The 115,343-nt window shown below is 61.0% G+C and carries 99 protein-coding genes, 1 pseudogene and 1 riboswitch (2 of these 101 running past the window's edge); of the genes and pseudogenes, 65 read left to right on the top strand and 35 right to left on the bottom strand.

Translation table 11 applies throughout. The features are described from left to right. The 7 genes from HII33_RS02435 to HII33_RS02465 all read right to left on the bottom strand — a co-directional run. A protein-coding gene (locus HII33_RS02435) for an aldose 1-epimerase family protein (protein ID WP_179394204.1) crosses the window boundary here: on the bottom strand, window positions 1-696 show its 5' portion. It extends 180 nt beyond the left edge of the window; the window shows 696 of its 876 coding nt (coding positions 1-696); its start codon is at window positions 694-696; its stop codon lies beyond the left edge, outside the window. 3 nt (window positions 697-699) lie between these two features. Beyond that, complete coding sequence (locus tag HII33_RS02440) at window positions 700-1,377, bottom strand: DUF4867 family protein (protein ID WP_179394205.1); 678 nt, start codon at window positions 1,375-1,377, stop codon at window positions 700-702. A gap of 13 nt (window positions 1,378-1,390) precedes the next feature. Continuing rightward, the gene (gene lacC, locus HII33_RS02445) at window positions 1,391-2,329 is read right to left on the bottom strand and encodes a tagatose-6-phosphate kinase (protein WP_179394206.1); all 939 of its coding nucleotides are present in this window, start codon (window positions 2,327-2,329) and stop codon (window positions 1,391-1,393) included. 97 nt (window positions 2,330-2,426) lie between these two features. Next, window positions 2,427-3,428 (bottom strand): tagatose-bisphosphate aldolase, encoded by a 1,002-nt coding sequence (locus HII33_RS02450; protein WP_179394207.1) that lies wholly within the window; start codon window positions 3,426-3,428, stop codon window positions 2,427-2,429. A gap of 136 nt (window positions 3,429-3,564) precedes the next feature. After that, on the bottom strand, window positions 3,565-4,083 hold the full coding sequence (gene lacB, locus HII33_RS02455; protein ID WP_179394208.1) for a galactose-6-phosphate isomerase subunit LacB: 519 nt from the start codon (window positions 4,081-4,083) through the stop codon (window positions 3,565-3,567). A 20-nt stretch (window positions 4,084-4,103) separates the two neighbouring features. Next, window positions 4,104-4,532, bottom strand: coding sequence for a galactose-6-phosphate isomerase subunit LacA (lacA, locus tag HII33_RS02460; RefSeq protein WP_179394209.1), 429 nt, complete (start codon window positions 4,530-4,532; stop codon window positions 4,104-4,106). Window positions 4,533-4,558: 26 nt separating this feature from the next. Further along, window positions 4,559-5,320: a DeoR/GlpR family DNA-binding transcription regulator gene (locus tag HII33_RS02465; RefSeq protein ID WP_179394210.1), complete on the bottom strand. Its 762-nt coding sequence runs from the start codon at window positions 5,318-5,320 to the stop codon at window positions 4,559-4,561. Window positions 5,321-5,815: 495 nt separating this feature from the next. Between HII33_RS02465 and HII33_RS02470 the strand changes: the two genes are divergently transcribed. The 4 genes from HII33_RS02470 to lacG all read left to right on the top strand — a co-directional run bounded on the left by HII33_RS02470 (window position 5,816) and on the right by lacG (window position 10,262). Next, on the top strand, window positions 5,816-7,525 hold the full coding sequence (locus tag HII33_RS02470; protein WP_179394211.1) for a PTS lactose transporter subunit IIBC: 1,710 nt from the start codon (window positions 5,816-5,818) through the stop codon (window positions 7,523-7,525). A gap of 82 nt (window positions 7,526-7,607) precedes the next feature. Beyond that, on the top strand, window positions 7,608-8,459 hold the full coding sequence (locus tag HII33_RS02475) for a PRD domain-containing protein (RefSeq protein WP_179394212.1): 852 nt from the start codon (window positions 7,608-7,610) through the stop codon (window positions 8,457-8,459). Window positions 8,460-8,480: 21 nt separating this feature from the next. Continuing rightward, on the top strand, window positions 8,481-8,834 hold the full coding sequence (locus tag HII33_RS02480) for a PTS lactose/cellobiose transporter subunit IIA (protein ID WP_179394213.1): 354 nt from the start codon (window positions 8,481-8,483) through the stop codon (window positions 8,832-8,834). Between the two features lie 9 nt (window positions 8,835-8,843). Continuing rightward, window positions 8,844-10,262: a 6-phospho-beta-galactosidase gene (lacG, locus tag HII33_RS02485; protein WP_179394214.1), complete on the top strand. Its 1,419-nt coding sequence runs from the start codon at window positions 8,844-8,846 to the stop codon at window positions 10,260-10,262. Window positions 10,263-10,506: 244 nt separating this feature from the next. Here the strand turns inward: lacG and HII33_RS02490 are convergent, their stop codons facing one another. Continuing rightward, window positions 10,507-10,740 carry a phosphoribosylaminoimidazole carboxylase gene (locus tag HII33_RS02490; RefSeq protein WP_179394215.1) on the bottom strand — a complete coding sequence of 78 codons (234 nt, stop codon included), beginning with the start codon at window positions 10,738-10,740 and terminating at the stop codon, window positions 10,507-10,509. 124 nt (window positions 10,741-10,864) lie between these two features. On the opposite strand from HII33_RS02490, the gene HII33_RS02495 reads away from it, so the two are divergent. From HII33_RS02495 to HII33_RS02510, 4 genes are all read left to right on the top strand, one after another. Next, window positions 10,865-11,638: a TatD family hydrolase gene (locus tag HII33_RS02495; RefSeq protein WP_179394216.1), complete on the top strand. Its 774-nt coding sequence runs from the start codon at window positions 10,865-10,867 to the stop codon at window positions 11,636-11,638. 10 nt (window positions 11,639-11,648) lie between these two features. Next, window positions 11,649-12,215, top strand: coding sequence for a ribonuclease M5 (gene rnmV, locus HII33_RS02500; protein WP_179394217.1), 567 nt, complete (start codon window positions 11,649-11,651; stop codon window positions 12,213-12,215). Continuing rightward, window positions 12,208-13,086, top strand: a complete 879-nt coding sequence (gene rsmA, locus HII33_RS02505; protein ID WP_179394218.1) for a 16S rRNA (adenine(1518)-N(6)/adenine(1519)-N(6))-dimethyltransferase RsmA — start codon at window positions 12,208-12,210, stop codon at window positions 13,084-13,086. The genes rnmV and rsmA overlap by 8 nt, the downstream gene beginning before the upstream one ends. A 134-nt stretch (window positions 13,087-13,220) precedes the next feature. After that, on the top strand, window positions 13,221-13,472 hold the full coding sequence (locus HII33_RS02510; RefSeq protein ID WP_179394219.1) for a Veg family protein: 252 nt from the start codon (window positions 13,221-13,223) through the stop codon (window positions 13,470-13,472). A 146-nt stretch (window positions 13,473-13,618) separates the two neighbouring features. Here HII33_RS02510 and HII33_RS02515 read toward each other — a convergent pair whose 3' ends face one another. Continuing rightward, window positions 13,619-14,011, bottom strand: a complete 393-nt coding sequence (locus tag HII33_RS02515) for a CopG family transcriptional regulator (protein WP_179394220.1) — start codon at window positions 14,009-14,011, stop codon at window positions 13,619-13,621. A gap of 178 nt (window positions 14,012-14,189) precedes the next feature. On the opposite strand from HII33_RS02515, the gene ispE reads away from it, so the two are divergent. Beyond that, window positions 14,190-15,038, top strand: coding sequence for a 4-(cytidine 5'-diphospho)-2-C-methyl-D-erythritol kinase (gene ispE / locus HII33_RS02520; protein WP_179394221.1), 849 nt, complete (start codon window positions 14,190-14,192; stop codon window positions 15,036-15,038). A 396-nt stretch (window positions 15,039-15,434) separates the two neighbouring features. On the opposite strand, the gene HII33_RS02525 is transcribed toward ispE, so the two are convergent. After that, window positions 15,435-15,806 (bottom strand): hypothetical protein, encoded by a 372-nt coding sequence (locus tag HII33_RS02525; RefSeq protein ID WP_179394222.1) that lies wholly within the window; start codon window positions 15,804-15,806, stop codon window positions 15,435-15,437. Between the two features lie 161 nt (window positions 15,807-15,967). Here HII33_RS02525 and HII33_RS02530 point away from each other — a divergent pair, with 161 nt between their 5' ends. The 9 genes from HII33_RS02530 (at window position 15,968) to HII33_RS02570 (ending at window position 27,531) form a co-directional block, all read left to right on the top strand. Beyond that, a complete protein-coding gene (locus HII33_RS02530; protein WP_179394223.1) occupies window positions 15,968-16,846 on the top strand; it encodes a cation diffusion facilitator family transporter in 879 nt (292 codons plus the stop codon). Between the two features lie 202 nt (window positions 16,847-17,048). Continuing rightward, entirely contained in the window at window positions 17,049-17,381 is a 333-nt protein-coding gene (locus HII33_RS02535; protein ID WP_179394224.1) for a PadR family transcriptional regulator, read from the top strand. A 4-nt stretch (window positions 17,382-17,385) separates the two neighbouring features. Beyond that, entirely contained in the window at window positions 17,386-18,192 is an 807-nt protein-coding gene (locus HII33_RS02540) for a hypothetical protein (RefSeq protein ID WP_179394225.1), read from the top strand. Window positions 18,193-18,914: 722 nt separating this feature from the next. Then, window positions 18,915-19,763, top strand: a complete 849-nt coding sequence (purR, locus tag HII33_RS02545) for a pur operon repressor (protein ID WP_179394226.1) — start codon at window positions 18,915-18,917, stop codon at window positions 19,761-19,763. Continuing rightward, window positions 19,760-20,902: a VanZ family protein gene (locus tag HII33_RS02550; RefSeq protein ID WP_179394227.1), complete on the top strand. Its 1,143-nt coding sequence runs from the start codon at window positions 19,760-19,762 to the stop codon at window positions 20,900-20,902. Before purR ends, HII33_RS02550 begins: the two co-directional genes overlap by 4 nt. A 147-nt stretch (window positions 20,903-21,049) precedes the next feature. After that, on the top strand, window positions 21,050-22,441 hold the full coding sequence (gene glmU / locus HII33_RS02555) for a bifunctional UDP-N-acetylglucosamine diphosphorylase/glucosamine-1-phosphate N-acetyltransferase GlmU (protein WP_179394228.1): 1,392 nt from the start codon (window positions 21,050-21,052) through the stop codon (window positions 22,439-22,441). Between the two features lie 379 nt (window positions 22,442-22,820). Continuing rightward, window positions 22,821-23,789 carry a ribose-phosphate diphosphokinase gene (locus tag HII33_RS02560; RefSeq protein WP_179394229.1) on the top strand — a complete coding sequence of 323 codons (969 nt, stop codon included), beginning with the start codon at window positions 22,821-22,823 and terminating at the stop codon, window positions 23,787-23,789. Window positions 23,790-23,919: 130 nt separating this feature from the next. After that, a complete protein-coding gene (gene mscL / locus HII33_RS02565) occupies window positions 23,920-24,297 on the top strand; it encodes a large-conductance mechanosensitive channel protein MscL (RefSeq protein WP_179394230.1) in 378 nt (125 codons plus the stop codon). A 504-nt stretch (window positions 24,298-24,801) separates the two neighbouring features. Continuing rightward, window positions 24,802-27,531 carry a YhgE/Pip domain-containing protein gene (locus HII33_RS02570; RefSeq protein WP_179394231.1) on the top strand — a complete coding sequence of 910 codons (2,730 nt, stop codon included), beginning with the start codon at window positions 24,802-24,804 and terminating at the stop codon, window positions 27,529-27,531. 107 nt (window positions 27,532-27,638) lie between these two features. Here HII33_RS02570 and HII33_RS02575 read toward each other — a convergent pair whose 3' ends face one another. Beyond that, on the bottom strand, window positions 27,639-28,688 hold the full coding sequence (locus HII33_RS02575) for a YdcF family protein (protein ID WP_179394232.1): 1,050 nt from the start codon (window positions 28,686-28,688) through the stop codon (window positions 27,639-27,641). Window positions 28,689-28,769: 81 nt separating this feature from the next. Between HII33_RS02575 and HII33_RS02580 the strand changes: the two genes are divergently transcribed. Continuing rightward, window positions 28,770-29,216: an NUDIX hydrolase gene (locus tag HII33_RS02580; protein ID WP_179394233.1), complete on the top strand. Its 447-nt coding sequence runs from the start codon at window positions 28,770-28,772 to the stop codon at window positions 29,214-29,216. 60 nt (window positions 29,217-29,276) lie between these two features. Here the strand turns inward: HII33_RS02580 and HII33_RS02585 are convergent, their stop codons facing one another. Further along, complete coding sequence (locus HII33_RS02585) at window positions 29,277-30,617, bottom strand: HD domain-containing protein (protein ID WP_179394234.1); 1,341 nt, start codon at window positions 30,615-30,617, stop codon at window positions 29,277-29,279. Continuing rightward, window positions 30,614-31,447: a lipoate--protein ligase family protein gene (locus HII33_RS02590; protein WP_179394235.1), complete on the bottom strand. Its 834-nt coding sequence runs from the start codon at window positions 31,445-31,447 to the stop codon at window positions 30,614-30,616. Before HII33_RS02590 ends, HII33_RS02585 begins: the two co-directional genes overlap by 4 nt. A gap of 215 nt (window positions 31,448-31,662) precedes the next feature. On the opposite strand from HII33_RS02590, the gene HII33_RS02595 reads away from it, so the two are divergent. From HII33_RS02595 to pyrG, 4 genes are all read left to right on the top strand, one after another. Beyond that, window positions 31,663-32,604, top strand: coding sequence for a formylglycine-generating enzyme family protein (locus HII33_RS02595; protein ID WP_179394236.1), 942 nt, complete (start codon window positions 31,663-31,665; stop codon window positions 32,602-32,604). An 88-nt stretch (window positions 32,605-32,692) separates the two neighbouring features. Beyond that, window positions 32,693-33,139, top strand: coding sequence for a YwiB family protein (locus tag HII33_RS02600; protein ID WP_179394237.1), 447 nt, complete (start codon window positions 32,693-32,695; stop codon window positions 33,137-33,139). Between the two features lie 43 nt (window positions 33,140-33,182). Continuing rightward, a complete protein-coding gene (rpoE, locus tag HII33_RS02605) occupies window positions 33,183-33,806 on the top strand; it encodes a DNA-directed RNA polymerase subunit delta (RefSeq protein ID WP_246287254.1) in 624 nt (207 codons plus the stop codon). Window positions 33,807-34,138: 332 nt separating this feature from the next. Further along, complete coding sequence (pyrG, locus tag HII33_RS02610; protein WP_179394239.1) at window positions 34,139-35,737, top strand: CTP synthase; 1,599 nt, start codon at window positions 34,139-34,141, stop codon at window positions 35,735-35,737. A 62-nt stretch (window positions 35,738-35,799) separates the two neighbouring features. Here pyrG and HII33_RS02615 read toward each other — a convergent pair whose 3' ends face one another. Then, the gene (locus HII33_RS02615) at window positions 35,800-36,255 is read right to left on the bottom strand and encodes a MerR family transcriptional regulator (RefSeq protein ID WP_179394240.1); all 456 of its coding nucleotides are present in this window, start codon (window positions 36,253-36,255) and stop codon (window positions 35,800-35,802) included. 79 nt (window positions 36,256-36,334) lie between these two features. Between HII33_RS02615 and HII33_RS02620 the strand changes: the two genes are divergently transcribed. The 8 genes and pseudogenes from HII33_RS02620 to HII33_RS02650 all read left to right on the top strand — a co-directional run bounded on the left by HII33_RS02620 (window position 36,335) and on the right by HII33_RS02650 (window position 49,295). Beyond that, a complete protein-coding gene (locus HII33_RS02620) occupies window positions 36,335-37,324 on the top strand; it encodes an aldo/keto reductase (RefSeq protein ID WP_179394241.1) in 990 nt (329 codons plus the stop codon). A 365-nt stretch (window positions 37,325-37,689) separates the two neighbouring features. Further along, on the top strand, window positions 37,690-38,952 hold the full coding sequence (locus tag HII33_RS02625; RefSeq protein WP_179394242.1) for a UDP-N-acetylglucosamine 1-carboxyvinyltransferase: 1,263 nt from the start codon (window positions 37,690-37,692) through the stop codon (window positions 38,950-38,952). Window positions 38,953-39,046: 94 nt separating this feature from the next. Continuing rightward, entirely contained in the window at window positions 39,047-39,295 is a 249-nt protein-coding gene (locus HII33_RS02630; RefSeq protein WP_179394243.1) for a type B 50S ribosomal protein L31, read from the top strand. 1,165 nt (window positions 39,296-40,460) lie between these two features. Beyond that, window positions 40,461-42,377 carry a helix-turn-helix transcriptional regulator gene (locus HII33_RS02635; protein ID WP_179394244.1) on the top strand — a complete coding sequence of 639 codons (1,917 nt, stop codon included), beginning with the start codon at window positions 40,461-40,463 and terminating at the stop codon, window positions 42,375-42,377. A 258-nt stretch (window positions 42,378-42,635) separates the two neighbouring features. Further along, a pseudogene (locus HII33_RS13980) lies at window positions 42,636-42,743 on the top strand (KxYKxGKxW signal peptide domain-containing protein); the annotation flags it as partial. 501 nt (window positions 42,744-43,244) lie between these two features. Then, complete coding sequence (locus HII33_RS02640) at window positions 43,245-47,444, top strand: mucin-binding protein (RefSeq protein WP_246287255.1); 4,200 nt, start codon at window positions 43,245-43,247, stop codon at window positions 47,442-47,444. 130 nt (window positions 47,445-47,574) lie between these two features. Further along, window positions 47,575-48,564, top strand: coding sequence for a glycosyltransferase family 2 protein (locus tag HII33_RS02645; RefSeq protein ID WP_179394246.1), 990 nt, complete (start codon window positions 47,575-47,577; stop codon window positions 48,562-48,564). Between the two features lie 200 nt (window positions 48,565-48,764). Then, window positions 48,765-49,295, top strand: coding sequence for a hypothetical protein (locus tag HII33_RS02650; protein WP_343036823.1), 531 nt, complete (start codon window positions 48,765-48,767; stop codon window positions 49,293-49,295). A gap of 203 nt (window positions 49,296-49,498) precedes the next feature. On the opposite strand, the gene HII33_RS02655 is transcribed toward HII33_RS02650, so the two are convergent. The 4 genes from HII33_RS02655 to HII33_RS02670 all read right to left on the bottom strand — a co-directional run bounded on the left by HII33_RS02655 (window position 49,499) and on the right by HII33_RS02670 (window position 53,751). Then, the gene (locus HII33_RS02655; RefSeq protein WP_179394247.1) at window positions 49,499-50,356 is read right to left on the bottom strand and encodes an NFACT RNA binding domain-containing protein; all 858 of its coding nucleotides are present in this window, start codon (window positions 50,354-50,356) and stop codon (window positions 49,499-49,501) included. A 169-nt stretch (window positions 50,357-50,525) separates the two neighbouring features. Then, window positions 50,526-51,881, bottom strand: a complete 1,356-nt coding sequence (locus HII33_RS02660; RefSeq protein ID WP_179394248.1) for an NAD(P)H-dependent oxidoreductase — start codon at window positions 51,879-51,881, stop codon at window positions 50,526-50,528. 2 nt (window positions 51,882-51,883) lie between these two features. Further along, window positions 51,884-52,486 carry an NADPH-dependent FMN reductase gene (locus HII33_RS02665; protein ID WP_179394249.1) on the bottom strand — a complete coding sequence of 201 codons (603 nt, stop codon included), beginning with the start codon at window positions 52,484-52,486 and terminating at the stop codon, window positions 51,884-51,886. A 140-nt stretch (window positions 52,487-52,626) separates the two neighbouring features. Beyond that, a complete protein-coding gene (locus HII33_RS02670; protein ID WP_343036824.1) occupies window positions 52,627-53,751 on the bottom strand; it encodes a branched-chain amino acid aminotransferase in 1,125 nt (374 codons plus the stop codon). A 51-nt stretch (window positions 53,752-53,802) separates the two neighbouring features. On the opposite strand from HII33_RS02670, the gene HII33_RS02675 reads away from it, so the two are divergent. Continuing rightward, entirely contained in the window at window positions 53,803-55,290 is a 1,488-nt protein-coding gene (locus HII33_RS02675; RefSeq protein ID WP_425483978.1) for a gluconokinase, read from the top strand. A 206-nt stretch (window positions 55,291-55,496) separates the two neighbouring features. Here HII33_RS02675 and glf read toward each other — a convergent pair whose 3' ends face one another. Further along, complete coding sequence (gene glf / locus HII33_RS02680) at window positions 55,497-56,609, bottom strand: UDP-galactopyranose mutase (RefSeq protein WP_179394252.1); 1,113 nt, start codon at window positions 56,607-56,609, stop codon at window positions 55,497-55,499. Window positions 56,610-56,722: 113 nt separating this feature from the next. Between glf and HII33_RS02685 the strand changes: the two genes are divergently transcribed. Then, window positions 56,723-57,283, top strand: coding sequence for a glycosyltransferase family 2 protein (locus HII33_RS02685; protein WP_179394253.1), 561 nt, complete (start codon window positions 56,723-56,725; stop codon window positions 57,281-57,283). Window positions 57,284-57,335: 52 nt separating this feature from the next. On the opposite strand, the gene HII33_RS02690 is transcribed toward HII33_RS02685, so the two are convergent. Both HII33_RS02690 and HII33_RS02695 read right to left on the bottom strand, forming a co-directional pair. Beyond that, window positions 57,336-58,235, bottom strand: a complete 900-nt coding sequence (locus HII33_RS02690; RefSeq protein ID WP_179394254.1) for an IS3 family transposase — start codon at window positions 58,233-58,235, stop codon at window positions 57,336-57,338. Continuing rightward, window positions 58,232-58,492, bottom strand: a complete 261-nt coding sequence (locus HII33_RS02695) for a transposase (RefSeq protein ID WP_179394255.1) — start codon at window positions 58,490-58,492, stop codon at window positions 58,232-58,234. Before HII33_RS02695 ends, HII33_RS02690 begins: the two co-directional genes overlap by 4 nt. A gap of 58 nt (window positions 58,493-58,550) precedes the next feature. Between HII33_RS02695 and HII33_RS02700 the strand changes: the two genes are divergently transcribed. Continuing rightward, window positions 58,551-59,027 carry a hypothetical protein gene (locus HII33_RS02700; protein ID WP_179394256.1) on the top strand — a complete coding sequence of 159 codons (477 nt, stop codon included), beginning with the start codon at window positions 58,551-58,553 and terminating at the stop codon, window positions 59,025-59,027. A 103-nt stretch (window positions 59,028-59,130) separates the two neighbouring features. On the opposite strand, the gene HII33_RS02705 is transcribed toward HII33_RS02700, so the two are convergent. The 4 genes from HII33_RS02705 to HII33_RS02720 all read right to left on the bottom strand — a co-directional run bounded on the left by HII33_RS02705 (window position 59,131) and on the right by HII33_RS02720 (window position 63,934). Next, complete coding sequence (locus tag HII33_RS02705) at window positions 59,131-59,916, bottom strand: alpha/beta hydrolase (RefSeq protein ID WP_179394257.1); 786 nt, start codon at window positions 59,914-59,916, stop codon at window positions 59,131-59,133. Window positions 59,917-60,067: 151 nt separating this feature from the next. Beyond that, window positions 60,068-61,453, bottom strand: coding sequence for a branched-chain amino acid transport system II carrier protein (gene brnQ, locus HII33_RS02710; RefSeq protein WP_179394258.1), 1,386 nt, complete (start codon window positions 61,451-61,453; stop codon window positions 60,068-60,070). A gap of 480 nt (window positions 61,454-61,933) precedes the next feature. Then, complete coding sequence (locus tag HII33_RS02715; RefSeq protein ID WP_179394259.1) at window positions 61,934-63,022, bottom strand: DUF871 domain-containing protein; 1,089 nt, start codon at window positions 63,020-63,022, stop codon at window positions 61,934-61,936. 12 nt (window positions 63,023-63,034) lie between these two features. Next, window positions 63,035-63,934, bottom strand: a complete 900-nt coding sequence (locus tag HII33_RS02720) for a BadF/BadG/BcrA/BcrD ATPase family protein (RefSeq protein WP_179394260.1) — start codon at window positions 63,932-63,934, stop codon at window positions 63,035-63,037. A 165-nt stretch (window positions 63,935-64,099) separates the two neighbouring features. Here HII33_RS02720 and murQ point away from each other — a divergent pair, with 165 nt between their 5' ends. The 14 genes from murQ to rpiA all read left to right on the top strand — a co-directional run bounded on the left by murQ (window position 64,100) and on the right by rpiA (window position 77,931). Continuing rightward, a complete protein-coding gene (murQ, locus tag HII33_RS02725; protein WP_179394261.1) occupies window positions 64,100-65,002 on the top strand; it encodes an N-acetylmuramic acid 6-phosphate etherase in 903 nt (300 codons plus the stop codon). Window positions 65,003-65,021: 19 nt separating this feature from the next. Next, on the top strand, window positions 65,022-65,891 hold the full coding sequence (locus HII33_RS02730) for a MurR/RpiR family transcriptional regulator (RefSeq protein ID WP_179394262.1): 870 nt from the start codon (window positions 65,022-65,024) through the stop codon (window positions 65,889-65,891). Window positions 65,892-66,025: 134 nt separating this feature from the next. After that, window positions 66,026-67,471, top strand: a complete 1,446-nt coding sequence (locus tag HII33_RS02735; protein ID WP_179394263.1) for a glycoside hydrolase family 1 protein — start codon at window positions 66,026-66,028, stop codon at window positions 67,469-67,471. Then, window positions 67,468-67,770: a PTS sugar transporter subunit IIB gene (locus HII33_RS02740; RefSeq protein WP_179394264.1), complete on the top strand. Its 303-nt coding sequence runs from the start codon at window positions 67,468-67,470 to the stop codon at window positions 67,768-67,770. Before HII33_RS02735 ends, HII33_RS02740 begins: the two co-directional genes overlap by 4 nt. A 14-nt stretch (window positions 67,771-67,784) precedes the next feature. Next, window positions 67,785-69,056, top strand: coding sequence for a PTS sugar transporter subunit IIC (locus tag HII33_RS02745; RefSeq protein ID WP_343036825.1), 1,272 nt, complete (start codon window positions 67,785-67,787; stop codon window positions 69,054-69,056). Window positions 69,057-69,059: 3 nt separating this feature from the next. Further along, the gene (locus HII33_RS02750; protein ID WP_179394265.1) at window positions 69,060-69,347 is read left to right on the top strand and encodes a hypothetical protein; all 288 of its coding nucleotides are present in this window, start codon (window positions 69,060-69,062) and stop codon (window positions 69,345-69,347) included. Window positions 69,348-69,368: 21 nt separating this feature from the next. Continuing rightward, window positions 69,369-69,683: a PTS lactose/cellobiose transporter subunit IIA gene (locus HII33_RS02755; protein ID WP_179394266.1), complete on the top strand. Its 315-nt coding sequence runs from the start codon at window positions 69,369-69,371 to the stop codon at window positions 69,681-69,683. Window positions 69,684-69,787: 104 nt separating this feature from the next. Then, window positions 69,788-71,488, top strand: a complete 1,701-nt coding sequence (locus tag HII33_RS02760) for an LPXTG cell wall anchor domain-containing protein (protein WP_179394267.1) — start codon at window positions 69,788-69,790, stop codon at window positions 71,486-71,488. 1,160 nt (window positions 71,489-72,648) lie between these two features. Next, window positions 72,649-72,834 (top strand): hypothetical protein, encoded by a 186-nt coding sequence (locus HII33_RS02765; RefSeq protein WP_179394268.1) that lies wholly within the window; start codon window positions 72,649-72,651, stop codon window positions 72,832-72,834. Beyond that, the gene (gene tnpB / locus HII33_RS02770; protein WP_179394269.1) at window positions 72,824-73,216 is read left to right on the top strand and encodes an IS66 family insertion sequence element accessory protein TnpB; all 393 of its coding nucleotides are present in this window, start codon (window positions 72,824-72,826) and stop codon (window positions 73,214-73,216) included. Before HII33_RS02765 ends, tnpB begins: the two co-directional genes overlap by 11 nt. A 16-nt stretch (window positions 73,217-73,232) precedes the next feature. Continuing rightward, window positions 73,233-74,762: an IS66 family transposase gene (tnpC, locus tag HII33_RS02775; RefSeq protein WP_179394270.1), complete on the top strand. Its 1,530-nt coding sequence runs from the start codon at window positions 73,233-73,235 to the stop codon at window positions 74,760-74,762. Between the two features lie 143 nt (window positions 74,763-74,905). Next, window positions 74,906-76,189, top strand: coding sequence for a PTS sugar transporter subunit IIC (locus HII33_RS02780; protein ID WP_179394271.1), 1,284 nt, complete (start codon window positions 74,906-74,908; stop codon window positions 76,187-76,189). 183 nt (window positions 76,190-76,372) lie between these two features. Then, window positions 76,373-77,155: a MurR/RpiR family transcriptional regulator gene (locus HII33_RS02785; RefSeq protein ID WP_179394272.1), complete on the top strand. Its 783-nt coding sequence runs from the start codon at window positions 76,373-76,375 to the stop codon at window positions 77,153-77,155. A gap of 86 nt (window positions 77,156-77,241) precedes the next feature. Next, on the top strand, window positions 77,242-77,931 hold the full coding sequence (rpiA, locus tag HII33_RS02790; protein WP_179394273.1) for a ribose-5-phosphate isomerase RpiA: 690 nt from the start codon (window positions 77,242-77,244) through the stop codon (window positions 77,929-77,931). 83 nt (window positions 77,932-78,014) lie between these two features. Here rpiA and pcp read toward each other — a convergent pair whose 3' ends face one another. From pcp to HII33_RS02810, 4 genes are all read right to left on the bottom strand, one after another. After that, window positions 78,015-78,662 (bottom strand): pyroglutamyl-peptidase I, encoded by a 648-nt coding sequence (gene pcp / locus HII33_RS02795; protein WP_179394274.1) that lies wholly within the window; start codon window positions 78,660-78,662, stop codon window positions 78,015-78,017. A gap of 15 nt (window positions 78,663-78,677) precedes the next feature. Continuing rightward, on the bottom strand, window positions 78,678-79,592 hold the full coding sequence (locus tag HII33_RS02800; RefSeq protein ID WP_179394275.1) for a DUF979 domain-containing protein: 915 nt from the start codon (window positions 79,590-79,592) through the stop codon (window positions 78,678-78,680). Further along, window positions 79,592-80,260 (bottom strand): DUF969 domain-containing protein, encoded by a 669-nt coding sequence (locus tag HII33_RS02805; protein ID WP_179394276.1) that lies wholly within the window; start codon window positions 80,258-80,260, stop codon window positions 79,592-79,594. The genes HII33_RS02800 and HII33_RS02805 overlap by 1 nt, the downstream gene beginning before the upstream one ends. A gap of 207 nt (window positions 80,261-80,467) precedes the next feature. Continuing rightward, on the bottom strand, window positions 80,468-81,835 hold the full coding sequence (locus tag HII33_RS02810) for an aspartate kinase (RefSeq protein ID WP_179394277.1): 1,368 nt from the start codon (window positions 81,833-81,835) through the stop codon (window positions 80,468-80,470). 106 nt (window positions 81,836-81,941) lie between these two features. Next, window positions 81,942-82,115, top strand: a riboswitch (Lysine riboswitch). 102 nt (window positions 82,116-82,217) lie between these two features. Between HII33_RS02810 and dapD the strand changes: the two genes are divergently transcribed. The 15 genes from dapD (at window position 82,218) to HII33_RS02885 (ending at window position 107,537) form a co-directional block, all read left to right on the top strand. Continuing rightward, window positions 82,218-82,934, top strand: coding sequence for a 2,3,4,5-tetrahydropyridine-2,6-dicarboxylate N-acetyltransferase (gene dapD, locus HII33_RS02815; RefSeq protein ID WP_179394278.1), 717 nt, complete (start codon window positions 82,218-82,220; stop codon window positions 82,932-82,934). Window positions 82,935-82,943: 9 nt separating this feature from the next. After that, the gene (locus HII33_RS02820) at window positions 82,944-84,125 is read left to right on the top strand and encodes an N-acetyldiaminopimelate deacetylase (RefSeq protein ID WP_179394279.1); all 1,182 of its coding nucleotides are present in this window, start codon (window positions 82,944-82,946) and stop codon (window positions 84,123-84,125) included. Then, window positions 84,118-84,987, top strand: a complete 870-nt coding sequence (gene dapA / locus HII33_RS02825) for a 4-hydroxy-tetrahydrodipicolinate synthase (protein ID WP_179394280.1) — start codon at window positions 84,118-84,120, stop codon at window positions 84,985-84,987. The genes HII33_RS02820 and dapA overlap by 8 nt, the downstream gene beginning before the upstream one ends. A gap of 2 nt (window positions 84,988-84,989) precedes the next feature. Continuing rightward, window positions 84,990-85,736 carry a 4-hydroxy-tetrahydrodipicolinate reductase gene (gene dapB, locus HII33_RS02830; protein ID WP_179394281.1) on the top strand — a complete coding sequence of 249 codons (747 nt, stop codon included), beginning with the start codon at window positions 84,990-84,992 and terminating at the stop codon, window positions 85,734-85,736. A gap of 15 nt (window positions 85,737-85,751) precedes the next feature. After that, entirely contained in the window at window positions 85,752-86,933 is a 1,182-nt protein-coding gene (locus tag HII33_RS02835; protein WP_179394282.1) for an aminotransferase class I/II-fold pyridoxal phosphate-dependent enzyme, read from the top strand. A 12-nt stretch (window positions 86,934-86,945) separates the two neighbouring features. Next, complete coding sequence (locus tag HII33_RS02840; protein WP_179394283.1) at window positions 86,946-88,034, top strand: aspartate-semialdehyde dehydrogenase; 1,089 nt, start codon at window positions 86,946-86,948, stop codon at window positions 88,032-88,034. Window positions 88,035-88,369: 335 nt separating this feature from the next. Then, on the top strand, window positions 88,370-90,091 hold the full coding sequence (locus HII33_RS02845) for an ABC transporter ATP-binding protein (protein WP_179394284.1): 1,722 nt from the start codon (window positions 88,370-88,372) through the stop codon (window positions 90,089-90,091). Continuing rightward, complete coding sequence (locus HII33_RS02850; RefSeq protein WP_179394285.1) at window positions 90,091-91,872, top strand: ABC transporter ATP-binding protein; 1,782 nt, start codon at window positions 90,091-90,093, stop codon at window positions 91,870-91,872. Before HII33_RS02845 ends, HII33_RS02850 begins: the two co-directional genes overlap by 1 nt. Window positions 91,873-92,387: 515 nt before the next feature. Continuing rightward, window positions 92,388-93,671 carry a serine/threonine transporter SstT gene (gene sstT / locus HII33_RS02855; RefSeq protein ID WP_179394286.1) on the top strand — a complete coding sequence of 428 codons (1,284 nt, stop codon included), beginning with the start codon at window positions 92,388-92,390 and terminating at the stop codon, window positions 93,669-93,671. Window positions 93,672-94,212: 541 nt separating this feature from the next. After that, window positions 94,213-100,461 (top strand): S8 family serine peptidase, encoded by a 6,249-nt coding sequence (locus tag HII33_RS02860; RefSeq protein WP_179394287.1) that lies wholly within the window; start codon window positions 94,213-94,215, stop codon window positions 100,459-100,461. A gap of 190 nt (window positions 100,462-100,651) precedes the next feature. After that, window positions 100,652-102,070: an APC family permease gene (locus HII33_RS02865; protein WP_246287305.1), complete on the top strand. Its 1,419-nt coding sequence runs from the start codon at window positions 100,652-100,654 to the stop codon at window positions 102,068-102,070. Window positions 102,071-102,454: 384 nt separating this feature from the next. After that, window positions 102,455-104,743 (top strand): 5-methyltetrahydropteroyltriglutamate--homocysteine S-methyltransferase, encoded by a 2,289-nt coding sequence (gene metE / locus HII33_RS02870; protein ID WP_179394289.1) that lies wholly within the window; start codon window positions 102,455-102,457, stop codon window positions 104,741-104,743. Beyond that, window positions 104,721-105,593 (top strand): methylenetetrahydrofolate reductase, encoded by an 873-nt coding sequence (locus tag HII33_RS02875; protein ID WP_179394290.1) that lies wholly within the window; start codon window positions 104,721-104,723, stop codon window positions 105,591-105,593. Before metE ends, HII33_RS02875 begins: the two co-directional genes overlap by 23 nt. Before the next feature lie 171 nt (window positions 105,594-105,764). Then, window positions 105,765-107,108 carry an NADP-specific glutamate dehydrogenase gene (gdhA, locus tag HII33_RS02880; RefSeq protein WP_179394291.1) on the top strand — a complete coding sequence of 448 codons (1,344 nt, stop codon included), beginning with the start codon at window positions 105,765-105,767 and terminating at the stop codon, window positions 107,106-107,108. Window positions 107,109-107,336: 228 nt separating this feature from the next. Further along, window positions 107,337-107,537, top strand: coding sequence for a cold-shock protein (locus HII33_RS02885; protein ID WP_179394292.1), 201 nt, complete (start codon window positions 107,337-107,339; stop codon window positions 107,535-107,537). 57 nt (window positions 107,538-107,594) lie between these two features. On the opposite strand, the gene HII33_RS02890 is transcribed toward HII33_RS02885, so the two are convergent. Together HII33_RS02890 and HII33_RS02895 are read right to left on the bottom strand one after the other, a co-directional pair. Beyond that, window positions 107,595-108,143 carry an NADPH-dependent FMN reductase gene (locus tag HII33_RS02890; protein WP_179394293.1) on the bottom strand — a complete coding sequence of 183 codons (549 nt, stop codon included), beginning with the start codon at window positions 108,141-108,143 and terminating at the stop codon, window positions 107,595-107,597. Window positions 108,144-108,206: 63 nt separating this feature from the next. After that, window positions 108,207-108,749 carry a TetR/AcrR family transcriptional regulator gene (locus HII33_RS02895; protein WP_179394294.1) on the bottom strand — a complete coding sequence of 181 codons (543 nt, stop codon included), beginning with the start codon at window positions 108,747-108,749 and terminating at the stop codon, window positions 108,207-108,209. A 141-nt stretch (window positions 108,750-108,890) separates the two neighbouring features. On the opposite strand from HII33_RS02895, the gene HII33_RS02900 reads away from it, so the two are divergent. Together HII33_RS02900 and HII33_RS02905 are read left to right on the top strand one after the other, a co-directional pair. Beyond that, complete coding sequence (locus HII33_RS02900) at window positions 108,891-109,592, top strand: ATP-binding cassette domain-containing protein (protein ID WP_179394295.1); 702 nt, start codon at window positions 108,891-108,893, stop codon at window positions 109,590-109,592. Window positions 109,593-109,596: 4 nt separating this feature from the next. Further along, window positions 109,597-112,197, top strand: coding sequence for an ABC transporter permease (locus HII33_RS02905; protein WP_179394296.1), 2,601 nt, complete (start codon window positions 109,597-109,599; stop codon window positions 112,195-112,197). Window positions 112,198-112,253: 56 nt separating this feature from the next. Here HII33_RS02905 and HII33_RS02910 read toward each other — a convergent pair whose 3' ends face one another. From HII33_RS02910 to HII33_RS02925, 4 genes are all read right to left on the bottom strand, one after another. Further along, window positions 112,254-112,688, bottom strand: a complete 435-nt coding sequence (locus HII33_RS02910) for an OsmC family protein (RefSeq protein WP_179394297.1) — start codon at window positions 112,686-112,688, stop codon at window positions 112,254-112,256. A 71-nt stretch (window positions 112,689-112,759) separates the two neighbouring features. After that, the gene (gene abc-f / locus HII33_RS02915) at window positions 112,760-114,253 is read right to left on the bottom strand and encodes a ribosomal protection-like ABC-F family protein (protein ID WP_179394298.1); all 1,494 of its coding nucleotides are present in this window, start codon (window positions 114,251-114,253) and stop codon (window positions 112,760-112,762) included. A 315-nt stretch (window positions 114,254-114,568) separates the two neighbouring features. Then, window positions 114,569-115,309 (bottom strand): L,D-transpeptidase, encoded by a 741-nt coding sequence (locus HII33_RS13945; RefSeq protein WP_218841890.1) that lies wholly within the window; start codon window positions 115,307-115,309, stop codon window positions 114,569-114,571. A 33-nt stretch (window positions 115,310-115,342) separates the two neighbouring features. Further along, window position 115,343: a 1-nt sliver of an SDR family oxidoreductase gene (locus HII33_RS02925; protein ID WP_179394299.1), read on the bottom strand. Its footprint extends 617 nt past the window's final position; only 1 of the gene's 618 nt is visible here; its start codon lies beyond the right edge, outside the window — the gene reads right to left on this strand; the stop codon is cut by the window's right edge — 1 of its three bases falls inside, at window position 115,343.

Genomic DNA, 115,343 nt, shown 5'->3' on the forward strand with positions numbered 1-115,343 from the left:
GTCGGTGAGGTCTAAGGTCACTTCGGGTCCGCCGGCCTTAGTCGCCAGCGTCGCGCTGGTCGCCTCGGGTGCATCGACGATGATCAAGCCATCATCGAGCAAGGCGTGGCTCAACGGGATCACATTGCCGTCTGCGGCGGGCAGCGGCGTGATCTCACCGTTGCGGAACGGGACCGGACCGATCCCGAACTGATGCAACGGGACTTTGGCGCCGTTCAGCGTGACGGTGTAATCTTCAAGCGGCTGGCTGAGCGCAAAACCAGGGTGAAACCCGAGGGCAAACGGCATCGGCTCGCGCGAGCCGTTCGCGACCGTGTAGCGGATCGCTAGGCCGGCATCGGTCAGCTGATACGCCACAGTGAGCGCGAAGTCGAAGGGGTACATCGCCTTGGTCTCGGCGTTCGCCCGCAAGGTCAGTTGCACGCGATCGACGCCGGCTTTCGTGATGCTCGCGAACTCATAGTCGCGGGCGAAGCCGTGCTGGCGCATCGGATACGGCTGACCGTCCAGGGTGTACTGGTCGTCGTTGGACTTGCCGATGGCGGGAAACAGCAGTGGGGCGTGGCGGCCCCAGTATTGGCCGGTGGTGTCTGTCCAGATGAACTCGTGCCCGTCGGCTTTGCGGACCAAGCTGGTCAGCTCGGCACCGTGGGGGTCGATGGCGGCGGTGAAGTGGTCGGATTCGATGGTGATCATGGATTATGCCTCCTGTAGCGGGTCGACGCTGACGAGCGCGCCGGTCACCCCAACGGCGATGCCTTGGGCGATCTTATCCGTGCGCGACGGGTGAACGACCTGGAATTTGTTCTGCTTGACGATCAACGGGTTATCGCTGTGGTAGCCGGCCGGGAACGGCTGGTTGGTGCCTTGGATCAGCATCACAACGAACTTGAACCCGGCAGTGGTCACCTCGCACGGGCTGTAGTGCAGGGTGTCGCTGTAGAACTCGACGACGGTCCCGGCCGGCACGTAGAACAGCTTGGCGTCGCGCTCGGCGTTGAACTGGCCGGCGTGTAGCTGACTGCGCTTGCCGATCACCATGACGACGGGGGTCATGAAGATGTTCAGCTCACTACCTTGATGAAACTCAACGGCGGTCAGGGACTGGCTGTGGCCGGCACACTCGCCGGCTTCGATCGGCAGGCCCGCGAACACATCTGCGCCGATCTGCTGGATGACCGGCAAAGCCTCCAGGGTCGGGTTGGACGGGACGTAGACATTGGCCCCGGTGGGGATCGGGATCTCGCGCATGGCCGCGGTCAGGTCGGTGAGCGTGTATTGCGGGTAGACGATGCCGTAATCCGCGAACGCGGGATCGTCAAGTGTCAGGATGTCGCGGTCTGGGTTTTGGGTGCGTAATTGGTCTAATTGTGTCATGGTTGCCTTCTTCTTATTGGGGGATGATGGTGACTTGGGCGAAGTAGTCGTCGAAGCGAGTCGGATCGACGAAGCCGGTCTCAGCTTCCATCGTGTTGAGCATACCGGTGGTCATGGCGGTCTTCATCACGGTCTCATCGGACGCGCCGTCATCGATCGCCATGGCGAGCCCGGCCAGGGTCGAATCGCCGGAGCCGACCGGGTTGACGACGTTGATCTTCGGGATCGCGGCTTGGTAATAGTGATCGTTGTGCTTGACGAACGCCCCGGCAGCGCCCAGCGAGACGACGATCCACTCGATACCGTCAAAAAGCGGGTCTTGCAGGTGCTGCTTGAGTGCCGGTAGGTCGTGCTTGTCGACGGGCACGTCGAGCAAGGCGGCGAGCTCGTCTTCGTTGGGCTTGATCAGCAGTGGCTTGACGGCCGCCGTGAGCCCAGCCTTCAAAGCGGCCCCGGAGGCATCGAGGATCACCTTGACCTGCTTGGTGGCAGCGTGAGCGATCATCGTGACGTAGAAGTCGGGGGCGAGTCCGCGCGGTAGCGACCCAGAGATGGTGACGACGCTGGCCGTGTCGAGTAGCTGGTCGAAGTGGGCGAGAAACGCTTCGCCGTCGGCTTCGCTCAGGGTCGGACCGGCTTCGAGGATCTCTGTTTGGTTGCCGCCGTCGTGGAGGATCGCGATGCACTGCCGCGATTCCTGGTCGATGTGGGTGAAGTCGTGCGCGATGCCGTCTTCATCGAGGCGCGCCTCGATGAAGCGGCCGAAGTTGCCGCCGAGCACGCCGGTGGCGATCAGTGGGTGGCCGAGCAGGTGGGCGACGCGTGAGACGTTCAACCCCTTGCCACCGGCGGTCTTGCGGACGTCGGTGATGCGGTTGACGGTGTCGATCGCGAGGTGCTCGAGGGGATAAGCGATGTCGATGGATGGGTTCATGGTGACGGTCAGGATCATGAGTCAGGCTCCTTTTGTGTGCGGGTGAGGGGGGATTTTTGCCGAAAAAAAAGCCGAGCCCTTCTCGGGAGCGGCTTTTCCGAAATGACTGATCGAATTAGTCGGTGGTGACCTTGTTCGTCCATGGGGTCGCGGTCGTGGCCAGGACCTTGTTCAGGCGGTCGATGTTCGCCTTGCCTTCGGTCTGCAACCACTGCTTGCCGGCTTCTTCGCCGTCAGCAGCGAATGGCTTGACGCCGTTCTTCCAGGTCGCCCGGCCGCAGAGCACGCCGTTGAAGGTGGAACCAGCGTCCTTGGCGAATTGCAGTTCCTTCAAGAACAGCTCGTTGGTGACACCGGCGGACAGGAAGATGAACGGCAGGTCCGTTGCATCGGACTGTTCCTTGTAGTAAGCCGCCGCTTCAGCCTTGGTGTAGACGGGCGTCACACCGTCTTCGGTGAAGCCTTCGACGAACTTCTGGTTGACTGGCACTTCAAGCTTCAGGACCGCCACGTTGTAGCGTGGGTTCGAGAATTCCTTGGTCATCTCGATGACCTTGTGTGGCTTGACCTTGGAGTAGGCTTCATCGGTCACAGAGTCCATGTTGGCGTCGTAGGAGACTAGCTCCAGGAACATTGGCAGGTCGTTGGCCTTGGCTTCGGCCCCGACGCGTTCAACGAAGGCCTTCTTGCGGTCGTTGATCGCATCGGATTCGTCTGTGTCGTAGTACAGCAGGAACTTCACGGCGTCCCCGCCTTCTTCGGCGATGCGCAGCGCGCTTTGGTCGTCGATCAGATCAGGGAAGCGGCCAGGCTCGGTGGCATCGTAGCCCGTCTTTTCGTAGGAGAGCAGCAGGCCCGCGTTGTCATCGCGAACGTTCGCTGCTGGCAGCCCGTATTCTGGGTCCAGCAGGATGGAACTTGCGTACTTCGTCAGTTCCGCAGACACAGCCTTTTTGAAGTCAACGATCTCGGTCTCGTTCGAAGGTTGGTTCGCGGCGGCCGCGATCATCTTCTTCAGGGAACCGCGTTGGTCGATCGCCAGCGCAGAGATGACGTTGTTCTCATCAGACAGTTTCTTCAGGTGTGCCAGTTGACCAGCAGTAAGCTTTACAGACATTAATAGTCCCTCCAAGTATTTTGTGACGGCCAGAGCCGCTCAGCTATAGTGTAGCGCATTTTGGTCCAAATGTTTAATGCAAGCGTTACATCCCGTCGTGGCGGCGCTTGCGGCTAGCGAAGCCAGCCGTGTGCCTTCAGTCGTGGTAGACGCCTTCGTTCCACTTCTCGATCTCTTCGTCGAAGAAGTGGGGGTTGTCTTTTTGGTCCGGGTTCGCCGGAGCGAGGTGGTCGATCTTGTCGATGATCGCTTTGTTCGCGTCGTCGGCCTTGTACGTCGCGTCAAGGAAGGCCTTGACGATGTCTTCAGCCAGGTGTTCCCCGACGGTCGCGCCGCCGAAGCCGATGATGTTGGCGTTCAGCTGTTCGCGTGCGTAGACCGCGCTGGTGACGTCGGAGACCAAAGCGGCCCGGATGCCTTCGTTCTTGTCTGCCGCGGTGGAGATGCCGATGCCGGTGCCGCACAGCACGACGCCGAGGTCGGCGCGGCCGTCTGCCACGTCTTCGGCGACTTTCTTGCCGTAGATCGGGTAGTGCGTGCGGTGTGTGTCATAGGTGCCTTCGTCGATGACGTCGTAGCCCAGGTCCTTGAGCATGTTCGAGATCTGGATCTTGACGTCTGTCACGATGTGGTCGTTCCCGATAGCAATGATCATGATTGTGCTTCCTTTCTGACCTAAATCATTTTCTCGAGCATGTCGAGGCGGACCTGATGGCGGCCGCCGGCGTACTCCGTATCCAAGTAGCGCTGAATGATGGTCAGCGCCTTGTCGAGGCCGAGGATGCCGGTCCCGATCGAGATTGCCTTGGCGCCGTTGTGCTCAGCGGTCATGTGGGCGGTGTTCTCTTCGCTCACGTTGGCGGTGACCATGCCCTTGAGCTTGTTGGACGCCATCGCGGAGCCGACACCGTAGCGGTCGAACATGATCGCCTTGTGCGCGGCACCGGTCAGGATCTTCTCGGCAACGGCAACGGATGAATCGACGAAGTCTGCCGCGGGTTCCGGCGACACATCGATCACGCGGTAAGCGTGGTCGGTCAAGTAGGCTTTGACAGCCTCTTTCATCTCGAACCCATCGCGGTCTGCACCAATAACTACATCCATGGTTGAACTCTCCTTTGCAAAAATGGCTAGGCTGTGGTGATCACAGTCGTGTATTGACTGTACGCCGCGCGGTCCGCTGCGTCGATCGCCGCGTTGGTGATCAAGCCGTCGGTCTGATCAAGCTCGTAGAACGTGTAGAAGTCTTGCTGATTGAGCTTGCTCAGGTCTGCGACGACGAAGCGGTGTGCGGTGTTATCCATGGCGATGCGCTGCGTCTGGCCTTCTTCGGGGTTCGCGTTGGTGATCGCGTTGCCGTCGAGGCCGTTGACGCTGATGAACGCCTTGGTGGTGCGCAGGTGAGCCAAAACTTCATTGGCGAGGCTCCCGATGAACGCCCCGGAGCGCGCCCGGTAGCTCCCGCCGATCAGCTGCAAGGCGAACTGGTCGGCGCGGGCCTGGAAGCTCTGGAACACGGGCAAGCTGTTCGTGACGATCCGGACATCGTGAAGCGTCAGGTGATCGGCGATCAGCTCATTGGTCGTGCCGGGGCCCAAGTACACGGTGTCACCCGGTTGGATCAGGCCAGCCGCGGTCTTGGCGACCGCGTTTTTGTCCTTGACGTGCAGGTTCCGCTTTTGGATCCGCGAGAGTTCCGGTGTTTCTCGTAAGTGCAAGCTCTGCGCACCGCCGTGGATCCGGACCAGTGCGTGCGCGTCGTCGAGCTCCTCAAGGTCGCGCCGAACGGTCATGGTCGAGACGCCGAGCGCTTCGCCGATCTCATTGACGGTCACGATGCCTTTGTGGTCGACCAGCTGCTGGATCGTCAGCAGCCGTTCTCGCTTGAGCATGCGCACGCCCCCTTTCTGTGTTCGCTAATGTTTGTTTTTGTTCACGAGGACAGCCTATCATCAGCGCCGGCAGACGTCAAGTGAAAACCAATGAATATGGGAATTTTTGGGGTGCATGGGCCGCTGTTCATGGGTCGGATGTGACATGTTCCGTGTGAACGGAGCTGGTGATGTGAACATAGCCGAACATTTTCGCGCAAGCACGCCCGCCTGACGACATTTACGTCGCACGCACCCCGGGCAAGGGCTGGCGGAGAATGTTCCAAAATCAAATTAAGCGTTTACAGACGGCGGACGGACGGTTTATGATGACGATGTTGTTAACAACCACTCGTGGATCGTAACTATTCAATTAGGCGTAACCACGGTTTCAATGGCAACGGGGTGGCCCGGGGTCTATCGAAGCCGTGGTTTTTGTCGTGCCATTATTGCGCCGCTAGGGTCGATCACCCCGGTGGCGTGCACAGTCAGTCACTATGAGAGAGAGGGTCAATCATGCAAGTCATCATCAACAAGCTTGAGAAGCATCAAGCGTTCTTCGAGAAAATCTCGCGGAACATCTACCTGATGGCGATCAAGGATGGGTTCCTGGCCGCGATGCCGATCATCCTGTTCTCCAGTATTTTTATCCTATTAACGAACATTCCGCCGCTGTTCGGCGTGAACCTGCCGACGGACCTCGCGGCGTGGGCGAACAAGATCTACAACTACACGATGGGCTTCGTCGGCTTCTATGTCGCCGGGACCACCGCCAAGGCGCTGACGGGGTCAATGAACCAGCGTATGACCGGCGGGAAGTTTCTCAACAACACGTCGACGATGATGGCGTCGATGGTCGGCTTCATGCTGCTGGCAATCGGGACCACCAGCAAGGGCAATTTCTTGCCGACGTTCTTCGGCACCCAAGGGGTCCTGTCGGCCTTCGTTGCCGCGTTCGTCACCGTCCACGTCTACAAGTTCTGCGTCTCCCGCGACCTGACGATCAAGCTGCCTAAGGAAGTGCCGGGGGCGATCTCCCAGAACTTCCGCGACATCATCCCGTTCGGCTTGGCGACGCTGATCTTCTCGCTGATCGACGTCCTCGTGCGCCTGTGGCTCAACGTACCGTTCGGAGCGATGATCTCGACACTGCTCAGCCCGGTGTTCAAAGGGGCGGAGAGCTATCCGGGGATGATGCTGATCTGGTTCTTGATCCCAATGTTCTGGTTCCTGGGGATTCATGGGCCGTCCGTCGTGAAGCCGGCGCTGGCTTCCGCACTCTATGGGAACACAACGGCGAACCTGGACCTGTTCAACGGCGGCCACTTCCCGATCCACGCGCTGACCGAAAACTTCGGGAACTTCATCGGTGAGCTTGGCGGCACCGGGGCGACCTTCGTCGTACCATTCATCTTCATGTTCCTGATGAAGTCTAAGCAACTCAAGGCGATCGGCAAAGCCTCCTTCATCCCGGTCATGTTCGCGGTCAACGAGCCGCTGCTGTTCGGGGCGCCGATCGTGTTGAATCCGTACTTCTTCGTGCCGTTCGTGGTCACCCCGGTGGTCAACGTCGTGATCGGCAAGGCCTTCATCGACCTGCACATCATGCGCGGCTTCATGTACGTGATGTCTTGGGCCCTGCCTGGGCCGATCGGGGCTTTCCTCGATACGAACTTCCAATGGACCGCACTGCTGTTGATGGCGATCTTGCTGACCGTCGACACGCTGATCTACCTGCCGTTCATCAAGGCATATGACGCCAGCCTGCTCGAGCAAGAGGCGCAAGTCGACGCCGCCCCGGCGGCAGCCGTGGCCGCTGACGCCCCGGTCGCACCAGTGACTGTGGATGCCCCAGCCGCACCAGCCGCACCAGCCGCGCCTGTCGAGACGCTCAGCAAGGAGCTCAAGGTTTTGGTCCTGTGTGCCGGTGGGGGAACGAGCGAGCAGCTCGCCAACGCCCTGGTCGAAGGCGCAAAGGCGACCGGGCAGCCGATCGTGGCGAGTGCCGGCGCGTATGGGTCGCACCACGATATTCTGCCGAACTACGACCTAGTCGTGCTCGCACCGCAAGTGCGGACCTATTACAATGACCTGAAGTCAGACACCGATAAGCTCGGGATCAAGCTCGTCGCCACTAAGGGCCAGCAGTACATTGCCTTGACGCATGATCCGGCGGGTGCGGTCAAGTTTGTCCTTGACGAAGTGAACCGACCGACGGAAGCTTAGGTGAGAAGACGCGGCGGGGGGCGGCTAGCTGCCCCCTGTTGCCGTCGAGCCAGCCCCAACGATGCGCAGTCAGGAGGACACCATGCAACTTGTGATTCGCCAGATCTATAACAACAATAGTGCCTTAGTGACGGTCAGTGCGGGGAAAGAAGCGGTCGTCCAGGGCAAGGGGATCGGGTTTGGCAAACGGCGCGGCGACACGATCGAGTCTAAGGACGCGACCAAGATCCTGTACCTCGGCGACGACCGGATCCAAGCCCAGTTCACCAGCCTGCTCAAAGACGTGCCGCTGGACATCGTCGTCGCGGTGTTCGATGCGATCGACCACGCCAAGCAGGTGCACCACCTCAAGCTTCTGAACTACCTGTACGTCACGCTGGGCGACCATGTGTTTCAGATGTACAAGAAGCTAATGGCGGGGCAGTACCGGCCAAGCGTCGTGCCGAGCATCGAGGCACAGTACCCCGTGGAGTATGCGGCGGCGCGCGACGCGTGGCGGTCGATCAACCAGAACCTGCACGTGTACTTTCCGCCGGAAGAGGTCAAGAGCCTCGCCCTGCACTTCATCAACGCGCAGGGGGACGACACGGATCCGGCCCCGACCGCGCCGCTGGTCGCGGCCGTTAACCAGGTCGTGCAGGCGGTGTTCGCTAAGCACCAGATCCACCGGACGCTAGCGAACCGGAACTACTTCGACCGCCTGATGATCCACCTGCAATACCTAGTGGAGCGGATGCAAGACGGTGCGCAGGATGAGCAGACCATCAGCACGGCCATCACGCAGGATTTTCACCAAAAGTACCCGCGCTCCTTCGCCATTGCTGGGGAGGTCGCGGCTGAGCTCGCTAGTCAGCTGCACATCACCCTGACGGCCAACGAGCGGCTCTACTTCATCATCCACATTCAACGTCTGATCCAAGAAAACGAAGATTAATCGATACAGGAGGACCCAACCATGGCTACCAAAGAAGAAATCTCAATGACCGGCTTTGCGATCGTCGCATACGCTGGTGACGCGAAGACAGACCTGATCGACGCGCTCAACGCGGCGCGCACCGGTGATTTTGCCCACGCCCGCGAGCTGGTCGCATCGGCCAATGACTCGATCGTGGCGGCGCACAACGAGCAGACCAAGCTGCTCTCTAAGGAGGCGGGCGGCGAGCAGATGGACGTCACCTTCATCATGGTGCACGGCCAGGACACGCTGATGACTACGATGATGCTCAAGGACCAAGTGACCTTCTTCATCGATGAGTACGAGCGGATCGCGGCCGTTGAGGCGAAGCTTGGCCTCACCCCGGCGCAATAGGAGGCAGCCATGACATTACTGAATCGTGTGCAGGCGCTACCCAAGGGCTTCGTCTGGGGGGGTGCCACCGCGGCCTACCAAGTTGAAGGCGCCACGCAGGTCGACGGCAAGGGCAAGACCATGTGGGATGACTACCTGAAGGCGCAAGGGCGCTTCTCGCCGGATCCCGCCAGCGACTTCTACCACTTGTATCCGGAAGACTTGGCGCTCGCCAAGCTGTACGGGCTCAACGCGATCCGTGTGTCGATCGCGTGGACGCGGCTGTTCCCGACCGGCACCGGCACGCCCAATGCCGCCGGGGTGGCGTATTACCACCGGCTGTTCGCGGCGTGTGAGGTCAACGGCATCACGCCTTACGTCTCCTTGCACCACTTTGATTCGCCGAAGACCTTGTTTGACGCAGGGGACTGGCTGAATCGCAAGACCATCGATGCGTTCGTCGACTACGCCGCGTTTTGCTTCAAAGAATTCAGCGAGGTCCAGAACTGGTTCACCATCAACGAGCTGATCTCGCTGGCTTTTTCCCAATACATCCAGGGCAACTTCCCGCCGTCGCACCGCTTCGATGTGACCAGCGCGATCCAAGCGCAGCACAATGAACTGCTGGCGCACGCACGGGTGGTCAATCTCTACAAGCATGCGGGTTACACGGGGCGCATCGGGCTGATCCACGTCTTACAGCCGGTCTACCCGTACCCAGATAACGCGGCCAACCGACACGCCGCGGCGCTGGAAGATGCCTTCATGAACCGCTTCTTGCTCGACGGCACCTTCAAGGGCACGTACACGCCGGAGACCATGGCGCTGATCGACGAGTTGCTGGCTGCCAACGATGCGACGCTGACGATCGAACCCGGCGACATGGCGATCCTGAAGGAAGCCGCCGGACAGAACGACTACTTCGGCCTGAACTACTACCAGCCATCCTTCGTGGCGGCGTACGCCGGCGAAAGCACCAACACCTTCAACGGGACCGGGGACAAGGGCACAAGCGACTTCAAGTTCAAAGGGGTCGGTCAGCATGTCAAAAAGCCTGGCATCGCGCAGACCGACTGGGACTGGAACATCTACCCCGAGGGGCTGTACGACATGCTCAAGCGTGTCGCCCACGACTATCCGACCTGCAAGACCATCTACATCACCGAAAACGGGATGGGCGACAAGGACCAGTACGCTGGGGTCGGGCAGCTGATCAACGACGACAAGCGCATCGACTTCATCGATCAGCACGTTGCCGCGGTGCTCCAAGCGCGCGCAGAAGGTGTCGATGTGCAGGGCTACTTCGTCTGGTCGCTGCAGGATCAGTTCTCCTGGGCGAACGGGTACAACAAGCGCTACGGGCTCTTCTACGTGAACTTCGAGACCCAAGCGCGTGAGATCAAAAAAAGCGCCTTGTGGTTCAAGACGCTCGGGGAGACCCTGCGTTAACCCGCGCGCCCATGGGGCGGGCCCAAAGCCGTTCGCGTCACCCGGCCGTTGGCCCGTCACGCGGCTGAACTAATTGCGCCTAGACAAACAGCGACCGCCCTTGCTAACCCGAATTTGGGGTCCGCAGGGCGGTCGCTGTTTGAGTCTGAACGAGTTGTGCTTGGGGCCGCCCGGGAACGCCCCGTCATGCGATGACGTTGGCCTTGCCTTGGCGGTCATTCCGGGGGCGAGTGCGGCCCGCGGATTAGCCAAGCCGGTCGAGGCTGCCTTCAATGACGGGGTAGCTGGCGAGCTGGGTCAGGTCGGTGTCGAGCGGCACGGTGTAGAGCAGCAGGTGGACTTTGGCAGGCGCCTCCTGCTTGAGTTGCTTGAGCTGCGCTTGCGCAGCGGCGTGATCGGCGCTGGCGAACACGACCTCGACGACCCGGCGGTGGTCCAGGTCGGTATACGTGCGCACGATCAAGTCGATGGTGGCCATCTATATTCCTCCTAACGAATTCGCTTATGATTATAGCAGAAAATCGTGTGGGTGCGGGAGATTTTTCGAGCCGCGTGCCGAGTAGTGTATAATAGACGGGACAAAGACGAACCGAGGCAAACCGATGCAAATTTTTGATTCTCACACGCACCTGAACGATACCCCTTACGCCGGTCACGTCGCCGAGTACGTCCAGCAGGCGCAGGCTCTGGGCGTTACCGAGATGGCAATCGTCGGCTCTGACACCGCGCTGAACGCCGGGGCGATGGCGCTGGCCGCGGACTTCGCCGGCCTGTACGCGATCGTCGGCTGGCACCCCGAGTCGAGCAAGGACTACACGCCGGCGGCCGAGGCGACGCTCTTGGCGCAGCTGGCGGCGCCCAAGACCGTTGCGCTCGGGGAGATCGGCCTGGACTATCACTGGGACACCAGCCCGCGTGACCGCCAGCGCGAGGTTTTTCGCCGACAGCTGGCGATCGCGCGCGACTTGCACATCCCAGTGTCGATCCATACCCGCGATGCGTGGGCGGATACCTATGCGATCCTGAAGGCGGCTCACCTGGAGGACTTCGGCGGGGTGATGCACAGTTTCACCGGCGACGCCGAAGACGCTCGGCGGTACCTGGATCTGGGGATGTACATCTCCTATTCTGGCATCGTCAGCTTCAAGAACGCGCCGGCGGAGCACGAGTCCGTGCGGGTCGTCCCAGCGGAGCGCCTGCTGGTCGAGACGGATGCGCCGTACCTGACACCGGTGCCCTATCGCGGCAAGCCGAACCAGCCGGGGTACACCCGGTACGTGGTGGACGCGGTCGCCCAGTGGCGAGACGCGACGCCGGAAGCGATCGCGGCGACGACGCGCGCCAACGCCCACCGGCTGTTCGGGTTGGGCGACTGAAAGGATGAACATGACAGCATTCAAGCAAGTGATCGTGGTCGAGGGCCGCGATGACACCAAGCGCCTGTTCGAGGCGTTCGGCCCGATCGACACGATCGAGACCCGCGGCAGCGCCATCGATGACGCCACGCTGGCGCTGATCCGGCGGGCGCAGGCGGCGCGCGGCGTGATCGTGCTGACGGACCCGGATTTTCCGGGTGAAAAGATCCGCAAGACGATCAGTCGCGCAGTGCCCGGCGTGACGCACGCCTTTTTGCCTCGCGCGGCGGCGGTGCCGGACGGGCAGGGCTCGCTGGGCGTCGAGCACGCCAGCCCGACTGCCTTGCGCCAGGCGCTCGCGCACCTCGTCACAGAGCAGGTCTACGCCACGCCGCTGATCCCGCGTGAGGACCTGCTCACGGCGGGGCTTCTGGGCGGGGCCAACGCCCGTGCGCGGCGTGAGCGGCTCGGGGAGCTGCTTCACATCGGGTACACTAACGGCAAGCAACTGCAAAAACGTCTGGCCCAGTTTCAGATCACCGAAGCGCAATTCGCAGCCGCGCTGCGCCAATTAGAAGAGGAGACGCCACATGCCTGAACACATCGCGACCCCGAGTCGCACCAACGAGATCCTGCGTCGCCACGGGTTTCGCTTCAAGAAGAGCCTGGGGCAGAACTTCCTGACCAACCCCAAGATCCTCGCCAACATCGTCGCGGCAGGGGCCGTGACCGCCGCCGATGATGTGATCGAGATCGGTCCGGGGATCGGCGCGTTGACCGAGTTTCTTGCCACCGCTGCCCACCAGGTCCTGGCGCTTGAAGTCGACCCCCGCCTGCTGCCGGTCCTGGCCGAGACGCTGGCACCGTACCCGAACACGACCGTGGTGGAAGGTGACGTGCTGAAGGCCGACCTCGCCACGTTGATCGCGACGCACTTCGACGGCCAGCACGCGATCAAGGTCGTTGCCAACCTGCCGTACTACATCACAACGCCAATCCTGATGCACCTGATCGACACGCCGATCGCTTTCGCCAGCATCACCGTGATGATGCAAAAAGAGGTGGCCGCGCGCTTGACGGCCCAGCCGAACAGTAAGGACTACGGTAGCCTCTCCATCGGCGTGCAGCAGCACATGGATGTCGCCGTCGCCTTCACGGTCAGCCGCACCGCCTTCGTCCCGGCCCCCAACGTTGACTCTGCGATCGTCACCCTGACGCGCCGGGCCGAGCCGCTGGTCACGGTCCGCGACCAAGCCGCGTTCGACAAGCTGGTCCGCGGGAGCTTCGTCGCGCGGCGCAAGACGCTGTGGAACAACCTGATCAACCTCTACGGGAAGGATGAGGCGACCAAGGCCCGCCTGACCACTGCCTTGGCGCAGGTCGGCGTGGCGCCGAGTGCGCGGGCCGAGCAGCTGACCATCAGCCAATTCGCGGCACTGGCGGAAGCCCTGGCGGCACCGGCGCGCTAGGCACGCCACATCCATGAGAGAACGCTAAAAAATCAGGGCTGGCGCGCGGTCAACAGTTGCGGGATCTTGATTGTAATGGTATAATTGCAAATTTCTTGCGTTCGTGCTATGATAGGCGCCAAGGGGTGAAGTGCATGCCAATTACAATCGCAAGCATCAAGCAACAACTCGATTCTAAGATCGGGGAAAATCTAACCGTTGTCGCTCAGGCTGGTCGCAAGAAAGTGACCCGCCGCAAGGGAACGCTCAAGGAAACGTACCCCGCGATCTTCGTCGTTGATCTCGATCAAGACGAGAATGCGTTCGAGCGGGTGTCTTACAGTTATGCCGACCTCCTCACCAAATCGATCCAGATCACATTTGATGGCGAAGAAAAAGCGTCTTAAAAAACCGGCTGTTGGCCGGTTTTTTTAGTACATCTGATTCGGGTTGGCCGCCCGTTACGGCGCGATCACAGGCTGATCGGGCTTTTTGGCTGTGGTGGCACGGCCTGATCGCCTTAAGCATGCGTCCGTCTGGTGTCGCCGAATGCTCATAACCCGTAGGCTGCCTTGATCGGCCGCGACGCCGAGCAGACGCCGTAGACCTTGATGGTCGCCACGGTCGCCTGTAGCAGGTCGAGTGGCACGTCCTGCTCGATGATCAGCATGCCGTAGACCTTGATCGTCTGCACCTTGTTGGCGGCGTGCAGCGCCTGCAGGGTCTTGGTGGTCAGGACCATCAGCCCGAGCGTGAAGTCATCGGTTTGCTCTTTGGCGAGCAGCGGGGTGAGGTAATCTTGGCTGGCGTCGAGCTTGCTGTGCACCGCCTGGAGGACGAAGTCGGTACGGTTGCGGTAGAAGCCGTTGGCGACAAGCAGGTCGATCGCGGCAAGGTCGGCGGACGTAAAGTTGAACGTCAATTTTTCAGTTTGGGTATCACGCATTATAACCATCTCCTTGGATGGCTATAATATACACTGAGTGCTCGCGGCTGTCAAGCAGGGCGCACCGATCCCGCCCGCGGCACGTTCGCGCGCGGTTTTTCCAACCCGCACGAGGAACGCGTGTAATTTGCTTGCGAAACCAGTATACTAATAAGAAAACAAGAGACTGGTGGTACTTATGGAAATCGTCCAGAAAGCCCCGGCCAAGATCAACCTCAGTTTAGACGCCCTGTACCGCCACCAAGACGGCGAACACGAGTGGAAAATGGTGATGACGTCGGTCGACCTAGCGGATTACGTGCACATCCGGCCGGCGGCGACGATCCAGGTGACGACGGATAGTGGCTTCCTGCCCGAAGACCCGCGTAACCTCGCCTATCAGGCGGCGCTGGCACTGGCAGCACACGCTGGCGTCCGTCAAGGCGCGCGGATCCACATCGAGAAGCACATCCCGGTGGCAGCGGGGCTCGGTGGGGGCTCATCGGACGCCGCCGCCGTGTTGCGTGGGCTGAACCAACTGTGGCAGCTGGGGTACAGCAATGCACTGCTGGCGGAGATCGGCCTGACGGTGGACTCGGATGTCCCGTACTGCGTGTATTCACAGACAGCGCTGGTGACTGGCCGCGGTGAGATCGTTCAGCCACTCGGCGCGCTACCGAGCTTCTGGGTGGTGTTGGCGAAGCCGCGTGTGTCCGTGTCGACGCCGAGCATCCTCAACGCGATCGATTACGCGCAACCGATGCCGCGCCCGGACACGGACGCGGTGCTGATGGGGATCGCATCGCGGGATTTTGGCTTGATGGCACAGGGGATGTCGAACAGCTTGGAACAGCTGACGGCTAGCCGCTACCCGGAGATCACTGCGCTCAAGACGCGCCTCGTGAAGTACGGTGCGCGGGTGGCGCAGATGTCTGGCAGCGGCCCGACGGTGTTCGGCTTGTGTGAAAAAGCCTCCCGTGCGCAACGGGTCTATAACAGCATGAAGGGCTTCTGCCGTGAGGTGTACTTGGTCCGCCCGCTCGGCTGATCGGCCCGCAGGCACGAGGTGGAGACCCCAACTGGGTCTCGCCTGACGAATCAGCACGGCCCCCAGTCTAACCCAAGTGTGCGGGTCTGACTGGGGGCCGTGCTGATTCAGCGTGCGTTGCTCGCCGTGAGTGACGAGCAGACCGGCGTTAGAATGCCTCGCTGCGGCGTTCGGTAGCGCCGGACGGCAGCAAGGGCTTCACTGCGGCGTCCGGCACAGCGGGACGGCAGCAAGGGCTTCACTGCGGCGTCCGGCAAAGCGGGACGGAAGCAAGGGTTTCACTGCGGCGTCCGGCAAAGCCGGAAGGAAGCACCGGCGCCGCTTGATGGTTCGGCCTGGTTTGAGATCGGTGGGTGGCTGCCGCGAGCCGCTAATGATGGCTTGGTGCCTGTGTCTTCAGCTGTATTTGCGCCGGGTCCAGAAGTGCCGCTTCGGTCGCGGATCGGGGGCGGCCGCCATGTAACGGCCGTCCGGATCCGTCATCATCCAGCGCTGCCCTTGTGCGAGCGGGTGATACCGCCAGAGTCGGGCGCCGGCCGGCCCCAGGGTCACCCCATCGAACGCGATGATCCGGGTGATCGCGGTGAAGCAGTCGCCGAGCGTGGTTTGGAACATGAAGCCCGAGTAGCGATCGGCGCTCAGCGTCACCGCGGTGGCGTGGACCTGTGCCAGCAGCCGGGCGGCTTGCGGGTCCTCACCGAGCTCGGCGGCCAGGGTTTCGTCGAAAGTCTGGAGCCAGTCAACGGCGCGTTGTTCATCTTGACGCATGATTCTCCTCCTCCAAAACCCGTCCGCTCCCCAGCGGACGGTGATCGTGTGACCCCTTTAGTCTAGCACGATCCGTGCGCCAAACCTCGGGCCCAAGGCGGAGACGGTTGACTTTGGCCGAGCCGGTCGCCACAATGAGGGGATAGAAAGAGGTGTAGGAATTGAAACAACCGAAGCCAAATCAAGCATTTCGTTGGGGGATCATCCTCAACGCCGTCTACATCGTTGCAGAGGTCACTTTTGGCTTGATGGTCGGCTCCATCGCACTGGTTGCCGATGCGATGCACAACCTGAGCGACGTGCTCGGGCTGGGGATCGCGTGGTTCGCGGACTGGCTGTCGTGTCGCCAGCCGACGATCCGGCGCACGTATGGGTACAAGAGCTCGTCGATCCTTGCAGCGCTGGTCAACGCCGTCTTCCTGCTGGTCGCGATGGGCGCGATCATCGTCGAAGCGGTCCAGCGCTTCGGCCACGCCCAGCCAGTGGCCGGGGGCGTCGTGATGCTCGTTGCTGGGGTCGGGATCTTGGTCAATGGGGCGACGGCGCTCTTGTTCCACAGCGGCCAGCAGCACGACTTGAACATCCGTGGGGCGTTCTTACATATGGCCGCGGATGCCGGTGTGTCGCTCGGGGTCGTCTTGGCCGGGGGCCTGACGCTGTTGACCGGGTGGGCGTGGCTCGATCCGCTGGTGTCGATCTTGGTCGCTGTGCTGGTCCTGATCAGCACCTGGGGCCTGTTGCGCGACGCCGTGAACCTCGCGATGGCCGCCGTGCCCAAGGCGATCGACACCGCCGCGGTGCGCGCACTGATCGAGGCGTTCCCGACGGTGACCGCGTGCCACGATCTGCACATCTGGGCGCTGAGCACGACCGACGTGGCGCTGACGGTGCACGTGACGCGCAATGTCAGCAGCGACAACGATCAGTTCCTCGAGCAGTTGAGTCACAAGTTGCGCCATACGTTCGAGATCGCGCATGTGACGATCCAAGTCGAGTACGGCGATTACCAGCCGCTTCAGCAGCGTGACAACCCGTACTGACCGAGAGGGACACGCTCGTGGGGAATGCAAGGCGCCCGAGCGCGGCGCTGGAAGGACCAGCTTTTGGCGCGCGTGCCCCGAGTAACGGACCGAATGTGAGACCAGTTCAGCACAAGCTGGGCTGGTTTTTTTATACTTTGCTTTACAAGGCACAGTGGTCGTCATATACTTTGTCTTGCAAAGTAGCGAAGAGGAGGACACCATGACCAAGATTTCGTCGCAGTTGCTCAAAGGGGTGCTCGAACACGCTATTTTGATGATGATCGCGCAAGGGGAGACCTATGGCTACGCGCTGATGCAGCAGCTGGCCACAGACGGGTTCGGGCCGATTCCGGAAGGGACCGTGTATCCGCTGTTGCTCAAACTGCAGCGCAACGGGCTGATCACCGCCGCGCGCCACGCTTCAACGACGGGGCCGGATCGCAAGTACTACCAGATCACCGCGGCGGGGCGTGCGCAAGTGGCGACGTTTTTACCGGAGTGGCAACAGTTGGTGGGCGCAATGACCGCCTTGATTCAAAAAGAGCAGGAGTAGTGAGATGAACAAACAGTTGGATCTAGTCAAGTCGAACGATCGGCGGGTCGAGGCACTCCATGGGCTCGATCGCATGTACGCACAGACGCTGGTCACCTATATTCGCGCGCACTGGCATAAGGATCGTGAGGCGATCGAAGACGCCATCCAAGACATCCTCATCGACTTGGTGACGGCGCAAGCGGAAGGCATTGCAGCGAAGGCCTACTTTGGCACTGATCCGCAAACGGCGGCGGATGAGATCGTGCGAGAGTTGCCTGCGGCCGCCCCGGCGCAGTGGTTGATGCGGCTGTGGCCGGGGGTCAATGGCATGGGCTTATTATCGCTCGGTGGGGTGGTCTTGACCCTCGGGCTGGGTGAGGCGTTCGATCTGATGGATGCGGCGAGCTGGTTTATTTTTTTGGTCCTGTTCATGCTGGTCGCGCCACTGTTTCGGGGCCTGGACTTTAACCGCCTGAAGCGCCGAACGGTGTGGCGCTTCGCCCTTGGGCTCGTGGTCGTGATCGCGGTGTATGTCGGCGTGTTCTGGTTGCCGGATATTCCGATAACGGCCCCCGTGGCGCAGCGGATCGCAGGCGGCCTGGTCGGCGTGTTTGTGGTGGCCAATGGGGGCCTAGCCGTTAAGTTTAGACGTCTGGCGGTGCCGTGGGTGCTGGCCTGGGCGGTCGGTGGGGCGCTGGCGATGCTCGCGCTCGGGCTGGGCCTGACCCTGTGGGCTAGCTTCGGGGTCGCGCTCGCATTGTTCGGCTGTGGCCTTGGGGTGGAGCTGTACCAGGTGAGCCATCTGCATGTGGTCGCGCAGATGGGCTAAGCTGGCGCGCGGTGCCTGTGAGGCCCCTCGTGTGCCGGCGACACCCCGTATGATTACGCGCGAGTGTAACCGCTTGCCAAAAAATCAACGGCGTGCTACAGTAACGTCGAGCTCGAGTCTAAGGTGATGTCGGACAGCTGCCGGCACCGGTGACCTTCAGGCTTGGTGAAATCATCCAAGGCTTTCGCCTAGTAACCCCCACAGAGCATATGCAGTGAAGCGTCGCGTACTGACGGACGCAAAGGCCAGTGGTATGTGGATGAATCGATCGTGCGAACCGTCGGGTTGCCCCTGCTCCGGCAGGCATCTAATCAAGTCCGGCCGGTGTGCTGACGCACCGGCCACGCAAGGCCCACGCGGCGTCAAGCCGCTGCGGCCCTGCGGCTCCGCCTGGCAACGGCGGGTCACGTCAGCCAAAGGCGCGCTGGGGGCTTCCCTGGGGCGGCTTTGGTGTGTCTGGGCACGCCAAAAACGACAGGTCGGGCCACTGACTCGCCAAAGGGACGGCGTCGCGACAGCTTGTGGCGGGGCGTGAAGTGTGTTAAGCTACTAAACTTGTGTGCACGGCAGCGGGAAATGACGCGAAAAATGCATTTTCGCCGAACGTTCCCTGTTTTTTTGCCTTTTTATCTAGGAATTTCAGGAACAATCCCATATAATATTGGAGATTGCAGCGTTAGACTGCGCGATAATCCAAATATTCGGAGTTAGGAGAACATAATATGAAAGTACGGCGAAGTGACCGCTTGATCGATATGACGCGGTACCTGTTGGAACGGCCCCACACGCTGGTGCCACTGACGTTTTTCTCGAAGCGCTACGAATCCGCCAAGTCCTCGATCTCGGAGGACCTCGCGATCGTGCGCCGCACGTTCGCGCAGCGGCAGACGGGGATCCTTGAGACGGTGCCCGGGGCCGCTGGTGGGGTGCGCTACATCCCGATCATCGGGGAACAGGAGGCGACGGGCTTCATCACCGAGATGGCGCACCGCCTGTCGGAGACCGATCGCCTGCTGCCAGGGGGGTATGTCTACCTGTCCGACTTGCTCGGCACCCCTGAGGTCTTGCGGCAGATCGGCCGGTTGATCGCCACCCAGTACCTCGACGCCCATGTGGACGCTGTGATGACTGTGGCGACCAAGGGGATCCCGATCGCCCAGAGCGTCAGCCAGTACCTGAACGTGCCGTTCGTGATCGTGCGGCGCGATTCCAAGATCACGGAAGGCTCCACCGTCAGCGTCAACTACGTCTCGGCGAGCTCCGCTCGGATCGAGAAGATGGAGCTGTCCAAGCGCAGCCTGCCGGCCGGTTCACGGGTGCTGATCGTGGATGACTTCATGAAGGGCGGCGGCACCGTCAACGGGATGCGCAGCCTGATCACCGAGTTCGACGCGAGCCTGGTCGGCATCTCGGTGTTTGCGGAAGGCAACTTCTCCGGCGACCGCATGGTGACGGACTACACGAGCCTGATCCGCGTCGACGAGGTCGACACGAAGGCCAACACCCTGCACGCCGTGGCGGGCAATTACTTGGCCAAAAACGTGCAGCGCTTCAAGGAGCTGGGTGAATGAGTGCCTACCTCTACCCAGTGAAGATGGCGGTGATCATTTTTCCGTTCCTCGCCTTGGCGCTTGCGCTGCCATTCATGATCGGGCAGTACCGGCGCTACGGGAGCTTCGTCTTCTGGCGGGCAGTCGTGCTGTACACGTTCGTCTTCTATCTGATCAGCGCGTATTTCCTGATCATCCTGCCACTGCCGAGCGTGGCCAGCGTCGCCAAGCTGACGACGCAGCGATACAACCTGATCCCGTTCACCGCGCTGCGCCAGTTCTTGGCGACCACGGTGTTCGATCCGCTGGCGCCGCACACGTGGCTGGCGGCGCTGCGCCAACCCGGGTTCATTCAGCCGGCGTTCAACGTGGTGCTGACGATCCCGTTCGGCGTGTACCTGCGCTATTACTTCAAGCGCCCGCTGTGGCAGGTCGCGCTGATGAGCTTCGCGCTGTCGCTGTTCTTCGAGCTGACGCAGCTGTCCGGGCTCTACGGCTACTACCCGCGGCCTTACCGGCTGTTCGACGTCGATGACCTGATCTTGAACACGACCGGTGGCCTGATCGGGGGGCTGCTGGCGCCGACGCTGATGCGCGTCTTCCCGTCACGTGATGAGATGGACGCCGCGAGCTATGCGAAAGGGACTCACGTGACGCTGATGCGCCGCTTCGTCGCCTTCGTGATCGACAACGTGGTCGTCGTCGGGGTGATCACCACCCTGTTCAGCCTGCTGGTCCACCTGCTGGGCGGCGACCGCCTGCTGGATAACGTGCAGCTGGCGAGCATCGGCCCGATGCTGATCGTGTTCATCTTGTTCCCAGTGCTGACGCGCGGGCAGACCCCGGGTAAGGCGTTGGTGAAGATCAAGATCGTTAACGAGGACGGGACGCCGGTCACGTTCTGGCGCCTGGTCTGGCGCGAAGTCCTGCTGTACGGCGTGGCGCTGCACAGCCTGGGGGCGTTCAACACGTTCTTCATCGAAGTCTTCTCGAAGTTCCACCGGACCGACATCAACTTCATCCTGCTGGGCATTTTTGGCGTCATCACCGGCTTCTTGGTGGTCAACTTCCTCTGGGAGCTCATCACGCGCGACAACCGGTATTTCTACGACGTCTGGGCCAAGACGAAGCAGGTCAGCACGGTCGAACACAAGGTCTAGCCGATCAAAGACGCGCAATGCGCGTCTTTTTCGCTTTGGTTAAGATATTGGCCTACCTGATTGCGCTTAGCGGGCGGCTAGCTTATGATAATTGAGTACATCACACTGCGCCTAAGCGCGCGACTACAAGATGGGAGCAATCATATCATGTCTGGAAAATACACGATCATCCTTGCGGCGGGCAAGGGGACGCGCATGAAGTCGAAACTGTACAAGGTGTTGCACCCGGTGTGCGGCAAGCCGATGGTCGATCATGTCCTGACCGAGGTCGAGAAGACCGCCCCGGATGAGGTGGTCACGGTGGTCGGACACGGCGCCGAAGCGGTCGAGGAGACCCTGGGCGAGCGCAGTGCCTATGTCGTCCAAGAGACGCAGCTGGGGACTGGGCACGCGGTGCTGCAGGCCGAACCGCTGCTGGGCGATAAGGACGGTATGACGCTGATCGCCAACGGGGACACGCCGCTGCTGACGGCGGCGACGTTCGAGAAGCTGTTCGCCTACCACAAGGATAAGGGCGCGGCGGCCACGATCCTGACCGCCAAGGCCCCGGACCCGACCGGCTACGGGCGGATCATCCGCAGCGAGATCGGCACGGTGCAGAAGATCGTGGAGCAAAAAGACGCGACCGCCAAGGAAGCTGAAGTGGACGAGGTCAACACCGGCGTCTACTGCTTCGACAACCAGGCGTTGTTCAAGGCGCTGCACCAGGTGACCAACGATAATGCACAAGGGGAATACTACCTGACCGACGTGATCGAGATCCTGAAGAAGGCGGGCGCGATCGTCGCGGCCTATAAGATGAGCGATTTTGACGAGTCCATGGGGGTCAACGACCGCGTGGCACTGGCGGCGGCGACCAAGGTGATGCAGGCGCGCATCAACCGCCAGCATATGCAAAACGGCGTGACCCTGATCGACCCGGTCGCGACCTACATCGACCGCGACGTGCAGATCGGGGCGGACACGGTGATCGAGCCCGGCGTGACCTTGAAGGGCCACACGGTGATCGGCAGTGACTGTGTCATCGGGGCCCACTCCGCGCTGGTCAACGCAACGCTGGAAGACCACGTGACCGTGACCAGCTCGACCATCGAGGATTCGATCATGCGCGCGGGGTCTGACATCGGCCCGAATTCCCACCTGCGCCCGCAAAGCGACATCGGCGAAGGCGCTCACCTCGGGAACTTCGTCGAGATCAAGAAGGCGACGATCGGGGCGCGCACCAAGGTCGGCCACCTGACCTACGTCGGCGACGCGACGCTCGGCACCGACATCAACGTCGGCTGTGGGGTCGTCTTCGTCAACTACGACGGGGTCAACAAGTGGCACACCAACGTGGGGGACCACAGCTTCATCGGCTCCAACGCCAACCTCATCGGACCGGTCGAGATCAGCGACCACAGCTTCGTGGCGGCGGGCTCGACGATCACGGACGATGTGCCGTTCCACGCGATGGGCATCGCACGGGCGCGTCAGAGCAACAAGGCGGACTTCTGGGATCGCACCGCGCTGGCGACCGATTCGGAATGGAATCAGTGAGTGCTGACCAGACTGTGGGCTGAAGCAGCGTCAGCTCAGCGGCTCAAGGCGGCCTGTCGTGACCCGAACGCGGGTCGCCGGCGGGCCGCTTTTTGGCGCGTGGGCACTGGCTAGCGGGCAGACCGCCGGCCGCGTCGTGGGTTATTTTTCTGAAAATTCGCGGCCAGCGCCGCGATCGACCCGGTGGCGTGGTCCGCTCGAAGGTTGGCCTAGCGGGAGCGGTCAGATTTGTAAGGGAATCGGGGCAAATGGCCGCGTAATTGCGAAATTTTTGTTATAATGGGGCTATGAGTGCTTGAAAACGGGGGCCAACGCTTGCTTGGTGGCCGTTTTCCGCCAGTTTTTGATGGAACGCAAACTTAATATCATGGAGGAAACCATGCCTTACTCTGACCCAAAGTTGAAGATTTTTGCCTTGAACTCGAACAAACCACTGGCGGAAAAGATCGCCGCGGAAGTTGGCGTCGAACTCGGGAAGTCATCGGTGAACCGGTTTAGCGACGGCGAAATTCAGATCAACATCGAAGAAAGTATTCGTGGTGATGATATCTACCTGATCCAGTCCACCTCGGCGCCGGTCAACGACAACCTGATGGAGCTGCTGATCATGATCGACGCGCTGAAGCGGGCCTCCGCACACACGATCAGCGTGGTCATCCCGTACTACGGCTACGCGCGGCAGGACCGCAAGGCGCGTTCCCGTGAACCGATCACGGCCAAGCTGGTCGCGAACATGCTCGAGCGCGCCGGCGCCAACCGCGTGCTCGCGCTGGACCTGCACGCCGCGCAGATCCAAGGCTTCTTCGATATCCCGGTCGACCACCTGATGGGCGCGCCGCTGCTGGCAGACTACTTCATCCGCAACGGCTACGCCAACGAGGACACGGTCGTCGTGTCGCCTGACCACGGTGGCGTGACCCGGGCGCGCAAGCTGGCAGAATTCCTCAAGGCGCCGATCGCGATCATCGACAAGCGCCGGCCGCGGCCGAACGTTGCGGAAGTGATGAATATCGTGGGTAAAGTCGATGGCAAGCGCTGCATCATCATCGACGACATGATCGACACCGCAGGGACCATCACCCTGGCGGCGCAGGCCCTGAAGGATGCCGGGGCGACCGAAGTGCTCGTGGCGGCGACGCACGCGATCTTCTCTGGTCCGGCCACCGAGCGCCTGACCAACTCCGTGATCTCCCAGGTCGTTGTGACCGACTCCATCAACCTGCCGGAAGACAAGAAGATGGACAAGCTCGTGATCGTCTCCGTCGGCCCGCTGATGGGTCGCGCGATCACCCGCATCCAAGAGAACAAGCCGGTTTCCCCGTTGTTCGAGAACCGCTTCACCAAGTAATCAGCTCAGGCCACGGCCGCGCCCTTTGGGGGACGCGGTCGTTTTTGGTCACCTGTGTGGCGAGGCAAAAAGCCCCAGTACTCGCGCAAAATCAGGTATAATGAAATCAAAACCATAAGGAGGGAATATCTTGTTCAAAGAATTCAAGCAATTCATTATGCGCGGCAACGTGCTGGATCTGGCCGTCGGTGTCATCATCGGGGGCGCGTTCACCGGGTTGGTCACGTCCTTGACCACGAATCTGATCAACCCGATCATCGGGCTGTTCACCCGGAGCACGAACCTGACCTCCATGTCCGTGACGGTGATGGGCGCGAAATTCACGTACGGCGCCTTCCTGAACGACGTGATCAATTTCCTGATCGTCGCCTTCGTCGTGTTCCTCTTGATCCGGACGGTCAACCGCCTGCTGCCACCCAAGGCCGCTGAACCCGTCGAACCTGCTGGCCCGACCAAAGAAGAACAGCTGCTCACCGAGATCCGCGACCTGCTGGCCGCCAAACACTGAACACCGCGCCCGCCGCTCCGGCGGGCTTTTTGGTGACCAGAGCGACACAAGGCCGCACTTAGCGGGACGGATAGCATCGGCCAGCGCGTTGCGCCCCGCACTTGGGCGCGATGTGATGGGCGTGGCTATACGCGCCCGCGTTGGCCTTGCGTCGCTCGACGAGACCAGAGCGAAACGGTGGCACACTTAGGGCGACGCGCTGGGCGTGACAAGCTGCCTGCCCGTTGCCAGCGTGTCGCTCGACGAGACCAGAGCAAAGCGAGGCCGCACTTAGCGGGCCGGCTAGCACCGGCCAGCGCGTTGCGCCCCGCACTTGGGCGCGATGTGATGGGTGCGGCTATACGCGCCCGCGTTGGCCTTGCGTCGCTCGACGAGACCAGAGCAAAGCGAGGCCGCACTTAGCGGGCCGGCTAGCACCGGCCAGCGCGTTGCGCCCCCCTGCCGCCGCTCCAGGCGGATGTGCTATAATGCGAAATAAATATTCTGATATTTGGAGGAGACCCCATGCGCAATATCCTAGCCCTGTTCGCCTTAGACTGGCGGCGCATCTTCAAGAGCCCCTTCGCGTTCCTGCTGATCTGTGCGCTGGTCGTGATCCCCAGTCTGTATTGCTGGTTCAACGTATGGGCATTGTGGGACCCGTATAGTAACACGCAGGCCCTCAAGGTCGCCGTGTACTCTGCGGATGTCCCGACCGAGTTTCGGGATCAGAAAGTGGCGATCGGCGACACCCTTGTGGCGGAGCTGAAACACAACAAGAAGCTTGGCTGGCGGTTCGTCGACTCGCGCCAAGCGGTGGTCGATGGCGTCCGCAGCGGCAAGTACTACGCGGGGATCGTTGTGCCGAAGCGGTTTTCCAAGGACCTGCTGTCGTTTGTCGACGGTCAACTGCAGAAGCCAAAGCTGGATTACTATGTCAACGAGAAGGTCAACGCGATCGCCCCGAAGATCACTGGGACCGGGGCTGCCACCCTGCAGAGCACGATCTCCACGGAATTCGTCGACACCGTCGCTAAGACGTTGGTCGGGGTGTTCAACCAAGCGGGGGTCAAGCTCGACGAGAATCTGCCGATGATCCGGCGCTTCGCGAGCCTGGTCACGACCACGGACGCGCAACTGCCGGTCATCACGGGCTACCTCGACCAGGTCAGCGCCCTTCAGGCCAAGCTCCCGGCGCTGCAGGCCAAGCTCCAAGCGGCTAATGAGATGGCGACTTATCTGCCGGCGGTCAACGCGATGGCCCAGAAGTTAGTCGGCGCCAACCAGTATCTGCCGCTGGTCGATGACGCGGGCCGGCTGGCCGTTCAGGTCCAGGGCAAGTTACCGGTAGTCCAGCAGGCCGGTCAGCAGCTGAGTGGGGTCGTCACGCATTTTGCGCAGCTCGACGTCGCTGTCGCGGACGCGCTGACGGTCACCAGTGGCGGCTTGACGCTGATCGATCAAGTCGACGGGACGCTGCCGGCCCTGACCGCTTTTGGTCAGCACGCCGCCAGCGCGGTCGACACGACGAAGGACACGGTGCTGCCGAAGGTCGAAGCAGCGTTGACGGTGGTCCAAAACGCCACAGATGCTGGCTTGACCCTGATCCAGGCGGGCAATACTAGCCTGCAGGCCGATCTGGCCACTCTCCAGGATTTGCTCGCTCAACTGACCACGGCGGACACCCCCGAGACGCGGACGGCGATCGGGGACCGGTTGACGGCGCTGGCGACTCGCCAAGGCCAGCTGGCGGACACCGCAACGGGACTGGCGGCGACCCTCCAGCAGCTGCAGGCTAGCCGGACTGCGATGGGTCAGCCCGCAAGTGCCGCTTTGACCCAGGCGATCGCCCGCCTCCAGCACCTGGCGACGGTTGCGACAACGGTGCAGATCCAGGCGCGCGCCTTGGCGCAGTCGGTCCCGACAATGCGCGTCACCGACTTGCAGGCCAAGCTCACGGCGCTGAGCACGGCTGGTCAGACGGTGGCTGATGCCGCAACTGCCCTGCAGCAGTTGGATCTGAGCACGGGTATCCGGCAGGTGCTCGTGGACTTCAAGGCCTTACTGCAGGACGCGAAGACGACGCTGGCGGCCCTGAACGATCAGCTGCTACCAGAACTTCCGCAGCTACTGGCGACGACCAAGTCGGTGTTGCGCCAAGCCAACACGTTTCTCAAGCAGGCCCAGACGCAGCTGCCGGCGCTGCGCCAGGAGCTGGAAGCGGCCAACACGCTGCTCAACGGGCACATGCAGCTGATCACCAGCGGTATCACCACTGTGGCGGGGCTCTACCAGACGGAATTCCCGGCGCTGCAGCAGAAGCTGACGCGCGCGACCGCGTTCATCCAACAAGACTTGCCCGCCGTCGAAGCCCAGTTGACCGAGACGCTGGGGCTGGCGAACACCAAGATGCCGGTCCTGGCGAGTGGGCTCGCAGATGCGCAGGCCTTCATCGACACTGACTGGCCCACGCTCAAAGACGCGATCCAGCGCGGCGCAGCGGCGATCCGCAAGGGGGAGCAGTCGATCGATCTCACGCAGCTGATCAAGTTGCTCAAGCGCGACGCGACGAAGGAGGCGAACTTCCTGGCCGCGCCAGTCACGCTGCACGAAACCGCCCTGTACCACATCCCGACTTACGGCTCCCAGTCCGCGCCGTTTTACCTCGCACTGTGCATCTGGGTCGGGGCACTGCTGCTCGGGGCGATCCTGATCACCGAGTACAGTCTACCGGCGGCGCTGGCGGGGGCGACGGTGCGTCAGCAGTATATCGCCCGCTGGCTGACGTTCGCCGGGCTGGGGATGCTGCAGGCGCTGATCGCGGCCGTCGGCAACCTGGTCTTGATCGGCACTTACGTCGTGAACAAGCCGCTGTACCTGCTGTTTGCGATGCTGCTCAGCCTTGTGTTCGTGTCGATCCTCTACGCCTTGATCGCGTTGTTCGGCAACATCGGCAAGGGCTTGGGGATCATCATCTTGGTCCTGTCGATCTCCGGGGCCGGCGGGAACTTCCCGGTCGTCTTATCCGGTCAGTTCTTCCAGGCGATCAACCCGTGGCTCCCGTTCACCTATGCGGTCAACCTGCTGCGGGAGACCGTCGGGGGCATCTACTGGCCGAACCTTTGGGTAGACATCTGGGCGCTGCTGGCTTTTGGCGCCGGGGCGTTCCTGTTGGGGCTGATGCTGAAAGCGCCGATCCGGCCGTGGATCGATAAGATGCACGCCGTGACGCGCAAGAGCAAGATCATTGAATAGCGATTGAGGCAGACCCCATTGGGACCAGCTGAAACAACCCATCCCCCTGTCATTGTGGCAGGGGGATGGGCTGTCTTCAGACCGGCACGCCGTTCAGCGAGTCTGGCTCAAGCGAGGCCTTGCTGAAGCGCCACGGCAATGGCGAACAGTGCGATCAAGCCGATGATGATCATGTGGCGACGCTTGTGGATCACGACGAACGCGAGGTACTCACGGATCACCGCGTTCGGCAGAAAATAAAACGAAGTGGCTGCGCCGACCCCGTTCGCCTTCAACCCCGCCGCCTTGGCGAAGATACCCGCGCGAAAGAGGTGGTAGTTGTTAGTGAAGAAGGTCGCCTTGAACGGCCGCTCGCCCCAGACCGAGCGGATCAAGGCGGCGGAGAACTTCATGTTCTGATAGGTCGTCTTGGAGGCGTCTTCGACCAGCGTGTCGGCTGCCGGGATCCCCTGCGCGATGGCGTAGCGCTGCATGGCCAGCCCCTCCGGCAGCTTCTCGTCGCCGCCTTGGCCGCCGGAGAAGATCAGCACCGGGTGCTTGCCCGTTTTTTGGATCTGCTTGCGGTAGAAGCGCAACCCGGCGTTGATCCGTGCGGCGAGTAGCGGTGAGACGCGCTCGCCGTCCAGCAAGCCGGCCCCTAACACGATCAGGAAGTCCTGGTCGTGGCGCGGCCGGTAGAAGTTGTACAGGACCAGGACCGTCAGGAAGTTGTACAGCGCCACCAGCTCGTAGGCGATGCTCAGGCTGAAGAAGACCGCCAGCCCGTTGTACAGCGGGTCCGGCAGCCACTGGCGGCCGAAGCTTGCGGCGAGCTCCAGCAGCAGGAGCCCGCCGGCGAGCACCAGCGTCAGCATGTTGCCCAGCGAGTGGCCCTCACGGCGCCAGACCACCCAGGCATTCCAGAGCAGCCAGACCAAGTGTAGCGCGAACAACAGGCCGATGATCAGGATGGCGATGATGAACAGCGTTCCGCAGACGGCGATCAGCAGGCGGTTGCCGGTCTGCAGGATCCAGGCGGCTAAGGCGCCGAGCCCGGCGATCAAGAACAGGTTGAACAGCAACCCGTTGGCGAGGCGGCGGGGCTCCCAGAGGAAGCTGCCGAAGAAGAGGCCGCCGAAGAAGAGGGCGGGCAAGTAGAAGAGCAGGCTAAAAGACATCGCGGGTTTCCTTTCGAGGTGGTGATGAGTGCGGCATGGGGTTATAATGAAGCCACTATTGGAAATAGGAGAGAATCGCGCATGATCGAACCAGTCTTTGGCCAAAAAGATCCGACAGTGGCTTATACCACGCGCATCGGCGTCTACGGGGTGATCCCGGACGCCAGCGGTAAGCGGCTCCTGATCCTGCAGGCGCCGAACCACGCCTTGTTCCTGCCGGGCGGCGAAGTTGAGGCGGGCGAAAGCGACGCGCAGACGCTGGCCCGCGAGTTGCTGGAGGAATTCGGCGTGCGCGTCACGCAGGGCGCGCGGCTCGGCCGTGCCAGTGAGTATTTTTACTCACACCACCGGCAGACGGCGTATTACCACCCGGCGACCTTCTACGCCGCCACGGCGCCGACGTGCGTCGCCGCGCCGCTAGAGGACTTCAATACGCTGATGCTGATGCCGATCGAATTGGCGGCGGCACAGCTCAAGCGCCCGACGCACCGCTGGGCCGTGGCCCAGTGGCTGAAGGCGCAACGGTAGATCACGCGGGGCGCCTGCGGGGACGTGACGTTGGTCGCGTCCCTTTTTTTTGCGCCGAACTCACTGCGCGATCAGAGTCCCGTTGAGCAGGTAAGCCTGAAACGCCGCGTACAGGTCGGCGTGTAGCGCGTCGCGGTCCTGGCTGAGCATCACCTTCGGGAAGTAGAAGCGCTTGTCGCCTGCGGCCTGGCCGCTGATCGCCGCGACCAACCGCGACAGGGTGGAGAGCTCTTCCAGGGTGCCGTCGGGTTGGATGATCTCGATCTGCGTCTTCGGGTTGGCCGCACTGGGGTCATACTGGTCGTAAGGCAGGTCGAAGCTGTCGTTTTCGGCCGTGTAGTAGTCGGGGTCGTAACCGACCTGCTCGACGAGGTCGCGCAGGCGCGGCAGCAGCGGCGCGGTACGATCCGTGAAGGTGACCGACTTCAGCGGTCGGCGGCTCAAGAAGCGATCGGCCAAGTCGCGCAGCACCGGATCGGGGTAGTCGAGCCAGTAGGTGAAGTAGGTGTTCAAGACGCCGTCGTCCAGCCGCAGGTAGTCCTTCAGGGTGAAGTTGCGGTCAAAAAACGGGATCAACAGCCGCGGGTTGAACTTGCTGTCGAACTGGCCGTCCTCGTACAGCGTCTTGGCCCGCTGCAGCAGGTGGGTGAGGATCATCTCCATGCCGCGGGAGACCGGGTGGAAGTAGATCTGCTGGTACATCTGGAAGCGGCTGACGATGTAGTCTTCGACCGCGTGCATACCGTTAGCGTCGAAGCCGATCCCGCCGGCGTATGGCCGCATCACGCGCAGGATCCGGGTGAGGTCGAACTCGCCGTACTTGGTCCCGGTGTTGTAAGCGTCGCGCAGCAGGTAGTCCATCCGGTCGGCGTCGATCTGGCTGGAGATCATCTGCACGACTTGCGGATTCGGGTAAGTGTGCGCGATCACGCTGGCCACCTGAGCTGGGAAGCCCGGCGCAACGCTGCGCAGGATGCGGTTGACGTTGGTCGTCGGATCGGTCAGGATCTGGCGGGTGATCGCCTCGTGGTCGGTGCCGAAGATGTGCTCGAAGGTGTGCGAGTACGGGCCGTGGCCGATGTCGTGCAACAAGGCCGCACACAGCGCAACGAGTCGCTCCGAGTCATCCCAGAGGCCATCGCCGGCGGTCTGCGTCGGGTAGTTGACGGCAAAATTGTCGCAGATCTGGCGGGTGATCTCGTACACCCCGAGACTGTGGGTGAAGCGGGTGTGTTCGGCGCCTTGGAAGACCTCATCGGCCACGCCGAGCTGCTTGATGCGGCGCAGACGCTGGAACTCTGGCGTGTCGATCAGGTCGAGGATCACCTGGTGGTGGACATGGATGTAGTTGTGGACCGGATCGCGAAAGACTTTTTCACGCGGTAAGTATTGGATCGTCATGGCGTGCCTCCTTCAAGCGCGGCGTTGCGGCGGGCCATATCCGCGGTGGCGGTGGCCAGGGCCTCAGTGTATGCCGCTTGGGTCAATGCCTGCGGAACGGCGAGTGGATCGACGGTGGCGCCGGCGTCGCGCAGCGCGGCGACGAGCTTGGCCGCCAGCGTCGTCGGGGTGTCGACCACCCCGGTCAGGGTCGTCAGCGCCCCCATCGCGGCGGGGTCGACCCGCGGGTAGACCGGCCGTGCGGCGCGTTCAGCCTGGGCGGCGGTGTAAAACGCGCGCATCAAGGCGCCGCGCGCCGGCTGGTCGCCGGCGACGCTGATGTAGGCCATCACGACCGTGCCCTGGCTGGTGCGGCGCTGGGCCAGCCCGGCGAACTTGCGCCCCTTGAGGCTGAGATCAAAGCGCCCGGGGCAGTAAGACGTCGCCACCTCGCCGACCTCAAGCGGCCGACCGAGCGCTGCGGCCACCCAATCCGCCATCAGCTGGTAGGCGGCCGGGATGCTCAGCGTCTCCGCAGGCAGGAACAAGCTTGCGTTGAGCACCTGCGCGTCGCTGACGACGCCCAGCCCGCCGGAATTGCGGACGAAGAGGTGGTAGCCGGCGCGGCGCAGGTGCTGGACCCCGGCGTCGAGCGCCGGCAAGCGCATATCTTGCATGCCCAGCACCACCGTCTGCGGGACCGTCCAGAAGTGGGCGATCACCGCCGGTAGTGAGACCGGGCGGGCGAGCAAGGCGTTCGTGTGGGCGAAGCTGGCCTGTCCGGCCCCGGTGCTGAAGTGCTGGCTGAGCACACCGACCGGCCCGTTGTGGGTCAGGGCTGCGAGTGACATGTGAAGACCTCCCTTTGTCTCCATTATAGTAGAACTGGCGCGCGAGTACACCCAGCAGCGGCGGAAAACTCGGTGGCTGCCGGTGAGACTGCTACAGCTGGACCGGTTGTCGCAATTCCGGGTATGCACCGGCATACCAACTAAGTTCGCGCTGGATTGTCACCGCTTACGCGACGTGCTACCATCGGATTATCAGTACAGAGGAGGAGATCTAGATGATACAGATCGCAGGCGGGTCCTACCCACTCGGCACGAACGATCCCACGAAGGGGTTCTTCAGCGATAACGAGACCCCGCAGCGCCAAGTCACCCTGCCGGCGTATGCCATCGACGCGACGACTGTCACGAACGCCGAATTCGCCGCCTTCGTGGCCGCCACGCAGTACCGCACCGAGGCGGAGCAGTTCGGGGATTCCTTCGTATTCCACGGCCTGCTTGACGCGGCGACGAAGGCGGCGAGCACGCCGGTGCCGGGGTTGCCTTGGTGGCTGGCCGTCGCCGGGGCGGATTGGGCCCATCCGTTCGGGCCGCAGTCGGATCTGACGGGGCTGATGGATCACCCGGTCGTGCATGTCTCGCGGACCGATGCGCTGGCGTACTGCGCGTGGGCGGGCAAGGACCTGCCGACCGAGGCCGAGTGGGAAGTGGCTGCCCGTGGTGGCGCCGGCTATGACCACTGGTACTGGGGTGATTGCCTGACGGCCGGCGGCACCTTCCACGCGAACACCTTCCAGGGCGATTTTCCCCGCACCAACGACGCGGCGGACGGCTATGTCGGCACGGCGCCGGTGCGCACCTATGCGCCCAACGGCTACGGGCTGTACCAAGTGATCGGTAACGTGTGGGAGTGGTGTCTGAATCCGGCTCGCATCCCGCTCAGCGCGTTCGAAATGCTGACCGCGCGCGACTATGCGCAGATGCACACGCTGGCACCGGATCAGGTCTTCGCCACGCGCGGCGGATCGTTTCTCTGCCACGAGTCGTATTGCCAGCGCTACCGCCTCTCGGCCCGCAACGGCCAGCGCGGCCAGTCGAGCGCCAGCAACCTCGGCTTCCGCTGCGTGCGCCATGCGGTGACCGCGACCGTGGCGCCCAGCCGACAGGCGCAGCGCGCGGCCGACTGGTGCGACTGCTGTCAGTCGGGCCCGACTGACTGACCGGGTCGCGCGGCAGTGACACCCAGCGCGCGCGCCTGCCACGCACGCGGCAGGTAAGGTATAATGGAGCCAAAGGACGGTGAATACAATGGATTTAGCACATGGGGTGTCGATCCAGATCCACTTGGAGACGTATGTGGAGCAGGAAGGCACAACGGAGAAGCACGTCTTCGACGAGCCGGGGACGCTGGTGCAGGTCGGCGATACACTGTATATCCGCTACCGTGAAGTGGACCCGGCGGCCGGCACCGATTACCCGGTCACGCTGAAGCTGCGCGGGGATGGGAGCGTGCAGCTGGCGCGCGGCGCCAGCGACGCGGACACCCACCTGCGGCTGCATTTTGCCAACGAGCGCCGCATCCTGACGCGGTACCGGACGCCTTACGGGGACATCCCGGTCGAGACGGTCACCCCGCGGCTGGACGTGCGCCTGACCGAGGCCCCGCTCAGCGGAGAGATCTACATTGAATACGAGCTGCTGGCCAACGGCGAGCACCTGGGAAATTACCGGATGAGATTGCAATTTTCAGTCTGAACAGGTATTATCAGGAATAGACTGTGGAAAGGGCGTGTACCGGTTGAAACTAGACGTATTTGCCGACGCGAACAAAGCTGAATTGTCCATGATCGAGGTGGCGCGCGCCATTCTCGAAGAGAAAGGTGACACCATGCCTTTCGTGGACATCGTGAATGAGATCCAAACTTATCTGGGCAAGCGCGACGAGGAAGTGCGTGACCGCTTGCCGCAATTCTACACGGACCTGAACGTGGATGGGAGCTTTATCTCCTTAGGCGACAACGTCTGGGGCCTGCGCGAATGGTACCCATACGAATCCGTCGACGAAGAGGTCAACCACCCCGAAGACGAAGACGACGCGCCACGCCGCAAGAAGCGCAAGAAGGTCAACGCCTTCTTGGCTGACGTGGCCGACGACGATGACGTCATCGACTACAACGACGACGATCCAGAAGACGACGACTTCGAGGACGACGACGAGGAAGAAGAAGAGGCCGAAGACGACACCGAGGCGGAAGACTTCACCGAAGACGCCGACGCGGATCCGGACGAGACAGACGACCCGGACGACGCGTTGCCTGACGGGATCGAAGGCCAGCTGGCCGAGTTCGGTGACGACGAAGAAGACGATGACGACGAAGAAGACACCGACTTCTCCGCGGACACGGACGACAGCGACGACTAAGCACGACCGAAGACAGGGACCGGCCACCGCCGGTCCCTGTTGCGTTATTTTGTCCCGGTGGCGCGGGCCGCTCGGGAGGTGGGGTGTCATCTTACCCTAGGTGGCGGACGCCCGCCTGCGGCCACCGCGCTGGAAGCGTGTTCTTGCCCAGACGCGGGCGTCGGCGGGCGGTCACCGGGAGAAAACCCTTGACGTCTGTTATGTATTTGGGTAAGATACTTTCTGGGCGCTTTACTCAACGGTAAAGCAAGACGGTCACAAGCTCCCTGTTCATTGGAATAGGGAGCTTGTTTTTGTTTTTTCCCGCAAAAACTACACAAAGGAGTTTTCTCATGACCAAGTATATTTTTGTTACCGGTGGGGTCGTGTCTTCGCTTGGCAAGGGGATCGTGGCGGCGAGCCTGGGGCGGTTGCTCAAGAACCGGGGCTTGAAGGTCACCATCCAGAAATTCGATCCGTATATCAATGTGGATCCCGGGACGATGAACCCATACCAGCACGGGGAAGTCTTCGTGACCGACGATGGGGCGGAGACCGATCTGGACCTTGGCCATTATGAACGCTTCATCGATATCAACCTGAACAAGTACAGCAACGTGACGACCGGGAAGATCTATTCCGAAGTGCTTGAGAAGGAGCGCAAAGGGGAATACCTCGGCGCGACCGTCCAGGTGATCCCGCATGTCACCAACATGATCAAGGAGAAGATCATGCGCGCGGCGACCACGACGGACTCCGATGTGATCATCACCGAAATCGGCGGGACCGTCGGGGACATCGAGTCCCAGCCGTTCCTTGAGGCGATCCGCCAGATGAAATTCGACGTCGGCGCGGAGAACACCTACTACATCCACGCGACGCTGGTCCCTTACCTGCGCGCGGCCGGCGAGATGAAGACCAAGCCGACCCAGCACAGCGTCAAAGAGCTGCGGAATATCGGGATCCAGCCGAACATGATCATCCTGCGCACCGAGCAGCCGGTCACCGAGGGGATGAAGAAGAAGATCGCACTGTTCACCGACGTGCGTGAGGATGCCATCATCGAATCCCGTGACGCGAAGACCCTGTATTCCATTCCGATGGCGATGCAGGCGCAGGGGATGGATCAGCGCGTGCTGGAACACTTCGGCATCGAGGCACCAGTCGCGGACATGAGCGAATGGGAGGCCCTGCTCACTCGGGTCGACAACCTCAAGGATACCGTCAAGATCGCCTTGGTCGGCAAGTACGTTGCGCTGCAAGACGCCTACATCTCCGTCTCCGAAGCGCTGAAGTCCGCCGGGTACTTCTGGAACGCGAAGATCGACCTGCAGACTTTCCAGGCTGAAGACGTCAACGACGAGAACGTCGCAGATCTGATCGGCGACGCAGACGGCATCTTGGTCCCAGGGGGCTTCGGTGATCGTGGGCTCGAAGGCAAGATCGCCGCGATCCGCTACGCGCGTGAGAACGATGTGCCGTTCCTCGGGATCTGCCTGGGGATGCAGATGGCCTCGATCGAGTTCGCGCGCAACGTGGCCGGCTTCAAGCACGCGGCTTCTACGGAATCTGACCCAGAGACCGACGAGCCGATCATCGACATCTTGCCGGACCAGGTCAACGTTGAGAACCTTGGCGGCACCTTGCGCCTTGGCCTCTACCCGTGCGACCTGAAGCCGGGGACTGTGGCGGCGGCCGCCTACGACAACGTGCCAGAAGTGCAGAAGCGCCACCGGCACCGCTACGAGTTCAACACCACCTACCGCGCGGCGCTTGAAGCCAAAGGGCTCGTATTCTCCGGCACCTCGCCGGATGACCGCCTGATGGAAGTCATCGAGCTGCCGGCCAACAAGTTCTTCGTGGCGTCCCAGTACCACCCAGAATTCCAGTCCCGCCCAACTAAGCCAGAGGGCCTGTTCAAGGCCTTCATCAAGGCGGCCGGGAACTATTAGACCCAAAAAGGGATCGGCCAGCGGCCGATCCCTTTTTGGGTACGCCGCGCGCCGCGGCCCGGTCAGGCCACCGGCTTGGCGCCTTGGGCAGCGAGCAGCGCCTCGATCTCGGCCTGCGGCAGGTCGCGGTAGTGAGACCAATCGGGCTGAGGGCGGTGCGCCGCCGCTGCGGCGGCGCAGGCGGTGTGGAAGGCCAGCTTGCGGTGTAGGTGCGTCATCGCGTCGGCCAGGGCCTGCTGCTTGGCGGCCAGCACCGCCTCTTGGCCGGCGAGCAGGGCAACGATGCCGGGCTCACCGCCGGGGCGGTCGGCCAGCGCGAAGAAGGTCTGGAGCTGCTCTAGCGTCATGCCCGCCTGCTTGAAGCAGCAGAGCGTCTTGAGCCGGTTGATGTGGCGTTGCGCGTAGACCCGGCGGCCGTTGCAGCGCGGCACGTCCGTGAGCAGGCCGAGTGTTTCGTAGTAGCGTAGGGTGGACGTCGGCAGGTCGAACTGCTGGCTGAGTTGGGTGATCGTCACCATTTTTTGGGGGCCTCCTTGATGATAACGCTTTACTTCAAGTCTACTTGAAGGCGTAGACTGAGTTCAAGAGGTGATTAGAATGTATCTTGCAGCAGAAGAACGATATCAGAACATGACCTACAACCGAGTGGGGCGCTCCGGCCTGCGCCTGCCCGCCTTGTCGCTGGGCATGTGGCACAATTTCGGGAGCGTCGACCCGCTGAGCAACCAACGGGCGGTGGTCGAGGCCGCCTTCGACCATGGGGTCACGCACTTTGACTTGGCCAACAACTACGGGCCGGATGCAGGGAGCGCCGAGGCGAACTTCGGCCGCATCCTGCACGACGAGCTGGCGGCGTATCGAGATGAGCTGATCGTCTCGACCAAGGCCGGCTTCTATATGTGGCCCGGCCCGTACGGGGAGTGGGGCTCCAAGAAGAGCATCGTCGCGTCCTGCGACCAGAGCCTGCGCCGGCTGGGGCTCGATTACGTCGACATCTTCTACCACCACCGGCCGGATCCGGACACCCCGATCGAAGAGACTGCGGCGGCCTTGGACGGGCTGGTGCGGCAGGGCAAGGCGCTGTATATCGGGATCTCGAATTACTCCGCGGAGCAGACCGCGGCGATCATTCCCGTGTTCCGCCGCCTCGGCACGCCGTTCATCATTCACCAGGTCAGCTACAGCATGTTCAACCGCGCGCCCGAAGACGGCCTGTTCGCGGAGCTGGAGCGGGAATCCGTCGGGGCGATCACTTTCTCGCCGCTAGCGCAGGGTCTGCTGACCGACCGCTACCTCGACGGGATCCCGGCGGACTCGCGCGCGGCGCGGTCCTCCAGCCCGTTCCTGCACCCGGACAACGTGGCCCAGACGATCGACAAGGTGCGTCAGCTCAACGCGCTGGCCGAAGCACGTGGCCAGAGCCTGGCGGCGATGGCCCTGGCGTGGAACCTGCGGCAACCGAGCGTTGCGAGCGTCTTGATCGGGGCCTCGCGGGTCAGCCAACTGCTGGCGAACCTGAAGGCGTTGGACAACCTGACCTTTGCCCCAGAAGAATTGGCCGCGATCGAGACCGTGCTCAAGGCCTGAAGATGATACGAAAAGTCGGGTGCTCCCCGGCTTTTTGTGTACAATGAAAAGTGGTCCCATAACTTTTGTGCATTTTGCGCAGTGATGAGCATTACGGCCGGTGGCGTGGATGAAAATGGACCAGACCACCGGGACTTTTCTGAAAAAGTCCCGGGAGAACGGTGAGGCTTTGGGGTGAGCACGACGGACTGGCCGCGATTGACCTTGTTTTTTGACCGAAAGTTCATTAAAATGAAACGATGAACGTGTGTTTTCGCACGTCTCCCCTATCAGTGAACGACAGCACCACTTGAAGCAGTGAACGCCTAGGTCAGCTTCAGCCTATTTGGACAAGTGAACGTTATTTAAGCGAGGAATAATTCATAATGAAAAAAATGCTGATCCACGGCGGCAAGAAGCTCTCTGGAACAGTCGTGATCGGTGGGGCCAAAAACAGCACGGTCGCGCTGATCCCGGCGGCGATCCTGTCCCGCACCCCCGTCAAGCTTGATTCTGTCCCGCATATCCAAGACGTCTATAACCTGATGGACCTGCTCAGTGAGATGAACGTGCGCTCGACGTTCGACGATTGCGTGATGACGATCGACCCGACCGACATCCAAGACGTCCCGTTGCCTAACGGTAAGATCAAGAGCCTGCGCGCGTCCTACTACTTCATGGGCGCGCTGTTAGGGCGCTTCGGCCAGGCCATCGTCGGCCTGCCCGGCGGCGACGATATCGGGCCGCGGCCGATCGATCAGCACATCAAGGGGTTCGAGGCGCTCGGCGCGAAAGTGAGCAATGAGCACGGCGCGATCGCCATTCGTGCGCCCAAAGAAGGCCTGCACGGCGCACGCATCTTCCTCGACATGGTCTCTGTCGGCGCGACCATCAACGTGATCCTCGCCGCGGTGACCGCGCACGGCCGCACCGTGATCGAGAACGCGGCGAAGGAGCCCGAGATCATCGACCTGGCGACCTACCTGAACAACATGGGCGCCCAGATCCGTGGGGCGGGGACCGATGTGATCCGCATTGAAGGGGTCGCCGAGCTGGCGGCGCACAACGCGCACACCATCATCCCGGACCGCATCGAAGCCGGGACCTACCTGGCGATGGCCGCGGCGATCGGCGACGGCGTCAAGGTCCAAAACATCATCTCCGAGCACTTGGACGCGTTTTTGGCCAAGCTTGAGGAGATGGGGGTCACCATGGACGTCGGCGAGGACAGCATCTTCGTCTACCCGTCCGGCGACCTGCGCATGGTGCAGATCAAGACGATGCCGTATCCGGGCTTTGCCACCGACCTGCAGCAGCCGGTCACGCCACTACTGCTCAAGGCGCACGGGGAAGGGCTGATCATCGACACCATCTACCCGAAGCGTGTGCGTCACATCCCGGAACTGATCCGCATGGGCGCGAACATCACGGTCGAAAACGACGTGATCATGCTGCACCACGCCGACCAGCTGCAGGGCGCAGAAGTCGCCGCCGAGGAGATCCGCGCCGGCGCCTGTCTGATGACCGCGGCCCTGATGGCGGATGGCGACACCGTCATCACCAAGGCGGAGAACATCCTGCGCGGTTACGACCGTGTGATCATGAAGCTCCGCGCGCTCGGGGCGAGCGTCGAGCTGGTCGAGGATTAGTTGCGCCACCGGAGCAGATATGGTACACTGCTAGAGTTGTCACAAGAATAATCTCTAGGTCAGGCAATGCCCTAGGGCAAAGGAGAAAACGATTATGAAGCAAGGCATCCACCCAGAATATCACCAAGTTGTGTTCATGGACTCCGCGACCGGGTTCAAGTTCATCTCCGGTTCCACCAAGAACTCCAACGAGACCATCGAAGTCGACGGTGAGACCTACCCACTGGTTCGTGTGGAAATCTCCTCTGATTCCCACCCGTTCTACACCGGTAAGCAGAAGTTCAGCAAGGCTGACGGCCGTGTTGATCGCTTCAACAAGAAGTACGGGCTTACTTCCAAGTAAAGACCACTTACAAGCGGGGTTGTGCCATAACCCCGCTGATATAAAGGATCCGGATGAAAATCGTGAAGATTTCCGTTCGGATCCTTTTTGTGTTGTGTCGAGATTGATGAATAGGGGCAAGCTGGCAGGCCAGCTTGCCCCTATTCACTGCCATCAAGGTGAAGCCCATTTGCCGGTTCACCTTAGCGTTACCACGAACGGTGAACCTGGTGAAGTGTAAATAGGCCTTCAGATATCCCAAAACTGATGCAACGTCAACCTTGCGTGGCACGTAGAGTGACGCGCTTTTGCCAGCGGTTTCCCTTATCCCGTTCCAAGCTTAGTGATCCGTAAAATTGCCCAGAGCGTTGAAAACGGTGCCTGCCGATCACCACAGTCAAAGTGAACCGATGGGACGCTCAATTAACTTTGATCCGTTCAAAGCCCGTCTGAGCATGACGGTATACCAAACCAAAATAATTGTGTGCGTTGCCATTTGGCATTCCTGATATAACAATATTGTCACTTCGTGTATAAAGGTATACCAAAGAACATTTTTTGATTGACAAGGGATGCTGCTACATGTAGTCTAACAAAAAGTAAGTTTATTTCGTCATGCTGCTACGGTTTCGGGAGGCGGCGGCGCAATTGTAGCGGCAATTGGAACCGGAAGATAATTAGACGGTTAGGGAAAGGGGAAAATGCCATGCACTCAGCCTTGTTGTTTGTGACCTTTGTCCTAATTGCACGTTGGATTCGTACTGAAGATCCCCTTGCGGTCCAACTGAGACGCGTACCGGTGAACTGGGGCGAATATCTGAAGACAAGTCTGTTTCACCTGTATTTGTTCCTTATGCTTTACGATTTCTCTGCTGGTTTCGGGCCTATGGATAAGTACCGTGTGATTTGGCTAATAATGTTTGTTCCCGTTTACTTAATTGAACGAGTTTGGAGTTTGATCAAGTTCAAATACGCTCAATGAACAGTGATTGGACAACACCTCAGCAAGCATAATTGTGGCGCCAGTCATCGATTAGCATAGGTGTTTTTACGTCTCGTGGCTTTTGATGACGTGCATACACGTGAGCTTGGACGCGTGGGGGTTATTAGGGGTCAAGGTCGATCGATGCATTGATATCTTGCAATTTGTCCTGGTTTTTCTCACAATAGAGCAGAGGTGTCGAAGATGAGTGAGAATGAACCGTATTATAAGTTATTGGACGAGATGCGCAGCAGTTATCATGTGACGGTCAAGCAAGTCTGTGATTATGCTGGTTTCTCAGACCGAACCTACCGGCGGATTCAGCGTGGCGAGGCAAGCCCGACAGTCGAAAGCTTCTGTCGCTGGTGGGCTTTTTTTAATATTTTTCCAAACGCCGGGGGTGGCAACCGCATGATGCAGGCGGCTAACTTTCCCATCACGACCTACATCAATAACGTCCTTGACCATCTGCGTCAAGACGTTACGATCGCGCAACCCGAAGAGATGCGCGCCAAGTTGACCGCATTCAGCCAGCGCTTCAAGCAAGACGACTTTCAGATCCTGTTGAAGTTACTGGATCTGCGGCTTGCGTCGACGCAGGCCGAACGGTCAGCGCTGGCGAAATCTGTTATCACAGCGCTGAAGCGGCGGCACTTTTGGACTGACTTTGAGACGCAGTGCTTCTTGATCATTGCGCCTTACCTCAGCTGGACGGTCGTTTCGCACTGCATGATGCGCTACTTGGCATACGTTAACCCGCAAGGCGAGCCAAGGCCTCGGATTCACTTTATATATTGGTATGAGTTGCTATTGCTCAACTACATTCAAATGGCGGCGCAGACGCATATTTACGAAAACGTCTCGCTGGCATTGTCTTGGGGCCGGGGTGTTGGGCCGCAGCCAGAAGACGGCTCGATCGATAGACAGATGATCTATGCCCTGATCGGCCAGCTTGTTCCCATGTTTCAGTCAGCGTCACCCGATGGTGCAGCGATCGCAACGGTGTTCCAGCCAGTGCGCCAAGCGGCCGCGACCTTGGCCGCGGGGCATTCGCTACGCTTAACCACGCGGCTGACACGGTTAGAACAAGCGCTTGTAACCAATGCGCCTTATCATCACGATCGGCATCCGCGCCAGGTGCTCACACCGTTTCCAGTGCCGTACGTCAAGGCGGACAGCCCAGGGCAGCGGCTCGATCAGTTGCGGCAGGCACGTCAGTTCAGTATCAAGGAGCTGTGTGAAGTTGCGGGGATCTCGCGGTCGGTCTATCGCCGCTTCTGCGCAGACGGCAGTGGTCTGCGCATTGATGAGCTATGTCGGGCGCTGGATGGGATTCGCGGCAAACTGTCAGATGTCTTGCTGATATCCGATTTCCCCTTCTGGCTAGATATCTATTATCCGATGGTGTCGGCGCTACTTCAGTGCTATGGCAGTGGCAGTGTTCCTGATTCAGTTCTACCAGGGATCGAACGGGTCCATACCGAGGCGATGGCGGCCGGCAATCCAGTATTTCTGGCCCGCTGGCTCACGCTCGAACGTTGTCGCATTGAGGTGCAGCAAGGCGATATCGCGGCGGCGCCTTTTGGCCAACAAGAGCTTGAGCTGATGTCGGGGTACGACACTTGGTATTCAACAGATTATTACAATCTTCAGTACGTGCTTGATTACGGAGACCTGAAGATCGCGCAACGCGTCATGAAGCGGCTAATTGAGGCGATGCCGAAAGGGCAGTATTACCTGTTGGATGTTAACTTTCAGATGCGTGTGATCATCTGGTTGAATCTGCTCAGCGCGATGTACAAAACAAAGGACGCGACGGCGATCAAGGCGGTCACTAAGGTCATTCTACACCTAGAGATGCCTGCGGGTATCGGTAGTGGCGAGATCCTGTGGTGCATACTGCAGCGCTACTGTCACTATGTTGACACAGTGATCGACGGCACCGCCGAAGAGGCCCGCGCAAAGTGGACATCGCTAGAGCAGTTGGTTCAAACACTGACGCCAGGCGAAAAGCCGCCGGTCTGGTTCTTCTTCGGAGACAACCAGCAGGCGCTTGTGGCACATTATCTAGGTGAAGGTGCGCACGACTATTTGGGTGAATTATATGAAATCTATCGGTAAGGCCGACGTCTCTTAGCAGACAGATATTAGATTCAGATCCATCATGAGGAGCTGCCAAGTTGGTCGCTCTTTTTTTGGCGCCATTCAGAGAAACTGTGTATAAATTTCCCACTTTTTGAGCCTTTAGTCCGAAACGTTTACGCCATTATCAAAGATTAGTTAATGTAGACGCGTTACAGGTAGTAAGGGAGAGGAAGGCTAAAGATGTCAAAAAAAGTGGTAAAAGCACACGAACGGTTTGTCCGCGACACATACGACATGAAGAAACATTTCAAATTATATAAAGCAGGGAAGAACTGGCTTATCGCTGGGACAGTCCTTGCCAGCTTAGGCCTAGGCGCCTTGAGCACCAAACAAAATGACGTCTCCGCGGCGACTACCACGGATACGGATGATCAAAATACCAGCTCGACTGCTTCATTGACTGCGCAAAAGAGCGTCATACTAAAGTCAAGCGTGCAGACCCCGGTCTCCGCGGCCGCTAACACGTCAACTCAACAGGCCACAACTGAAGCTGCTACCGCCGATCAGGCCCAAACGGCTAAAACGACATCGACCGCTAGCGTTGCAAGCACGCCCGTGACCACCACTGGTGAGACATCTTCGGCGGATGCAAACGATGGCTATGCGTGGCTCAAGTTTGTTGATGAAGACAATAATAACGCGGTAATTGGGACATTCCAGCAAAAAGCTAGTTGGGAATATACAAATCGCGATAGTGACATTACCATTTTCAACGGAATAGAGACTAAGGAATTTCTAGATCTCTATGAATTTGATACCTCAAAGATCAGTCAAGATGGTGACGGCGCGGAAGCCCAGCTCATTACGGATAGTAAAGGCAACAAATATTACATTGAAAACATAATGGACGAGCAGCAAGGCAAAACGTATACGATAGAACTCAAGCATAAGCACACGACAAGCGAGCAGACACTGACGACTACTCGAACGATCAACTATCAGTACCAGGATGGAACCAAGGCTGCGGACAGTGTGGAACAGCCGCTAACGTGGCAGCTTCAGTCCGATACTGACGATGTGCTTAGTTTTGCTGCGGCAGGAACAGGCTCACTCTCGTATCAGCAAACTGGGACTGGATTCTTGGCGGCCGAGCTGGATGACAACGGAGAACCGGTGCTTTCCAATGGTGAACTTGTTCCCGCAACGGGTGATGCGTACGATATTAGATACGATGATGCCAAGGCTAAGGCCACCACGACGGTTCGGACCCCGGAAACGGCCTCATACCCAGAACAAGATGCAGCAATCGTTAAGTATGCCACTCCCGACAAGACGAGCACGGCAGAAGCGAGTGCAGTTGACGCGGACGGGAACCCAACCGACCTGACGGATACCATCACCTACACCCCGGTCACTCGTACCCCCGTCACCAACCCAGCTGATTCAGACCTCAAGAAGGTCGTCACCGAAACGGTCAACTACGTCGATGCGGCTGGCAATGTGTTGCGCACCAACAAAAACGTCAGCCAAGTCGCGTTTTATCGGACCGCAACAGGTGCAACTGATGGCGCTTGGATCTACACCGACTGGACGACCCAACAAGACGGCGTTTCTCGTTCCGCAGATGACCAGCAAGGCGTCATGCAGGCGCTGAACCAAGGCTACTTCGCTAACCCTGAAGGCTTGAAGGCCACGTACCTCAACACGGCTATCGATGGTACCGAGACGGCCAAGACGAACGACGATGTGACGCTCAATGGCCAGGATGCCAATACCGAAGTGGTTCGGACCATTCAGTGGACGCCGGTCACCTACACGCCGGCGAACAACCCGAATAATCTGGTGCTGACGCACACGGTCACCGAAGTCGATACCTACGGCGGCCCAGTGAACACGACAGCAACGAAGATTGTGGCGACGTTCTACCGCACGGCCACGCTGAAGGATGCCAGTGCGGACCCGACGGTGGCGGACAATTACAGTTACTCTGGCTGGACGACGAACGCTGACGGGGTGTCGACCTCCGATGATACCTCGGTGACTGTCGGTGCAGCCGATGACAAGACGCCGACCGGCTACACGATGAGTGCAACCAGTCAAGTTGATGATGGCGAAGTCGCTGCGGACAACCAGGCGCTTACGGTCACGGCTGACAATAGCACCGTCGCGCGCGATTTTACCTACGCGAAGATGACCGGCACCGTCAATGTGCACTATGTCTATCAAGGTGCAACCGGCGTGAAGCTGCTGCCAGATGAAACCATTACTGGTGAGTATGGTGACGACTATGTCCCAGACTTACAGGCCTACATTGCCGGTTTCTCTAAGTACGGCGATGGGCAAACCACGATCACCGATATTGATGGCAATGCGCTGAGCGATGGCGATGGCGCACTGGACACGACGAAGCTTCATTTTGTCGCGATCGATGACACCTATGGGTACCAGATCAACGGCGTGCAAGACGGCACGGGTGTTGACGCCGAGTTCAACTCCGATGGGCAGGACGTCTGGTTGATTTTTGACGCTGAACCAAAAGGCGGGACTGCCACTGCCGGAGATACCGTCAAGGTGGCGAAGTTCACGGACGCCAACGGTGACGGGCACACGCTGATCACCACGATCGGTGGGACGGATGGCAAGATCAAGCAGGTCGTTGTCAATGATGGCCGCGCAGGGACCAACGGGACGAATGGAGTCGATGGCGCTGACGGGGCCAACGGGGACACGATTCAGACTCAGCGGTTCACCGATGACAATGGCGATCAACACACCCTGATTGTGACGATCAGTGGTACTGACGGCTCGATCCACACGCAGGTCATCAACGACGGCAAGGATGGCTCGACGCTGACCACGGCGCCGGTCAAGGATACCCAAGGAAATGTGGTCGGGTACACCATTCTCGTAGACGGGACCCCGTCTGGCACGATCCTGAATGGTGTCAAGGGTGACCAAGGGGATGATGGCCAGACCCCAGTCTTCACCCCAACGACCGACGAGAACGGGAATGTCACCGGCTACACCGTCACGCTTGATGGCAACCCGGTGGCAGAGATCAAGAACGGTGTGGATGGGAAGACGCCTGTCATCACGACCGTGCCATTGCTCGATGAAACCGGCAATGCGATCGGCACAACCGTTACCATCACGACACCGGGCGCGGATGAGGCACCACAGGTGTTCAACATCACCAATGGTCAGGACGGCAAGACGCCTGAAGTCGTGGACAACGGCGATGGCACCTTCTCCCTGACAATCGATGGCAAGCCTGTTGCAACGCTGAAGAACGGGACCGACGGCAAGGACGGCTCAACTGTCACCACGACCCCGATCAAGGACGCCAACGGCGACGTGATCGGCTACACCATTTTGGTTGATGGTAAGCCATCGGGCACGATCCTCAACGGCTTGAACGGCCAAGACGGCGCCCCAGGTAAGAACGGCGCTGACGGTGTCTCGCCAGTCATCACGCCGGCAACAGACGATGCCGGGAATGTCATCGGGTATACCATCACAGTTGATGGTAAAGAAGTAGGCGAACTCAAAAACGGCCGTGACGGCGTTGATGGTGAAGACGGCAAAACACCGATCTTCACGCCGATCACGGATCAGGATGGCCGGATCATTGGCTATAACATCACCACCGACGGCAAAACCGTTGCCACCGTGATGAACGGCCAAGACGGTGAGGACGGGAAGACCCCGGTGATCACCACGACGCCTGAGTTAGATCAGGCCGGCAATCCGGTTGGCACCATCATCACCGTTACCACCCCAGGCAGCGATGAAGCGCCGCAAGTGATCACTGTCCACAACGGCACCGACGGCCGGGATGGGGTCGATGGTCAGACGCCACAGGTCAAGGCTGTCACCAACGAAGATGGGACAACCGCTTACGAGTTCTACATCACCAACGACGATGGGTCCGAGACACCAGTTGGCACCGTGGCGGCGCCTAAGGATGGCAAGACGCCAACCGTTGCCCCGGACTACGATACCGATGGCAACGTTGATGGCTGGATCTTCACGCTCAATGGCGTTGATTACATCGTCAAGAACGGTGTCGATGGCCAAAATGGGACTGATGGTAGGAATGGTATTGACGGCCGAGATGGCACTGACGGCCAGGACGGCCGGGACGGCGCTGACGGCCAGGATGGTCAAGACGGTGCTGACGGCCAGGATGGTCAAGACGGTGCTGACGGCCAGGATGGCCAAGACGGTGCTGACGGTAAGGACGGTCAAGACGGCGCTGATGGTAAGGACGGTCAAGATGGTGCTGACGGCCAGGATGGCCGAGATGGCACTGACGGCCGGGACGGTCAAGATGGCACTGACGGTAAGGATGGTCAAGATGGTGCTGACGGCCAGGACAGTCAAGATGGTGCTGACGGTAAGGACGGTCAAGACGGCACTGACGGCCAGGATGGCCGAGATGGCACTGACGGCCGGGACGGTCAGGACGGCAGTACTGAGAATACCAACATCAATATTAACGTCAACATCAACCACAATGATGGTGATGATCAAGCGACGACTGATGAGGATCAAGATGGCGACATCGTGATCAATAATGGTGGGCACATCATTATCATCAACAATGGCAACACTGACAATAGTGGCAACGACGGCGGTAACACCGACAACAACGGCAACGACGGCGGTAACACCGACAACAACGGCAACGACGGCGGTAACACCGACAACAACGGCAACGACGGCGACAACACCGACAACGACGGCAACGACGGCGACAACACCGACAACAACGGCAACGACGGCGACAACAACGGCAATGACGGTGACACCACCCTCACCCCAATCCGCAACGTGGTGGGGACCGGAACGGATACGCTCACTGATCTGAGTAATACCGGAACGGATAACGAGCAGATCACGCCGCAGCCGACGATCGCGGCGGCAGTGGGCGACCAAACAGCCCTTTACCGTCAAAAGACGCGGCAGCTCCCTCAGACGGGCGACCAGGCTAGCCCGAAGCTCGCAATGTACGGGGTCGGCCTGACGATCGCGACTGCGATCACCGCGTTCGGCGTTGCTCGGCGCAAGCGCCAAGACGAAGACGGTGATTCGCTGTACTAAGCGGCGCACCTGATCACTGGACGTGAGAGACAAGCTGCATGGTCGCACTCGAGGTGCAGCGACTGTGTAGCTTGTTTGCGTCTGATCGTTCAGACGTCACTGGAGATGTCCAATAAGGAGGACAGGACAAATGGCTCATTTGATCAGCATTATCTGCGTCGTCAACGATGCACAGGAGGAAACGCTCGCGATTCCTTTATCTTCGATCAACAACCAGATGGGGTTCGAGTTTGATCAGCTTGAGGTCGTCTTGATCGACAACGGCAGGTACCGCCTGTCTGATCCGGGTCAGTTCAAGCTTTTTTCCAATCTCAACATTCGCTATGTTGACGCCGAGGAGGTGCTGGCATGGGAAGCGGCATTCAATCGTGGGATCGACTTGTCAGACGGGCAGTACCTGCTCTTCATGGGGCCGGATGGCATGCTGAATCAGACGAGTGTGTTGCAATCGCTGACGACGGCGATCACGGCACACCCGAAGGCGGAGCTGCTCTCAGGCCTCGTGTTGGCGCAAGACATTACCCGTAAGCGTGAGACGGTCTACAAGGTCGGCCAGGATCTGACGACGATGCGGGGCACCTGTGTGAAGCGCGACCTGCTGGCGCGCACGAAGCAACGGTGGGCGGTCATGCCACCCTATTCGGATGAGCTCTTCAGCCGAGTGTTGACCCAGTTGGCGGGAGAACGCGCCACGGTTGACGAGATCTTCTACTCGCGCTTTACGCACCGTAACGTTTCGCCGGAAGTGATGGCCCCTGCAACGCCTGACTTGAGTCCGGATTGGCTCAGGATGATCGGGGCGTATTTGCACCAACTGCAGGCGTACGACCAGGACGTGTATGACAATGCGGTCGCCCGGGTCTTCATCCGGTTTTATACGCAGATGGCGGGGATCCCGACGAGCCGGCGGCAAGCGCTGTTGGATGAACTGCAACAACTGCTGGCGCAACACCGCGCCGCTTGGCCACAGGTGTTGCGCGTCATCGATCAAGTCAAGCAGCGGGACAAGTCACCCCGGGCCCCCTGGAACAAATGGCCGAAGCAGTTTGCGGGGTATGTCCAGACTTTCGATGGTTACCTCACCCAGGGTGGGGTCGCCGTCAGCCAAGACAAGCATTGAGTTGGCGTCACCCCACCGGGTCGTGATGGGACCGGTCCCGCGCGTGGGGGCGTTGGGCAAGAAAGGGTTAAGTGATGAGAGCATGGACAGATTTGACTGGCTGTCGCTTCGGCCGGCTGGTTGTGCTGCGACCGGCGCTCGAGTCCGCGCGGAAGCCGTCGCGCTGGCTGTGTCGCTGTGATTGTGGGCAGGAGACGATCGTGGCCACTTATTCGCTGGTTGCGGGGCGCAAGCGCAGTTGCGGTTGCCTCAAGCGACACCCCAAGGCCATCGACCTGACGGGTCAGCGGTTCGGTCGCCTGGTCGTCCTGCACCGCGCCGGCACGCTGGCAAAGAATGGCAACGCGCTGTGGTGCTGTCAGTGTGATTGTGGCAACCAAAAAACGATCGATGTCCAGACGCTCAAGGCGGGCTTCGCGAAAAGTTGTGGGTGCTTGCGCCGGCAAAGATCCAAGCAGCGGATTCAAAGCAATCCGAAGACCAGTGCTCACATGGGTGACACGTCGGGCTTCTTTGACGCGTCAGGCGTCCCGCTCGTTGCGTATCAGATCCGGCGGCGCAATCGTTCAGGGGTCTTGGGGGTCTCCTTCGATAAAGGCTCGGGGAAGTGGGTCGCACGCATGATGAAGGCCGGCAAGCTGGTGCTGAATAAGTCGTTTCAAAACTTTGAGGATGCGGTCGACGCCAGACGGGCGGCGGAGCGCAAGTATTTGCCTGAGCGGTTCAGGTGACGCGCGGCCTGTCGTCTCAAGCCGATCGACGGATAGGGGGCGGCGACGGTGCGATCGACTCAACCGGCTATTGGCGTTGGTGACGAGGGGCCCTAAAGATGCGAACATCCCGATGATCGTGGTGGCAGAACACCATGATCATCGGGATGTTTGGGTTGAGGTGGTGATGGTATCAGATCGGATGTGACTAAATTAACGTGGCGTTAATCATCTGGACTGAGCGCGTCGGCCGCAGCCTCTGCCAATCGCTGCACCAAGGCTGGGTCGGGCCGCACGGTCAGCGACCGGGCCCGGCCGGCGAAGGTGACGAGTCCCGGTTTGGCACCGCGCGGCTTCTGAAGCTGGGCGACTTTGAGGATGTCGACCGGGACTGGGCGGTCGCCGCGGCCCTTGCTGAAGTAAGCGGCGAGGTTCGCCGCCTCGCGTAGCGCCTGTGCGCTTGGCGTGGCGCTGTGCAAGACGACGTGGGCCCCAGGTAGGTCGTGGACGTGTAGCCAAGTGTCGGTCTTCGGGGCGGTCAGGGTGAGGCGGTCATTCTGACGGCTGTTCTTGCCGACTTCCACGAGGACGTGATCGGCGGTCCAGAAGCGCCGCGGCCGCGCTGGGGCCACCGAGGGAGCCGCCGGCGTCAGCCCGTGGTCGGCTGGCAATGTGCGCACCATGGCGTCGAGCTGGTCGGGGGTGGCGGCGGACAACGCCGTCAGCTGGGCCTGGGCGTCGACTTGGAGGGCCTGCGCCGCAGCCAGCTTGGTCTGCACCGTGGCCTGGCCGCGTTTGGCCTTGTGCGCGCGGGCGAAGTAGGCGTCTGCGTTGGCCATCACGGTCAGTGCGGGGTCTAAGGGGATCGTGAGCGGTCGCGCCGTCGTGTAGTCCGGCAGGGTCACGTGATCAGGCCGCCCGGTGATCTGATGGGCGTAGGTCTTGAGCAGCGTCCCTCGCAGCTGCAGCGCGTCGACGGACGCCAGTTGGGTCTGGGCGCGCTGCAAGGCGCGCACGTCATGGGTCGCCCGGTCGAGCTGATGTTGCCAGTACTGGGTCAGTTGCATTAATGGGGTCATCATGCGCAAGCTCCTTTGCCGAAAAGCGATGAACAACAGGTCCAGTGTAGCACGCAGTGGCCGGGGAAACCAACGGCCGTCATGGACACCGGTCGGTTGTGGGCGCATCGACTCAGGGCGTGGGGCCAAAACAAGCCCGAGGCGAAGGCCTTGGGCTTGTGCAGGCGTCAGTTTAGCTTTCAGAGGCGCCGGTGTCGGCGTCTGGCGTGCTCGGGGCGACTGGTGGGACCAACGGCGTTGCCGCCTTGGTCTCTGACGCGCCAGTAGAGGCATCAGGGGTCGAGGCGACTGGTGGGACCAGCGGGGTGGCCGCCTTCGCTTCAGAAGCGCCGGTATCGGCGTCCGGGGTGGTCGGCGCTTCCGGCTTGCTGTGCGCGGAGGCACCGGTCGTCGCGTCGGCTTGGGCACCTGGGGCTTGGACCAGGGTCTGGCCGGTGCGCTTCAGGTAATCGGCGACGATCGGCCACGTATCGAGGACCCATTCGTTGACGCCACGGTAGTTGCCGTCGGCGTCGTGCATCGCCTGGTAGTAGTGCATGATCCACTTCGCGTTGACCTTGTTGCCCGGGACCGGCATCGCGAAGCGGTCGGTCTGGCCGCTTCGAAGCATCCAGATCACCTGCTTAACGTGGTCTTGCGCGCGCTGTGGGTGGCACATCGCCGCGGCGTTGCCGACCTGGCTCGGGTAGCACGGGGCCAGCATGTCGTCGTGGTCGAGGAAGTGGTTGTAGTAGATGAACTGGTTATTGTCATCCATGAAGGTGGCTTCCATCGGGAATGTGTTGAGGAACCAGTTGAGCTGGTCGACGGTCAACAGCCCGCGGTCGAGTTTCACGTAATCCTGACCGGAGGCGGCGTTGGTCTTCGCGGCGCCCTGTTCGACCCAGTCCTCGGCGCCGGCTGGCACGTCGATGGTGGTGTCGACCGGACGCCCGGCGTCCAGATCCTCTTGCCGCCAGGGTTCGGTATGCGTTTTCTCCTGCATCGAGGCGAGCACCGACACCCAGCGGACGAACTTCGCCATCACGCTCCCGAGGAACTTGACGGTGCGCTCGTCGCTCAGGTTGCCGTGGTCGTCGAAGGCGGTGCGGACGTCGGCGAGCAGGAACTCGTCGCTTGGCATCACCAAGGCGCCGACGCCTGGGGCTTCGAGGATCTGGCGCAAGGCGAGCTGGGCGCGCGAGGACCCCTGGGTGAAGTAGGAGGCTCCGACGATCAGGGTCGGCTTATTGGTGAACGGGTGGACGTTGAAAGACAGCCACTCGATGACGTTCTTCAGGGCCGGCGCCACGGTGTGGTTGTGCTCCGGCGTGGCGAGGATCACCCCATCGGCAGCTTCGATCTTGTGGGTCAGGTACTGGATCGGCGCGCTTTGGGTCTGGTCGTCGTCCTGGTTGAACATCGGGACGTCGTTGATGCTCAAGATCTCGATGTCCGCCAGGTCTGCGTACTTGCTGGCGATGAAGGTGACGAGTTTGCGGTTATAAGAGTCATCGGCGATGGAGCCGGCGATCGCGACTAATTTCATGGTTATTCCTCCGTTCCTTCGTCCCAGTCCGCCGCTTCGGCGTTCAGCGAGTGGACGAGTTGTGTGTTGATATCGACGAAGATCTGTAGGTCCTTCATCAACCCATCGAGCTGGCGCACCAGGGTCTCATCCTTGAGGTCGCCGTTGTCGTCGAAGGCCTGAAGCGAGTGGCCGACCATGAACTCAGCGCTAGGCATGATGCGCGCGTCCAGTTCCGGGGACTCCAAGATCAAGCGCAGTTGCGCCTGGGCCCGGGACGTGCCCAATGCCCCGTAAGAGGCACCGGTGATCAGTACCGGCTTGCCCGCGAACGGGCTGATGTGATACGACAGCCAGGCCAATGCAGAGCTCAAGACGGCCGGCACTGCGTGGTCGTACTCCGGCGTGGCGAAGATCACGCCGTCTGCAGCGTCGATCTTCTCAGCCAGCGCCGTCGCGGCGGCGGGGATGCTGTGATCTTTCGTCTTATAAAACAGTGGCAGGTCATCGATCTCGACGAGCTCGACCGTTGCGTATGGCGCGTAGTGACGCTGGATGAATTGTAACAGTTGACGGTTCGTGGAGTGGCGCGAGTTCGTGCCGGCGATCCCAATGTAATGCTTCATTTAGATTGACCCCTTTACTCAAAAGTCTGCTTGCGTGATGACAAGTACAAGTGAATTATTGCACAGATTGTAAGCCCATACAATCTGAACCGGGGGATTGTCATCTATCTTATTTTGGCCCGCGATCTATCTTTGCTGGGTCACACTGGGACCGGCACGCGCCACCCGGTCGGGGCTGGCCGATCGCCGAACTGGATCCCGGTCAGCTCACGGTATAGCGCGCGCGTCGTCGGGCCGGTGGTGCCATCACCGAAGCGGTGGGTCTCAGTGCCAGTTGTGATGCTGGCGATCGGGGTGATCACCGCGGCTGTACCGCACGCCCCGGCTTCGCGGTAGCGCGCCAGCCCGTCAATGGGGATGCGGGTCTCGCGAACATTGAGGCCCAGTCGCGTGCGGGCTAAGTCGAGCAGCGAGTACTTAGTGATACTGGGCAGGATCGACGGGGAAGCCGGCGTATCCAGCGTGGTCCCGTCCTGGCTGACGGCAAAAAAGTTCGCCGAGCCGACTTCTTCGATGTAGCGGTGTTCCAGCGGGTCGAGGTAGATCGCGTCCCCGTACCCGGCCGCGTGGGCGGCGGCGCCGGCCTGAAGGCTCGCGGCGTAGTTGCCGCCGACTTTGCTCTGACCGGTGCCGTAGTGGGCCGCTCGGTCGGCGCGGTCGGCGACGACGAAGCGCGTCGGCACCAGGCCGCCCTTGAAGTAGGCCCCGACCGGCATCGCGAAGATGGTGAAGAGGTACGCTCGCGCTGGTGCGACGCCGATGTTATCGCCGACACCGAGCAGCAGCGGGCGCAGGTAGAGCGTCGCGCCGCTGCCGTAAGGGGGCACGTAATCGTGGTTCGCGGCGACGACGGCCTGCACCGCGGCGATGAACTGCGCTTCGGGGACGGCCGGCATCAGCAGGCGTGCAGCCGAGTTGGCCAGGCGCTTGGCGTTTTGGTCCGGGCGAAACAAGTTGATCGTGCCGTCGGCCGCTCGGTACGCCTTGAGCCCCTCGAAGGCGGATTGGCCGTAATGCAGCGCCGGGCTGCCGACACTGAGCGTGAGCTGGTTGCCTTGCACCAGGTCACCAGCGTCCCAAGCGCCGTCTCGCCAGTGCGCCTCGTAGCGGTAGGGCAGTTCCATGTAGTCGAAACCGAGTTCGGTCCAGTTGATCGTCATGCCGTCATCCTCCTTGTCGCGTGTGGCTGATCGAACCCTAAGCCTAGCCCAAAGCGCGGCGTTCGGCAAGCGATCCGGTCCGATAAGCTGACACGTGGGGGCCAAAAAGCATTGCGGCGGGCTGGGTTATGGGTGATACTGGCGTCAGGAGATGGAATGATGACTAAAGTGATGATCGGTGTCGACATCGGCACCACGAGTACCAAGGTCGTGCTGTTCGACGCCGCGGGGCAGGTCCTGGCGAGCGCGAATAACGGCTACCCGCTGATCCAGACCCAGCCGGATATGGCGGAGCAGGACCCGGAGGCGATCTGGGCCGCGGTCCAAGCGGGTGTGCGCACCGTCGCTGCTGCAGTGCCGCCTGCGCTGATCGCCGGGGTGAGCTTTTCGGCCGCAATGCACAGCCTGATGCTGGTCGATCCGACCGGTCGCCCGATGACGCGCCTGCTGACTTGGGCGGACAACCGCGCCCAAGCCGCCGCCACGGCGCTGCAGGCGCGACCAGATGCCGCAGCCCTGTTCGACCGGTTGGGAGTGCCGCTTCAGGCGATGACGCCGCTGGCCAAGCTGATGCGCTGGCGTCAGACCCAGCCCGCGCAGCTTCGCGCCGCGCGGTGGGCCTGCGGGATCAAAGACTACGTGCTGGCCAAACTGACGGATCAGTGGGTGCAAGACGCCTCGTTGGCCAACGCGACCGGCCTATTCGATCGGCTCGCCCAGGACTGGGACACGACTGCCTTGGCCTTGGCGGGCGTGTCGGCGACGCAGCTGCCACGACTGGTCGAGACGACGGCGACGCTGCCGCTGACGCCGGCCGGTGCGGCGGCCCTTGCCCTACCGGTGGGCCTGCCGTGCATCGTCGGGGCCTCCGATGGGGTGTTGAGCAACCTAGGGGTCGGTGCGCAGCCCGGTGATCTGGTCGTCACGGTCGGGACCTCTGGCGCGGTCCGTCAGACCACGGCGGCGTCTGCCGCTGACCCGGCTGGGCGCTTGTTCACCTACACGCTGACCCCGGGCCAGTGGGTGGTTGGCGGGCCGATCAACAACGGCGGTGATGTGCTGCGCTGGGTGCGCGACACGCTGATGCCCGGTGTACCTTACGACGCCGTCACGGCGCGCGCCGCACAGGCCCGGGCCGGTAGTGACGGGCTCTTGTTCCTGCCTTACCTCAACGGAGAGCGCGCGCCACTATGGACCGGCGACGCCCGCGGGAGTTACCTCGGGTTGACCGCGCGCCACGGTCAGCCCGAGATGATCCGCGCGGCGATGGAGGGGGTCGTCTTCGCGCTGCGCGACGTCGCGGCCCTGGTCCTCGCGCTGGGCACGCGCCCGACACGCGTGCTGGCCAACGGGGGGTTCGCCAACAGTCCGCTGTGGTGCCAGATGCTCGCCGACGTGTTCGAGCAGCCGGTCACGTTGCCTGCGGGGCTGGCGAGCACGGCCTGGGGCGCCGCGCGCTTGGGGTGGCAGGCGCTCGGTGTCACGACCCACACGCCGACGACCGGCGTTACGTACCGCCCCGGTCCGGATGCCACACGCTACGGCCAACTGTGGCCGGTCTGGCAACAGGCCAGCCGGGCGTTGCTGCCGCTGTCGGCCAGTCTGGCCACGTTGCAGCGTGATGACACGATAATCCCGGTGTGATGCGGCTCGAGTCAAAATCCAAGGTTTTTGACGGCGTCCGTGTTATTCTATGCCCATGCGGTGGCAGCCAACGGCACCGCATCCGGTCGGGCGGTCTTCCACCTCACTTTCGCTGCCCCGCCGGGCTGCGGCGCACCCCCGCAGCAACGATACCCAAAAAGGCGGCCTGTCTCCTCCTGGTCAGAGGAAACAGGCCGTTGGTCGTGTCAGTGGACGGGTGCAGTTTGGGCCCAGTCGTCCAGGGCGGTGCGAATGACCTGGTCCATGTTGTAGTACTGGTACGCCCCGAGGCGCCCGGCGAAGTGAACATTGGGCTCGTGGGCTGCCAGCGCCTGGTACTGCTGGTAGCGGGCCGTGTTGGCCGCGTCGTTGACCGGGTAGAAGGGGGCGAGGCCCGGCCGCCAGTCCTGCGGGTACTCGCGCGTGATGACCGTCTGCGGGGTGGTAACGTTGGTGAAGTGCTTGTGCTCGATGATGCGGGTGAACGGCTCGGCGTGGCTGGTGTAGTTGACCACGGCGTTACCTTGGTAGTTCGCCAGCGGCAGGGTCTCGGTCTCGAAGCGCAGCGAGCGGTAGCCCAGCGCACCGAGTGTGTAGTCGAAGTAGGCGTCGATCGGGCCGGTGTAGATGACCTGACGCGCTTGCGCGACCAAGGCAGCGCGATCCGCCAAAAAATCGCAGTTCAGCCGCACCGTGATGCGCGGATCGGCGAGCTGCGCGGCGACGAGCGCGGTGTAGCCGGCTTCGGGGATGCCCTGATAGCGGTCGTTGAAATAGTTATTGTCATACGTGAACCGCAGCGGCAGGCGCCGGATGATGAAGGCGGGCAGGTCGCGACAGTCGCGGCCCCACTGCTTCTCGGAGTATTCCTTCACCAGCGTGTGGTACAGGTCGGTGCCGACCAACGCGATCGCTTGCTCTTCCAGGTTGGTCGGGGTGCAGCCGGCCATCGTCGCCCGCTGCGCGGTGATCTTGGCTTCGGCTTCCGCCGGGGTGGTCACGCCCCACAGTGCGTGGAACGTGTTCATGTTGAAGGGCAGGTGGTAGAGCTGACCGTGGAAGTTCGCGAGCGGCGCATTGGTGAAGCGGTTAAACCGCGCGAAGCGCTGGACATAGGCCCAGACCGCGTCGTCGCTGGTGTGAAAAATGTGTGCGCCGTAGCGGTGCACATCGATCCCGGCGATCTGCTCGGTGTAGGCGTTGCCGGCGATGTGCGAGCGGCGGTCGATCACTAAGGCCGTGCGCCCGGCCGCTGCCGCCTGCTGGGCGAAGGTCGCCCCGTACAGACCGGCGCCGACGATCAGGTAGTCGTATGTCATGGTGGAAGGCTCCTCTTGAGGTATTACAATCTATTTTACACGTATTCGCTTGTTAAGCATCAAAACTTCTAATAATATAGGAAACGTGGCTAAATTAGAAAGTAGGAATCAACATGAAACTCTTGAGCGTCGTCGTCCCGTGTTACAACTCCGCAGCCTACATGGCGCACTGCATCGAGGCTTTGCTGACCGGTGGACCGGCGCTGGAGGTCGTGATCGTCGACGACGGGTCGACCGATGAGACCGCTCAGCTGGCGGATGACTACGCGGCGGCGCAACCGGACCGCGTGCGTGTGGTCCATGAGGTCAACGGTGGGCACGGGGCCGCGATCAACAGCGGGCTGGCCGTGGCGACCGGGCGGTTTTTCAAAGTCGTGGACTCCGATGATTGGCTGGACCCCGACGCCTTGGCCCAGCTGATGGCGCACCTGGCGGACCCCGCTTACACCGACGGGCTGGACATGCTGATCTGCAACTTCATCTATGACAAGGTCGATGCGGCGCATAAGAAGACCATGCAGTTCCACCAGCTGTTGCCGACCGACCGGGCCTTCGGCTGGGATCAGGTGCACCTACCGGCGGGCAAGTACTTCCTGATGCACGCGGTGCTCTACCGGACCGCGATGCTTCGCGACGCGCACTTGCAGCTGCCGGCGCACACGTTCTGGATTTAAGTCAAGTTTCGAGACAGTGAATCTATTTGATTTGTGTGTTCCGAGTTTATAGTCAGGCGTTACAATTCAGCGCATGACCATGCCAGTGAGTTATTTCATATTGAACTGGACTCATCATTTCTAGTCCAGAATGGATCCGAGTGCGGTTATACCACTTCTCGATATATTCGAAGATGTTTGTTCGTGCTTGTTCAAAAGTGCGGTAATTCTCTGGGAAAACGTAATGTTCCTCTTTTTTGAATGAGGCATGAAATGACTCGATGATTGCATTATCGTACGGCGTTGCTTTACGACTATACGAGTGCTTAGCGCCGACAGAAATCAGGATTTCTTCGAAGGCAACGCCGGTAAACTGACTGCCAAGATCTGTGTGTACGGTCAATCCTTCAAAGACGTTACGATCAATCAATGCGTTACTAAATGCTTTAATAACTAAGGTTTCGGTCATATCGCGGCCGTACGCAAAACCGACGATACGGCGTGAAAACAAGTCCATGAAGGTACATAAATAAGTCCAACCATCTTTCGCCGTTTGAACGTAAGTAATATCACCGGCCCATTTCTGATTGATAGCTGTTGTACTAAAGTCTTGTGCCAATAGGTTGTTCCGCTCAGCTACTGGATTTGCTGCTGGTGCTGCGCGATATTTTCGGCGAGTGATCGAACGCAATCCTTCTTCACGCATGAGCTTTTGGATCAATTTTTGACCAACGTGGTCCTCCCGTTGTTGGTTGATCATAAAGGTGAGCTTGGGTGCGCCGTATCGGCCTTTTGCGGCTTTATAGGCGACGTGTAGTTGTGCTCGTATTTCTTCCCGACGCTTCTCGGTTGGCGTTTCTTCGTGATTGCAGTAGCGATAATAAGAACCTCGTGGTACGGATAAAGCATCGGTGGCTGTGACGATCGGGAAGTCGTGAGTTTCAATAAAGGCATACAAATCGCGGTTCGTCACTTGCTTTGTTTCGCGAAGATGCCCAAGGCTTTTTTTAGGATCTCATTCTCCTGCTTCATTTGAAGGTATTCGGCTCGCATCTTCGCATATTCTGCACTTGAAGGATCCTTGGTCGATGCTTGTTTATGCTCAGTGAACCATTTGCCCAAAGTTGCGATGGGAACGTCGTAGTCTTTACTTAATTCGCCTGGTCCTTTGCCGGCAGCGTGTAGTTCGATGAGCATGTCTTTGAAATCTTGGTTGTACTTCTTAGCCATAACAGATCCTCCAGTAATCATACTTTGATGTCATTATACTAGATTCACTGTCTCACTTTTGAGGGTAACACCATTCTACGAAGACAACCTGTACGTGTTCTACCCGCTGCCGCACGTCAAGCAGATGCGCTATCTGGACCTTGACCTCTACCATTACTACATCGGGCGTGCCGATCAGTCCGTCAACGAAAGCGTGATGATCGGCCGGATCGATCAGCAGCTGCGCGTCAACCGCGCGATGGTCGATTTTTACCAGGCCGCAGCCGTCACCGACCCCGCACTGGCGCGCTACATGCGCGGCTACCTCGGGATCATTACCGGGATCTCCTCGATCTTGTTGCTGCGCGCGCACACCCAAGCCGCTCTGCAGAAGAAGCAGGCGCTGTGGCGCTACATCCAAGCGCAAGCCCCGACGCTGTACACGCAGTTGCGCCACGGGCTGATCGGCCGCGCTGTGAACCTCCCCGGTCGAGTCGGGCGGGCGACGACGGTGCGCGCATACCGCATCGTGCAGCGCGTGTACCAGTTCAACTGAAGCCCATTCTGCAAAAAAAGCAAGTGCCGGTGGTGTGCCCCGGGTTTGGCTAACGCCAGACCTGGGGCATACCACCGGCACTGCTCTTTTGGGTTCGGGACGGTCACAAGAGCGTCTGGTCCAGGAACTGGACCGTGTCGGCGAACACGGCGTCGAGGTAGCCCTTGCCGTGGGCGCTACCGGCTATCGCCTGTACCGTGAAGGGCACGTGCGCGTCTGCCAGGGCTGCGGCCATCTGCAAGACGCCGCTCATCGGGACGAATTCGGCCAGCGCGTTGGCGAGAAACATCGGACCAGTCTTCGCGGTGACGCGCGGTGCAGGGGTGGCCGCGGCGTACTGCGCGGGATCGGGCAGGTAATTGGTGATGAACCACTTGTAGAACTCGGGGTCACGACCGCCTTGGTTGATCGTCGCACTGGCGGCGTGTGTTGCGCCCTCGGGATCGCGCGGGCGTGGGGTCACGTCGGGGTGTGCCGCCAGCCACGGCGCGATGTCGAGGATGCCGGACAGCGAGACTGCCGGCAGGCCGAAGCGGATCGCGAGCTCGACGGCCATGTTGCCGCCGGCGCTGGCGCCGACCGCGGCGAGGTGGGCCGCCGGGAACGGCAGGTCATGGGTGCGGCACCAGGTCAACAAGGTCGCCATATCGTCCAGTGGGGCGGGATAGGGGGCGACCTTGGCGAGCCGGTAGTTCGGCGCGAGCACGAAGTACCCCGCTTGCGCCAGGCGCTCGGCCCAATCGGCGTCTTTGTGCTTGTCACCTTGGAACCAGCCGCCGCCGTGGATCAGCACGATCCCACCTTTGGCCGGCTGGGCCGGCTGGTAGAGGTCAACGGTCAGCGCATGCGCTTCATCATAGTAGACATCAGTTGCGATCAGTTGGGACATGGCGTACCTCCTTTTAGTCGTTGACTCCACCGTACGCGGTCTGCCGCCGAAAGGCAACTAATCGGTCCGACCACGCAAAAAGGCGCGCGTTTGCGCGCCTTTTTGCGTGACCATTGCGGCGTCCCCGAAGGCTTTTGGGGTGGGACGCCGGTCAGTTCGTCTCCGTGGCCTCAGTGGTGCGCCGCTGGCGAACGACATGTAGGCCCAGCCCCAAGGCGAGGCCGACGACGGCCGGCACGACCCAGCCCATGCCGAGGCTGGCGAACGGCAGGTAGGCGTCACGGAAGTGCGTCAGCGCCAGGCCGACCGCGCTTTGGCTGACCACCGCCGGGAAGGAGGCGACCATGTCGAACAGCGCTGGTAGCGTGGTGAAGCCGACGACGAAGCCGTAGACCACGGGATCGTGGTGGAACAGGCGCCCGGTCACCGACAGCAGGATCAGCACCATCGCGAACGGGTAGAGGAACATCAGCATCGGCGTGGACCAGGCGATGATGGTCGCCAGCCCGAAGTTCGCCGTCAAGAAGCTGGCGAAGCTCATCAGGACCAGCCACTGTACGTAGCTGAGGGCCGGGAAGTGCTTATGGAAGTCTTGGGCGAACGCAGCGACCAGGCCGACCGCGGTGGTCAGGCAGGTGACCGTCAAGAGCGTCGCCAGCAGTGCGTGACCGGCGCTGCCGAAGTAGAAGGTGACGATCTGATTGAAGGCGGTGCCGCCTTCCGCGGAGACCTTGAAGTTGGCCAGTGACTGGGCGCCCAAGATGATCAGGAACAGGTAGACCAGCCCGATCATCGCGGTGGCCAAGACCCCGGCCTTGGCGGTCACCTTGGCGACGCTGCTCTGTCGGTGCAGGCCCAAGCCACGCACCGCGGTGACGACGGTGACCCCGAAGGCCAGGCCTGCCAGCGCATCCATCGTGTTATACCCCTGCAAAAAGCCGTTGAAGAAGCTGTCACCCAACGCGGCGTAACCGGTCGTGCTGCCTTGGCGCCCGGCGCTCCCCATCGAGTGGGTGAAGCCGAAGAAGAAGACGAAGAACAACAGGACTAAGAAGACCGGATTCAGGGCCTTGCCGACCGCCCCGGCGATCCGCTGTTCCTTATAGGAGAGCAGGAAGGCGGCGAGGAAGAACAGCGCGGAGAAGACCAGCAGGCCGACCGTCTGCATCTCCTTCGGCAGCATCGGGGCGATCCCGGTGGTGAAGGAGACCGTTGCCGTCCGCGGCGTGCCGAACAACGGGCCGATGGTCAGGTGGATCAAGACCATGAACAAGACGGCGAACCATTTGCCCAGCGGCAGGCCGATGTCATAGACCCCTTCCGCGTGCATCGCTGATACCGCCAAGACGGAGAGCAGCGGCAAGACCACCGCGGTGACGAGAAAGCCCAGGGCAGCTGGCACCCAGTTGCTCCCGGCGAGCTGGCCGAGGTGCAACGGGAAGATCAGGTTCCCTGCGCCGAAGAACAGGCCGAACAGCATCGAGGCGACGACGACGTATTCTTTGGTGCTCAAGTGTTTTTCTTCAAGTGTTGGCATGAATGATCCCTCCAGAAAATGGTGTGTGTCTGTGTGCGGCTAATCGGTATAATGTCACTGTCCATCTGGTCACCATCTCCTTTTTTTGCAACAAAAACGGCACCCCCAGATCCATTGGATCCAAGGGTGCCTGTGCACGTTACCACCTTGTCGTCACCGGCGCGTCACCACGCCGGTCTCAATACGTACGGCCTGATCGGCGATACGCGTACACGATAATGGGTGTCCCCATGGCGCGTTACTTGGTTTCGGCGCCCTGCTCGAAAGGGATATTCACCACCCCACGTCTGCTTCCTCACACCTACCGAAGCTCGCTGAAAACGTTGGGGCGATTACTGGTCTTTCTCGTTGCATTTTGGTTTGTTGGTAATGAGTTTACCATGAGATGCGTGGGTGTCAACCCTCATTTTGTTTTTTGTGCGCGGGATGTGGGTGAAAAGAGCGGCGTGAAGGCGTCACGCTGGGGCCGAAAGTGTCGGCTCAGCCGATGAACTTAAACTTGCTCCACGGCTTGATGAACTCGAGTAGCATCAGTTCCTCCGGGGCGATGTGGCCGATCTTGTTCTTACGCGGCTCACGGTGTGGGGCGAGGACGATCTGCAGCTCGTTCTTGTAGATCCCGAAGTTGTCGTTGCCGACTAAGACGTCACCGACCTGGAACTCGTCTGTGTTATCGTGTGGGGCGTTGGGCACGGCCTTGTAGGTCACACGCGACATGGTGGAGCGGATCACGTTCGGGTTGATGTCGCCGCGGCGGAAGTGCTGTGGCGTCAGCGCGACCGTTTTTTCGATGTCGTTGACACCTGGGACAAAGTCGAGGTGAAACTGGATCTGGTAACGGTCGATGGCCGCCAAGGCGGCGAGTTCGGCCTCGCTGGCGTAGGCGTTGCCGATGATCACGTCATCGATCAGATTCCCGGCCCACAGGTGCTTGGCCTGGACTTCGATCGGCAGGCGTCGGTCGGCTTCAAGCGTTGGCAGGCCGTCGTTCACGTTCCACGGGCCCATCGTGCCGACCTGACTGGCAACGAACGCGGCGCTGTGAATGTTGAACTGGCGGAAGCGCTCGGAACAGGCGACGAAGAAGTCGTAGGGCAGCGCCGTGCCGACTTGTGGGTAGAAGTTGTGACAGCCGTACAAGAAGCTGGTGTTGGCCTGGTAGCTGACGATGTTGTTCAGGTAGTCGACGTTGTTACTCATGTTCAGCTCGATGATCAGCCCGTCAGGATTGTAAGAGAGCATCGCTTCGGTCGCCCCGTCGAAGCCCTGGTCGAGCCGGATCCCGGCGACGTGCAAGTCGGCGAAGAACTTCAGATCCGAATACGAGATGCCGAGCTGGTCGAAGATGCGCGGTGAGACGTCGAGGATGGTCTGATAACCGAGCGTGTTGCCATAGTCGACGATCTTTTGGAACTTAGCCTTGGTCTCGTCGACAGTGCCGGCGACCTCCAGCATGCTCATGAAGATCCGGGTGAAGCCGTAGCGGTGGCCAAGGTCGAGGTAACGGCGATCGGCTTCGTAATCACTGTGATCAGGGTAGATGGATAACCCGAGTTGACGCATTGTCATGGGCAGGACCTCCTAGGATTCGTGTTGCCACTTGGGCCAAAAGACGACGGCATGGGCATTGTTCGTCGGGATGTCGATGAATTCGATCGCTGGCGCCACCTGGTGGACGGCGTCGATCAGCGTCTGACGCACGAGCTGGTTATGCTGGAGCACCGTGCCAGATAGCGCCACCCGCTGGGGCCGGGGACCGATGAAGCGCGCATAAAGGGTGAGGACCTGGCCCGCGAGCGCGCGGGCGCGGGACTTGAGCAACGCGATGGCGTCTGGATTGCCCTTGTCGGCCAAGTCGGCGACGATCATCGCGAGTTCGGCATTGGTCTTGCGATCCTGCGCGTAGAAGGTCGCAACGGCCGTGGCGATGCTAGTGGTCTTCAGGCCTTTGAGCAAGGCGAGTGTCAAGCCGTCGGTCTGGCCAGCATCCGCTTGGTCAAGCACACGTTTGAGGGCGGCCTTGCTGATGTCATACGCACTGCCTTCATCACCGAGGATGTAGCCCCATCCGCCAACGCGCAGGAACTCACCGTGCTGGCGGCCGTAGACGACTGAACCGGTGCCGGAGATGACCAGCGCACCGTCTTCGCCTTGAAGGCCGTTCAACAGCGCTAGCTTCGCATCACTGATCACCTGCGTCTCGATCTGGTAGCGACGTTGGATCGCGCTTGTGACGTCGGCTTGTTTGCCGGAAGTCTCGATCCCGGCGATCCCGAGCAGGATCAATCCGATCTCACCGGGCTCGCGCGGAGTGATCAATCGGTCGAGGACGTGAGTCAGATTGGCCATCGCCCCATCTGGATCAAAGACCACATTCCCTGGGCCGCCTGTGACCGATTGGATCAATTGATCCGTCTCGGGCGCCCAAACTTGTCCGACGATGTGGGTCCCGCCACAATCGACGCCGATCAGATATGTCATAATGTCCCTCCGTGGTTTGAATTGTTCCGATATTCGTGACCGGGGCTTGACTTGAAGCCCTTACATGAGTAAATTATAGCTGAAAGAAATTTTATTTCAACGTGTCAATTCAATTCTTGGAATTTTTTTCCAAAATGAGTTGACTCAGCTAAGGAGTACGCGTGAATGAAATCAGAAACTGAACAACGTAATCCCCGTTCGATGAACGTGGACACGATGAGCACTGAGGCGATCTTGCGTCTGATCAACTCAGAAGACCAAAAAGTCCCGGCGGCGATCGGGCAGCCAGAAGTACTGGCGGCGATCGCACAGGTCGTGGCCGCTGTCGACAGAGCGATCGCCTCGGGCGGGCACGTCTTTTATGTCGGTGCCGGCACCAGTGGTCGGCTCGGTGTGCTGGACGCGGCTGAGACCGTGCCCACATACGGGGTGAGTCCGCAGTTGTTTCAAAGCCTGATCGCAGGCGGCGAAGGCGCAATGATCAAGGCGGTCGAAGGCGCCGAAGACAGCGCGGCACTCGGGCGTGAAGACTTGATCGCACGGCACTTTGCGCAGAATGATTTTCTCCTTGGCATTGCCGCGAGCGGGCGGACACCTTATGTGATCGGGGCGCTAGATTATGCGCGGTCGCTCGGCGCGGAAACCGGCGCGTTGAGCTGTAACCCCGACGCCGAGATCAGTAAGCATGCAGACCTGCCGATCGAAGTCGTTGTCGGGCCTGAGGTCGTCACCGGCTCGACGCGCATGAAGGCGGGGACTGCCCAAAAATTGGTTTTGAATATGATCTCCACGACCAGTATGATTAACGCAGGTAAAGTTTACGGTAATCTGATGGTCGACGTCTTGCCGACGAACGAAAAGCTGGTCGACCGCGCGAAGCGGATCATCCAGGCGGCAACAGACGTCAGCTTTGAAGAAGCCGCAACGTACTATGAACGTGCTGCGCACCGGCCGAAACTTGCGATCGTGATGATCTTGACGGGGCAAGGGGCCGATGCGGCGCAGGCGCTACTCGATGCCTGCGGTGGTCGGATTGCGCAGGCCGTCAAGCGCGCCAACCAAAACTAATTAGAGAAGAGGATCCCTCATGAGTGTACGGGGCAATATCCAAAATGCAAGCCACGAATTGTCAACGACGGAGAACCAGATCGCCGATTATGTCTTAGCGCATCCGAATGAAGTGCTGAACATGAGCGTACAGGACTTGGCCAAAGCGTCGGGGACCAGCGCCTCGACCGTCAGTCGGTTTGCCCGGCGGTTGAACTTCGGGGGCTACAACGAGCTGAAACTGCAGTTGTCCGCTGATCTGACGGCCGTAGATAATGATAGCGCCCTTTATGAGGAGATCCAGCGCGATGAGAGCCTCTATGCGATCAAGTCGAAGCTCCTGAACAACGCGGAGCGATCGTTGCGGGAGACCGTGGATCAGATCCGACCGGAGCGCGTTGAAGAAGTCATCACGCGCCTTCAAAAATGCAGGCAGATCCTGCTATTTGGGGTCGGCGCGTCCTACCTCGTGATCGAGAACATCGCCCAGAAGTGGTCCCGGCTCGGTTATGCCTGTGTCGCCAGTGACGACCCCAACCAGATCCTGCCGCTGATCGTGACGACCAACCCCAAGGACAGTGTGCTGTGGTTGGTCTCCAACAGCGGGGAGTCGCCGGAGGTCGTCTTAGCGGCGCAGCTGGCCAAAGAAGCCGGGGTCCCGATCATCACGACGACCAAGATGGGCACGAATACGCTGAGTCGGCTGGGGGACGTGAGTGTTCAGACCTCGCAGCCGATGGAAAGCAGCACGCGGATCGCGGCCACCCAGTCGCTCCACGCGCAGTTCATGCTGATCGACATCGTCTACTATGCTTTTGTCAGCAAGCACTATACCAATGCAAGCAAAAATGTAAACATCTCCAGGAAAGCGATCGAAACGTACAAACAGTCAATGCACAACGGTTTTTGATTTTCACTGAAAAATCAGACCAATATTTTATTTTGGCGTATTAAGAAATTGTGTTTCATTTTATGACATAAACGGTTGAAATGTAATTTCTTAGGTGCTACGATGAACTCAGCAAAAATGAAAGGGGTTTTATGATGAGCAGAGTCTTATGGGGCGGTGCCACTTCCGCGAGCCAGTATGAGGGCGGGTTCACGGATGGGAAGGGCCTTGATACGCAAGACTGTCGGCCATACTTACCGCGGACCAGCAATGCGACGACCCAGACGCGGTTGTTGACCCAAGCGCTGATCGATGAGGCCAAAGACCCAAACAGCAAACAGTTCTACCCGTTCCGGGTCGGCACGAAGGGCTACGAATACGGGTTACAGGATGTGGCGCTCCTCAAGGAACTGGGACTTGATGTCTACCGGCTGTCGATCAGCTGGTCCCGCCTGTTTCCGACGGGTGAAGAAGTGGAACCGAATCCCAAAGGCGTGGCCTACTACGATGCGATCCTGCACAAGCTTCACGATGCAGGGATCAAGATCTTCGTCACGATGAACCACTACGCGATCCCGCTGGCGATCGTTGAGAAGTACCGTGGTTGGACCAACCGGAAGACGATCGATCTGTATGTCCACTTCGCCGAGTTCGTCCTCGGCAAGTGGGGCGACATCGTGGACTACTGGTTGCCGTTCAACGAGATCAACGCCGGATACTTCAGTCCGTATAACGGGGTGAGTCTCGTCAAGCCGGCTGATGCAGGCTACGACTACGACGACGTATTCAAGTCGCTGCATGGGCAGTTCGTGGCGAACGCTAAGACTGTGCAGATCGGACGCAAGCTTGGCGTTAAGGGCACATTCGGCGCGATGGTCTCATGCTTCTGCTATTACCCGCTGACCCCAAGCCCGGAAGATAATCTGGAATTGGTCAAGGACGAGGAGATCAACCAGTGGTACTGCATGGACATTCTCTCCAAGGGGTACTACCCGTACTACGCACAGCCGTTCTTTGATCAACACGACGTGACCTTCGAGATCACTGACGAAGACAAGCGACTGCTACGCGACTATACGTGTGATTTCGTCTCGTTCTCTTACTATTCCAGTTCGATCTGCACGGTCCAAGAGAACCAATCACAGACTGCGGGCAACCTGGTCGTCACGACGAAGAACCCTTACCTCAAGGCCAGCGAATGGGGCTGGCAGATCGACCCAGTGGGGATGCGGACAACGCTCCACAAGGTCTACGACCGGTACAACAAGCCGGTCATCATCTCTGAAAACGGTTTTGGCGCACGCGACACGCTGGAAGCAGATGGCGCGGTTCACGACCAATACCGTATCGATTACTTTAAAGCGCATTTTGATGAAATCCTAAAAGCAAAGGAAGAAGGAGTTGATGTCAGGGCATACATCGCATGGGGCATCATCGATATCGTCTCTGCGGGAAGTTGCGAAATGGCCAAGCGTTATGGCGTCGTGTACGTTGACGCGGATAACGAGGGGCAAGGGAGTTATAAGCGGTACAAGAAGGATAGCTATTATTGGTACCGGGACTTCATCAAAAATGAAGCTGCAAAGGAGGAATTGTCATGAAGAAAGTACTGTTCGTTTGTTCGGGTGGCATGTCGAGTGCCATCGTTGAAAAAGCGTTGAAGGCGGAAGCAGACAAGGCGGGCGTTGAGCTTGAAGCTAATGCGGTCGGTTCTGGCGAAGCACAGGACGCGATCGCTGGCAACGACTGGGACATCGTCTTGGTCGCACCACAAGTGCGCAACCGGTTCAACACGTTCAAGGAGTATGCAGACGCCAAAGGGATCCGGATCGAAAACATCCCACCGCGCGACTACAGCCCGCTTGGCGGGAAGCATCTCCTCGATCTCATTCAAAAATAGAGAGGTGAAATACCGTGAATAGTTTCTTCGATATGTTGGACACGAAGTTTGCCCAACCGCTCTCCAAAATCTCCGAACAGCGCCACTTGCGCGCGGTTCGTGATGGGGTCATCTCAGCGATCCCACTGATCATCATCGGGAGTTTCTTCCTGATCGTTGCGATGCCACCGATCCCAACTAACTGGGCCTACCATGTATGGGCGACTGCGCACGTTCAGCAGATCATGATCCCATACCGGATGACCTTCTGGATCATGTCCTTATACATCTGTTTTGGCGTCGGCTATAACCTCGCGAAGAGTTATGACCTCGATCCACTGGCCGGGGGGCAGCTGTCCGTTGCGACCTTCCTGCTCTCCATCATGCCGACCTTCACCAAGTCTGGGAGCATCATGCTCGACATGTCCACGCTGGGCTCTGTCGGGATCTTCCCCTGCATGATCTTGGCGATCTTTGCGGTCGAAGTATTGCGTTTTTGCAAGCAGCACAACCTGATGTTCAAGATGCCAGAGCAAGTGCCAAGCTCTGTTGCGCACTCGTTTGAAGCGGTCATCCCCGCCGGGTTTCTGATGATCGTGATGACCCTGATCAACGTGGTCTTCAAGATCAACCTGGAGCAAGTGATCCAGACGATCTTCTCCCCACTGGTCAAGGCAGGGGATACCCTGCCAGGGGTCTTGGTCCCTGTCTTCTTGGTCGTCTTCTTCTGGTTCTTCGGGATCCACGGGGATTCGATCGTGGGTTCCGTTGCCCGTCCCGTATGGCTGCAGTACTTCACTGAGAACGCTGAAAAAGTGGCGCACGGTGGGGTCGCAACGCATATTGCACCCGAGACCTTCTTCCAGTGGTTCATCTGGATCGGTGGGTCTGGTGCGACCATCGGCTTGATCATCGCGGCGCTGATCGTCGGTCGGGCCAAGTACACGAAGTCGATCACCCGCGCTTGCGCGGTCCCAGCCCTGTTCAACATCAATGAGCCGATCATCTTCGGTTTCCCTGTCATGCTGAACCCGATCTTCTTGATCCCGTTCATCCTGGCGCCGATCGTGATGACGCTGGTCACTTGGTTCGCCTTCTCCCTCGGCCTTGTGCACATGATGTTCGTTCAGCCGCCTTGGACGCTGCCGGCACCGATCGGGGCCTTCCTGGCCACCGGTGGTGACTGGCGCGCGATCGTTTTGTGCCTGATCAACATTGCTATTGCGACCGTGATCTACTTCCCATTCGTTCGGATGTACGATAAGAACGAACTGGCGAAGGAAAACGGTGAGATCGTGGAGGACTGATCAATGATGCGTACATCTCGGAACCGCAGACAGCCGAACTTCTTGAGCGCTGCCGTGTTCATCGGTGGGCTTGCGATCATCAACCTGGTGATCATCTTTCTGAATGATACACTTCATTCCAAACCGCTGATGTTTTTCGGTAATACGATTGGGATCGGCTTGCTGTTCCCAGCTGTACTGCTGTACATTGAGCGTAAAGAGAAATTCGTGCTCCCACGGTACTTATATTTTGTGGTGATGACGACGATCGCGATGAGCATTCTCATGTACTTGTTCGTCTATCGTTTCTAATTTAGGAAGTAGGGTTTATTCATGGAACAACTTGAAAATCAGATCTTTGAGATCATTACGCATGCTGGCACGGCGCGAGCAAACCTGTATGAAGCACTCGAAGCAACGCGCGAAGGCGACACCGACAAGAGTGCGGCCTTGATGAAGGAAGCGGATAGCGAGATGACGCTTGCCCACAATGTGCAGACCGAGCTGATCACGGCCGACCTGCAAGGGGAAACGAAGATCTCACTGCTGCTGATCCACGCGCAAGACCAGCTGATGACCACGATGAGTGAACAGACCCTCATTCAGCAGATGATCAAGATGCAAGAGGAACTCAACGCTTTACGCTGATATATTTCCGCGGCAGTGTATGGTCGCAGAATGTGACACGTTAACAGGACACGCAGAGAGTGCGTGTCTTTTTATGGGAATACTTGTGAAAGGAGTAACAAGACATGGAACGTAAATTTGGGTTATTGGTCGCTGGGTTAATCGGTTTGACCGTCACGGCGGGGGCGCTGAGTGCAGGTCACGAGGTCAAAGCGGCAGAGGACGTGGCACCGCTGGAATGGCAAAGCTCCGTTCAAAAAGCCGTGGACGCCTTCGAAGACAAGGGCGGCTACTATACTGGGCGAAAGATCCCGGAAGGCTTCACGCAGAATACATGGATGGGGATGGATGAGGCGGTCACGCTTGATCCGAGCGGTCAGGCGACGATCGATGTGGCGAAGGCGCGGCCTTCCTTCTGCTCGTCTGCGATCTATATGCTCTTCTTGAAGTCATTATCTAACTGGTCGACCGACTACAACCATCCGATCACGGCGAAGAGTTGGATTAACCTGAAGCCTTACACTATGGACGACACGGCTTACCCGATTCAAGGTGACGGTGTCGGAGCATGGGGCATGGCCAACTCTAACGGCCCTGGCTATGCCGTTCTTCTTAACCAGTTGGGCATGGGGAAGAATTACTATGTTGGCTTGGCGAGTGAATATTCCACTGAAGTGGCTCGGCTTGCCGCATTCGCGCAAGGCCAGAAGTACGATGTGATGAAGATCTTCTGGAACGACTCGGTCGGCAAGGACGAGGCGGGTCACCTCGTCCTCTATCTAGGTCGTGAGGATGAGACGGATCCGACGACTGGGAAGGTGACCCATTACATCAAGTACTGGTCTTCTAATGGCAGCACGACGGACATCAATGCCGGTTATAGCGTCGCTAAATGTAATATCGATAAGATCAAGCGGGCCGTCTTTACGCGCGTGACCGCGCCGTCTAATATCAATCAGGTCGAGTCGATCGCACCCGTAGACAAGAATCAGTTCCTTGCTGATCTGAGCGATAAGATCGATGCGACAACGGCGCAGGTCAAATCCTTCTGTGGGATCGACGATCAAGCGACGGTGCAGGCGCAGGCGGTCGATCTCAACGGGCAAGTGCTCCAGCAGATCCAGGTCAGCTATCCAGATGGTCCCGTTCATTTTGGCGCTTATCAAGCGGTAGCACCAAAACTGGCCGGCTATCGCTATGTCGGTGTCGATAACGGTAAGGTGACGGGCAAGAAGAGTGTGCCGGCGACGGGTATGCTCGCAAACCGTGGCGTGAACGGCACGATCAGCTTTGTTTACGCACATACGTATACGCTGACGACGTCAAGACAAACGGGAACGATCACCTATCTCGACCAGCAGAAGCGGACGTGTCATGCGGCTGGGCGGACAACACCAGTGACGTTCTTGCGTGTGACAGATCAAGTGACGCATCGGACGGTGACCTATTATCGGTTGGGCGTTGCTGATGCGCCAGCACTGACACTCGCTGGGGTACCCGCAGTGTCAGGCTGGCAGGTCGGCACGCAGGTCACGCTGCCAGCGGTCGCCGCGCCTTCTGTCAAAGGGCTCACACCTAACGTGACGGCGATCAAGCTGATTGCACGCGCCGGTGCGGCGGCCCCACAGGGTACGATCAGTTACCATCGGACGCAGGCTCCTGCCATCGCGAAAAAAGTCAGTGACAACACCGTCAAGACCGCGGCGAAGACGACCAAATTGCCACAGACTGGCGAGACAACGACCCACATGATGGCATTGATCGGTGGCGCGGTGTTGCTGATCATCACTGGCACGTTGCTGAACCGCAAAAAAGCGGACGATTAGTCGAGTCTCTGAAGCGAGATGAACATGAAAAAAGTCAAGGGGGCACCGCGTCTATGGCGCATAGCCGCGCAGCAGGCACTCGCTCAGTTCGAGGATGGCAGGGGGATTATACGGGGCACAAGCAGTTGCCGCAATTCTGTCGGACCGCCTGGGAGGGGCTAGACCAGGTGCTGAGGGTGGCAGCTGGTGGTCAGATGACCGTAGACATCAGCCGGGTGAGACCGTCATTTTGTTCGGCTGCGGTGTATACGCACTTTCTTAAGACATTTGAGCTGTGGGCGCAGTTGACACATCAAGCTGTCGCGCATGAGGTGTGGGCATCACTGCGGCCGTACACCGTTCAGGACCGGCAGTGTCCGGTCCAGCACGCGGCGATGGCGCTTGGGGAATGGCCAACGCCAATGGCCCAGGGTTTGCGGCATTGGCACACCGCATCGGCTTTGGTGAGAGTGTGTATGTCGGCTTATCTGCAGACTATCCCGATCTGATGACTCGAGTGGCTCGCTTTCGAGTGGGGCGGCGATACGATGTGATGAAGCTCTTCTGGAATGAATCGATCGGTCGGGACGAAGCCGGTCACCTCGTCTTACTCGTAGGTGATGCTCTCGCAACAGGACCCTGAGACAGGGGAATGGTGTCTCGACTACTGGTCTTCCAGTGGCCCTCAGGGGGACTTGGCGGGCGGCGATGGGACGACCAGTTGCTCGATTGACCGGATCCAACGGGCGGTGATCACACGGGTCACAAACCCAAGCGCAATTCTCCAAGTTCAGAATTTGCATCCGGATGACAGAGACAGATCTCTGGCGGCGCTCAAGGCTGACATCGATGCAAGTCCGATGGCACTACAGGTCGCTGCGGGAATCGGCAGTCAGGATTTTAAACAATGAGCTGGCTAAGTCTCTTAAATCCACTGGTGCTCACAGCTGTAGACGGCGTATCGTACGCGATACGCTGTTTTTTTGTGCCATGAAGTCAAGTGTACTTATAACTACGATTTGTCCCCATGTAACAGCGACTTGTCACAAGTATCATGTTTTTGACGAATTGACGATGTTATAACTAAGTCTGTAGTAAGCACCCAATAACAGACCGGATATGATTGCCCCTTGCCGGGCAGTATGATTGCCTCATCAAATCTAAATTGGTGAGGTAATTTTATGGATGAGAAACCTGAGATTGTTCGGATCAAATTAGAGGATGACCAGCGGCGGGCGCCACTGAGCACTGCCACCAAGGCCTTTCAAGTTAAGATTGACACCAACAAAACGGTTGTAGTGTATAACCATATCCAGGGCTATATCCTGGATGCCTTGATGAAGGCGGTGTTCGCCAATGCTCATTGATATCCACAAGCTCAGCGGCATTTATTTGATTTGTGGTAAGACCGACTTGCGTCGTGGTATTGAAGGCTTGGCTGGAGTTATCCAAGAGGAATATCATCTGGATCCGTACAGTCGGGCACTGTTTCTATTTTGCGGGACCCGCAAGGATCGGTTTAAGGCCCTATATTGGGCTGGCGATGGATTTATCCTGCTCTACAAGCGAATTGAGGACGGCCGGCTACAGTGGCCAACGACTCAAAATGAGGTTAAGAAACTCCACGCTAAGCAATTAGAGCGTCTTTTATCTGGTTGGGGATTGGAGTCGACGGTAAACCAGTTTTGTCCAAGAAATAATGGTAGAAAGCCCGTCGCACCAGTGGTACACTCAACCCAACATCAATGAATCGAGGGCTACGCCCATGGTCACTACGACTGAAGATCTGCTCAAACAGGCACTCGAGCAAAATCGAGAACTCATGAAACAAGTTCAGGCGCTCACCGAGCAGGTCGCGTATTTAACTCGGAAACTCTACGGCTCCCATTCGGAGAAGATGACCGATCCTAATCAGCTGTCTCTTCTGGGAGATAACAGTGTTTTTACCGACCCAGAGCAGACTGGGCAACAAAGCGAAGAAATAGTCGTAGTAAAAGCCAAGCGCAAGCCTAAAAGCAGTCGCGGTGAATCAATCGATCCAAAATTGCCCATCGAAGAAACCGTGATCACTCGAAAAAGTGAGCTGTGTGATCATGGTCATCAGCTGGCTAAAGTGGGCAAGCATCTCGTGCGTGAAGTGGTCCAACACATACCAGGCAGATTGTATGTTGAGCGTATCTTTGAAGAGACATACAAGTGTCCGGAATGTGAGCTCGAGGATGGTGTGAGTCACCTGTATCAAGGACAAGCGCCGCAGGCGTTGTTCCCGCACAGTCTCGCGACCTCGTCGCTAGTCGCTGAGTTGCTCTATCAGAAATACATGCTGGGTACACCGCTTTATCGTCAGATATTAGAATGGCGCCGAGCGGGTCTTCTACTCAGTGAGACGACCATGACAAACTGGGTAATCAACGCGGCAGAAATCGTCAGACCAGTCTATGACCTGATGCACGAGTACCTCCTGTCAGAGCGGTTCCTGCAAGGCGACGAAACACCGTTCCAAGTGCTGAGAGAACCGGGTAAGTCGGCAAAGAGTAAATCATACATCTGGGTAGAACGCAGTATTCGCCTCGCCGACCAGCAGGTCGTCTACTACGCTTATGGCAACACCCGCTCTGGTAAGTTCGCGCAGCGAATATACTCAGGCTATACTGGGGTCCTGCAGTGTGATGGCTATGCCGGATATAATCTTCTTGGCGACAGCGTCATCCGTGTTGGTTGTTGGGCGCACGTTCGGCGTAAATTCTACGACGACGCAGCGAAGGTTAAAGGTAAATTTACCAGCACGAAACCGCTAGAGCTGCTCAACCAGATGTTCCACCTTGAGACACAATGGGCGCTCTTATCACCGGCCGAGCGTCTGAAATGTCGACAGGCAGAACTAGAACCTCTGATTGATCAGTTCTGGGCTTGGTGTGATCAGGCCGCGCCGGCGCCGAAATCGCGACTGGGTGTCGCTCTGACCTACGCTTTGAATCAGCGGTGCATGCTTAATCGAGTCTTGGAGTTTGGCGAGATTGATTTGAGCAACAATGCATCAGAGCGGAACATGAAGTCCTTCGTGATTGGACGAAAGAACTGGCTGTTCGCCACCAGCCCAAAGGGGGCCGAAGCCAATGCGATCTGGATGACGATCGTTGAGACTGCCAAAGCCAACGGACTGGATCCACGAAGTTACATTGAGCGACTTCTGCATGGGCTGTCACAACTGTCTGCCTCACCAACGAGGGAACAAGCTGAGGCTTATTTACCTTGGAATCAGCATCTAAAGCCAGCAACTAGCGAAACCGCGTAAGCAATGAAGGGTCGCAATCCAAAAATAGGATTGCGGCCCTTCTCAGTTTGCAAGACGGTCGATTATTGGGTGCTTACAGTCTGTAAGCGGAATCATTCTATTAGCCGCATCGGGTGACCGGTGCGCGAAGGGGAGGAAAAGTTATGCAAGCATTCATTGCATTCATGGAAAAGCACTTCTTGCCGATCGCCTCTAAGGTCGGGAACCAGCGCCACTTAGTCGCGATCCGCGATGCGTTCGCCGCGACCATGCCTTTGATGATCCTGGGCGCCTTTGCGACCTTGATCAACAACCTGCCGATCCCAGGGTATCAGGATCTGATGAACAGGATCTTCAGCGAGAAGATCAAGGGCGGCGCGTATATCTGGACGACGCTTGGGGGCAACCTCTGGAACGGGACGTTCGCGGTCTTAGCCGTTTTGATCGCGTTCATGGTCGCCTACAACTTAGCGAAGTCTTACGGCACCGCCGCGGCCGCGGCGGGGGTCACCAGCCTGGGTTCGTTCTTCGTGGTCGGCGGTGCGGCCGGGATGGACAGCACAGGGCTGTTCATCGCCTTGCTGGTCGCGATCATTTCCACTGAGATGTTCCGGAAACTGTACGCGAACCCGAAGCTGGTCATCAAGATGCCGGACAGTGTGCCACCTGCAGTGGCGACCTCATTTGCGGCACTGTTGCCGAGCATGATCACGATGACGGTGCTGGGGCTGGTCACCACGTTCTTCCAGGCGGCACACGTCGAGAACCTGGTCACGAGTTTTTACCAAGCCGTGCAGCAGCCGTTCATGGGCATGGCCAACACCTACCCGACGGCACTTCTGCTGGCCTTCATCACGCCGTTCCTGTGGTTCTTCGGGCTGCACGGTGCGAACATGATCGACCCATTCATGCAGACGATCAACGCCCCAGCGATCGCGGCCAATGCGGCGGCACTGAAGGCGGGCAAGGCGATCCCGTATATCGTCAACAAGCCTCTGTTTGACTCCTTCGTCAACCAAGGGGGGACCGGGCTGACGATCGGGCTGATCATCGCGATCTTCCTGTTTGCCCGCAAGAACAAGGCGTACACGTCCATCGCGGGGTTATCCTTCGCCCCAGGGCTTTTCAACATCAACGAGCCACTGACGTTCGGCCTGCCGATCGTCTTGAACCCGATCCTCTTGATCCCGTATGTGCTGACGCCAATGATCGCGATCTCGGTCGCATACTTCGCGACGGCCTCCGGCTTCATGCCGGCCTGCACGGTCATGGCCCCATGGGTCACGCCACCGATCATCGGCGGGATCATCTCCACGGCCAGCTGGCAGGGTGGGGTGATTGCAGCCCTCAACCTGGTCCTCTCGGTCGTGATCTACGCCCCATTCGTCGTGATGGCGACGGCCGTTCAGAACAAGAAGGACGAAGCGGCCGCGGCACAACGCGCCTGATCTTCGCTCGACAGCCTCCTCGTGAGGCTGTTTTTTTGCCTGTCGGTGTGGCGACACTAGGCAGGGGGACGACTAGGGACCAGTTGCCCCGGCACATGTCACAACTTGTCACAAAAACGTGAAATGTCACATCCAATCGCGTACAATAAGGTTATCCGATGGGTTTTGGAGGGGGAACAAAGGATGCTATTTGTTGAGGAGACGCCGGCGTTGACGGAGACTGAGATGACGATCTACCGCGAGATCATCCAGCACATGGACAAGGTGGTGCTGATGCGGATCCGGGACCTGGCCGACGCGACGTACTGCAGTACCGCCAGTATTCAGCGGTTTTGCCAGAAATTCGGCTGCAGCGGCTGGGCAGAGTTCAAGACCAAGCTGCGGATCTATGCGGAGAGCCAGGCGACCGCCACGCAGCTCCCGACGGACATCGATGCCGGCGAGATCGTGCGCGCGATCACGGCGACCAACGAGCACCAGTACCAACAGGCGCTCGATGCCGCCGCCGAGCTGCTGCACGCCCACGAGCAAGTCTACTGGCTGGGCTGTGGCACGAGCCGCATCGTGGCGGAGTTCGGCGCAATCACGTACTCTAACAGTGTGAACATGTCGTTGGCGCTGTCCGACCCGCTGAACCGGCCGCTCTTGGACTACCCGGAGTCGGTCTACCGGTCGATGGCCTTCGTGATGTGCTCCGCGTCGGGGGAAAACCGGGTGGTGCTGGGCTACACCAACGAACTGTTGCGTCACCATGTGCCGGTGATCGCGATCACGAACTCCAGCCGCTCGACGCTTGCGCACCTGGCGACGGTGACGCTGCCATACTATGTCACGCCACAGGACCTGGACGGGTCGAACCTGACCAGTCAGGCGCCGGCGATCTATATCATCGAGAAGCTGACTCGCCGGACGATGGGACTGCGCCACCCGCTGCGCCAGATGGAGCCGGGGGTCGTGGAGCGCTGAGGCGCGGTGGCCAGACCGACCAAAGCGCTTGACAGGCAGGGCGGCGGTCGGTAGAGTCGAGAGTGAGAAGTCAACAGGAGGGTATCATGACGACACAGGATGAATTGAAGCAGCAAGCCGCGGCCCAGGCCGTGGCGATGGTCCAGCCCAACACGGTGCTGGGCGTCGGGACCGGGTCGACTGTCGCGTTCTTCATTGATGCGCTGGGGGCGCGCAACCGCGAGACGCCGCTGGCCCTGACCGCGGTCGTGACGACCTCGAACCGCAGCAAGACGCAGCTGGAAGCCAATGGGTTCACAGTCAGCGAGTTGGCGGCGGTCGACCATGTCGACTTGTGTGTCGACGGGGCCGATCGCGTCGACCACCAGCTGGACGGGATCAAGGGCGGCGGCGGCGCGCTGACGCTGGAGAAGAACGTCGCGATCAACGCGACGCGCAACGTCTGGATCGTCGATGAAAGCAAGGTCGTCACGCGGCTCGGCGGGTTCCCGCTACCGGTCGAGGTGTTGCCGGTCAGCGCGGAACAGAATCTGCGGAAGTTTACTGCGGCGGGGCTTGCACCGGCCTTTCGCCTGCAGGCCGACGGTAGCCGGTATGTCACCCACTACGGCAACTACATCCTCGACCTCGGCGTCAGCCCACTGCCGATCCCGCATGGCCTAGCGAGCTACCTGGATGCGACTGTCGGGGTCGTCGAACACGGCCTGTTCCTCGACCTAGCCGATGAGGTCCTGATCGCACAGGCCGACGGGACGATCGCGCACTGGACACGCTGATGGCCAGTTGATCTGGGCCCGCGCATCGGTCGACCATTCAAAAAACGATCCCCCAGTCTAGCCGGGGGATCGTTTTTTGGGGTTTAAGCGATAGTGCCTTCGATGGTCTCGATGTCAGGCTTGCCGTCGCGTTCGACGATCGCCGCGATCGCGGCGGTCAGGCCGGCGACCGCGTCATCTAGGGACAGCGCCGGGGTGTTCGGCCGGTTGGTCACCTGTTCGGGCAAAAACGGGATGTGGATGAATCCGGCCTTGATGGCCGGGAACTGCTTATCGCGCATGTACTGCACCTGGTACATGATGTGGTTGCAGACGTAGGTGCCGGCCGTCGTCGACACGGCGGCTGGCAGCCCGGCGGCGCGGATCGCGCGGGTCATCGCTTTGACCGGCAGCTGGGTGAAGTAGGCGGTCTCGCCATCTTCGTGGATCGTGCGATTGAGCGGCTGGAAGCCGGCGTTGTCCGCGATGCGCCCGTCGTCGAAATTGATCGCCACGCGCTCCGGGGTCAGCCCGAAGCGCCCGCCGGCCTGGCCGACGTTGAGCACGTAATCCGGTTGTTCGCGCTCGATCGCGGCGCGGACGACGTCTGCGGAGACGTCGAATTTGGTCGGGATCTCCAGTTTGATGATCGTCGCGCCGTCGATCGTGTCGGGCAAGCGGCGCACGGATTCGATGGCGGGATTGATCCGGTCTTCACCGAAGGGATCGAAGCCTGTAACAAGAATTTTCATTATGCGTGCCTCCTATTAGAACGCCAGAACATACATCAGCCCGATCTGGACCACCAGCATCAGCAAAGCGACTGGCGCTTGCTGCTTGATGACGCCCATCGGGTCTTCCATCTCCTGCAACGCGACGGGCAGACTGTTGAAGTTTGCGGCCATCGGGGTCAGCAGGGTGCCACAGTAGCCGGCGGTCATCCCGATCGCAGCGACGACGGCGGGGTTGCCCCCTTGCGCGACGACGAACGGGATCCCGACGGCGGCGGTGATCACCGCGAAGGCGGCAAAGGCGTTCCCCATGATCGCGGTGAACAGCGCCATCGCGATGCAGTACAGTGCGACGCCCAGCAGGTGGTTGCCGGCAGGGAAAACGCCTGCGATCAGCTTGGCCGTCAGCTCGCCGACGCCGGCTGCGGTGAAGACCGCGCCCAGCGTCGCCAGCAGCTGGGGCAGGATCCCGGCGGCGCCGACCGAGCGGACCATCCGCTGGGTGTCGGTGTAGACTTCACTGACTGGCGCCTTGGCGAGGATCATCGCCATGATTAACGAGACCAGCGCCCCGATGCCGATCCCGACTTGGCCGCCAAGGGTCGTGAACTGGGCGATCGCAATGGAGACAGCCGCCAGCACGATGCTCGGCGCGAAGACCCAGCCGCCGATGCGCTGGGCCTCGGCCGCGGCCCGCTTCAGGTCCAGGCTCGGCAGGGTGCCGAGGCGGATCTGCTTGAAGGCGGCCAGCAGTCCGATCAAGACGATCATGCCCCCGACGATGGTGTAAGGGATCAGGGTCCCGAAGGCGAAGATCACCGCCAGCAGACCCCAGAACAGGCCGGTCCCGTAGCGCGCCGGGTTGGTCCGATCGCGTAGGGACTCGATCCCGGCGATCGCCATGATCGCTCCGATCAAGGCGTAAAGGGCAAGCAGTAAGGTGTCGACCATCAGCGTGCCTCCTTTGCGTTGAAGCGGCGATCGAACCAGACGTTATAGGCGACCACGATCACCAGGGTCACCAAGGCGACGGGGATCGAATTCATCACGACCTGGTTTGGCGTCACGGGGTGCTTGAGCGTCGTCATTGTCTGCGAGATCAGGAGCACCCCACCGGACGCGACGAACAGGTTCTGGGCAAAAAAGTTCCCGAAGTTGTCGACCGCCGCAGCGCGGCCCTTGATCAGGTCGATCTCAGGGTCGGTCAGGGGCCGCTTGGCTTCGGCCGCGGCCGTCACCATCGGGGTGATCAGCGGGCGGACGAACTGGACTTGGCCAGACAGGGAGATGCCGAAGATCCCGCCGAGCTCGCGGATCGCGAGGTACAAGTTGAGGATGCGGCTCGGGGTCAGGCGCTTGAGCTTCTTGATCGCGTTGACGGCAACCTCCTTGAGCCCGTGGCGCTCGACTAACCCGATCATCGGCAGGGTGAGGAAGAACAGCGAGACGGGCCGGTTGGTGACGAAGCTTTCGCCCAGCGTGGCCAAGAGCGTCGGGATGCTCATCCCGGAGAACAGGCCGGTCGCGATCGCGGCGATCACGACGACGGCGGTGGTGTCCCACTTCAGGGCGAACCCGATCACGATGATCAGGATACCGATCAGCTTGAGATATTCCATTGGAACCCTTCTTTCTATGATGGCTTGAGCGGGCGGCGTGGGCGTGTGGCTCAGGGGACCACGCTGCGCCGCTCGACGAATGCGGCAAGTGTCTCTTTCAGACTACGCGTGGTGGGGCGGAATCGTCAAGTGAGCCCTTGCGCTGGCGGGACCTCAAAAAGCCCGCGCAGGCGATACAACTCATCGCGGTGCGCGGGCATAGTCGGCTCACGGGTGGGGGTGGGTCTCGCTCAAGGCGTAGATCGCCCGGACCGCGTCGGCGGCGCGGTCGGCCGGGACGCCCAGCATCAGACTGATGCGCGAGGCCCCTTGGTTGAGGATCGAAGGGGCGATGCCGATGTCGGCGAGGCAGCCCATGATCTGGGCGATGATCGTCGGCTTGGCGTACAGGCCCTCGCCGACGACCATCAGGATCGCGATGTCGTCGAGCCACTCGAGGTGGTCCGGGTGGAGCTTGCGCGTGATGTCATCGGTCAGCGCCTCCTTGATCCCGGCGCCGAGTTGGGCCTTGTCGATGATCACCGTCAGGTCGTCGATCCCGCTGGGCATATGCTCGTACGAGACGCCGTACTGCTCGAAGATCCGCAGGAGGCGCAGCGTGAAGCCGACTTGCGCGTTGATCAAGTAACGGTGCAGGTACAGGGCGACGAAGTTGTGCTTGGCCGCCACCCCGGTGATGTGGTGGTGGTGATTGACGTTTTTGGTCGGGGCGATGATGGTCCCGCGCGCAGCCGGCTCGTTGGTGTTCTTGACGTTGACCGGGATGTTCGCTTGGCTCATCGGGATGATCGCCTCGTCGTTGAACACCGTGAAGCCGGCGTAGGCGAGCTCGCGCATCTCCCGGTAGGTCAGGGTCTTGATCGCCCGTGGGTGGGCGACGATCCGCGGATCGGCCGCGTACACGGAGGAGACGTCGGTGAAGTTCTCGTACAACTCGGCGCCTAGCCCACGCGCCAGGATCGAGCCAGTGATGTCCGAACCGCCGCGCGCGAAGGTTGCGATGTGGCCGGCCCGGTCGTAGGCAAAAAAGCCGGGGACGATGATGGTCTCGTCTGGGGCCAAGTTGAACTCGGCGATCCGGGCGTAGGAGTCCGGGGCGATGTTGGCCGCCCGCGGCCGCCCGGACACAACCATGCCCAGGGCCTTGGGGTCGACGAAGCGCGCGTTGACCCCGCGGTGGCGCATCACGGCGGCGACCAAGCGGGCGTTCATGAACTCCCCTTGGGCCATGAACGTGGCGGTCAGGTAGTCGAGGTTCAGGTAGGACTGGCGCGTCATCTGCAAGAGGTGCTGGCGCAGGTGGCCGACGATCGTGTCGGGCATCCCGAAGTCGGCGGTGATGTCGGCGTAGCGCGCGATGATCGCGTCGACCGAAGCGGTCACGTCGGCGCCGGCGATGACGGCCTGGGCGAGTTGCCCCAGCAGGTCGGTGACTTTGATGTCGCCCTTGAACCGCTTGCCGGGGGCGGACACGACGACGACGCGGCGGGTCGGGTCGGCGGCGATGATGTCTAGGACTTTGGCGAGTTGCGGCCCGGTTGCAAGCGACGAGCCGCCGAATTTGATCACTTTCACGATGATTCCTCTTTAAGGTTGTCTTTTAATGTTCAAGTTAACCGCCAAGCGGTGGCTGTGTCAATAGGCTTGACAGGCGTCTGCGAAACGCGTACCCTAGGGGCAATTACATGATAGAGGTCGCGGTCGCCATCAGTATCGCATCCAAGCCTGACACAAGGCGTTGCGGATGCGGGAAAGGGAACACCGCCGAAGTCTACGCGCCTGTGTCGGCGTGTCGGTTGGGGCACGGGTGAATAGCCGGTGAACTGTCGCAGCAATGCGGAGCGCTATCGTTGACGATATGGACGATTCTCGCCATCACGCGGTGGCGGCGGCCCATCTGGTGAGCGACTTGCGCCAGACGGGCCTTTTTTTGCACACATCACAAGGAGGATGAACCATGCCACAGCCATTCAACGCAGAACAGATCATCGATTACATCGCCACCGCCCCGAAGACGACCCCGCTTCACGTCACCTTCAGCGGCGCGCTTGACCAGCTGACGCCGGTGCCGGCCGGCGTCGAGCACTTCTTCGATGTCAAGGTCGGCCAGCTCTTCGGCGACGCGGCGGCGATCCGGCCGTGGTTGGCGGCCAACGCGGCGGCGATCACGGCGACACACGTTGAGGTGACCGGGCGCAACACTGGGGTACCGATGCTGGACATTGAAGGGCTCAACGCCCGCATCGAACCCGGCGCGATCATTCGCGAGCACGTGACGATCGATGACAACGCGGTGATCATGATGGGCGCGGTGATCAATATCGGGAGCAAGATCGGCGCCGGCACCATGATCGATATGGGGGCGGTGCTGGGCGGTCGCGCGACCGTCGGCCAGCACTGCCACATCGGGGCCGGGGCGGTCCTAGCGGGGGTGGTCGAGCCCGCGTCGGCCACACCGGTGATCGTTGAAGACGATGTCCTGATCGGCGCCAACGCCGTCGTGCTGGAAGGGATCCGTGTCGGGACTGGTGCGGTGGTCGCCGCCGGGGCGATCGTGGTCAACGACGTGCCGGCGCACGCGGTGGTCGCAGGCGTCCCGGCGAAGGTGATCAAGATGAACGACGCCAAGACCCAGGGCAAGACGGCCTTGATCGACGCGTTGCGCACGCTGTGAGGCACGGCGATGGCAGAACTGACTGACACGGCGCTACGCGAGATCCGGCGCGACTTGCACCGGATCCCGGAGCTGGCGCTACACGAAACGCAGACGCAGGCGTACTTGCGCAAGCAGATCACGGCCTGGGCGACGCCGTTCATGCAGATCCGCACGGTGCCCGCGGTGCCCACCGCGTTGCTGGTCCGGCTGGCCGGCACGGCGCCGACGCGCACGATCGGCTACCGCACGGACATCGACGCGTTGCCCGTGGCGGAGGCGACGGGCCTGCCTTACGCCTCCACGCATCCCGGCGTGATGCACGCCTGCGGGCACGATGTGCACATGACCGTCGCGCTGGGCATCCTGCACCATTTTGCCCAGCACCAGCCCAAGGATAACCTGCTGTTCTTCTTCCAACCGGCGGAGGAGGCGGAGTACGGTGGCAAGCGCACCTTCGACGCCGGTGCCTTCACCGGTGAGTGGCGCCCGGATGAGTTCTACGGGCTGCACGACGACCCGGCGCGACCGGCGGGGCAGATCGCCACACGGCAAGGCACGCTGTTTGCCGGGACCACGGAGATCCACCTGACCTTGACCGGGCGTGGTGGTCACGCGGCCTTCCCGCATCAGGCGACGGACGCATTGGTCGCGGCGGCGGCCTTCGTGATGCAAGTGCAGACGGTCGTGTCGCGCAATGTCGACCCGGTCCGCGGCGGTGTCGTCACCATCGGGGCGCTGCATGCCGGCACGATCGGCAACGTGATCGCCGACAGTGCGCACCTCGACGGCACGATCCGCGCGTTTCGCCAGACCGACATCGAGATGATGCAGGCGCGCGTCCGGGCGATCGCAGACGGGATCGGCGCGACTTACGGCGTGGCCGTCGACCTGCAGCTGATCCAAGGCGGCTATATGCCGGTCGAAAACGCGCCGGCGCAGACGGCGGACTTGATCGCCTACATGCAACAGACCCCAGGGGTCGACTGGGCCGAAAGCGCGCCGGCGATGACCGGTGAGGACTTCGGCTTCTTGCTCCAGCAGTTCCCAGGTACGATGGTGTGGCTGGGCGTCAATGATCCCGCCCACGCCTTGCACGATGCCGCGCTGGCACCGGACGAAGCCGCGCTGAGCCCGGGGGTCGACGCGTTGGTCGGGTTTTTGCGCCACCGGATGGGGATGCCCCAAGTTAAGGAGGAAACCAATGATTGAACATGCGACGATCTTAACGGCGCTCGTCACGCCGTTCACCGCAACGGATGAGATCGATTGGCCGGCGCTCGACGCGTTGGTCGACCGGCTGATCGCGGCTCACACCGACGGCTTTGTCGTCGGGGCGACAACGGGGGAGTCCCCGACGTTGACGCACGACGAGAAGCACGCGCTGGTCACCCACGTGATCGCCCAGGTCGCTGGCCGCGCCAGCATCGTCGCCAACGTCGGTACGAACAACACGCGTGAATCGGCGGCAACGGCCCGCGAGTTCAGCGCGCTGCCAGGTGTCGACGCGGTGCTGGCGGTCACGCCCTACTATAATAAGCCGAGCCAGGCGGGCATCATCGCCCACTTCGAGGCGATCGCGGACGCGTCCAGCAAGCCGGTGATCATCTATAACATCCCCGGGCGCGTGGTCGTCACGGTGACCAACGAGACGCTGGCGACGCTGGCCCAGTACCCGAACATCGGCGGCGTCAAGCAGTGCACCACCGCGGAAGACCTCGCCTGGCTGGTCGCCCACACGCCGAGCGACTTTGCCGTGTACACCGGCGAAGATGACCAGACCTTGGCGGCGATCCAGGCTGGGGCGCGCGGGGTGATCTCCGTGGCGTCGCACCTGTACGGCCCGGAGATGCATGCGATGATCGAAGCGGAACGCGCCGGGGATCACGCGGCCGCGGCGCAGGCGATGGCCTGGCTGACACCGCGGATGAACGCGCTGTTCGCGTTCCCGTCGCCGGAGCCGGTCAAGGCGGTGTTGGCTGCCCGCGGGGAGCTGGCGAACTACTTGCGGCTACCGCTGGTGCCGCTGACGGCCGCGGAGCAGGCGCAGGTGATGACGAGTTTGGAGGACTGACCATGACAACAGTATTGATCGCCGGTGTGTTCGGCAAAATGGGCAAGACCGTGACCCAGATGATCGCGGGGACAGCGGATCTGCAGGTGGTCGCCGGGCTGGCGAACGGTGAGGCCGACACGGCGGCGTTTCCCGTGTTCCAGCGCCTAGACGCGATCACGGTGACCGCGGATGTCTGGCTGGACTTCACCGTCCCAGCTGCCGCGCGGGTCAACGCCGAGTACGCGTTGACGCACGGCATGGACGCCGTGATCGGCACCAGCGGGATGACCCCTGCCGACTTTGACGCGCTGGGCCAGCTGGCCCAGCAGCAGGGGCGCCACATCCTGATCGTGCCGAACTTTGCGATCTCGGCCGTGCTGATGATGCAGTTTGCGGCCAAGGCGGCCCAGTACTTCCCGGACGCCGAAGTGGTCGAGGCACACCACAGTGATAAGCTCGACGCGCCATCCGGCACCGCCCGGGCTACGGCGCAGGCGATCAGCGCTGCGCGCAAGGCCGCCCCGCTGGCGCCGCACCAAGACGCGCCGGCGCGCGGGGAGTGGATCGATGACGTGCCGGTGCACGCGTTGCGCCTACCGGGCTACGTCGCGCAAGAGGAAGTGTACTTCGGCGGCCCGGGCGAAAGCCTGACGGTGTCGCAGGTGTCGTTCGACCGCTCGAGCTTCATGGGCGGCGTCGCGCTGGCGCTACGCCACGTCCAGCACCTGCCGGACTCATTGACCGTCGGTTTGGACCGCCTGTTGTAGGCCAAAGGAGGACGTATGCCAGAACTCAAAGCGAGCCTCACGGGCCTGGGCAACCGGGCGATGGCGACAGTGCCCCCCAGCGCGATCCGCGCGGTGGACACTAAACTCTCGGCGATCCCGGGGCTCATTAAGCTGACGCTGGGTGAGCCGGACTTTGCGGTGCCGGCGCACATCAAGGCGGCCACGCAAGCAGCGATCGCGGCAGACTGGTCGCATTACGCGCCATCGTTCGGCTACCTCAGCCTGCGTCAGGCGATCGCCGACTACCTCGCAGAGCGCTTCCAGGCCCACTACGACCCTGAGCAAGAAGTCGTCGTGACCGTCGGGGCGACGGAAGGGATCCACGCGGCGATCGCCGGGTTGTTCAACCCCGGTGACACCCTGATCATCCCGACGCCGGCGTTTCCGCTTTACGAGGCGGTCGGGCGCATCGCCGGGTTGAACCTCGTGCTGGTCGACACGGCGCCAGAGTATGTGTTGACGGCGGCCCGGCTTCAGGCGACGCTTGCGGCGCACCCGGACGCCAAGGGCCTCGTCTTGAACTACCCGAGCAACCCGACCGGGGCGACTTACACGCACGCGCAGCTCGAGGCACTCGTCGCGGTGCTTGAGCAGACCGACCTGGTCGTGTTGTCCGATGAGATCTACGCGGAGCTGAGCTACGAGACCCCGCACCTGAGCCTGGGGGCGCTGTTGCCGGCCCAGACGGTGCTGATCTCGGGACTCTCGAAGTCCCACGCGATGACGGGCTACCGCATCGGCTACCTGGCCGGCCCGGCCGCACTGATCGCCTTAGTGGGCAAAATGCACCAATTCCTGGTCACCTGTGCGGCCAGCCCGATGATGAAGGCGGCGGAGGCTGCGCTGATTGACGGCCGCCAAGACGCCGCCCGCATGCGCGCCGAGTACCAAGCGCGCCGCGACCTGATGCTGACGGCGCTGACCGCGGTGGGCTTCAGTGGACCGACGCCGGCCGGGGCGTTTTATATCTTCGCCCAGCTCCCGGCGCAGTTCGGGCAAGACGATGTCGCCTTCGTCGACGCACTGGCCCAAGAGGCCGGCGTCGGCGTCGTCCCGGGGTCGGTGTTCGGCCCCGGTGGCGCCGGCCACATCCGCCTGTCTTACGCCGCCAGCACCGCCGCCTTGACGGAAGCGGCGGCCCGCATCCAGCGCTTCGTGCGCGCACATCAAGAATGAGGAAGTCTTAGTATGAGCAAAAATGCCTATGTCGTTGCGATCCTCGGGGCCACCGGGGCAGTCGGGACGCGTTTGATCCAGCAACTTGAACAATCTACGATCCCGGTGGCGGCGGTCCGCCTGCTGGCCAGCCCGCGTTCGGCGGGCAAAGTCCTGCAGTTTCGCGGTGAGCCGGTCACCGTGACCGTTGCGACCCCTGAGGCGTTCGACGGGGTCGACTTGGTGCTCGCCAGTGCCGGTGGCAGCGTGTCCGGGCGTCTGCTGCCCGAGGCCGTGCGCCGCGGCGCGGTGTGCGTTGACAACACCAGCTTCTTTCGGATGAACCCGGACGTCCCGCTGGTGGTGCCCGAGGTCAACGAGGACGCGCTGGTCGACCATAACGGCATCATTGCCAACCCGAACTGCTCGACTATTCAGATGATGGTCGCCTTGGCGCCGATCCGCGCCAAGTACGGCCTGCGCCGCATCGTGGTCTCGACTTACCAGGCGGCGAGCGGGGCGGGCCAAAGCGCGATCCAGGAGCTGCGCGATGAGGCGCAGGCCTACCTGAAAGGCGAGGCGATGACCGCCAGCGTGCTGCCGGTCAAGGGGGACAAGCGCCACTACCCGCTGGCGTTCAACTTGCTGCCGCAGATCGACGTGTTCGAGGCCGATGGCTACACGCACGAAGAGTGGAAGATGATCCACGAGACCAAGAAGATCATGCTCGGGGACATGGACGACCCGGCGATCAAGGTCACCGCGACCTGTGTACGTGTCCCGGTGCCGATCGGTCACGGCGAGTCCGTCTGGTTCGAAGTCGGCGCAGGCCAGACCCCAAGCGCGGATGAGCTGCGCGCGGCGCTGGCGGCCGCCCCCGGCGTCGTGGTCGAGGACGACCCGGCGACGCAGACCTATCCGCAGCCGCTCAACGCCGAAGGCAGCCGCGACACGTTCGTCGGCCGCATCCGCCCCGACCTGGAGACGCCAGGGGCGTATAACCTGTGGGTGGTCTCCGATAACCTGCTGAAGGGCGCGGCTTGGAACACCGTCCAGATCGCCGAGCGCTTGGTCGCCCGTGACCTGGTCCGCGTGCCGGCCGGCGCCGCGGCTAAGTTCTGACGCGATGAGCCTGACCGGCGGCTGAGACCCAATGCGGTTTTAGCCCAGTGGATAAGCGACAATGCCTGTGAGACCCGAGCTTGGGTTTTGCAGGCATTGTCGCTTATTCGGCTTGCGTTGCCCGGTCTAACGCAGTGAGTGACGCGCAGATAGGCGTTAGCATGGGAGTTGGATTTTGTCTCGTCTTGGTCAGGCATTGTCGGGCATCGACTGTGAGTCGTTGATGATGATTCAGCCGCTTTTCGGTTATCGCCCCAGTTTGGCCCGGTCCCCTTGCGTCGACGCGCGAATTCGCGTAGGCTGGAAGGACTAGAGGAAAATTCAAGGAGGGTACGATGAGGATACTGATCCCATACATTGGGCGTTATAAGCGAGATGCCATCTTGGCGACGTTGACCGTGGTCCTCCAGGTGTTCGCCACCCTGTGGCAGCCGCGGTTGTTGCAGACGGTGATGGAAGCAATCATGGCGCAGGACAAAACGACTGTGTTCAACCACGGGCTGGGGTTGATCGGGTTAGCGGTGCTCGGGATCGCGGCCGGGATCGCCAACACCGTGTTTTCGGCGCGCCTCGCGCTGAATGTCGCGACCGATCTGCGCACGGACCTGTACGGCCACGTGCAGACGTTTGCGTACGCCGACGTGGAAGCCTTTTCGGCGTCGAACTTGGTGGTGCGGATGACTAACGACATCAACCAGATCCAGCAGGTGGTGATGGCGACGTTCCAGCAAGTCGCCCGCATCCCGCTGGTGTTCGCGGGGGCGTTGGCGCTGGCGCTGATCACGATGCCGATGCAGTGGTGGGTGATCGCCCTGATGATGATCGTGATCGTTGCGACTGCCGTGGTGACGTTCAAGCTGATGAGCAAGCTGTTCGCTCAGACGCAACAGGACCTGGAGGACGTGAACACGCTGGCGCGTGAGAACTTGATGGGGATCCGCGTCGTCAAGTCCTTCGTGCAGGAACACAGCCAGATCACGCAGTTCGCCCAGACCTCTGACCGCCTGCGGGATGTGACCACCAAGATCGGGGAGATGTTCGCCGTCTTGATGCCGATCTTCTTTCTGACGGCGAACATCGCCGTGGCGGGCAGCGTCTACCTCGTCGGGGCACACCTGACCGCGCACCCGACGTATTTAGCGGCGATCTCCAGTTTTACCAGCTACCTGACTCAGATCCTGTTCGCCGTGATCAACGGCGCGTTCATGATGACCTTCGCCTCACGGGCGTTCATCTCGATGGGGCGGATCCACGAGGTGCTCGACCACCAGCCGAGCATGGCGTTCGTGCCTGCCGGCCCGGCGAAGGTGGCGGGAGACGTCACCTTCGAACACGTGACCTTCACGTACCCTGGTGACACCCGCCCGACGCTTGAGGACGTCTCCTTCACGGCCAAGGCGGGGGAGATGGTCGGCATCGTCGGCGCGACCGGTAGTGGTAAGACCACGCTGGCGCAGCTGATCGCGCGGCTGTATGATCCAGAACGCGGGCGGGTCTTGGTCGGTGGGGTCGATGTGCGCGAGTTGCCCGAGGCGACGCTGCGCCACGCGGTCGCCTATGTGCTGCAGCGCTCGACGCTGTTCTCAGGTACGATCGCCAGCAACCTGCAGCAAGTGCAGCCCAACGCGACCCCGGCCGTGATGGCCCGGGCGGCGGAGATCGCCCAGGCGGCCGAGTTCATCGACCGCCTACCGGAGGCCTACGACGCCCCAGTCGAGGAGCGCTCGGCCAATTTTTCGGGCGGGCAAAAGCAGCGCCTGGCGATCACGCGCGGCGTGATCGCAGACCCAGAGATCCTGATCCTCGATGACGCGACCAGCGCTTTGGACGCCCGCTCGGAGAAGCTGGTGCAAGAGGCGCTCGACCGCGAGCTGACGCACACGACGACGGTGGTGATCGCCGAGAAGATCGCCTCGATCGTGCGCGCCGATCAGATCCTCGTGATGGACAACGGCCGCGTGGTCGGGACCGGCACGCACCGTGAGCTGGCGGCGACCAACCCGGTCTACCAAGAGATCTATGCGACCCAAAAGGCGAAGGAAGGAGGCCAGCACTGATGGCAGACATTCGCAATGCAGGCAAGTACTACGCTCACTACCTGGCGCGGTATTGGAAGGGGTTCATCGCGACGGCGATCCTGATCGGCATCAGCACCTGGTGTATCGTGGTCGCGCCGACGTACCTGGGGCGGGCGATCACCCAGCTGACCGATTACCTCCAGCTTTGGAATGACCCAGTGACACGGGCGAGCGCTGACCTCGCCAGTTTCCACCGCACCCTGATCACCTACGTGCTGCTCTACGTGGGAGACGCCAGCGCGCTGTTCGTGGCAAGCTGGATCCTCGCGCGCATCACGGCGTATTCGACGGGGACGATGCGTGTCGGGCTGTTTCGTAAGATGCAGCGCATGAAGGTCCAGTACTTCGACCAGCACACGGATGGCGACATCCTCGCGCGGTACACGAGTGACCTGGATAATATTTTCAACGCGCTGAACCAGGCGCTGATCGACATCTTCTTGGCGATCGCGCAGCTGGTCGGGATCCTTCTGATGATGTTCGACCAAAACGTGCAGATGGCCTGGGTGACCATCGCCTCGACGCCGCTGGCGTTGGGGGCGGCGGCGGTCGTGATGCGGCAGGCGAGCGTGGCGGTCAACCAGCAGCAGACCGATATCGGGGCGATGAATGGCTACATCAACGAACAGGTGACCGGCCAAAAGGTCCTGATCACCAACGGCCTGCAGCAGGATTCGGTGCGCGGCTTCGCGCCGTACAACGCCAAGGTCCGCCGCTCCGCCTTGAAGGGCCAGATCTGGTCCGGGGTCCTGATGCCCCTGATGGCGGGGATGTCGCTCCTGAACACGGCGATCGTGATCTTCTTTGGCTCCTGGCTGGCCTTGAACGGGCAGATGAAAGTCGGCGCCGCCTTGGCGCTGGTCGTCGTCTTCGTCAACTACGCCCAGCAGTATTACCAGCCGCTGACCACGCTGACGAGCCTGTACGGCATGATCCAGCTGGCGATCACCGGCGCGCGCCGCGTGTCCGAGGTGCGCGACCAGCCGGATGAGCTCGCGGTCCCGGAGGGCCAGGTGCTCGACGGGCTCCAGCGCGGGGTGGCGATCGAAGACGTCCACTTCAGTTACCTGCCGGGCAAGGAGATCCTGCACGGCGTCTCCATCGACGTGGCCAAGGGCGAGATGGTCGCCTTGGTCGGGCCGACCGGCAGCGGCAAGACCACGGTGATGAACCTGCTGAACCGGTTCTATGACGTCGATTCCGGGCGCATCACCTTCGATGGCACCGACATCCGCGACTTCACCCTGGCGAGCCTGCGGGCCAACGTTGGGATCGTGTTACAGGATCCGCAGTTGTTCTCCGGCACGATCGCAGATAATATCCGCTTCGGTGCGCCGGCGGCCGGTATGGACCGCGTGATCGCGGCGGCTAAGCAGGCCAACATCCATGACTTCATCAGCGGGCTACCGCAGGGTTACGAGACGCGGGTCAGCGACGAGCAAAGCGTCTTCTCCGCGGGGCAAAAACAGCTGATGTCGATCGCCCGGACCATCCTGACCGACCCGCGTCTGCTGATCCTCGATGAGGCGACCAGCAACGTCGACACGGTGACCGAAGCGAAGATCCAAGCCGCGATGGACAACGTGATCCAGGGGCGCACAAGCTTCGTGATCGCCCACCGGCTCAAGACCATCCTGAACGCCGACAAGATCGTCGTGCTTCAAAGCGGCCGCATCATCGAGCAAGGCACACATGCGGCGCTTCTGGCCGCCGACGGCTTCTACGCGGAGCTGTACCACAACCAGATGGTGTTCGATTGACCGCCGCCCTGCGTCCCGCTGATCAGTGGGGCGCAGGGCTTTTTTGACGCCAATTACTGATCCGTCATGCCAAGCGCCAGTACAAGGGCCAGGCCCGGTCTTCGCTTGACGGGTCCGTGCGGGCCGCTGATCACCCGAACACTTGCATGCTCACAAAACAGGCTAACTTTAGTGGTGGTGAAGTTGACCCGGCGAGGCCTTGTTTGACCGAACGCGCGCCATCAGTCGGTTAATGTGAGGGGTTACTTTCCGGACCATCACGAGTCGGACCGGCCAGATCGGTGGTAAATCCGAAGAATTCGGTGTGAATTGGCGGCAATGGGTGGTCAAGGGATGGAGCGGGCGGGTATGCTAAGCGCCTACCGTGAGTCGGGGTGACCGCCGTTAGGCCCTAGATTGCGCCTCCGCGACGAACAGGTGTCGACAGACCGCGAACTTTTTGTTCGTTAACGCTAGACAAATGTATTCATTTCGTGTACGATGAAGCACATCATCTCACTGAGGAGGCGCGTCTTATGTTTGCTAAGTATCGCAGTGTATCGTTGATCGTCCGGATCCTGATCGGCCTAGTCGTCGGGTCCCTGCTCGGGGTGCTCCTGCCGACATGGTCAGGCATCGGCATCCTGGGGTCGCTGTTCGTGGGCGCGCTGAAGGGCATCGCGCCGGTCATGGTGTTCTTCCTGATCATGTCCGCCGTGTCCGGCTACAAGCAGGGGGGCGAGAACCACTTCGGCAGCGTGATCGTGATGTACCTGACCGCGACGCTTCTGTCCGCGTTCGCCGCAGTCGGGGCTTCCTGGCTGTTCCCCGTGCGCTTGGTGCTGCCAGAGGCGGCCAAGGTCGCCGGTGGGGCGCCTCAGAGCCTGGGCAAAGTGATCTCGGACCTTTTGACGAATGCGGTCGGCAACCCGCTGGCGGCGATCGTCGACGCGAACTACCTCTCGATCCTGTTTTGGGCCCTGATGATCGGGTTTGCCCTGCGGCTGACCAGCACCCAGACCCGGCGCGTGATCACCGAGGTCTCCGGCGCGATCACCAATGTTGCGCAGCTCGTGATCGAATGCGCGCCGTTCGGGATCGCGGGGCTGATCTACACCACCATCAGCGAGTCCGGGTTCGCCGGGGTCGCGAAGTACGGGCAACTGGTCTTGGTGCTGGTCGGGACGATGGCGTTCGTCTACTTGGTCGTCTACCCGGCGATGGTCTGGGTGATGACGCGCCAGAACCCGTATCCGCTGACCTTGTGGACGCTCAAGGTCTCGGGCATCCCCGCCTTTTTCACCCGCAGCTCGGCGGTGAATATCCCGATCAACCTGAAGGCCAGTGAGGACCTCGGGTTGAACAAGGAGTCTTACTCCGTGTCGATCCCGCTTGGCGGGTCGGCCAACTCCGGTGGGGCGGCGATCACCGTGTCAGTGATGACCCTAGCCGCGTGTGCGACCCTGGGGATCCACGTCTCCTTCCCGCTGGCGCTGATCCTGTGCGTGCTGACCGCGTTGGCGGCCACCGGGGCGTCGGGGATCGCCGGGGGGTCGCTGCTGATCATTCCGATGGCCGCAAGTCTGTTTGGCATCAGCAATGACATCGCGATGCAGGTGGTCGGGATCGGCTTCATCATCGGCGTGATCCAGGATTCGGTCGAGACCGCCGTCAATTCGGCGTCCGACCTGCTGTTCACCGCAACTGCGGAGTACCATGACGCTTTGAAGAAGGGGCAGCCGGTCGACATTAAGGCGGCGGTGGCCCGGGCAGAAGGCAAGAACCAACCGGTCACCGTGGAGGCAGTGGCCTCCAAGTAGGCGCCGGTGAGACACACTCGAATAATGATCAAGACCTGGGACGAGTCTGACCATCGTCCCAGTTTTTTTGCGTGGACGCAATGTGAATTTAGGTTGATCCGGCACTATTAGATTAAAATTAAATTATGCAACATTGCTTAAAAATGAGAATATTAAAATCGGCTAAATAACAACATGGTTGCGCGGGCTGAACGTCTGAAACAGGCAACTAGGCGCTTGCTAAGTGCCTGGAAACGAATAAGATGACAGCAGCCGATCCTTGTCTTGACAAGGCGCGATGCGGAATACACGAACATTAGATCCGGTGCAGACGTTGGACCCCACGGTCAACGTGCAAGGGGTCGACGCGGTCCAAAAAAGCATGACTTAAATTTGAAATTATACTTGTATTATTAAAATTAAGTGATATATAATGCCATAAACACACAGTGAGTTCTAATCTCGCTAAGGAGATGAACCGGCACCTAAAAAAGACCATCGAGTTGCTGTTGAGGACCGGCGACGAGTTCGCCATGATCAGACCGAGGAATGAGGGAAGTAGATGAAACACAAAGCTATGAAGGGCGCCCGCAGTGCCGTGCTGCTTAGTACAGTGATCTTTTCGGCATTTTCGAACAGTTTACCGTTCACCGAAGCGGTCGTCAGCGCCGCAACGACGCAAGTCAAGACGCTGACCGCCAGCAAGAGCAAGCTGGAGGCGGCGCTGAAAAAAGCGACGAACCAGAAGATCGCGGCCGCTAAGGCGAAGCAGCAAGCCACATCGCAAGCGAAGTCGGCGGCCACACTGACCGATCAGGCGGCCGCGCAGTTGGCCGCAACTGGCGCCGACACGGCGGACATGAGCGCCAAAACACTCAAGAACGCGCAGGTGCGCTTGATCGTGACCCTGAAGGCCGACGCGGCGATCGATACGCTGGGGGCCTCCGATGGTTCCGCGGACAACGTGGCGGCCGTCGAGGCGGCGTCGCAGGCCGTGATCGCTGATCAGGCGAGCATCCAGGCGCAGGTCGAGGCACTCACGGGCAATCAGGTCGCGCAGGAGTACGGCTACGTGATCAACGGGTTCTCGATCGACGGGACAGTCGCGCAGGCCAAAGCCATCGAGCAGATCAAGGGCGTGCAGAGTGTCAGCGTCTCGTCTGTTGTGGAGAAGCAAGACACCGGCTCCAGCACGATCGGGCAGGTGACCCAGGCGCAGGAAACATACGGGCTGAAGGGTGAAGGGACTGTCGTTGCGATCATCGATAGCGGCATCGATCCGAGCCACAAGGATCTGACGCTCACCGATCCAGCGCAAGCGAAGATCTCCCAGTCTCAGGCCGAGACCGCGATCGCCAAGTTGGGTCACGGCAAGTGGTACAGCGATAAGGTCCCATACGCCTACAATTATGTAGACGGGACATCCGAGGTCGTCTGGGACAACGGGACGTCCGAGATGCACGGGATGCACGTCGCGGGGATCGTTGCGGCCAACGGGCATGATGACGGCAGCGGCGATGATTACGTTCAAGGGGTCGCCCCGGAAGCCCAACTGCTGGACATGAAGGTCTTCTCGAACTCCGATTCGATCAACTATGATGACATGATCATCGAAGCGCTGGAAGACTCCGTCACGCTGGGGGCCGATGTGGTCAACATGTCGATGGGGACCCTGGCCGCCAACCAGGACAACTCACCGGAACAAGCAGCGGTCAACGCCGTTGCTGCTGCTGGGGTCGTCCCGGTCTTGTCTGCCGGGAACTCCGGGGCCACGGATTCCGATGACGCGACCAATGTGCTGACTGATTCCAACCCGGATAGCAGCTCCATGGGTAGCCCGGCGACCTCCGCGAACGCGATCACCGTGGCGAGCTCGGATAACATCACGACGACTGACCGCGCCTGGACCATTACGGACAAGACGACTGGCAAGGACCTCTTCGAAGACCGAATCTGGATGCAGCAGTCCACGCTCAGTGCGGATGTGATCAGCACGTTCGAAGGCAAGCAACTCTTCTTCGCCGATAACGCGTCGACCAGCATCAGCGGGACGGATGACACGTTCCAAGGCGAAACGATGCCGGGCTACGGGACCGCGAGTGACTTTAACAAGGCCGTCAAGGGGCGGATCGCCGTGATCTCCCGTGGTAACGGGGTCACATTCGCCGAAAAAGCGAAGAACGCGATGCTCAAGGGTGCGGTCGGTGTCATTTTCATCGACAACGACGCCTCCTTGAACGACACGCCTGCCTCGTACGGGATCAGTGAAGGGATCCCGACCCTGGTGCTCAAGAACAACACTGGGCTGGCGCTGTTGAAGCAGCTGGATTGGACCCCGGGCGGCACGACGACCGATACCTTCTCCTTCGCCAAGATCACTCAGACGACGCCGACCAAGAACGGTGGGGGCATCTCGTACTTCAGCTCGTTCGGGGCCACGTCGACGCTGGACTTCAAGCCAGACATCACCGCGCCAGGGGGCAGCATCTGGTCGCTGGCCAACGAGGACAGCTACCAGAACATGAGTGGGACCTCGATGTCATCCCCGTATATCGCCGGGGCGTCCGCGCTGGTGATGCAGGCGCTGCGTGAGGATGGGCTGATCGTCACCAACTCGATCGATGAATCGATCGTCAATGGCCTGGATTCTGGCCTGGCCGCGTTCGCTCAGCGGATCATCGATTCGCACAACGGGATCGATATCACCGCCGCGGACTATAGTGACCAGACGAACCAAGTCGTCGATCCAGAAGAAGCGACTAAGGTCCAGACGGCGACGGTTTCTGACGTCATCAAGACCATCCTACAGAACACCGCCAAGCCGCTGACGGACACCGCCCACCAGGCGATCACCTCCGTGCGTCAGCAAGGGGCCGGGGAAGTCGACGTCAATGCGGCGCTGGGGAGCCGAGTCCTGGCGACCGGCACCGGCTCGACGACCGGGAGCGTGGCGCTGCATGAGATCAAGAACCAAGACAATACGATCACGGTCTATCTGTCGAATATCGGGACCAAGACGGCCAAGTACAAGTTCAGCCCGAGCACCGTTTACCGCAACGCGGCGGACGAGAGCACCGGCCAAGCCGCCTACGATCAACCGATCCTGACCGCGTCGACCAAGCTGCTGTCCGTCGATGGGGCGAACGGCGCGGCATACGACGGCAAGACTGGCACGATCGCCGTCGAGCCAGGCAAGAGCGTGGCCGTCAACATCGACTTAGACCTGGGGACCAGCGCGACCCAATCATACGTCGAAGGGTACCTCAACTTCTCGACGGTCAGCGACGACACGCAGGCGGCACCGGACCTGTCCGTGCCGTACATGGGCTACTACGGTGACTGGGACGCGGTGGCGATCGCCAAGACCGGCACGACCGACGCCAGCGACCTGGCGCGGGAGACCTACATCGGCTACTACGTCAACGACGGGGCACCGACCGATCTGTCGGACGAGAACTTCGTGGCCCTGGGGTTGAGCCAGGATGGTCAGACCATTAACGAGGACAATGTCGCGATGTCGACTGATGTCGCGTCTGAGAAGCACCAGGTCTACGCGAACTACTATATGTACCGCAACGCGAAGAACGTCACCGTGTCGATCTACGACGCGGATCCGACCAAGAGCGCGGACGCGAAGGAACTGCAGAACCTGTACTACATCGACGAAGCCCTCAAGACCGTGTTGTATGCGAATGACTACTACCTCAAGCTGGGAGGCTACAGCTTCAACAACCTGCACGAATACGCAGATTGGGACGGGACCATTTTCACAAACGGGGTCTCCACCTCTGTGCCGGACGGTCAGTACTACTACGTGCTGAAGGCCGAGTCCATGGGGGATGGGTCTGACGAAGACGGGGATGCCGCTGACAACGGCACCAGCCAGACGGTCGTGATGCCGATCAAGGTCGATAGCGTTGCGCCGACCGCGACCTTCGATAAGGATAGCCTGTACAAGGACGCCCAGGGCAAGACCCACATCAAGGCGACGATCCAAGACGACTACGCCGGCCTGGACAGCAACTCGATCGTCACGATCGCCGTCAACGGCGAAGTCGAGACCTATGACTACACGCTGGACCAGACCAGCAATGATCAGTCGCAAGACATCGACATCACGCTGACAGACGAGCAGGCGAGCTACCTGCAGCAAGGGACCAACGACATTCAGGTCGGGGCCTACGATAACGCAGGGAACTTCGGCTCGAGCACCGATCGCCTGCAGGTGGGTGAAGTTCAAGATCTGTCTGTCACCGATCTGTACGCCGGCATGAGCTTCAACAGCAGCATGGAAGCCCTGACCGAAGGTAAAAACTCGCTGACCGGCGACGAGTACTACCAGTACCGGGTCACCGGCTACTACAGCGGTGACAAGCTGTACATCAACGGCACCCCGGCGAAGATCGCCGACGATGGGTCGTTCACGGCCGACGTCAAGCTACCAAGCGACGGCCAGTGGGTCTTCACCTCTGACGTGCTGAAGAAGAATGTCCTGAAGACGATCAGCACTGAAGGCGACGTGATCAGCTCCGCGCTGACCCTTGACCAGACCGCGTTTGACACTGACCAGGCCTTCACCGAGTTCACCGGCAAGGTCTCGAACCCGGAGAACGTCGAGAAGATCTACTACATCGTCACTGCAGATCGCTCACAAAACGATACGGGCAAGGAAGTGCTCAGCATGACGGGCGGCAAGACCACCGGCGAAGCCGTCGAGGTCACGACCGACATGGATAAAGACGGCAACTTCGATACCTCCGTGCCGAACACGTTCGGTGGCTCGACGGTCGTCTTCTACGTCAAGGATAAGTACGGGACGACCAAGAACGTGTCCACCACGGTCAAGTCGACCGCCGACGGGAACACGCAACTCGATCCGTCCGACGAATTCGTTCTGTCCGACGGGCTAAGCTTCGGCTACAACCTGATCACCTCGAACTTCGCTGGGGGCGGCGTCTTCTCCATGGTCTTCGGGATCATGGGGATCGGGAACTTCTACGATGCCGAGACTGGAGAGGCGACGATCTCCGGGAAGGTCCGCGACCAGGCGGATCACATCTACCTTGATCCGGATGGTGAAGGGACCGGCACTGGGACCCTCGAGCTGCCACACCGCACTGCGGCTGAAGCGCAGGCTGCGGCAGACGGCAAGGGCTACTACGATACGGCGACGCATGAATTTGCGCTGACCTTCCCGCTGAGCAAGGATAAGGCGCGCGTTGTCTCTGTTCCGCTGACCGCGACGAATGACGTGGATGACGGCAGCGGCAATTACAGCGACGATACGACCCAGCGTGTCCTGTCGACGGGTTCTGTCCAGTTCCTGATCGACACGGAATCCCCGACTGCGACGATCACCAGCACCGATGGGGAAGACCTGCCGGCGACGGTTTACACGAACCAGGCGGAACAAGACGTCGTGCTGACGTACGAGAAGGGCGCCGGTTACTACGTCACCCTGAGCGGGACGACCATCTACGCCTCCCAAGATGATGACGTCATCGCGGAAGAAAAAGGCGACGTCGACACCATCACCCAGACCTACCACATGACGCTGGCCGAAGGCGAAAACGATCTGAACATCGCCGACACCGACGAAATGGGGAACTCTGGCTCGGACAGCTACACCGTGTTCTACTACGCGACTGACAAGCTGGCCGCACCGACGCTGGCGCTGAGCTCGACGGACCCAGGTCAAACGGCTGTCACTATCAAAGCGACGCAGGGTGAAAAACCAGCGGACGCACCAACCAATGATACCTTCACGATCCAGTACAGCACCAATGGTGGCATGACCTGGCAGAGCTACCGCTCTGGCGTCACGGCGGCATCGAACGGGTCGTACCTGTTCCGCACCGTCGACCGCTACGGCAACGCGTCTGATGCGGTCGAGCAGACCATCGATAACATCGGCGATGCGACCCCGGCCACGCCAGCCGCACCGGCCGCACCGACCGTGACCGACACGCGCAACGCGGCGAATACTGAGGCGACGCTGACGGCGACCGCAGAAGACGGCGCGACCATCACCTACAGCACAGATGGTGGTGAGAGCTGGCAGGCGTACACCGAGCCGCTTAAGGTGACCGCAGACGCCACGATCGCGTTCCGCGCCACCACCGATGCGGGGCCTAGCGACAGCACCACGATCGCCGTGGCCCTGACCGACCCGACTAACCCCGATGAAGGTGACACCACCGACGAGGGGACGTCGACCGATAACGGCGAAGGTGACACCACCGACGAGGGGACGTCGACCGATAACGGCGAAGGTGACACCACCGACGACGGGACGTCGACCGATAACGGCGAAGGTGACACCACCGACGAGGGGACGTCGACCGATGACGGCGAAGGCGACACCACCGACGAGGGGACGTCGACTGATAATGGCGAAGGTGACACCACCGACGAGGGGACGCCGACCGATAACGGCGAAGGTGACACCACCGACGAGGGGACGTCGACCGATGACGGCGAAGGTGACACCACCGACGAGGGGACGTCGACCGATGACGGCGAAGGTGACACCACCGACGAGGGGACGTCGACCGATAACGGCGATGGCAACACCACCAGCACCGGGACCGGCCGCGCCGCTACTACGCCAGCGAAGACGACACCAGCCGATGAGACTGGGGCGGCGGCCGCAACGACCGGCGCACCGAGTCAGCGTGGCAACCGGACGACCAAGCAGGCGCTGCCGCAGACTGGCGAGCAGAAGGCGACACTGATCGCGGCACTCGGGACTGCGATGATCGCAGGCCTGGCCGCAGTCGGCGCATTCTTCTCCCGGAAGCGGGCACACTGATCGATCGAACGTTAGAACACCAGCATGCGGGTGACCGCAGGCTGGTGTTTTTTTGGTCGGGCGCGGTTGACAAGGCTGACGGTTCATGGAACACTACGATGAGTGCGCTTGGGCGCAAAATTCCCGCTTCGTGAATGACGTGGTGGGCAGAGCAGGAGGACGAGTTGTGTTACGTGGGCTATTGAAGCGGATGACCCTGAGGGAAGATCCAGGCGTGTATGAGGATAAAGATTCTCACTTGCCACGGGTGCTGACCATCAAGGATTTTCTGGCGCTGGGGGTCGGGACGATCGTGTCGACCACGATCTTCACGCTGCCAGGGGTGGTGGCGGCCGATCACGCCGGGCCGGCGGTCGCGCTGTCCTGCCTGCTGGCGGCGGTGGTCGCCGGGTTAGTCGCCTTCGCCTACGCGGAGATGGCCGCGGCGATGCCGTTCGCCGGATCCGCCTACTCGTGGATCAACGTGGTCTTCGGGGAGATCTTCGGTTGGATCGCCGGGTGGGCGCTGTTGGCGGAGTACTTCATCGCCGTCGCCTTCGTCGCATCGGGGCTGTCGGCCAACTTCCGCGGCCTGCTGACGACGTTCGGGTGGACGATGCCCGCCAGCCTCAGCAATCCGCTGGGCACAGCCGGTGGGGTCGTTGACCTCGTTGCGGTCGGCGTGATCGTCCTCGTCGGGGTGCTGCTGTCGCGCGGGGTGGCCGAAGCAGCGCGGGTCGAAAACGTTCTGGTCGTGCTCAAAGTCATCGCGATCCTCGCCTTCGTCGGGATCGGCGTGACGCAGCTGCACCTTGAGCACTACACGCCGTTCATCCCGGCGTTTCACCTGAATCCGGACGGGACGGCGTTCGGCGGCTGGCGCGGGATCTATGCTGGGGTCTCGATGATCTTCCTCGCGTACATCGGCTTTGATTCCATCGCCGCCAACTCGGCCGAGGCCAAGGACCCGGCCAAAACCATGCCCCGTGGTATCATCGGCAGCCTGATCATCGCGGTCACGCTGTTCATGGCGGTCTCCTTGGTCCTCGTCGGGATGTTTCACTACCATCACTACGCCAGCGTTGCGGATCCGGTCGGCTGGGCGCTGCGTCACGCCGGGTTCACCGGCGCGGCGACGGTGATCGAAGCCGTGGCGGTCGTCGGGATGTTCACCGCGTTGATCGGCATGATGATGGCCGGCTCGCGCCTGCTGTACAGCTTCGGGCGCGATGGCATGCTGCCACGCTTTCTCGGTCAACTGACACCGGGCAAGGGCCTGCCGAACCACGCGCTGGCCGTGCTGTCGGTGATCGGTGTGGTGATCGGGGCGTTCTTCCCGTTCAAGTTCCTGGCCCAGCTGATCTCGGCGGGGACGCTGATCGCGTTCATGTTCGTCTCGCTTGGGATCTACCGGTTGCGCCCGCGTGAAGGCCAAGACATCGCGGATCCGGCGTTCAAAATGCCGTTGTACCCCGTGATGCCGGCACTGGCGTTCCTTGGCGCATTGGTGGTGTTCCTCGGGCTGGACATTCAGGCCAAGCTTTACTCGGGCGGGTGGTTCCTGATCGGGTTGATCGTCTACCTTGCCTATCGCATCCGCCACTCGGCACTGAGTGATCAGGGGCACTGACGAGGCCGTGACGATAAAAATCGCGCGGATGTGTTGACAGGGCCCCGCGATGCGGGTACACTGAGATAAATATTAAAGAGCGATTAAAAGATGAGTAGGGTCTCCCCGGTGATCACAGCGAGCTGCGTTGGATGAGAAGCAGTATGATCGGCGACCCGAAGATGGTCTTGGTTACGCTTGGGATCCGAGCTTCGGTTAGGGCCCCATGGGGACGCCCATTACAGCGTTCGGGTCTCGCCCGCTTTTTGGGGCCGGACCGATCGAGGCCGTCAGCGTGAGCTGGCGGCGAACCAAGGTGGTATCACAGCGGCGCTGTCCTTGTTGCACACATTCGTGTGCAGCAGGGGCGGCGCTTTTTCGTCGCTCAAAAAAAGGAGAACACTCATGACAAAAACGATTATCGGCTATCCACGTATCGGTGCACACCGTGAATTGAAGTTCGCGACGCAGAAGTATTTCAAACAGGCGATCACGGCTGCGGACCTGCAGGCGACTGGCGCGACCCTGCGCCGCACCAACTGGGCGACGCTACAGGCGGCCGGGCTCGACCAGATCCCGACCGGTGACTTCTCGTTCTTCGACACGACGCTGGACACCGCCTTCTTGCTGAACATCGTGCCGGCGCGCTACCAGGCGTTGGGCCTGGCGCCGCTCGATGAGTACTTCGCGTTGGCCCGCGGCTATCAAGGCCCGGCGGGGGACGTCAAGGCGCTGTCGATGAAGAAGTGGTTCAACACCAACTACCACTACCTGCAACCGGAATTCGACCAAGACACGACGATCACGGTCGGGGACTGGCAGTTGTTCGACCAGTTCCAAGAGGCCAAAGCGCAAGGGCTCAACGCCCGGCCGAGCCTGGTCGGGCCGTACACCCTGTTGCGGTTGAGCCGCTTTCTCGACGGGCGGACGCCGCGCGACTTCACGGTGGCCCTGGTCGCGGCGTACACGACGATCCTCGCCAAGCTTGTGGCCTTGGGGGCCGAGTGGATCCAGATCGACGAACCCGCGCTGGTGTTCGACCAAAGCGATGCGGACTTGGCGCTGTTCCACGACCTGTACGCGCCACTGCTAGCGGCCAAGGGTGACGCGAAGATCCTGCTTCAGACGTACTTCGGTGACGTGCGGGATTCCTACGCGACGCTGACGACGCTGGCCTTTGACGGCCTGGGGCTGGACTTCGTCGAAGGCCGCACGGAGAACCTGCGGCTGGTCACGGCGGGCTTCCCGAGCGACAAGGTGCTGTTCGCTGGGTTGATCAACGGTAAGAACATCTGGCGGAGCAACTACCAGACGGTCCTGGACACCTACTACGCGTTGCGCAAGGCGACCGAGCTGATCATCCTGTCGACCTCGACGTCACTGCTGCACGTGCCATACACCACGGCCAACGAGACGCAGATCGCGCCGAGCGAGCTCGCGCACCTGGCGTTTGCCGAGCAGAAGCTGACCGAGCTGGCGGAGCTAGACGAGATCCGCGCCCACGGCACGGCCAGCCCGGCCTTTGCGGCCAACCAGCAGCTGTTCGCGACGCCGCGCGTAGCCGCAGACCCCGTGATTGCGGCGAAGATCGCGGCGCTGACCCCGGCGGATTACAAGCGTGAACCAGCGCGCAGCCTGCGCCTGCGTGAGCAAGCGGACACGCTGGGCCTGCCGGTGCTGCCGACGACGACGATCGGCTCCTTCCCGCAGACGGCGGCCGTACGCAAGAACCGCGCGCAGCTGCGCAAAGGGGCGATCACCGAAGCCGCCTACACTGAGTTCAACCACGCGGAGACGCGGCGCTGGTTGCGTCTGCAGGAGGAGCTGGGGCTGGACGTGCTGGTGCACGGGGAGTTTGAACGCAACGACATGGTCGAGTATTTTGGCGAGAACCTTGCGGGCTTCCGCTTTACCGAGAACGGGTGGGTCCAGTCTTACGGGACCCGTGGCGTGAAGCCGCCGATCATCTGGGGCGACGTTGCCCGCACGCGCCCGATCACGGTCGCGGAGACGGTCTACGCGCAGAGCCAGACGGATAAGCCGGTCAAGGGGATGCTGACGGGGCCGGTGACGATCCTTAACTGGTCGTTCCCGCGCGCCGACGTCTCGCCGAAGCTGTCCACCGAACAGATCGCCTTGGCGCTGGCCGAAGAGACGCTGGACCTCGAAGCCCACGGTATCCGTTACATCCAGATCGACGAGCCGGCGCTGCGCGAGAATTTGCCGTTGCGTCAAAAAGACTGGTACACCGCTTACCTCGACTGGGCCGTTCCGGCTTTTCGCTTGGTGTCTGCCCAAGTCCAACCGACCACGCAGATCCACACGCACATGTGCTACTCCGAATTCGCCGACATCATCGACGCGATCGACGCCTTGGATGCCGATGTGATCTCCTTTGAGGCGGCGCGCGCCGACCTGACGCTCCTGGATGTGCTGCAGGAGACCCACTTCGAGACGCATGTCGGCCCCGGGGTCTATGATATCCACTCCCCGCGCGTGCCATCGGTCGATGAGATCGTCGGGATCATCCATCAGATCCTCGACCGCCTGCCGGTCGAGAACGTCTGGATCAACCCGGACTGCGGCTTGAAGACGCGTGAGGAACCCGAGACACTGGCCAGCCTGCGCAACTTGGTCGCGGCGACCCAGCAGGTACGAAAGGAACTCGTCCATGAAAGTCAACCAGCTCTTTAATGAAGGCCAGGTGATCTCCTTTGAGGTCTTCCCGCCGCGCCTGCGCGACCCGCAGGCCGACCTGCGGCGCATCGATGACACCGTCGCCGCGATCGCCGATCTGGCGCCAGGTTTCGTCTCCGTCACGTTTGGTGCCGGGGGCACGACGCACCGCGCCGGTACGCTTGAATTGGCCGCGCGGCTCAAAGACACTTACGGGATCGAGCCCGTCGCCCACCTGCCCGCGGCGCAGCTGAGCACACCGGCGGTCGATCAGCTGTTGGGGGAGTTCCAGGCCAGCGGGATCGAGAACCTCCTGGCGCTGCGCGGCGACATTCCCGTCGGTGGGCGGGTGGCGAATGATTTTGCCCACGCCAGCGACCTGATCGCACACATTCACGCGTTCGGTGACTTTGCAGTGGCCGGCGCCTGTTACCCAGAGGGCCACCCGGAGTCGCCGAGCGTGGTGGCGGACATCCGTCACTTGCGCACCAAGGTGGACAGCGGCGCCGACTGGTTGATCAGTCAGTTGTTCTTCGACAACCAGCAGTTCTACCAGTTCCAGGAGCGTGCCGCGTGCGCCGGGATCACGGTGCCGATCTCCGCGGGGGTGATGCCGGTCTTGAACCTGCACCAGATCGAGCACATGGCGACGATGAACGGCGTCACGCTCCCGCCCAAATTCACGTCGATGATGGCGCGCTACGCCGACAACAAGGCGGCGATGCGCGACGCCGGCATCGCGTATGCGATCGATCAGATCGTCGACCTGCTGGTGCACGGCGTGCGGGGGATCCACATCTACACGATGGACAACCCGACCGTTGCGCGGCGCATCGTCGAAGCCGTCGGCACGCTGGCGCGCGCGTGATCGCGCCAAGCCCTCACCGGGATGCATGCCGGTGAGGGCTTTGGTGCCTTCGGCCAGGATGAGGGACTAAACCCGAACAATGACGTTTTTGTGTCGTTTTGGCGCCGGCGCGACCGGCTGGCGGTCAGTGTGGTAAACTAAGACAAAATTCCCATAAGGACAGGTGAGCATATGACGCAGGCAACGGACTACATCGCATCGATCCAGGCAACAGTCGAGGGTCGAGACCCGAACCAACCCGAATTTCAAGAGGCGGTCGGCAACTTCTTACACACGATCACGCCGGTTTTTGAGGCGCATCCGGAATACATCAAGGCGAACATTCTGGGCCGGCTCACCGAACCGGAACGGGCGGTCCAGTTTCAGGTCGCTTGGCAAGACGACCAAGGGCACATGCAGGTCAACCGCGGGTTCCGCGTGCAGTTCAACTCCGCGATCGGCCCTTACAAGGGCGGCTTGCGGTTCCACCCCAGCGTGACCCTGTCGATCGTGAAGTTCCTCGGCTTCGAGCAGATCTTCAAGAACTCGCTGACCGGCCTGCCGATCGGCGGCGGTAAGGGCGGGGCAGACTTTGACCCCAAGGGCAAGTCTGACGCCGAGATCATGCGGTTCTGCCAGAGCTTCATGATCGAGTTGCAGCGCCACATCGGCTTGGACCTCGACGTGCCTGCCGGGGACATCGGCGTCGGTGGGCGCGAGATCGGCTACCTGTACGGGATGTACAAGCGCCTGCGCGGGGCCGAACGTGGGATCCTGACCGGTAAGGGCTTGAGCTACGGGGGGTCGTTGGTCCGCCCCGAAGCGACGGGTTACGGCCTGATCTACTACACCGAGGCGATGCTCAAGGAGAACGGTCAGACGCTGGCCGGCAAGACGGTCGTCGTCTCCGGGGCCGGGAACGTGGCGACCTACGCGATCCAAAAAGCGCAGGAGTACGGGGCCAAGGTGATCACGGCCAGCGATTCTAACGGCTACGTGGTCGATGAGACCGGGATCGATGTCGCCACGTTGCGTGAGATCAAGGAAGTGAAGCGCGGGCGCATGCGCGATTACGCCGCGGCGGTGCCGACGGCGACTTACTATGAAGGCAGTGTCTGGGACGCTGACCTCAAGTACGACGTGGCGCTGCCGTGTGCGACGCAGAACGAGATCGATGCGGCGCAGGCCAAGCGCCTGGCGGCCGCCGGTGTGATCGCTGTGGCCGAAGGGGCGAACATGCCATCGACGCCGGAAGCGATCGCCGAATACGCCGCCGCCGGGTTGTTCTACGGGCCGGCTAAGGCCGCCAACGCAGGGGGCGTCGCCGTTTCCGCACTGGAGATGAGCCAAGACTCGCGCCGCATGAGCGATAGCTTCGCGGTCGTCGACGGACAGCTCAAGGCGATCATGGAGAACCTGTTCGCTGAATCCGTCGCCGCAGCCAAGGAATACGGTGTGGCCGGGGACTACATGGCTGGGGCCAACATCGCCGGGTTCACGAAGGTCGCCTCGGCGATGCTCGCCCAGGGCTGGTAAGGCGCCCGCCTGCCCGCCGACGTGGTCGAGGCGGGACAAACCGCGCGATTCAGACCATGAAAGCGCATTTAGGCGACAAATGATTAGGTGTTTTGGCGCGAACGTGTTATACTGGGGTCACCGTGATAGATGAATTGAGAGCCAGATGTGTTTTGGCATTAATGGATTTCTTTCATTGATTACCGGCTGTTTCGTCACTATAGGTTTAATATGAAGGAGATTCATACAATGCAACAAGGTACAGTTAAGTGGTTCAACGCTGATAAGGGTTATGGCTTCATCACTGGTGAAGACGGCAAGGACGTTTTCGTTCACTTCTCCGCTATCCAGGGCGAAGGCTACAAGAGCCTTGACGAAGGTCAAGCTGTAAGCTTCGACGTTGAACAGTCCGACCGCGGCCCACAGGCGGCTAACGTCAACAAGCTGTAAGACAAGAAAAACCGCCCATGTGGCGGTTTTTTTTTGCCCTCAGCTGAGGCCAGGTGGTCACTGAAGCTTCTTCAAAAACGCCAGGTAGGCCGTCAGGATCAGCTTGAAGTACTTGGTGGTCCCGTCGACGAAGTGCCCGTTGTCGTCGAGCAGGTTGGCGACGTTGCCGATGTAGGCCTCGGGCTGTTGCAGCGTCGGCATGTCGAGGAACGTCAGCGCCTGGCGCAGGTGATGGTTCGCGCCGAAGCCGCCGATCCCCCCAGGGGAGACGCTGACCACCAGGGCCGGCTTGCCGGCCCAGACGTTGTGGCCGTATGGGCGTGAGCCAACGTCCAGCGCGTTCTTCAGGCCGCCTGGCACCGAGCGGTTGTACTCGGGGGTGAAGAACATCACGCCATCCAGCGCCGCGACCTGCGCGCGAAACGCGGTCCAGGCAGGCGGTGGGGTCGCGGCGTCCAAGTCCTCGTTATAAAGCGGGAGGTCACCGATGGTCAGCCAGACAGGGGTCACGTCCGTCGGCAGCAGTGCGGCGAAGGCCTTGGCCGCCTGGCGGTTGTAGGACCCTTCGCGCAGGCTCCCGACTAGGATCCCGATCGTTAAAGTCATTGCTATCCACTCCTTTCACTCTTCATTATACGAGAACGGTCGGGTGAACGGGGCGCAGACGCCTCAGCCCGGGGCCATATTGCCGATCACGGTGGCGATCTGCAGCGGCGTCTCCTTGGCGCCGCTGCGCAACCAAGTCGTGATCACGTGGACCGCACCGCTGAGGCAGAACTCGAAGTAATAGGCGAGCACCGCCGGGTCGTCCTCGTCGAACCAGCGCTGGTACTCCGCCATGGTGCGCGTGCGGATCGGGTCGAGGATCGTCTGCAGTAGCGGCGAGTCGCTGAGGTTGCGAATGATGATCTGCGTCGCGGCCTCTTCGCGCCGGATCACCTCCAGCACGTCCGGCAGCCAGCCGGTCAGCTCACCGTCCGGCCCGCCGATCATCGGCGCGATCGTCGCGACGAGGTCGCGCTCGACCGTCTGGAACAGGTCGCGCGGGTCTTGGTAATGCGCATAGAAGGTCCCGCGGTTGATGTCCGCCACGGCGCACAGCCGCGTGACAGTGATCTTCTCGAGCGGTTCCGACTGCAAGAGCTGGATGAGGGCCGCGCGCAGGCGCTGCTGGGTGTACTGCGTGCGGCGATTGTTTTTGGTGCCGACCATGGGGCCTCCTGACCAAACCGACAAGTCGGTTCGAAAGTGTCTAATTGATGACGAGCTGTTCAAAATTGGCGGTTGCCGCCACACCGGCGGTCGACCATAATGTCATTATACCAACAACGTGTGTGATTAATGGAGGCAATCGTGAGTTATATTCAAGTACGCAACGAATTCAAGCGTTACCAGATGGGTGAAACGGAGATCATCGCCAACAACGACCTGAGCTTCGACTGTGAAGCCGGGCAGCTGACCGTTATCCTCGGTCCGAGTGGGGCGGGCAAGTCGACGGTGCTGAACATCCTCGGCGGGATGGACACGCCGACGAGCGGTCAAGTGATCATCGACGGGGTCGACATCGCCAAGTTCAACAAGCGGCAGCTGACGGCGTACCGCCGCGAGCAGGTCGGCTTCGTCTTCCAGTTCTACAACCTGATCCCGAACCTGACGACCAAGGAGAACGTGGAGATGGCCAACTCGATCGTCTCAGACGCCCTGGACGCCACTGCGACCCTGCAGGAAGTGGGCCTGGGCGCCCGGTTGGATAATTTTCCTTCCCAGCTCTCCGGCGGGGAGCAGCAGCGCGTCGCGATCGCCCGCGCGCTGGCGAAGAAACCGAAGCTGCTCTTGTGTGACGAACCGACCGGCGCGCTGGATTATGAGACCGGCAAGCAGGTGCTCGGTCTGCTCCAAGACGCCAGCCGTCGCGACAATAAGACCGTGTTGATCATCACCCATAACGCGGCGCTGGCCAAGATGGCCGACCGAGTGATCCACATCAACGACGCGCGGGTCCGCTCGGTCGAGGACAACCCGAATCCGGTCCCAGTCGCCGAGATCGAGTGGTGAGCGCATGAGACCGATGACTAAAAACATGTGGCGGGAGATCGGGGCCAACCTCGGGCGCTTCATCGCCATCATCCTGATCATCCTGCTGGGCACGCTGATCTTCGTCGGGGTCAAGGCAGCGGGCCCGGGGCTCGACGACTCGATGGACCGCACCGTGGGCGACTTGCACCTCGCCGACGTGCAACTGATGTCGACCACCGGGTTCACCGCGGCCGACGTGAAGACGGCCGAAGGCGTCAAGGGCGCCCGGGCGGAGCTGGTCAAGTTCAAGTTCGTTACCGGCGGCGCCGATGAGAACGTGGTCGCGCTGTATGGCTACAAGCCTGGCGCGACGCAGAATCGCCTGTCGCTGCGCGCCGGCCACCTGCCGCGCCGGGCCAGCGAGATCGTGCTCGACCAGCGCGCTGCGGAGCACTACGGCTACAAGCTCGGCCAGACCTACCACTTCGACCGCTCGGCTGATTTGAAGCGGCGCAGTTTCACGATCGTCGGCTTTGCGGATTCACCGCAGTACATCGACGACGCCAGCCGGGGGGCGGCCAACATCGGTGACGGGACGGTGCGGTATTTTGCCTACATCCCGGACGCCCAGATGGGCCTGGCGGTCGCGACTCAGCTCAACGTGCGCTTCGCGTCGCTGCAGCACGACAACACTTACAGCGATGTCTACCTCGATCAGGTGGCGGCGCGCGTCGCGGCCCTGCGCCGCGCGTTTGGCCCGCGGGCCAAGGCGCGTGACAAGGCGCTGATTGCGGCGGCAACGGCTCCGCTGACCCAGCAACAGGCGCAGCTCGATGACGCGCAGGCCCAACTCGACGCGGCCCGCGCACAGGTGGCGGCCCAGTCACAGGGTCAGCTGACCACCACCCCGGCGCTCGAGGCACAGCAGGCGCAGCTGACCGCCAATCAGGCCAAGCTTGACGCCGCACGTCAGCAAGCGACCGCGGCTATCCACACGCGCTACACCTGGCAGACCCGCGCTGATCTGTCCGGCTTCTCTGCCTTCAGCGACTCATCCGCGCGCATCGCGGCGATCGCCAACGTGTTCCCCGTGTTCTTCTTCCTGATCGCGGCGCTGATCACGTTCACGACCATCACCCGGATGGTCGAAGAGGCGCGTGGCCAGATCGGCACGTTCAAGGCGTTGGGGTACAGCAAAGGCGCGATCGCACGCAATTACCTGACCTATGCCCTGATGGCCGGCGTGCTCGGCGCAACGCTGGGCGGCGTGATCGGCAACTTGACCCTGCCGCGGCTCGTGATCTCACTGTACCACGAGTGCATCCCGATGACGCCGACGGTCCCGTTCATGTGGGGGGTCTTCGCCTTGGCGTTAGGGTTCGCCCTGCTGGCAACGGTCGGCGCGGCGGCGATCGTCGTCCGGCGCGAGCTAGCGGAGAAGCCGGCTGAGCTGATGCGGCCGCGGGCCCCCAAGTCCGCCAAGCGCATCCTGCTGGAGCGGCTCACCCCGCTGTGGCGGCGCCTGAGCTTCCACCAGAAGGTCAGCTACCGCAACCTGTTTCGCTATAAGAGCCGCATGGTGATGACCATCGTCGGCATCGCCGGGGGAATGGGGCTGTTGCTGACCGGGTTCGGCCTGCGCGACTCGATCCTGGCGACCGGCACGACGCAGTTCAGCCAAGTGGCGCATTACGACGCGACAGTGGCGCTGGCCAAGGCCGGTCAAGTTCGCCAAGCGGAAGCCGTGCTGGAGGCGAACGCGCAGGTGCAGGGGGCTAAGCAGCTTCACACCGCCATCGGTAAGGCGCGGGCCAACGGCAAGCAACTCAACGAGATCAACCTGTTCACGCCGTTGACGGCGACCGACTGGGCGCGGTACGTCACGCTCAGCGCGGCGCTGCCGAAGCGGGGCATGATCATCAGCCAAAAAGTGGCGGATAAGCTTGGTGTCAAGGCAGGAGGGCATCCGAGCTTCACCCAGACAGGCGGTCAGGCGGTGCGGGTGCGCGTCGCGGCGGTCACGCCGAATTACATGGGCGTGTTCGTCTACATGAGCGCCGACGCCTACCGCGCGGCCTTCAAGGCCGCGCCGCGCGTCAACGCGCTGCTCGTGCGGCTGAAGGCGAACACGACCGCCAAGCAGCAGGACCGCCTGGCCCACGCGCTACTGGCAGACGGCCAGGCGCTCGGGACCAGTTTTACCAGCGACCAGCTCACGAGCATGGACACCATGGGCAAGACCATGGGCCCGGTCGTCGCGATCTTCATCCTGCTGTCCGGCGTGCTGTCGTTCGTCGTCTTGTACAACTTGACGAATATCAATGTTTCCGAGCGCATCCGTGAGCTGTCCACCATCAAGGTGCTCGGCTTCTACGACCGTGAAGTGACGATGTACATCGTGCGCGAGAACATCGTGATGACGCTGGTCGGGATCCTCGGGGGGTACGGCATCGGCTGGGCGCTGCTCGCGTTCATCCTGCGGCAGGCCGCCACCCCGCAGGTGATCTTCCCGGTCGTGATCCACTGGCCCGGGGCGGCGGCCTCGGCGCTGTTGATGGTCGCCTTCACGGTGATCGTGATGCTCGTCACGCACCGCAAGCTGCGCCATGTCGACATGATCGAGGCGCTCAAATCGACAGAGTGACACACAAAAAGCCGGCCCTGGGCCGGCTTTTTGTGTGTCATGAAGGGGTCGGCGCGTTACTCGCCGTACGCAGGGCCGTCGGTGAAGTCATCCACGATGTGGAAGGTGACCCCTTCGTTGTCCTTCAGGAGCTTGGCGACGGGGCATTCGTCGAGCGCTAGCGCGACGATCCGCTCAGCGTCGGCGCGGTCGTGTTCTGGCATCCGGATCTGCGCCTGTACGATGAAGCGGTAGCCGATCGTGTCCTTGGCGATGTCGACGCGCACGCGCAGCTGCGAGTCCTCCGGCGTGCCTTCGCGGTGCTCGATGATGCGGATGGTCGCGTTGAAGCAGGTCGACAGCGCGAAGCCGATGAACTGCTCAGGGTTGGTGCCGGGAGCCTGGATCAGCGAGCTGGAGACGCCCAGCGCCAGGCCTTCGTCGCCTTCGACGAAGCTGGTGCCGGTCAGGCCGTTGTGGTTTTGCACATAGGTGTGATAAAGCGAGTTCATAAGTGAGCCTCCTTAGGGTTTTGGGGTCAGTGTACCATAACGCGCGCGAGAAGTCCGGCGCGACGCTCGGCTCAGCGGTGTAGCTCGATCACATGGGTCGCGACGCGGTCGATGAACGCCTGGTCGTGCTCGACGAACAGCATCGTCGGCTGGTGCGCCAGTAAGCTGTCGGCGAGCTGGTCTTGGTTGTAGAGGTCCAGGTAATTCAGCGGTTCGTCCCACACCAGCAGGTTGGCGGGGGTGACCAGTGACTGGGCGAGCTCAACTTTTTTCTGCTGGCCCATGCTCAAGTGCTCGATCGGGGTGGTGAAGGCGCTGCGCTCAAGCCCGAGCTTCTTGAGGTTGTTCAACAAAGCCTGATAGTCGAGCTGGCGCGCAGCAGCTAGTGCGGCCAGCGTGCCGACGTTATCCTCGTAACGTTGGCGCTGGACGCTCATGCGCAGGGACTGGGGATAACTGATGGTGCCGTGCACCGTGCCTTTGAAGCGATGCAGCAAGGCGAGCAGCAAGGATGACTTGCCGATCCCGTTGGGGCCGACCAGGGCGATGCGGTCGCCGCGGTGAACGTCGAAGCTGACGGGCGCAAACAGCGGTGTCCCGTCCGCATAAGCGAGGCTGAGCGCAGCGAGGTGCACGTAGACGTCGTGGTGGTCGGGGCGCGTCTCGATGGTCAGCGGGGCGATCGTCTCGATGTTTTGGAGCAGCTGGGCCTTGTGGTCGATCTCGGCGTCCATGCGCCGTTCGAGGTTCTTGCGTTTTTGCATCACCCGGGCGGCGCGGGCGCCGATGAAGCCCTTGTTCGCCACGGCGCCGTTGCCGGCCTGGTGCGGGTCGCCGTGCTTGTCGCCTTCGCGCGCGTGGGCCCACTGAGCCTTCTCCCGGGCGGTCTGGCGCAGGCGGTTGATGTCGGTACGCAGCTTGGCGTCCGTTGCGCGCTCGAAGGCGTCTTGGCGCGGCTTTTCGGCTGCGTACACCGAATAGTTACCGGCGAATAAGGTGATCTGCTGCTTGTCGATCGCCAGGGTGTGGTCGGTGATCGCATCGAGAAAGTCGCGGTCGTGGCTGACCACGATGAAGCCGGACTTGCGCCGCAGGTATGCGGCGACGTGCTGGCGGCTCGCGGTATCGAGGTGATTCGTCGGCTCGTCGATCAGGGCGAAGTGGGCCGTGTCGACGAACAGCAGTGCGAGGCGGACCTTGGTCTGCTCGCCACCGGAGAGGTCTGCGTAGGGCCGCCACAAGACATCAGGGTCGACCGCCAGCAGGTTCAGCTCCCGCTCGAGCTGCCATTGCTCGGCGTCGCTGATCGCTTGCATCGCGTACAGTGTCAGCGCCGTCGGGTCGGCGATCGGTTGTGGAAAGTAGTGGAGTGGCACCGGGACGCTCAAGTGGCCTGGGGCGTCCAGTTCACCGAGCAGTAGGCGCAGCAGGGTGGTCTTGCCGCGGCCGTTGCGCCCCACCAGCCCGAGGTGCCAGCTGGTGTCGAGGTCGAAGCTCGCGTTGTCGAACAGCAGGGCCTGGCCGTCGTAGCCGAAGGTCAGGTGGTCAAGTTGGATTGTCGTCATCGTTAAGTGCCTCCGTGACGCCCCGCTCGGGGATGACCGAGTGGGACGGAAGGACTCATCGTCTCCAGGTGAGTTTTCCAGGCATGCAAAAAGGCCAGCGTGCGCTGACCTTAAGTGGTGGGCACCACTTGAGGCAAGCCATTGTCGAAAAAACCGTAGACGTCGCCTAGGCCAGACCGCTTGCGCGGTACTGGTCTGATGTCATCAGGCGATGAGTCAGGGTCGGTTTCAACAATGGGCTTACTTCAATGGCTTCCACTCCGTTTCGTGTTGATCTGGTTAGAACCATAACATGGGGTGATCGGGCTGTCAAGCTCAGCCGATCGTGACCGGTGTGCCTTCCGGAACGGTGTTCATGATCCACTGGGCGTCGGGGATGCTCAGACGCACGCAACCGTGGGAGGCGGGTTCCTTACCCAGCTTCGCGGCTTCGGCGGGGATGTACTGGCGGTTTGCGTCGGTCGGCACGGTGTGGAACAGGTACTGGCCGTGGTTCAAGAAGCTGGTGTAGTAGTGGGCGCCCATCTTCTCGTTGGGGTTGTAGAAGTAGTCGCCGCGCTCGCGCTGGATCGCGTAAGTACCGTGCGGCGTGGTATCGTTCATCCCGGTCGACGCGTACATCGTGTACAGCACGGTCGCCCCGTTTTTGATGTAGACGCGCTGTTTGGCCAGGGAGACCTGGATCGCGAGGTGCGCGTAGGCGTAGACATTCGGGTAGGCCTTGGCCTCGGATGGCTTGTGCCAGTCGATCGCTACGGCCTTTTTCGCCGCGGCCTTCTTCGCGGCTGCGGCCTTGGCCGCGGCTTGCCGCTGGGAGCGCGCTTGCTTAGCGGCTTGGGCCGCTTGCTGAGCCTGTTTCGCCTGGGCCGCTTCTGCGGCGGCTTGGGTCGCCTGTTGCTGGCCGTGCAGGTGCAGTCCGACGGCCACTCCCGTACCGACGACCAGGACGGCGCCAAGTGCGATCAAGGCGCGGCGGACCGGACGCTTCAGGTGGTGGTGGTGCAGGTAGTCAGCGGCGTCTTTCAGATCGGCGATGAGCGTTGTCAACCAATTCATCGAATTCCTCGTTTCTCTATCAGGCGGGACGGGT

The sequence above is a fragment of the Lacticaseibacillus absianus genome (assembly GCF_013407595.1).
Taxonomy (GTDB): domain Bacteria; phylum Bacillota; class Bacilli; order Lactobacillales; family Lactobacillaceae; genus Lacticaseibacillus; species Lacticaseibacillus absianus.

Bases quoted from the DNA above. Each gene is read 5' to 3' on its own strand.
- HII33_RS02450 (WP_179394207.1), bottom strand. From the start codon at position 3,428: ATGTCTGTAAAGCTTACTGCTGGTCAACTGGCACACCTGAAGAAACTG.
- HII33_RS02655 (WP_179394247.1), bottom strand. From the start codon at position 50,356: ATGATGACCCCATTAATGCAACTGACCCAGTACTGGCAACATCAGCTC.
- HII33_RS02665 (WP_179394249.1), bottom strand. From the start codon at position 52,486: ATGAAGCATTACATTGGGATCGCCGGCACGAACTCGCGCCACTCCACG.
- HII33_RS02470 (WP_179394211.1), top strand. From the start codon at position 5,816: ATGCAAGTCATCATCAACAAGCTTGAGAAGCATCAAGCGTTCTTCGAG.
- lacB (WP_179394208.1), bottom strand. From the start codon at position 4,083: ATGATCATTGCTATCGGGAACGACCACATCGTGACAGACGTCAAGATC.
- HII33_RS02595 (WP_179394236.1), top strand. From the start codon at position 31,663: ATGATACAGATCGCAGGCGGGTCCTACCCACTCGGCACGAACGATCCC.
- HII33_RS02660 (WP_179394248.1), bottom strand. From the start codon at position 51,881: ATGAAATTAGTCGCGATCGCCGGCTCCATCGCCGATGACTCTTATAAC.
- dapA (WP_179394280.1), top strand. From the start codon at position 84,118: ATGATTGAACATGCGACGATCTTAACGGCGCTCGTCACGCCGTTCACC.
- HII33_RS02785 (WP_179394272.1), top strand. From the start codon at position 76,373: ATGCTATTTGTTGAGGAGACGCCGGCGTTGACGGAGACTGAGATGACG.
- HII33_RS02835 (WP_179394282.1), top strand. From the start codon at position 85,752: ATGCCAGAACTCAAAGCGAGCCTCACGGGCCTGGGCAACCGGGCGATG.
- HII33_RS02550 (WP_179394227.1), top strand. From the start codon at position 19,760: ATGAGTGCCTACCTCTACCCAGTGAAGATGGCGGTGATCATTTTTCCG.
- HII33_RS02735 (WP_179394263.1), top strand. From the start codon at position 66,026: ATGAGCAGAGTCTTATGGGGCGGTGCCACTTCCGCGAGCCAGTATGAG.
- HII33_RS02750 (WP_179394265.1), top strand. From the start codon at position 69,060: ATGATGCGTACATCTCGGAACCGCAGACAGCCGAACTTCTTGAGCGCT.
- HII33_RS02805 (WP_179394276.1), bottom strand. From the start codon at position 80,260: ATGGAATATCTCAAGCTGATCGGTATCCTGATCATCGTGATCGGGTTC.
- pyrG (WP_179394239.1), top strand. From the start codon at position 34,139: ATGACCAAGTATATTTTTGTTACCGGTGGGGTCGTGTCTTCGCTTGGC.
- rpiA (WP_179394273.1), top strand. From the start codon at position 77,242: ATGACGACACAGGATGAATTGAAGCAGCAAGCCGCGGCCCAGGCCGTG.
- HII33_RS02820 (WP_179394279.1), top strand. From the start codon at position 82,944: ATGGCAGAACTGACTGACACGGCGCTACGCGAGATCCGGCGCGACTTG.
- HII33_RS02475 (WP_179394212.1), top strand. From the start codon at position 7,608: ATGCAACTTGTGATTCGCCAGATCTATAACAACAATAGTGCCTTAGTG.
- HII33_RS02625 (WP_179394242.1), top strand. From the start codon at position 37,690: ATGAAAAAAATGCTGATCCACGGCGGCAAGAAGCTCTCTGGAACAGTC.
- HII33_RS02480 (WP_179394213.1), top strand. From the start codon at position 8,481: ATGGCTACCAAAGAAGAAATCTCAATGACCGGCTTTGCGATCGTCGCA.
- HII33_RS13945 (WP_218841890.1), bottom strand. From the start codon at position 115,309: ATGAATTGGTTGACAACGCTCATCGCCGATCTGAAAGACGCCGCTGAC.
- HII33_RS02845 (WP_179394284.1), top strand. From the start codon at position 88,370: ATGAGGATACTGATCCCATACATTGGGCGTTATAAGCGAGATGCCATC.
- pcp (WP_179394274.1), bottom strand. From the start codon at position 78,662: ATGAAAATTCTTGTTACAGGCTTCGATCCCTTCGGTGAAGACCGGATC.
- HII33_RS02635 (WP_179394244.1), top strand. From the start codon at position 40,461: ATGAGTGAGAATGAACCGTATTATAAGTTATTGGACGAGATGCGCAGC.
- HII33_RS02850 (WP_179394285.1), top strand. From the start codon at position 90,091: ATGGCAGACATTCGCAATGCAGGCAAGTACTACGCTCACTACCTGGCG.
- HII33_RS02535 (WP_179394224.1), top strand. From the start codon at position 17,049: ATGACCAAGATTTCGTCGCAGTTGCTCAAAGGGGTGCTCGAACACGCT.
- HII33_RS02780 (WP_179394271.1), top strand. From the start codon at position 74,906: ATGCAAGCATTCATTGCATTCATGGAAAAGCACTTCTTGCCGATCGCC.
- HII33_RS02740 (WP_179394264.1), top strand. From the start codon at position 67,468: ATGAAGAAAGTACTGTTCGTTTGTTCGGGTGGCATGTCGAGTGCCATC.
- HII33_RS02760 (WP_179394267.1), top strand. From the start codon at position 69,788: ATGGAACGTAAATTTGGGTTATTGGTCGCTGGGTTAATCGGTTTGACC.
- HII33_RS02490 (WP_179394215.1), bottom strand. From the start codon at position 10,740: ATGGCCACCATCGACTTGATCGTGCGCACGTATACCGACCTGGACCAC.
- lacG (WP_179394214.1), top strand. From the start codon at position 8,844: ATGACATTACTGAATCGTGTGCAGGCGCTACCCAAGGGCTTCGTCTGG.
- HII33_RS02695 (WP_179394255.1), bottom strand. From the start codon at position 58,492: ATGGCTAAGAAGTACAACCAAGATTTCAAAGACATGCTCATCGAACTA.
- HII33_RS02685 (WP_179394253.1), top strand. From the start codon at position 56,723: ATGAAACTCTTGAGCGTCGTCGTCCCGTGTTACAACTCCGCAGCCTAC.
- HII33_RS02585 (WP_179394234.1), bottom strand. From the start codon at position 30,617: ATGACGATCCAATACTTACCGCGTGAAAAAGTCTTTCGCGATCCGGTC.
- HII33_RS02905 (WP_179394296.1), top strand. From the start codon at position 109,597: ATGAGACCGATGACTAAAAACATGTGGCGGGAGATCGGGGCCAACCTC.
- abc-f (WP_179394298.1), bottom strand. From the start codon at position 114,253: ATGACGACAATCCAACTTGACCACCTGACCTTCGGCTACGACGGCCAG.
- HII33_RS02755 (WP_179394266.1), top strand. From the start codon at position 69,369: ATGGAACAACTTGAAAATCAGATCTTTGAGATCATTACGCATGCTGGC.
- dapD (WP_179394278.1), top strand. From the start codon at position 82,218: ATGCCACAGCCATTCAACGCAGAACAGATCATCGATTACATCGCCACC.
- HII33_RS02620 (WP_179394241.1), top strand. From the start codon at position 36,335: ATGTATCTTGCAGCAGAAGAACGATATCAGAACATGACCTACAACCGA.
- HII33_RS02840 (WP_179394283.1), top strand. From the start codon at position 86,946: ATGAGCAAAAATGCCTATGTCGTTGCGATCCTCGGGGCCACCGGGGCA.
- HII33_RS02875 (WP_179394290.1), top strand. From the start codon at position 104,721: ATGAAAGTCAACCAGCTCTTTAATGAAGGCCAGGTGATCTCCTTTGAG.
- HII33_RS02495 (WP_179394216.1), top strand. From the start codon at position 10,865: ATGCAAATTTTTGATTCTCACACGCACCTGAACGATACCCCTTACGCC.
- HII33_RS02705 (WP_179394257.1), bottom strand. From the start codon at position 59,916: ATGTCCCAACTGATCGCAACTGATGTCTACTATGATGAAGCGCATGCG.
- HII33_RS02645 (WP_179394246.1), top strand. From the start codon at position 47,575: ATGGCTCATTTGATCAGCATTATCTGCGTCGTCAACGATGCACAGGAG.
- tnpC (WP_179394270.1), top strand. From the start codon at position 73,233: ATGGTCACTACGACTGAAGATCTGCTCAAACAGGCACTCGAGCAAAAT.
- lacA (WP_179394209.1), bottom strand. From the start codon at position 4,532: ATGGATGTAGTTATTGGTGCAGACCGCGATGGGTTCGAGATGAAAGAG.
- HII33_RS02615 (WP_179394240.1), bottom strand. From the start codon at position 36,255: ATGGTGACGATCACCCAACTCAGCCAGCAGTTCGACCTGCCGACGTCC.
- rsmA (WP_179394218.1), top strand. From the start codon at position 12,208: ATGCCTGAACACATCGCGACCCCGAGTCGCACCAACGAGATCCTGCGT.
- HII33_RS02540 (WP_179394225.1), top strand. From the start codon at position 17,386: ATGAACAAACAGTTGGATCTAGTCAAGTCGAACGATCGGCGGGTCGAG.
- HII33_RS02560 (WP_179394229.1), top strand. From the start codon at position 22,821: ATGCCTTACTCTGACCCAAAGTTGAAGATTTTTGCCTTGAACTCGAAC.
- HII33_RS02720 (WP_179394260.1), bottom strand. From the start codon at position 63,934: ATGACATATCTGATCGGCGTCGATTGTGGCGGGACCCACATCGTCGGA.
- HII33_RS02730 (WP_179394262.1), top strand. From the start codon at position 65,022: ATGAGTGTACGGGGCAATATCCAAAATGCAAGCCACGAATTGTCAACG.
- HII33_RS02910 (WP_179394297.1), bottom strand. From the start codon at position 112,688: ATGAACTCGCTTTATCACACCTATGTGCAAAACCACAACGGCCTGACC.
- HII33_RS02525 (WP_179394222.1), bottom strand. From the start codon at position 15,806: ATGCGTCAAGATGAACAACGCGCCGTTGACTGGCTCCAGACTTTCGAC.
- HII33_RS02890 (WP_179394293.1), bottom strand. From the start codon at position 108,143: ATGACTTTAACGATCGGGATCCTAGTCGGGAGCCTGCGCGAAGGGTCC.
- HII33_RS02885 (WP_179394292.1), top strand. From the start codon at position 107,337: ATGCAACAAGGTACAGTTAAGTGGTTCAACGCTGATAAGGGTTATGGC.
- HII33_RS02590 (WP_179394235.1), bottom strand. From the start codon at position 31,447: ATGTCACTCGCAGCCCTGACCCACAACGGGCCGGTCGGTGTGCTCAGC.
- HII33_RS02570 (WP_179394231.1), top strand. From the start codon at position 24,802: ATGCGCAATATCCTAGCCCTGTTCGCCTTAGACTGGCGGCGCATCTTC.
- lacC (WP_179394206.1), bottom strand. From the start codon at position 2,329: ATGATCCTGACCGTCACCATGAACCCATCCATCGACATCGCTTATCCC.
- dapB (WP_179394281.1), top strand. From the start codon at position 84,990: ATGACAACAGTATTGATCGCCGGTGTGTTCGGCAAAATGGGCAAGACC.
- murQ (WP_179394261.1), top strand. From the start codon at position 64,100: ATGAAATCAGAAACTGAACAACGTAATCCCCGTTCGATGAACGTGGAC.
- purR (WP_179394226.1), top strand. From the start codon at position 18,915: ATGAAAGTACGGCGAAGTGACCGCTTGATCGATATGACGCGGTACCTG.
- HII33_RS02675 (WP_425483978.1), top strand. From the start codon at position 53,803: ATGATGACTAAAGTGATGATCGGTGTCGACATCGGCACCACGAGTACC.
- sstT (WP_179394286.1), top strand. From the start codon at position 92,388: ATGTTTGCTAAGTATCGCAGTGTATCGTTGATCGTCCGGATCCTGATC.
- HII33_RS02800 (WP_179394275.1), bottom strand. From the start codon at position 79,592: ATGGTCGACACCTTACTGCTTGCCCTTTACGCCTTGATCGGAGCGATC.
- HII33_RS02640 (WP_246287255.1), top strand. From the start codon at position 43,245: ATGGACGAGCAGCAAGGCAAAACGTATACGATAGAACTCAAGCATAAG.
- gdhA (WP_179394291.1), top strand. From the start codon at position 105,765: ATGACGCAGGCAACGGACTACATCGCATCGATCCAGGCAACAGTCGAG.
- HII33_RS02515 (WP_179394220.1), bottom strand. From the start codon at position 14,011: ATGCGTGATACCCAAACTGAAAAATTGACGTTCAACTTTACGTCCGCC.
- tnpB (WP_179394269.1), top strand. From the start codon at position 72,824: ATGCTCATTGATATCCACAAGCTCAGCGGCATTTATTTGATTTGTGGT.
- HII33_RS02630 (WP_179394243.1), top strand. From the start codon at position 39,047: ATGAAGCAAGGCATCCACCCAGAATATCACCAAGTTGTGTTCATGGAC.
- HII33_RS02465 (WP_179394210.1), bottom strand. From the start codon at position 5,320: ATGCTCAAGCGAGAACGGCTGCTGACGATCCAGCAGCTGGTCGACCAC.
- HII33_RS02860 (WP_179394287.1), top strand. From the start codon at position 94,213: ATGAAACACAAAGCTATGAAGGGCGCCCGCAGTGCCGTGCTGCTTAGT.
- rnmV (WP_179394217.1), top strand. From the start codon at position 11,649: ATGACAGCATTCAAGCAAGTGATCGTGGTCGAGGGCCGCGATGACACC.
- HII33_RS02895 (WP_179394294.1), bottom strand. From the start codon at position 108,749: ATGGTCGGCACCAAAAACAATCGCCGCACGCAGTACACCCAGCAGCGC.
- brnQ (WP_179394258.1), bottom strand. From the start codon at position 61,453: ATGCCAACACTTGAAGAAAAACACTTGAGCACCAAAGAATACGTCGTC.
- glf (WP_179394252.1), bottom strand. From the start codon at position 56,609: ATGACATACGACTACCTGATCGTCGGCGCCGGTCTGTACGGGGCGACC.
- HII33_RS02575 (WP_179394232.1), bottom strand. From the start codon at position 28,688: ATGTCTTTTAGCCTGCTCTTCTACTTGCCCGCCCTCTTCTTCGGCGGC.
- HII33_RS02600 (WP_179394237.1), top strand. From the start codon at position 32,693: ATGGATTTAGCACATGGGGTGTCGATCCAGATCCACTTGGAGACGTAT.
- HII33_RS02580 (WP_179394233.1), top strand. From the start codon at position 28,770: ATGATCGAACCAGTCTTTGGCCAAAAAGATCCGACAGTGGCTTATACC.
- glmU (WP_179394228.1), top strand. From the start codon at position 21,050: ATGTCTGGAAAATACACGATCATCCTTGCGGCGGGCAAGGGGACGCGC.
- HII33_RS02765 (WP_179394268.1), top strand. From the start codon at position 72,649: ATGGATGAGAAACCTGAGATTGTTCGGATCAAATTAGAGGATGACCAG.
- ispE (WP_179394221.1), top strand. From the start codon at position 14,190: ATGGAAATCGTCCAGAAAGCCCCGGCCAAGATCAACCTCAGTTTAGAC.
- HII33_RS02865 (WP_246287305.1), top strand. From the start codon at position 100,652: ATGACCCTGAGGGAAGATCCAGGCGTGTATGAGGATAAAGATTCTCAC.
- HII33_RS02715 (WP_179394259.1), bottom strand. From the start codon at position 63,022: ATGACAATGCGTCAACTCGGGTTATCCATCTACCCTGATCACAGTGAT.
- HII33_RS02510 (WP_179394219.1), top strand. From the start codon at position 13,221: ATGCCAATTACAATCGCAAGCATCAAGCAACAACTCGATTCTAAGATC.
- HII33_RS02440 (WP_179394205.1), bottom strand. From the start codon at position 1,377: ATGACACAATTAGACCAATTACGCACCCAAAACCCAGACCGCGACATC.
- metE (WP_179394289.1), top strand. From the start codon at position 102,455: ATGACAAAAACGATTATCGGCTATCCACGTATCGGTGCACACCGTGAA.